The following is a 115,343-nucleotide window of genomic DNA, read 5'->3' on the forward strand; positions in this document are numbered from 1 at the left end:
TGGATTTTATAATTTACCGCATGGCGTGTGTAATGCTGTATTATTGCCACATGTATGTGAATTCAACCTCATCGCCGCACCTGAACGCTATGCTGCCATCGCCAAGCTTCTTGGTGTTGACACTTATGGACTGACACCGATGCAAGCAGGCTATGCTGCCATTGATGCCATCAAGGACTTAGCGGCCGATGTCGGCATTCCAAATGGTCTGACGAAACTGGGCGTCAAAGAGCAGGATCTGGATGTCATGGCAACCAATGCCCAAAATGATGCTTGTATGCTAACCAATCCAAGAAAAGCCACGCATGCACAAGTTGTGGAAATCTTTAAAGCAGCAATGTAGAGCATCAAATATTCATAAGCCAATCTAAGAGCCTGCACCCCAAACGCTTAAGATAAGCCTTTGGGGTGTTTTATTCATCCAAATGCCGCCCTATCCATCAATCTCAAACGCTTGATAAATCGCATCATCTAGTCTATCCACGGCAATGATGGTGATGCCTGCAAACTGACGACTGCCTGCTTGTGGTGCGTTGGCTCTGGGGACGATGGCATGGGTAAAGCCGTGTTTCATGGCTTCTTTTAGGCGTTCTTGACCGTTTGGCACAGGGCGAATCTCCCCTGACAGACCCACTTCACCAAATACGCACAGACGATTTGGCAATGCTTTTTCACGGATGCTGGATGCACAGGCGAGCAATACCGCCAAATCCGAACCTGTCTCCATCACCTTGACACCACCGACGACATTGACATACACATCCATGCCACTGGTGTGAATACCACCATGACGGTGCATGACCGCCAAGAGCATAGACAATCTTTGATAATCAAGACCAAGCGCCATGCGTCGTGGCTGAGCCTGCGAACTATCCACCAATGCCTGCACTTCAACCAGTAACGGTCGAGTGCCTTCACGACTGACCATCACCACCGACCCTGCAATCGGCTTATCATAGCGACTCAAAAAAATCGCCGACGGGTTGGCAACTTCTTTTAGCCCCGTATCTGTCATGCCAAAAATACCCAGTTCATTAACCGCCCCAAAACGGTTCTTCACCGCACGAATCATACGAAAGCGACTGTCCGACTCCCCTTCAAAATACAGCACCGTATCCACCATATGCTCAAGCACACGAGGTCCAGCCAGCGCCCCTTCTTTGGTCACATGACCCACCAAAAACAGCGCTGTGCCTGTCTGCTTGGCATAGCGAGTCAAAATCGCCGCCGACTCACGAATCTGCGCCACACCCCCAGGTGCGGACTGTATCATCTCAGTAAATAGTGTCTGAATCGAGTCAATCACCGCAATCGCTGGCTGCTCTGCGGTCAACGCCATGCAGATGGTATCAACATTGGTCTCAGCCAGCACTCGCAGGCGGTCAGTCGGTAAGCCCAATCGCTTGGCGCGCATCGCCACCTGCGACAGACTCTCTTCACCAGTGATATAAAGCGCAGAACCTGATAGACTGTCACTTGCTGCCATATTAATGGCAGTTTGCAATAAAATCGTCGATTTGCCAATCCCTGGATCACCGCCAATCAGCACCACCGACCCTGCCACAAGTCCACCGCCCAGCACACGGTCAAACTCGCCAATCCCTGTCGGCATCCGAGTCTCCAGCGTCACGCCAACATTGTCCAGCGTCATCACGCCACTGGTTGCCCCTGCATAGTTGGCAGTCTTACGAGGAGCAGCTACTGTACTGCTTGATTTTTTGGTGTGATGTGGTAAGACAGTGTTGGATGCTTCAATCAGTGTATTCCACTCTCCGCAGTCGGTACATTGCCCTGCCCATTTGCCATACATCGCACCGCAATTTTGGCAGACATAGCTAGATTTGGCCTTTGCCATGAGATTTTTCCTATGGTAAATCAATGATAAATTGGCAAATTGTAGCATTTTTAGGGATTTTTGGACAAGGTTTTACATAGCACAGCCCAAACAAAAAAAGCCCAAATCCGTGATTTGAGCTTTTTGCCTAATTCAGGTGTCAGCGATTTAGCTATAATGCACCGGCTCTTCGTCATAGACGTGTGCGTGCCAAAAATTCGCCTGACGCTGAACCACACTTGCGATCGCTGCATGAATCATGGCTTGTCCGACCATGCGCACATCCATACCAAGCATTTCTTTAACTTTATCCGAAAACTCGATACTCACAAGCATCTCATCACTACCCATCTCTCGCAGCACCATCACGCCTTGCTCATTTTCGACAAATTCCAGCATCGTTTCTTGCGCAAGCTGACGATTTCTTGATTTGCCTTTGGTTTGTGTGTCGGACTTTTTACGGCGTGTGCGTTTTTTGGGTGCGCCGGTTTCTGCCTGAGACTGCTCTGCTTTGACATCAGTATCGACATCGGAAGCAGTATTTTCGCCATCAGCGACTTTTTTACGACGCGTGCGTTTTTTTGGTGTAGTTTCGGCTTGATCAGCGCCCGCTAAAGCTGATTGATCATTTTGTGCTGCATTAGCATCAGTATCAGCAGTTTTTTTGCGTCGCGTACGGCGTTTTTTTGGTGCATCATTGGCAGCCAAAGGCGATGGCACGCCAAGCTCTTCTGCCATTTTCTCGACAATCTGTGGATCAATGCGTTCAGCGATCGCCATCGCCAGTGCATCGGTGACTTTAGGATTGGCACCAAACTCCATTTCCATAAAAAACAACTCATGCAGCACCGCTAGCGCGTCATCATCGCTCAGATCTGCACTGCACAAATCACTGATCATCTGCAGACGCTCAGCGATGGTTAAGTCTTGCCATTCTTGTAATTGTTCGGTATTGTACATATCTTTGTTGTTTTTCCTAGCCAATTTATCCTATTTATAAGGCTTATTTTGAGATTTTCAAGCTCATCGCCAATAGCGAAGCTTAGCCATCATAAATAAAAACGCCACAAACATCCCCAGATAATACGCCATCTTGACATCAAAGCTGTCATCGCGCCACTTCATCGGCATGGCAACAAGCGCAGTAAAAGCAGGAATGATGATCAAACAAACCAGCCAATTTTCTAGTACGTGCAGCCACCCTTCTAGTCCACCATAACGCAGACCCGACAGCCCAATCAGCAGACAGGCGATAATTAATAATAAAATCATACCCTTAGGAATGCCCTTAGGCGTGATAATATCAGGAATGAACTTGCTAAGCATCAGCTATACACCCCCATGATGGACAATAAGGCGACGGTGGATAATAGCCAGCCGAATGTCAATGCGTTGCGCGGATGGATATTTGTCTTACCCATTTTATTCAGTCCCACACTGCCAAGCCATATCAGCACAGGCACGCCGATAACAAAGCTTGGCACAACAACGGCAGCATGACGCATCACTTCACCGACATCATCGCCGAACATCAAGCGAAAGCCATAGCCTGCTATACTCAGCAAGATACTCGCCAAGCAAAGCCCGATGGTGAAACTCATCGGCACAACGCTTTTTTGCCCGCTCATCAAGCACCTACCTTGGCAAGCTCAGCACGCATCGCATCGATGACTGCTTTATAATCAGGCTGATTAAAAATCGCACTACCTGCAACAAACATATCCGCACCCGCTTCAGCGATCGCACGAATATTAGCAACATTGACACCGCCATCAACTTCTAGGCGAATATCACGACCGCTGGCATCGATACGCTGACGCACTTCTTTGAGTTTATTGAGCGTGCCATCGATGAATTTTTGACCGCCAAAGCCAGGGTTTACGCTCATCAGCAGAATTTGATCCACTTTATCAATGGTATAATCCAGATAATGTAGTGGCGTGGCAGGATTGAATACCAAGCCACACTTAGCGCCACCATCTTTGATCAGCTGCAAGCTGCGATCGATGTGCTGAGTCGCTTCGGGATGAAAGGTGATGATATCCGCTCCAGCTTTTAAAAACTCTTCAATCATACGATCCACAGGCGATACCATCAGGTGCACATCAATGGGCGCGGTAATGCCGTAGTCTTTGAGCGCTTGGCAAACCATCGCACCAAAGGTCAGATTGGGTACATAATGATTGTCCATGACATCAAAATGCACCACATCAGCACCAGCATCCATCACGGCTTTGACATCATCGCCCAGACGCGCAAAATCTGCTGATAAAATCGAAGGAGCAATCAAAAAAGGCTTGGTCATAATCAGTTTTCCAAAATAATGATAAATTTCGCTTATGATACCAAATTTATACCCAAACGAAAAGAAATTCAGCACAAACAAAAACGGCTTGGCAATGAGCCAAACCGTTTTCGTGTGTCATCGACGGATTATTTTGCTTGATAAGCAAGTTTCACACCTGCGATGAAGCCGTCATTATCCGTGAATTCACCCACATGCGCGCCAGTCGGCAGCTGCGCGGTTGCATCACCGAATTTCAGATATTTACCGCCTACTGACACTGACCATTCTGGGGTCACATTATACTTAGCACCCAGACCAAAGCTCCAGTAGCCCTCGATTGGACCTAGAGAAGTTGCAGGGTTGCCTGCGCCTGAGTCATAGCCCACTGCACCTGATACTGCCAGTTTGTCGCTTAGCTTTTTACCCAAGCCCACTTCAGCTGACCATTGGTCTTTTGAATAGCTCACGATTGGCAAGCCATTTGGATAAGCGGTTGGGTTAGACATACGCGCTGCATCTGAATAAGTTGGCGGCGTGATGTTAAAGTCTGACCATGGCACATAGCGTACTTTGGCAGTCAATAGCGTGGTTGGATTGACACCTGTTTGGAAGTCAAGGTTTACTGACTCTGGTAGTTTTACTTTAAAGTTACGACCTGTGGTTGGCTCGATACCGCGCAATGCCAAGTTCGGGAAAGTTTCAGCCATGTGCGTTTCGTGCTCGATCTCAGAGCGATAAGTCAGTGCTGCTTTTAGAGCGATCTCAGGCTTGCTATAAGCAATACCTGCTACCCAACCCACATCAGTATCAGTACTCATGCGTGCATCATAACCTTGTGCACCTTGATAAGTCACACCGCGCAGATGTACTCGACCATTTAGGCGTTGAATCGCTGGACCGCCGTAGATTTGGAAATTGCGCTTTTCACCAAATTTGGCACCAACCAAAGCAGTCACATTATTGGTGCGAATCTCAACATTGGTGCCCTCCCCATCTAGTGCTGCGGCATTATTTGCTACAGTATCAAGCTTTGCACCCGCATCAGCAAGATCCTTAACAATCGCTGGATTGCTCAATGCAACTTGCAATCCAGCTTGCTGCGCAACAGGAAGGCTTGCAATTGCTGGGTATTGTGCTAATAGTGTAGGGTTTTTTAATGCAGCTGCAAGCATCTTGGCTTTTTCGGGCGTATCAATAGAATCAGCCAATTGTCCAGCCACTGCCTTAAGAGAATCTGGCAATGCTGTATTTGCCAATTCCCCCTTAATCAACGCAACACCTGCCACCGTTGCACTATTGCCATTCGCTACAAAGTTATTATCGCCATGATATTGTACCGCTGCACCAAATGGCTCATCATACAGCACACCGACACTAAAGCGATCATTGATATCGCCTTTGACACCGAAACGGAAAAAGTCATACGCTTCAGCCGCGTCACCCACACTGTTACCACTGGTGTCTTTACCAGTCACATCAGCGTCGATATAGGTATAAACCGCTTCCGCATAAGTGCCATCTTGTAAAAATGCAGTCACATCTTGACCTGAACGATCTAAGCCTGCCGCTTGGGCGGTGGTCGCTGCCAATCCTGCAACGACAGCCAGGCTTAGTGCTTTATAGCCAAATGATACAGTCATATTAATCTCCAATAAAAGTTCCCTAAAAACAAAACGCGCCATATTCCTTTAGTTCGGCAGCCGTCTTGTCTTTCGTATATTAAAACAAAACAAAACGCAACACAAGCGAAAAAATGCACAAATTCAAGAAATAGTTTGATATTTTTGAATACTGATTCGTCATTGCTCGCGATTTGGACGCCATCACTTATGCGCAGCTTATGTATATTAATAATGCGGCGGCTTATCAGCAAGCAGATCAAATGGTGCAATGCCCACTTCATCTTTGGCGGTTACTTGCTGATACACAAGGCGCAATTGGTCTTGTAAATCGGTCAATTGGCGGTCTTGGCGCGCGATGACATCGTTAAGCTTATCGCACATATCTTCCAAAAAACTGATACGCGTCTGCAGCTCTATCAGCGCGTCTTCTACACTGTGATCAGCATGGGTTGTCTTTGGCATAAATTACTCTGATAAATGACTTTTAAACACCACTAAAGGCGAAAACATGGGTAAATTGACCGCTTATTTTACGCTATTTTGCACAAAATCGTCACAATTTTTCGCACAAATCACCGCCAAAGTTTGATATGATAAAAGGTTGAACGACAATTTTTATAAATTATGACGATTGATTAATTATTATGGCACTGATTCAATTAAAAAATATCCATTTGGCTTTTGGAGTTGCGCCGATTTTAGATGGCGTGAATTTTAGCCTTGAGCCGTTTGAACGCGTGTGTTTGATTGGACGAAATGGCGAAGGCAAATCGACGCTGTTTAAGCTCATCACAGGGGAGCTGCATGCGGATGATGGTGAAGTTTTGATTAAAGATGGCACAAAAATTGCCATGCTTGCCCAAGATGTCCCCAATCAATCAGCGCGCGTCTTGGATGTGGTGATGGGTGGCAATCCACAAATCGCCGATGCGCTCAAAGCCTATCATGCGGCGAGCGATGCGTGCGGCCTTGGTGATAACAAGGCTTGTGATGAGATGAGTCATCTACAGCATACTTTAGATGTGCTACACGGTTGGGACTTTGAACGAAAAGCGCGCGCCATCATTGATAGCATGGGGCTTGATGCCGATGCTGAGCTGTCAGAATTATCAGGTGGTCGTAAGCGCCGTGTACTATTGGCTCGCGCGCTGGTTACCGAGCCTGATGTGCTACTGCTTGATGAACCGACCAACCATCTCGACATCGAAAGCATCAATTGGCTAGAAGATTTCTTATTAAACGAACGCTTAACAGTGCTATTCATCACCCACGATCGTAAATTCGTCGATAAACTTGCCACGCGCATCATTGAGCTTGATCGTGGTCAGCTGTCAAGCTACGATGTCAATCAAGGCTCAGGCGGCTATACACGCTACCAAGAGCTTAAAGAACAAGAGCTTGCCAGTGAACAAAAAAGCTTTGCTGAATTTGATAAAAAACTTGCCCAAGAAGAAGCGTGGATTCGTCAAGGTATCAAGGCACGCCGTACTCGCAACGAAGGTCGCGTCCGCGCTTTAAAGGCAATGCGTGAAGAGCGCAAAGCACGCCGTGATGTCGTCGGCAATGTCAGCCTTGCCCAAAATACCGCTGAAAAATCAGGCAAAATCATCTGTGAAGTCAATCACTTAACGCTAGAATACGACAATAAAATTCTGCTCAAAGAATTTAGCACCCTGCTACTTCGTGGCGATAAAGTCGGTATTATCGGCAAAAACGGCGTGGGCAAAACCACTTTAATCAAGACCATCTTAGGACTTGATGAATCAGCGATCAAGGCCGGCAAGATCAAGCTTGGCACGAATCTGAACATCGCTTTTTTTGATCAGCTCAAAGATGATCTTGACCCTGAAAAATCCGTGGCGGACAATGTCTCTGAAGGCTCAGACCATGTCGAAGTCGCGGGTCGTAAGACACATATTTTAGGCTATCTACAAGATTTTCTATTCACACCGAACCGCGCTCGCACCCCTGTCAAAGCACTATCAGGCGGCGAAAAAGCGCGCGTTCTACTTGCCAAACTCTTGCTACAGCCTGCCAATGTACTGGTGCTTGACGAGCCGACCAATGACCTTGACATGGCGACGCTTGAGCTATTAGAAGACTTTGTGGTGAATTTTGAAGGCACGGTGCTACTCATCAGCCACGATCGCGCCTTTATGGACAATGTGGTGACACAGACTTGGGTCTTTGACACTGATAAGCACGGCGATGGCGTGGTGCGCGAATATGTCGGCGGTTATGAAGATTATTTGGTGCAGCATGAGCGGTTTTTGGCAGCCAATCCCAAGCCTGCCAAACTAGCGGATAAAACTGAAGCAAAACCCGACAGCCAAACTGCAGCCCCCAAACCTGCTGCCAAAGCCGACACCACCCAAAAGCGTAAGCTGTCTTATAAAGAGCAGCGCGAACTTGACAGCCTGCCTGATGAGATCGCCGCGCTAGAAGCTGAACAAGCCGAACTTTCTACCAAATTAGAAGATGGCAGCTGGTTCACCACCGACCTTGCAGCAGCGACGGCAGCAAGCAAGCGATTGGGCGCGATTGATGAAGAATTACTTCACAAACTAGAACGCTGGGACGAACTTGAGAGCATTGCAAAATGAGCTGCGGATCTACAAATTCATGCGGTAATACCCCGACGCCCACATCGACCAAAGGCGCGGTAAAGCTGACGGACAATCACAAGCAAACCAACCTTGCCAAGCCATTGCCGTTTCAGTGGTCGTTTTTGCACCCGCGCTATTGGGGCATTTGGTGCGCGATGCTACTGCTTTTGCCTTTGATTTATCTGCCGCTGCGCGTGCAGTTTATGATCGGTAAAGCCATCGGCAAGCTTGTGCATCGCCTTGCCAAACGCCGCGTCACGGACACGATGACCAATCTGCGCCTAGCTTTTCCCAATAAAAGCGATGATGAACGCGCGCAAATCACCCGCCAAGTGTTCATCAATCAAGGCATCGGTATCTTTGAAAGCCTATGTGCTTGGTATCGCCCGAATGTCTTTATCAAAAGCTTTAGCATCTCAGGTCTGCAGCACCTAGTACGTGCGCAGCAGGACGGCAAAGCGGTGATTTTGTTAGGCGGACACTATACCACGCTTGATCTGGGCGGTCGTTTATGCACGCAGTTTTTTGGTGCAGATTGTGTGTATCGCTGCCAAAATAATCCACTGTTTGAGTGGTTTATTTATAACGCGCGTCGTCGGATTTTTGATGAGCAAATCTCAAGCCGCGATATGAAAAAGCTGATTTCACGCATCAAAGCTGGTCGCGTGATTTGGTACTCACCTGATCAAGATTTTGGGCTAGAAAATGGTGTGATGGCGACATTTTTTGGCGTACCTGCCGCGACCATCACCGCACAGCGCCGCCTTGCCAAGATGGGTGATAAAGCCAATCCGCCTGCGGTGCTGATGATGGATATGGTGCGCCAAACGCCCGATCACATTCCATCAGGTCGCCGTCCGCATTATCACATCAGCCTAAGCCCTGCACTGACTGATTATCCATCGGCGGACGAAGTGGCAGATGCCGAACGCGTCAATCGTTTGATTGAACAGAATATCTTAAAAGATATCAGCCAGTGGATGTGGTTTCACCGCCGCTACAAGAACCAAGCCGATGGCACAAAATATTATTCATGATTGATTGTATATTTTAAATTATTTATAAATAAACTTAGGAGAACACTATGTTTCGCACACTTTTGGGTGGTAAAATTCACCGCGCTACCGTCACCGAAGCCAATTTAAATTATGTCGGTAGCATCACCATTGATGTCGATTTGCTAGATGCTGCTGGGATTTTGGTCAATGAAAAGGTGAGCATCGTCAATAATAACAACGGCGAACGCTTTGAAACTTATACCATCGCAGGCGAACGCGGCAGCGGCGTGGTATGTCTAAATGGTGCAGCCGCGCGCAAGGTACAAGCAGGCGATATCGTCATCATCATGTCTTATGTGATGATGAGTGATGAACAAGCACAGACTCATAAGCCCAATGTTGTCTTGGTCGATGGGCATAACCACATCACATCAGTGATGCATTACGAGCCTGCCAATACAGTTTGGTAATTATTTAAATTTGGTAAATAATGTATTATGTCAAAACTTTTGCACAAATTGGCAGTCGGTCTAAAAACTCACCCCTATGAGAGCGAAGTTCCGACACCCCAAGAAATCTTTGAGCGTGCATCTAAGGTGATCTTGCACCAAGATACTGCACTCAAACAGCTTGCCAGTGCGATCCATACGCAGTTATTAGCCATCGAAAATCAACAAAAATACAACGCCCGCTGGCTGTTATATGATCAGCTTCGGACGCAAAAAGACAAGTTGGAGCTATCAGGTGATGCCACGCGCTATTCACCACCCAGGCCCACTGGCACAAAGCAGCCGCCGATCTTCTTGACAGGCGGTACAGGTAGCGGCAAGACGCATTTGGTCAAGCAGCTGTGCCAAATGTTTGACATCAATTTTATCATCGTCGATTCTACCCATCTCAGCCCTGCCAGCTATCGCGGCACAAACTTGGTGCATGTCGGCAAACGGCTAAAAGCGATGGCTGAGAATGACGCTGTCAAGCTGCGCCACTCCGTGGTGTTCTTTGATGAATTTGATAAACTTTTCGCCACAGATGCCAGAGATCAGCATGGACAATATCGACGAACTTTGGCGATGGAAATGTTAAGTATTATTGAAGGAACAGCACCTTTTCCTACAGATGATAACGCATCTTTTGACAGCTCAAATCTGCTGTTCATTCTAGGTGGTAGCTTTGCACAGCACTTCAGACCGAACCAAAGCATCGGCTTTACCCAAGAGATCGCCGCACCCAGTGATGGCAAAAAATTCGTCCCCACAAGCCTGAAAAGCCTTGCAGAGTTTGGCTTGCCTGATGAGTTGATCGGTCGCATGGGCAAGATCATCATCATGAGTCCGCTTGATCACAGTATGCTCACGGACATCTTTTTAAACAGTCCGATATCGCCTTTTGTACAAGTACAAACTCAGCTTAAGCGGTATAATTGTAAATTAGTATTGGCAGATGATTTTTTAGATTTATTGATTAAAAACAACCAAAAATCCATCGATCAGTTTGGTGTGCGCGGGCTGTACCAAAGCTTTACCAATCTAGATCAGCTAAGCGAAATACTATATCAAGCCGCCAGCCAAAAAGACATCGATGAGACACGCTGCTATTATCTGATGATTGATGATTATGATTGTTTTTATGAAATTGATGACTATGATGAAGTCATTGATCCAGACACGCTGGCACAAGTCGAACATATCATTGAGCTGAATAGCTATCGCATTTCAGATCCTGATGATGATATTCCGTTTTAAGACCGATTTTAAGATTGCTTAGTGCGGTAGATTATCGCGTTATTTTGCAGCCATGACCAAATCCGCCATAATACGCGCATCATGCGTGTCCAATGCTTGTAAGCCTGCCACCACACCTGCCCGATTTTCATCAGACTTATTTTGACTCAGTTTAAAAGCCGCCTTGATATCAACGATATCAAACTCAATCGCTACCAATGCCTTGCACATGGTTTGGATAAAATCATCAGGCGCATCACTCAGCTGCCACGGCTGATGATCGAGTACTTGATTGGCAAGCTTTTCTTCAAAAAAGTCCGTTGTCTTTGCCAAGATTTCTACCGCACCCACGCCATCGACTATCTTTGGCTGTGCGGTGATATGCACCGCTTGATAATTATAAGTCGGTACTTCTTTATGGCTGACTGCCTTGGATGGGTACCAGTTGGCACTGATATAGTGACTAGCACCAGTGAACACGATGAGCCAAGGCGTATCAAGGTGTCGCCACATTGGATTGGCTCTGGCGATATGCGTAATCAGCCGCTCACCCTGCTCATCGTTTAGATACAGTACAGGCACATGGCTTGCCACAGGTACGCCATTGGCACTTGTGATGATGGTTGCCAATGGGTGATTTTTGATCAAATCAACAATAGCTGATTGATCAGTTTGGCTAAATGATCTTGGAATAAACATCACCATTCCATTTTTAGTCTAATAAAAAAGCCGCGACTTGTCTTAATCCTTGAAGATCATGATTTTTGAACGGTAGGCGTGCACTGTTTGGCTGCCACTTGCCATCGACACACACTGCCAAGATGTCCAAATCCATCGCCACTTGATAATCGTACTCGGCGCATTTTTTGGCTGGATCACGACCGCATAGCCGCTCGATGGTTTTAAGCTTAATTTCTATGTCTGTATAATTAACAGGCTGTGTAAGTACAATATACGCACAAGAATTATGATAGATGCGTTTACTGCGCCCTGTGAAATCGCGCCCTGATATTATATCAGACATCATTACCTTCCCAAGCTGACTGAGCGCATCGGTTGCACAGGCAAAAGCTGCTTCGGCATCATGATTACTACCAAGCGCGATGACGATTTCGCTGACCTGCTTATCGCTCATACAGCTGCCTTGCGGACGATTTTTACACCGACACTTTTGGCGTCCTTGATGGCGTTCGGCTTATGGATGATGAGCGTGATTTGACTGCATGGATAATGGCGTAGTACATGATCGGCAATCTTATCTGCTAAGGTCTCAAGCAGCTCAGCCTGAATCTCGTGGCATAGCCGCTCCATGTCTTCACAGACGGTTTTATAATTGATCACATGCGCCACATCATCATCCTTGATGGCGCGCGTCATGTCACAGACCATCTCAGCATCGATGATCAGCTGCTGTTTGATGGCGCGCTCCCACGAATACACGCCGATCAAAGTGTTAATTTGCAAACCTTCAATAAAAACAATATCACTCATCTGTCATCCTGGCGTCGATTTGCGTTGTTTGTTCAGCAAATCCACACTAAAAATTAATAATGCCAACCAAATCAGACCAAATACCACGATATTTTGGAGCGTAAATGGCTCTTGGTACAAAAACACCGCCAATAAAAATACAATACTTGGCGTTAAATATCCCATGAAGCTTAGTAAAGTAAAACTTACCATCTTGGTGGATTTATTATAAAGCAATAGCGGAATCAGCGTGATCGGCCCTGAAAGCATCAATAACCAAATGTCATGCGACAGCCACAAATCAAGGCTTGAGCTTGCCACGCCTGCTTGCGACAGCCACAACAGACAAATCGGTAACAGCAGCGCCGTCTCAAGAAACAAGCCATCAATGGCATCAAACGGTGTCTGCCGCTGCAAAATCCCATAGATGCTAAAGCTTAATGCCAGAAGCAAACTCACCCACGGCAAGCCGCCAAGCCACACTACCTGGATGCCAACCGCGATGGCGGCAAGCAGCACGGCGATTTTTTGTAGTTTTCTTAATTTTTCTTTCAAAAAAACCAATGATAACGCCACGCCCATCAGCGGATTAATAAAATAGCCAAGACTGGCTTCCAGCACTTGATCGTGCGTCACCGCCCACACATAAGTCAGCCAATTGGTCCCAATGAGCAGTGCAGCAATGAAAGTCAAAGCAAGCCACTTGGGATTGTGGCGAATCACCCCAAGCCATGCCGTGCGACGCGTAACCAGTAAAAATACCGCAAGCAGCACAAAAGTCCACACCACGCGATGCACGATGACTTCGACGGCATCATACGCGCTTAAGTGCTTAAAATATAAAGGAAAATTACCCCAAATTAAAAACGCCGCCAACGCAGTCACAACCCCTTGCGTGGTTATGGTGACGATTTTGGCGGTTTGGGACATTGCTTTTTCCTTTTGGCAAATGACTTAGAATAATTTGCAAATTTTATAGCCAAATAAATTTGAAATAAGACAAGGCAAACGAGCAAAGTTGTACAAGCAGTACTACAAGCGAGTTTAACGCAAGTATTATTTCAAAGTTTTAGGCTATAAAGAAATCAAACGACAACGCCAACCAAGTATAAGCCATTAGGCGTTGTCTCGTTTAGCACCACTAAGTGCCATTTAGCACTGCAACGATGAATTATTTTACATCAATTGACAAGCCCACGCCATTGGCAAGCTCAGCAAAGTTTGGAAAACTGGTATTGACCGTCTCAGTACCTTGGATGATAATCTCATCAGATGCACGAGCTGACGCCACCGCAAAGCTCATGGCGATACGATGGTCATGATGCGACTCAATCACACCACCGCCAAAGATGGCATTGCGCTCGCCTGCCACACCACGACCTTGGATGATGATACCATCTTCTAGGACAGTTGATTCTACACCCAAAGTCGCCAAACCATCTGCCATCACTGCAATACGGTCAGATTCTTTGACTCTGAGCTCTTTTGCACCAGTCAGCTTGGTTGTACCTGTGGCACAGCTGGCCGCGACAAACAGCACAGGAAATTCATCAATCGCTAGTGGCACGAGATGCTCAGGAATATCAATGCCGTGCAAATCCGATGGCTTAACAGTAATATCGGCGATTGGCTCGCCGCCGACGATGGTTTCGTTGGTCACAGTGATGTCAGCACCCATCAGTTTTAGGATATCGATCACACCAGTACGAGTTGGATTCATGCCGACTTTTTGGATGGTCAAGCCATCACCGCCACCGATTGCACCCAGCACCATAAAAAATGCCGCACTTGAGATATCAGCAGGCACGATGATATCCGTCGCTGTCAAGCGTCCACCACCTGTCACCGTGATGACATTACCATCAGTATGTACAGGATAACCAAAGGCGTTCAGCATACGCTCGGTATGGTCACGGCTGACTTCAGGCTCACGGATAGTGGTCGTGCCATTTGCCCAAAGTGATGCCAAAATCAAGCATGACTTAATCTGTGCTGATGCCACAGGCAAGGTATAATCAATGGCTGTTAATGACTGCGAACCCGTGATTGATAACGGTGCTGTGCCTTTTTCGCCCGTCGATTGGATCACGGCACCCATCTCACGCAGTGGCTTTGCGACACGCTCCATCGGACGCTTAGATAGGCTTACATCCCCAGTCATGACGCTGTCAAAACGCTGAGCAGACAAAATCCCTGCCAACAGACGCATACTTGTGCCTGAATTACCCATATACAACGGCTCTTTTGGTGCTTGTAAGCCATCGATACCCACGCCATGAATGGTGACTTTATCGCCATCGCGTTCGATTTTGACACCCATATTAGCAAATGCCTGTAAGGTCGCCAGTGCATCTTCACCTTGCAAAAAACCGCTCACATGAGTCACGCCATCGGCAAGCGAGCCAAACATGATACTGCGATGTGAAATGGATTTATCCCCTGGTACGGTGATGGTACCTGCAATGTGGCTTTGGGGGCGGATATGGTAGCTTTGACTCATAATCGTGTCCTTGATGGCATCGGTTGTGATGATGCTATTGGGTTTGTGTGTGGATTTTTTGGCAAGCATATGCCCAAAATGACGGCGTGCATGGCGAGAGGTCGCCAGCCAATTAAGTAATTTTTCTGAATTTTGTGTCTCGATAATTTCTTTAAATTCGTTCAGATGCTGTTGAAACTCATCTAGAGAGTTGAGCAGTGCTGATTTATTGGCAATAAAAATATCATGCCACATCACAGGATGACTGGCGGCAATGCGACTAAAGTCACGAAAGCCCCCTGCGGCATAACGAAAAATATCCAAATTATCATCATGGCTTGCCAACTGATGCGTCAAGCTAAACGCCAATAAATGCGGCAAATGACTGGTATAAGCCAAAATCTCATCATGACGCTTGGCATCCATCTCGATGACATCCGCACCCACGCCCTGCCATAGCTGACGCAGTTTGGAAAGTTGTGTCAAATCCGTACTGTCCGTCGGGCATAGTATCAGCTTATGCTGTACAAACAGCTCGCCATTTCGGGCATGAAAGCCTGAGTTCTCAGCACCTGCAATCGGATGTCCACCGATAAAATGATGATGAGCGCCAAAAACTTCATCAGCAAGTGCTGCAACACTTTGCTTAGTGCTACCAACATCACTGATTAGACAGTCTGCATCCAAGACGCCTGAATCCATCGCCGATTTGAGCGAGTGCATCACAGATGCCATCGCCTTGACAGGTACAGCAATCACCACGATATCCGCACCCTTGACGGCTTCGCCAATCTGAGTGCTACCATCAGCAATCACACCGGCATTGATGGCATCTTTGATGCTTGTGGCGTTGGTATCCATTGCGGTGATTTTGCCGACGAGCGGTGTGCTGCGACGCTGATTGGCATTATGCACCGCTTGCACCAACGACGCACCAATCAGCCCAAGCCCAATCACGCACAGATGGGCAAACAGTGGCTTTGTCATCTCATCCATTGGCGATATTTCCCGATTTGACTGATGATAATTTGCATTAAAATAATCACTCAATTCTTAACAAAAGCTAAGAGATATCATCAATTATAATACAGCTTTTGGATAAGAACCCAACACACGCAAATCCTTGACCAATGGGCGAATATCTTCGATAGCAGCAGCCACATGATCATCACTGATATGGCCATTCATATCAATAAAGAACACATAAGCCCACTTGTTCGGACGCTCTGGACGAGTCTCGATACTGGTCATCGATACACCATGACGACGCAGCGGCTCAAGAATCTCAATCAATGCACCTGCTTTATCAGGACTTGAGACCATGATGGATGTCTTATCCGCACCGGACGCACCGACATCTTCACGACCAATAATCAAAAATCTCGTGGTGTTATTTGGATTGTCTTCGATATTTTCGTGTAGCTTGTGTAGGCCGTATTCTGCCACTGCCACATCCCCTGCAATAGCAGCTGAATGCCATTCATTTTGGATACGGCGAGCCGCTTCGCCATTACTTGATACAGCGATACGCTCCACACTTGGGAAATTGACATCCAGCCAATGACGACATTGTGCCAAGGCTTGCTGATGCGCATAGATACAGCTTAGATTTTTGACTTTGGTGTGTTCAGCGACCAAAAAATTATGATGGATAGGCAGCTCCACTTCTCCGATAATTTTTAGGCTAGAGCCAAGGAATGCATCTAAGGTATGATTGACCACACCTTCTGATGAGTTCTCAACTGGCACGACGCCATACATCGCACTGCCTGATTCAACTTCACGAAACACATCCGTGATGGTGGCAAGTGATACGGTGGTCGCCGCCTTGCCAAAATGCTTCAGCGCTGCTGCATGAGTGAATGTACCCACAGGCCCTAGATATGCCACTTTTTGTGGTGCTTCTAGCTCAAGGCATACCGACATGATTTCACGGAATAAGCGAGCCATCTTCTCGCCTGATAATGGGCCTTCGTTACGCGCCATCACCGCTTTTAGCACTTGGGCTTCACGCTCAGGACGATAAAAAATCGGATGATCTTCATGGTTCTTTTTGGCGATGGCGACTTTTTGGGCGACTTTTGCACGCTCATTGATCAAGGTCTGAATTTGTTCGTCGATGCTATCAATTTGATTGCGGTAGCTTTTGATTTCGTCTGTATTAATCGGCAAGGTTGGCATTTCGCTCATGACAGCTTCCTTTTTAAATCAACATAAATATGTCAATGATACACGATTTTTATGTTTTGGTGTAGTGATTTTGGCAAACTTTCTTTTATAATCGTTTTCGCCGATACGACAGCGCACCACGGCGATACAAAGGTGTTATTCAATCGATTGATATAAGAATTGACTGCCAATCATATCAAAACCAGTAGCGAAAATCGCCCAAATGTGCTACTTTTAACCCACCTTTAGACCATTGAGATTTTTTATGAATAGCTTAGAACAATTATCACAGCTCACCACCATCGTCGCCGATACCGGTGATCTATCTGCCATTGCCCGCCTAAAGCCTGTTGATGCCACCACCAATCCAAGCCTGATTACTGCTGCCTTTGCCAGCGGCGAACATGATGAATTATTAAGCCAAATCAAGGGCTTGGATACTGATACCGCCATCGATACGCTGACCGTGGCACTGGGTCATCAGATCAGCACTCTGATCCAAGGCCGTGTCTCTACCGAAGTGGATGCACGCCTATCGTTTGACACCGATGCCACCATCGCCAAAGCTTATGATTATATCGATCGCTATGCCAAACTTGGCGTCGATAAAGAGCGAGTACTGATCAAAATCGCATCCACTTGGCAAGGTATCAAAGCCGCCGAACAGCTTGAAAAACAAGGCATTCACTGCAACCTAACTCTGCTATTTACTGAAGCCCAAGCCCGTGCGTGTGCGGATGCTGGCGTAACTTTAATTTCGCCATTTGTCGGTCGCATCACCGATTGGCAAAAAGCACACGAAAACCGCCAAGACATTGCCATCAACGATGATATGGGCGTAAACTCTGTAAAGTCGATTTATCAATTTTATAAATCACACGGCTACCACACCCAAGTGATGGGGGCAAGCTTTCGCAGTATCGAACAAATCATCGCTTTGGCAGGTTGTGATTTATTGACTATCTCACCTGCCCTACTCGATGAATTGGCAAACAGTCAACTACCTGTCACGAGACAACTTGCCCAAAATAGCGAAATCAGCACCAAGCCAACACTGCTGAGCCAAGCTGACTTTGAGCAAGCCCAAGACGCACATCCGCTAAATTCCCTGCTGATTAAGGGTATTGATGGCTTTGTCGCCGCTCGTGAAAAATTGGTCGAGCAGTTGGCAAGTTTATAAACCAAGCCAACTTCAAAACCGTTTGTGCTAACTAGTGCAAACGGTTTTTTCTTGATTTGGTAAATAGTCAATGATACTATTTTAATTATTTAGCCATCATAAGGAAATCATCATGCTAAAACCTGCTATCATTGCACTTGCATTATTAATCGCCACCAGTCCTGCTTTAGCAAAAGCACAAAAATTACCGTTTGTTGGGACAAGATATTTTAATTTTGCAGGTGGTATGGGTACGGAAGAAAGCATTACCATCACCAAAAAAGGCAATGTAACCATCAAATTATATGGCAAGTCAGCTATTGGCGTTCTTTATAAAGGCAAATACCAAAACCCTATCCCAATAGATGGTGGTGCTTATTACTATCAAATCAAAGGTAGTCAAATTCATATGCTGGACGAAAATAAAAAGCTTGAGTACGCCTGTCATGGCTTTGGCTTAGTTAATCCTGATAGTGAAGCCTGTATCGCTCATTTAAGTAAACCATAGTAAGAAAGTAAAAGTAAGAGAATTTTTTCCAAAACCAAAATTTTACTTGCAAAATTTCGATACATCTGTAAACTAATCATCTGATGATTGTTACCCAACATTGTGCCAGTCCAAGATTGGCACAATCAAGGCACTAAGGTGAATTATGAAAAAATATCAATGTATCGTCTGCGGCTGGATTTATGACGAAGAGCTTGGCTGTCCAGAAGAAGGTCTTGCCCCTGGCACTCGCTGGGAAGATATCCCAGAAGACTGGCTATGCCCTGAGTGCGGTGTCGGTAAAGCCGACTTTGAAATGGTCGAAATCTAATCAATCGCCATGATTCGCGAAACACCTTTTCACACACAGCCAAGTACTGTACCCGACGGTTGGCAGAAATTCGGTGATATCCACTGGTATCCATCGGATCTCTCCGAGCATCTGTATCAAGCCATCATTGATATCGGTGATGGCATACAGTTGTGTGTCGAAGCTGGGGGCAATCCCGAGCATCCGCCGATGATTTTTGTGACTGGGCTTGGTTCGCAGATGCTGTTTTGGTCGGACAGCTTTCTAAAGCTGTTTATCGATGCAGGTTTTTTTGTGATTCGCTTTGATAATCGGGATACGGGGCTGTCTAGCAAAATTCAAATCGACGGTTTGCCACGACTTAATAAACTAAAAATGATGCTCAAGGTACAAGCAGGTCTGTCCAATAAAGGCGAGCAAGTACCCTATACACTCACCGACATGGCAGAAGATGTGGCGCGACTGATTAAGACCATGCATCTATCTGAAGTCAATCTCATCGGTGCATCTATGGGCGGTATGATTGCCCAAATCGTCGCTGCTCGCTACCCAAAATACATCAAAAATCTCACCTTGCTATTTTCGACTGCCAACCGTGCGTTTTTGCGACCGCCCAATCCCAAGCAGTTCATGACCTTTGTGCGTCGCCCCGAGAGCCATTCGGAGCGTGATATGGTGCGTCACAGCGTGTGGTTCATGACAGCAGTTGGCTCACCAGGGCATCTTGATATCAAAGGTACGCGTGCCATCGCTGAGAAACGCTATCAACGCAATTTCCATCCGCTAGGTGTGGCACAGCAATTGACCGCGATTTTGGCATCAGGGTCGATTTTGAAATTCACCAAACAAATCCGAGCCAATACCTTGGTGATTCATGGCGATAAAGATGGCTTGGTTGCACCCAGTCATGGTAAGTTTCTTGCCAAAGTCATCCCAAATGCTCGCTTTGTGCTGGTCAGTGGCATGGGGCATGATTTACCTGCTTATTATCACCCCTATCTTGCCACGCTGATTAGCAATCATTGCAAATCCTAAACCAATGCTCAAGCATGGCTTGACCCAATCCCACCCATCGTCATTGACGGATCACTGGCATTGATTTGATGGGGTAAAATTTGTTATGATGCCATCAGTTTGATACTGTTGATGACAATTATGTCAATCATGACAATAAGGATAGGCGATGAAATCACTGATGTTTAAAGACGGTCACAGTGCCACTGTGGGCAATATCTACTGTATCGGTCGCAGTTATGCTGAGCATATCAGCGAGCTTGGCAATACGCCAACGGGCGAGCCTGTGGTATTTATGAAACCCACTACTGCATTGACCCAAGATACCACACTGACCCTACCAAGCTTTAGTGATGATGTGCATCATGAAGTTGAGCTTGTGGTCTATATCGGTCGTGATATCCGCGATGACGAAGAGCCAAGCCTTGATGCCATCACAGGCTATGGCGTCGGGCTTGATCTGACCGCTCGTGACATCCAAGCCAATCTCAAGGCCAAAGGTCTGCCTTGGACACTTGCCAAAGGCTTTCGTGATGGCGCTTGGCTATCGCCTTTGACACAAGGCATTCCTGATATTTGCACGCTGTATTTATCAGTCAATAATGAAATCCGCCAACATGACAGCACCGATAAGATGCTGTTTGATGTGCTGTATCAATTAAAATTTCTACACAAGTACTTTGGTTTAAGACAAGGCGATTTGATTTATACAGGCACACCAAAAGGTGTGGGCAAATTGGTCAGCGGTAATCAGCTTGTGGTGAAATTAGATGATGATGTGTATCATTTGACCATAAAATAATATCCACTATCGCACTCTGCACAGATTAACTCTGTGCAGATTTTTGTTTTTTTATTGGCGAAATTTTGTTAAAATATTGCCAACTTTTCTTAGTCTTTTTGGGGTCGTTATGAATATTTTAGTTCTGGGTACTGGTGGTCGCGAACACGCATTGGCATGGGCTTGCGCTAAAGACAACCGCGTCAATACTGTCTATGTCGCACGCGGTAATGCCGGTACAGATATTGAAGATAAACTTACTAATATTGATTTGGATGTCAGCAATCACGCAGCTGTCATTGAATTTTGTCAAAATAATAACATCGCCTTTGTCGTCGTCGGTCCTGAAGCGCCACTGGTCGCAGGCATTGTCGATGATCTGCGCGCGGCCAATATCGGTGTCTGGGGCCCGACCAAATACTGTGCACAGCTTGAAGGTTCAAAAGCCTTTGCCAAAAACTTTATGCAAATGCACGGTATCCCAACCGCTTTTTATGAAGTTTTCACCGAGATCACCCCTGCCAAGGCGTTCGTTGAGAAAAATGGCGCGCCAATCGTCATCAAGGCAGATGGTCTGGCAGCAGGCAAAGGCGTGATCGTCGCCATGACCGAACAAGAAGCGTTTGATGCCATCGATGATATGCTATCGGGCAATAAGTTTGGCGATGCGGGCAGTCGTGTGGTGATTGAGCAATTCTTGGCAGGCGAAGAAGCGTCATTCATCTGCATGATTGATGGTGATAACATCTTGCCGATGGCAACGAGTCAAGACCACAAGCGTATCTTTGAAGGTGACACAGGTGCCAATACTGGCGGTATGGGTGCCTACAGCCCTGCCCCTGTGGTGACGGATGAAGTGCATCATAAGGTCATCGAGCGAGTCATCCGCCCTGTAGTCGATGCGATGAAAGCGAACGGCACGCCTTATACTGGATTTTTGTACGCAGGTTTGATGATTAATGATCAAAATGACCCTTATGTGATTGAGTTCAACTGCCGATTTGGCGATCCTGAGACACAGCCAATCATGATGCGCCTAGAAAGCTCATTGGTTGAGCTGATTGAAGCAGGTCTAAAAGGCAATCTGCCTGCGACTGCCAATTGGTCAAAACAAGTGGCACTTGGTGTGGTCTTGGCAAGCCGTGGCTATCCAGAATCGAGCTCAAAAGGCGATGTCATCACAGGGCTTGGCAATGACACAGACAGCCTAAAAGTCTTCCACGCAGGCACAAAAAAGCAAGGCGACAACATCGTCACTGATGGCGGTCGCGTGCTGTGTATCACAGCATTGGCAGATGATATCGCCAATGCCCAAAAAGATGCTTTGGCGGCGATTGCTGACATCAGTTTCGATGGCATGCAATACCGTCGTGACATCGGTTGGCGCGCGATTAATCGCTGATTGATTATTTTATCTAAATAAAAAGATGGCAGATTTTGCCATCTTTTTTTGTTTATGCACATTCTACATCTTGTTCAATCTATCACGCCAAGCTTGCCCATCCCACGCATCTTGTAGGATTTGCTTAATATCATCAATATCCGATTCGGCATGATTATAAATGATCTCCCCATCATTGATGGCTTTTTGGCTGATTTCATCAAATTGATCTTGACTCACCGTCATGCATTCTTGCAGCGTGCGTGGCAACCCTGTACGCGCATACATCTCATCACGCAGCTGCAAGATGGCATCAATGGCAACTTTGGCACGCTGATTTGGCGATGTCTTGGCATACACTTCATGATTAGTCAATGGCAAGAGCAGCTGTGCGATCCGCGCTTGATCGGTTGATAGATTATACGCCAGCACATAAGGCAAAAACACATTCATGCACACCCCATGCGGCAAATGTGCCACCGCACCCAAGGCATGACCCAAAGCGTGCACAAGCCCCACCATCGAATTAGAAAATGCAATGCCTGCCATCGTTGCCGCTTGGGCAATGTGAAGTCTGCCTTCACTATCAGATGGACGATCTAGCACTGGCAGCAGATGTTGGCTGATTTTCTCAATCGCAGCGACAGCATACGCATCACTGATTGGATTGTGCGCAAGCCCTGTATAAGCTTCGATCGCGTGCGTCAGTGCATCCATCGCAGTCATCGCTGTGACCTTCGGCGGCAGTGTCAAGGTCATGCGTGGATCGATGATCGCCGCATTGGGGAAGAGATGGTAAGAGACGAACGCAATTTTTTGTTGGCGCACGGTATCAGAGACCACCGCCACCATCGTCACTTCCGAGCCTGTGCCTGCCGTCGTCGGAATGACCAATAAAGGCTTGAGCGACTGCGTCAAATTATGCGCACCCGCAAACTGCATCAGATCATCACTGCCTGTACTCACCAAGATATTGGCAAGCTTCGCCGTATCCATCACCGAGCCGCCGCCCACCGCCAAGATCGCTTGGCAATGATGCGCGCGGTACAGCCTGCTGACTTCATCAATCACCGCAAGGCTTGAGTCGCTCGGCACTTGATCATAAATACAAGTAATCGCGCGACCTGCAGCAGCAAACACATCCATGATAATCGCAAGCAGTCCATGCTCACGCACCCCCGCATCCGTCACAACCATCAGCCGCTCCACGCCAAGCAGCTCAAGCTCAAAAGGAATATTCTCAAGCGCACTAGACCCTGCAATCAGCTTAACAGGACAATAAAATTCATAATACTCTTTCATATCAGATCCTTTGATGATTGTTAAGATTATTTTGTCAATGAAACGATCAATTTGCCATAAATTCGCAATGCCAAATTCAGCTTTTGGGCAAGGCTCAGCTGCTTAGGATAGACTTTAATCGCTCGGCGCGCCAGTGCTTTTGGCAAAATCACACTCTCTAAGCGGTTCAAACAGCGCACCAAAGTCACCGCACAGCCAAGATCACCATTGACCACCATGTGATTGGCTGCAAATGCCGCCGCGGTGCTTTTTTGAAACGATAGCACTTGATAAGCATATGCCAAGTGCTTAAAGCGAATGTGTAGTAGCTGATGCTTTGGTACGGCTTTTAGATATGATTCATCAAAGTCTGTCACGCGCGCTAGGCTTTTGCCACCGCCATCTGATGCAGGTGTAATCTTGAGCGCAAAGCCCAAATTTGTCCCATAAATACTCATCGCAATCACCAATCCATCAGGCAGCGCACTGATTTCATCCAAGATTACGGTATCAATACGACTTGCCAATACCAAACTGCGTGAGACGGTGTCAAACATCATTGCCACATAGCGACTTTGGGCTTTGGTGCTTGCGTTTGGCTGTACCTTGTCTATCACACTGGGCGAAAGATTGGATGATGGTAAATTCATGGCAACTTCCTGTGTTTTATAATTAAGTTATTTTAATTAATTACTACTTTTTTAAAAACAATTTTTCAATCCAAGCTAGTGCAGGTTTTTCATGAAATGGTGGTAAAATCAGCCGCAGTCCAAACATCTTTGGCATCGTCATCACAGAGCGCGCATGACTAAAGCTATAAAACCCTTCTGGCCCGTGATACTTGCCCATGCCCGATGCACCCACCCCACCAAATGGCAAATCATCTTGGGCAACATGGGTCAGCACGCTATTGACACCAAAATGTCCCGAGTGCGTACGGCTTGCCACCGACTGCGCACGACGCTTGTCATAGTCAAAATAATACAGCGCAAGTGGTCTATTGCCTGCATTGATCCGATCGATCACCGTATCCATGTCATCATATTCAATGATCGGTAAAATCGGCCCAAAAATCTCATCAGTCATCACCGCCATCTCATCGCTGACATTTGTAATTATTGTTGGGGCAATCTTGCGCATAGCAGACAGCGCATCATCAGATTCTTCAGCGGGATTAATTACAGTAACGGTCGCACCTTTTTGTTTAGCATCATTAATAAATCCACACAGTTTATCAAACTGCCGATCATGAATGATGCTGGTATAATCATCATTATAAACAAGGCTTGGATACATCTTACTCACTTGCACGCGATAAAGGCTGACAAACTCATCGACCTTGCCGCGCGGTAAATACAGATGATCAGGCGCAACACAAGTTTGCCCTGCGTTCCAAAGCTTACCAAACGCCACACGCTCAGCCACATCAGTAAGCGGCATCGATGGATGGACAATCGCAGGAGATTTACCGCCCAGCTCCAAAATCACAGGGGTTAAATTTGCCGCCGCTTGCTGCATCACTTTTCGCCCAACCACGCTTGATCCTGTGAAGATCAGCTTATCAAAAGGCAGGCAGCCGAACGCCTTGGCAAGTGCATCATCAGCATGATTACCATCATCTGTGATGACTGCCACTTGGGTAGCATCAAAAGTATCGCTAATAATTTTGTGCAGAACTTGTCCAAAATGGTATGATGCCGCCGACAGCTTAATCATCGCCACATTGCCCGCAGCAAGTGCGCAAACCAGCGGTGAAATCGCGAGCAACAAAGGATAATTCCAAGGCACAATGATACCAATCACACCATAAGGCTGATACGCCACCGTACCTGTGGCAGGCTGATGCAATAGGCTGATGTGGCGTTTTTGCGGCTTCATCCATGCGGCAAGATGCTTTTGGTAATATTTGATATGCTCAATACAAGTGAGTAGCTCGCCGATTTTCGTTTCGGTAAAGCTGCGATTGCCATAGTCTTGATGAATGGCGGCGGTGATGATGTCTTGATGGATTAATAAGGCAGACTTAAGTTTCTCAAGCCAAATAAGCCGCTCACTTGCTGTCGGCATGGGGTTTTGTTGATAGGCGCGTTGTTGAGTGGTGAAAATTTCGTGTAGCGCGTGAATGCTTGTCATGGCCGTCCCTTTTGGCAAATCCTAATAGCATTATACAAAGCCCTACGCCATGCGCGCAACCATTAAAAGCATAGAAACTGGCTGAAACCTTGGCGTTGACCGCGTTTTATACGCATCAGTTTATAAAGGTGTCAAATTTAGCAAAATTTGCTATAATGCAAAAATTTAGCAATAAGCAATAAAACAATGACCCAACCAATCGACAAGCTCAAAACTTCTCCGTTTGCGCGCCGCCTATCCATCGCCAAAACTTCGCTCAACATCGGCAAAAACTGGGCAAAATCCAGTGTCGGCAGCCTATTTATGAGCCAAGACGAAAAAGCAGCCGCCAAGCATACGCTGCTACAAGAGCAAGCCGATTATCTGGTCGCCGAACTTGGTAAATTAAAAGGCTCGGTGGTGAAAGTCGGGCAGATGCTTCCTCTGTACGGTGAGCACTTTTTGCCGCAGCAGGTGCTCGACGCCCTGCACACGCTAGATGCCAATACCACGCCGCTGGCTTGGCACATCATTTATGATGCCATCAAGGCAGAGCTTGGTGAGCGCGTTAGTGATTTTGAGATTGAGCGCGCGCCGATTGGCACAGCAAGCCTAGCCCAAGTACATAAGGCGGTGCACAAATATACTGGCCGTGAAGTCGTGCTAAAAGTCCAATACCCCGGTGTGGCGCAGTCGATTGATTCAGACCTTTCTATTTTTAAGCATTTATTAAAAATTACCAATGCTGTGCCACAGACCAAGGCACTGGATGCATGGTTTGGTGAGATCGGTGAGCTTCTGCATCGCGAAGTGGATTACACACTCGAAGCCAACACCACCAAGCGCTTTGCTGCCTATCTTGCCGATGACAGCCGTTATGTCGTACCGACCATTTATGATAATTACAGTACGCCACGCTTGATTTGCATGAGTTTTGAGCATGGCGTATCGCTCAATGATGATACGCTAAAACAACTACCTCAAGATCGTAAAAATGCCTTAGGTCAAGCCGCCATCGAAGTGGTCATTCGTGAATTATTCGAATGGGGCGAGATGCAGACTGATCCGAATTTTGGTAATTATTTGGTGCGTTATGAAGATGGTATTGATAAGCTAATCTTATTAGATTTCGGTGCGATTAAACAGTTTGACCCACATCTACTGACCATCGCGCGCGGTCTGATCACCGCAGGCTACAGCCAAGATAAAGATGCGATGATGGCGGCGATGACGGGTTATAATTTTTTTGATAAGCTCACTGGCAAGCCAAAATCCGACATGGCGGATGTGTTTTTGATGGCGTGCGAGCCTTTTGCTCAAGCGGCGCGATTGAACGCTGTTCATGATGGCAATTCGCCACACCTAGATGCCGATGGTCGCTATATTTGGGCGGAGAGCGATCTGTATGCGCGCGTGATGACGACTGCCAAAAATGGTATGCAATCGCTAGAATTCACCCTGCCACCCAAAGAAATGATGTTCATCAGCCGTAAATTTATCGGTGCTTATGCTCTGCTCGTGGCACTCGATGCGCGCACCGATGCTGATGGATTGGTTGGGAAGTTTGCACAATCTTAAAACCGAAATATCGCTCATTCAAATCAAAATCATCCGCAGGCATATACAATACGCCTCTACAAATCTATTTTTAAAATCAAATCGTTGTAAATCATTCTATCTGTTTAAAATATATCAATGAATGATTATAAAGCAAATTGACTACAACACCAAAAACAAGCCGTTTAACAATTTTTGCTAAACGGCTTTTTGCTATATTTTGGTTTGATTATGGGCTTATTTGTGGTTTAATCCCAAAAAATCCACCACCCCTTGCCCTGCTGCTCGCCCTGTGGCAAAGCACGCGGTCAAAAGATAACCGCCCGTTGGCGCATCCCAATCAAGCATCTCTCCGCAGCAAAAAACCCCTGCACAAGATTTCAGCTGCAAATCATCGCCAACTGCCGTGCGCTTGATGCCACCGCCCGTGCTGATGGCTTCATCCATCGGTCGAAAGCCTGTGCAGTGAATGGCAAGCTGTTTGATATGATTTGCCATTTTATTTAAATCCGACCAGTCGGTTTTATTTGTGCATTCACGCAAAAAAGCAATTTTTACCGCATCCAGTCCGCATTTTTTTAATAAGGTATTGAGTGATTGTTTTTTGTTTTTATGAAATATTTTTAAAATATCATCTGACGATTTATCGGGTAATAAATCCAAAAATAGTATAAATCCATCTGCCGACTGAGCCGCACGCATATCACTGTTCAGTCGATAAATCAGCCCTGATTCCAGCCCATAATGACTGATGATGATATCGCCTTGATGGCGATGATCGGTATTTACCCATGCAGTGACGCGCTTAAGCGGCTGCCCAAAATGATCTGCCATAAAAGCCGACCAATCTCGTAAAACACCGACATTACTGGCGTATAAAGGGCTTAACTCAGATGGATCAAACCACGCCTGCCACGCACTATCACTGCCAAGTGCCGCATACGAGCCACCGCCGCAAGCCACGATCACTGCATCAAATTGCTTAGTAAACCGCTCAAGCACCACGCCTTTATTATCCATCACTTCAAAGGCAATATGGCGATCGTGTAGTGAAGTCGCGCGATATCGATAATGAAATTTTACTTGATAATCATTCAGACGATTAAGCCATGCGCGCACAAGCTTGGACGCTTTCATTTCTACAGGGAAAATCCGTCCCGTCGAACCGACATAGCTCTCAATGCCCAAACCGGCCATCCATGCGCGAATATCATCAGCGCCGAAGCTTCGCACAAATGGCGCGATCCACTCGCTGGGCGTATAGCGCGTGATAAATTGCTCAATCGGTTCATTATGCGAAATGTTCAGACCCGTTTTACCTGCCATCAAAATCTTGCGCGCAGCAGTGGGTTTTTGGTCATAAACAGACACATCGACATCATAGCCTGACAGCACTTCTGCCGCCATCAAGCCTGCCGCGCCTGCGCCGATGATCGCTACTTGTTTTCTCATTTTATGCGTATATTATTTATTATATATAAAATATCAAACCAACAAATCAGCTGCATAATCATCAAAGCGCGTGCAATAATTTTCAGGCTTAGTAATGATCAGCTCTTGACAATGCTCGCCGCGCGCCAAGTATTTAATCTCAAAATGCGTACGCGCCGAATCTGCTGCAATGCTTGATTTGACAAAAGGCAGCTGCCATGTGTCAGTTAATAAATCCGCCGCTTCATCAATATAGATTTCGATATTACTGGCAAGCGTGATGGTCGCACCTGCTTTCATTCTGGATAATAAAAACTCAAAAAACGGCATATTCAGCCAGCGTTGATTTTTGTTATGCGGTTCAGGATTGGGATAAAGCAAAAACACACCGTCTAAGCAATTCGGCTTCAGTAATTTTGCAGTAAAAGCGATGGCATCTGCATGGATATTAAGTAGATTTTCTAATGAGTTATCAGCAAGTTTATCAAATGATGCAAACTTCTCACTGGTGCGCTCAACAGCGATCAATCGCTTATCAGGATTGGCAGCGGCAAATAGCAAAGCGTGCTTGCCCTTGCCTGCACCGATTTCTAAAAATAGCGGTGTATCTTGTGATTGCCATGTATGTATTTTATCCATATCCTGTGATGACAAAGATTTTGGCGCGTGTAAATATTCAGGATGGAATAAGCGTGTGAATTGGTGGCTGACTTGCTGTTGCATAAGAATAATCAATGGCTAAAAAGATGCATTATAGCAGATGGCGTGGGTTTTTGGGGAAATGATGTGGCAGCCGTGCCAATCGCTATAAAGATGGCATCTTGACCATCAGCACAAGAAACGCTGCCACCATCGTGCGCACTGGTACAGCGGTGATGGCATCTGAAGCCAAACAGCAGTTTATCCGTGATAATCCTGACTTGGTCACTGACATTCGTATCATTGCCACGCTGGATTTGCACATAAGTCCGATTTGCCGACATCTTGACCATGAAATCATGCCAATTGATAAGGCACAATATCCGCCATATCACTACAATTGCCGCTCAAATTTCCAATTGGTATTCAAAGGCGAAAAACAGTCTAATAAACGCGCCAGTATGAACGGTGAGACGGACAATGTCAGCTATTATGACTGGCTAAAATCTCAATCTAAAGATGTGCAAGTATTAGCACTGGGTAAAGAGCGAGCTAAGCTGTTTGACAAAATGAGTGCTGAGCGATTCAAGAGTTACTTATTGTCTAAAATCCAATAATTTTATGCAAATACTTAATGGAAAAATCCCCTTATTTGAATGCGGTGATATTTATTTGCGCCAAACAAGGCAGGAATGGATAAAAGCCCATGAGAACTTAGGAGCTACTGCTGATTTGCTTGATAGAAAAGGTGCTGCAAATACTTTTAGAAGCAACCAAGGGGATATTTACATTTGGGCTGGTTTGATGGCAGTTTTGCAACTTTAGCCCATGAAGCTGCACATTTGATATTTGCGCATCGGTGGGTGTGGAGCTATCAGCTGGAAAATCTAACGAAACTTATTGTTATTTGTTGGATTGGATTATTCGATTGGCAGAAAAAACCAGTCAAAATGACCGGTTTTGTAAGATTAACGCTTGCTATCTGGCGTTCGTTTGACCTGAACCCAGCTACTGCCTGACGATTGTGTCGGTGGTACTTTTTGATTATCTCTAATGGTGGCGAAGTTTTCCTTGCGACCACCACGCGGACCAACCTCTTGATAAATACCGCCATTTTTTCCAGTGTTTTGACCTGGTTTAAGTTGTTTTACCATACTCTCTCCTCTTAAGTGAATGGTAGTATTTTAATATGGTTTTGTTACAAAATTTCAATATCAACCCCTGCATTTGTAGGGTTTTTTTCATGGAATAGTTATGCTTGATTTTACAATTGATGAAGAAAAATTTAACGCTTTAGAGGAAACAGTAAAAGAGTTTTATCAAAAGCAAAACGATGGCGGTTATCAGCTGACCATCAATAGCTTGCCAAGCGTGGATGGACTAAAAAACAAGAATACTGAGCTACTGGGCGAGATGAAAAAAGAGCGTGAATTGCGCTTGCAGCTAGAAGAACAGCTTGCCAATTTTGAAGTAGCAGTTGTTTTAATCCAAGCCTTTGCCTTGACAAACCCCACAAAACATTCGCACTTCATCGCTTGATGCTTTATAATAAAGCAAATTTTTCAATCAACCGAGCATCATGACATACCCGATTATCGCATACACCGACGGCGCGTGCAAAGGCAATGGACAGGCGCAAGCAGCAGCTGGTGGCTATGGCGTACATTTGCAATTTGCCAATGGTGATGTGCGCAATCTGTGGGGCGGCGAGCCTGACACCACCAACAACCGCATGGAGCTGATGGCGGCGATCGTCGCACTTGAAAGCACCCCTGCCGACACACCGATCCAAATTTGGACAGATTCAGGCTATGTCAAAGACGGCATCACCAAATGGATCGTCAATTGGAAAGCGCGCGGCTGGAAAAAAGCCGACGGCAAGCCTGTATTAAATCTTGAGCTGTGGCAACGACTGGACAACCTAACCCAAAATCGCTATATCGACTGGCAATGGATCAAAGGTCATGCAGGTCATGCAGGCAATGAAATGGCGGATAAACTTGCCAATTTGGGCGTCAATGGCAGCGGCGATGAGCTGATTAGTTCTGCCAATTCTGCACAACAAACCCAATGCAATCATGAAGAAAATCTATATAACAATGATCAAAATCATATGACAACATCCACGCAATCCGCCCCAAAATTAAGCGATCATAACACCGTCCAAAATCCTGCTTATGATGGTGATACCAATCGCGCCAATCCTGATTTTTGGCCAATTCTACCCAAGCCTGTCAATCGCGGTATGCCAAATCGTCAGCTAATCATGGATACGGAGACCACAGGTTTTTATGATCAAGGCGGTGATCGCATCGTGGAAGTGGGTATCATTGAACTGGTGGATCGCAAGTTCACGGGCAATCAGCTGCATGTGTATATCAATCCTGAAAAGCAGATGGATGAAGATGTCATCCGCGTTCACGGCATTAGTAATGAGTTTGTCGCGGATAAGCCGAAGTTTGCAGAAGTTGCGCAGATGGTTTATGACTTTATGATTGGCAGTGAAGTCATCGCGCACAATGCTGCTTTCGATATGCGCTTTTTGGACATGGAGTTTACAAAGGCAGGCTTACCAGACTTTTTACAATCCATTACCATCACCGACTCGCTCGCCCTTGCCAAGCAGCTGTATCCGGGGCAAAAAAACTCCCTTGACGCACTGCGCATACGCCTAGGTGTCGGCAATCAAGACCGTACTTTCCACGGGGCTTTGCTTGACTCTGAGATCTTGGCTGAAGTTTATTTGGCGATGACGGCAGGTCAGATGAGCTTTGCGATGGAAGATGAGCGCAAAGACACCGAAAGCGTCGGCGAAGATGTACAGTTTAATAATTTAGCTAATCTTGCTAATCTTTTGGTCAGATCACACAGCGATACCACTGCTGATCAAGCATGGCGTGATAAGGTGCTGTCATGATCAGCCTGTGGATCATTGATCGCGATGCACTACTGTGCCACGATGGCGCGCCCTTTGTGCTGATGCTTGATCAAGCCCCGAAAGGTGCGATAAGCCTAGGCTTTGGCGAGACGCATCAAGCGCACTACGAGCCGACAGCACCGCTTGACCCCTTGCCTGTGACACACGCGCTAGATGCACAGATCGCCTGTGATCTTGGACTGATTTTCCCTTATGGCGATGGCTATGATGGTAAATCGGTGCAAAATCTGCGCGCGGTTAGCTTTCGAGAATTGTTAAATTTATTTGATCAATCGACCCTGCATATCATCAGCCGTGCCATTATGCTGGTGCAATGGCAAAATGATCACGCCTACTGCTCACGCTGCGGCACTAAGACGATAAATCACGCACAAGGTGAGCACGCCAAAGTCTGCCCAAAATGCCGCCATCATGCTTATCCGCGCGTCCAGCCTTGCATCATCACTGCCATCACGCGCACTCATCCACAGACAGGCAAGCCACAGATTTTATTGGCACTGCATCATCGCCACCGTACAAATGGCGTCTATGGCTTGATCGCAGGATTCGTCGAAGTGGGTGAAACACTGGAGATGGCGGCAAAGCGTGAAGCATTTGAAGAAGTGGGCGTGCGCATTGATCAGCTTGAGTACATCCATTCACAGCCTTGGCCATATCCAAGTAATCTGATGGCAGGCTTTATCGCACGCTTCCAAAGTGGTGAGATTCGTGTACAAGCAGGTGAGATCAGCGATGCTAAATTTTTTGATTTGGATGATTTGCCAAGCATCCCAAAAGCAGGTACGATCGCTCATGAGCTGATCCAACATGTCATTGCGCGCCATTCATGATTAATTTATCTAAACAATATACCGATTTATGAGCATCACCGATCGCCTAACCGACTTACCTGTACTTTTTCACCCTTTGGCATTATCCGAGCTTGACGACGCCAAACGCATCGCCATCGCCCAAATCGATGCCGTTCTGCCACAGACCCAGTGCGGATTATGCGGTCATCACGATGGCTGCCTGCCGTATGCGCATGGCATCGTCACAGGCGCTGACGCCATTAATCTGTGTGTACCTGGTGGGCAAGCCGTCACCGATGCCATCGCCAAGATCATGGATGTTAAGCCGCTACCTGCCAGCCAAAGCAAATGGCGCACCGATCCTGCCACCTTACGCCCCATCGAAGTGCGCGCCATCATCAGCGAATCCGACTGCATCGGCTGCACCAAGTGCATCCCCGCCTGCCCTGTCGATGCCATCATCGGTACTGCCAAGCATATGCACAGCATCATCACCGATCTGTGTACTGGCTGCGAGCTGTGCCTTGCTCCTTGTCCTGTTGATTGTATTGACTTGGTCGAATACCCACGCCACATCGACGATGATGAGCGCATCGAAGAACAAGCCCACTTGCGCAAACGCTATCATCACCACCTAAACCGCGTCGCCAAGACCATCGAAGATGGCACAAAGCCTGTGGTCAGCATCATCGAATCACAGATGGTCAATGTGCTAAATAGCAGCGACACCCCCGTGATCGATGAAACCACTGCCAAAAATACCATCGCCGCCGCCAAACTGCGCACGCAAATCAAAAAACTGAACAAACAACTGGCAGCGCGCCCAAGTGATGATTTGACTGCCAAGCTCGATGCGCTCAATGCACAGCTTGCCGAACTTGAGAGTAGCCCATGACCCCAAAGCACGACAGCACCTTGGCGCACCAACGCCTTGAGATGATTGCACAGCTAGAATCACAGCAGTTCATCTTCGCCCAAGACCCAAAGCCCATCACCGATGTACTTAAGTTCGATACCGCGCCTGCTTATGATCGGCTATTTATCCGCGCCGAGAAGATTGATAGTAATCATAAGCTGCTTGATGCGCTCACCACCACCCAAGATGCCATCGGTGCATCGGTACGACTGATTTATGGGGTATATTTTGTATTGGGTTTACTGGGTGTGGCAGGTGTATTGGGTGCAGGTGTTGTTAATTTTTTCTACATTATCATCGCGCTATTAGGTTGGCACACACTTTCGCTTTTGTGGTGGCTTGTTGGACTTGTACGCCCAAAAAATAGCTTATTTGAACGCGCCATTGAGCGTATCACGATTCATAACCCCGTTTACAAGCACCTAACCCATGACAATGACAGCGTTCATAAGGCTGCACTTGCCGTGATGATCAAGACCATCGCCCCTGTACGCCGTTGGTATCTGTCGGTGCGTCTGCATGGTGCTTGGTTGGCTGGGCTGTTTGGCAGTTTGCTTGGTTTATTGGGATTGTTTTTGTTTCGTCGTTATAGCTTTGGCTTTGAGTCCACTTTGCTTAATGATACGCATTTTTATCAGCTGCTTGGCGTGATCGGCTACATTCCCGCCAAACTTGGGCTGACCCTGCCTACCGCTACCGACAGCACGCCTGCGCAGTTTGCATACTTAGTGATGGCGTGTATTGTGCTGTATGGCATCGTGCCGCGAGCCCTTGCCTATGCATTTTGTCAAGCTCGTGCCAAGTTAAGCTTTACCATCGACACTGGCGCGCCCTATTATGCCAAGCTGCTTGACCAATTTCGCCAAAGTGTGATCGACACTGATGATTATCAAGCCAGCCCTATCCTAGATACGCAGCCGATACAGTATCCGCGCCACACAGCGTTAATCAAAGCAGCACTTGAGCGTGCAGACAGTGCAAACCAAATGACGACGCAGTGCTTACAAGACATCGGCGTGATTGATAGTAAAGATGAGGTTTTGGCGGCGGTGGCATTGTGCAATCGCAAGCAAACACAGCTGTATCTTGGTATCGATACCAGTACACCGCCTGATCGTGGTATTTTAAGAAAAATTAAATTATTGCAAGCGATTGACTTGGGCTTTATCGTCCGCTTTATTGGTAAAGACACCCATCTCACCGCTTGGCAGGTAGTAATGCAAGAACATGGCATTTTGGTGATCGATGAATAATTACCAAGCACCAAACAAAAACCACTTAATCGCTTAATTAAGTGGTTTTTGCTTATCTATAAGCGAAATCATCATTCACTCACAAAAGCAATCTTTTTCAAGCCTGCATCTGAAGCTGCGCCTAGCACCTGCGCGACCATATCATATTTACCCGCTTTATCCGCACGCAGATTGATCTGTGGGTTTTGTCCTGCTTGCGCTTGCTCACCGAATCGGCGCGACAGCTCATCTAGGCTCACAGGCTCTTTATCCCAATAAATCTGACTGTTGGCATCGATACTGATTTGTAGTACTTGTGGTGGCGCGTCATTGATGCTGCTCGTTGCTTTTGGCAGATCCAACGGAATGGTCGGGTTCATCACCGTCGCTGTCACCAGAAAAATAATCATCAGCACCAGCATGATGTCAATGAGCGGAATCAGATTCATCTCATTCATGCCTTGGTCTTGGTTATCACCCAATTCAAAAGCCATACCGCCCCCTTATTGTGCAGTTTTTGCCAAGATTTGATGCGCGGTATCATTGGCAATGTGCAGTGCTTTTTTGTTCAAGCGCATCGCCACATTATAAAAAATCACCGCAGGAATCGCCACCGCCAAGCCAAGACCTGTCATGATCAGCGCTTCACCGACAGGGCCTGCGACCTGCGCAAGACCTGCTTGACCGCTCGCACCGATACTGGCAAGCGCGTGGAAAATGCCCCACACCGTGCCGAACAAACCAATGAACGGCGCGATCGATGCCGTCGTACCAAGCACAGGCAAGCCCTGCTCAAGCTGATAACGATGGCGCGCGATGTGCTGCAGCAGCTTTTGTTCGGTGATCATCTTTTTTTGGTTAAAATCCAAACCGCTCAGATCATTATCCGCCATGACACTGGTTAGATCTTGGCTGATGGTGTCGGCACTGCGGCGCGAATTGAGCACGCGCATGATACCAATCACCCACGATGCCAATGACAGCACAAGCAGTACAAAAAACAAAGTCTTGCTCACCGCATCAGTATGCGACCAATAAAATGCAAAATCCATAATTAATTACCTATTTTATATGATTTATAAATTTATAATAACAAATCGCTATGATAAGTTGATGTTAATCGGTAAAGTTGCTGTACCTGACAGCGTATTATTACCCTTTTTAAATGGCTTTAAGCGTGCACGCTTGATCTCGCGGACGATGTCACGATCTAGCTGCTTATTACCTGTGGAGACGCCGCTGACCGCAGTGATACGCCCTTTATCATCAATGGTCAAGGTCGCTGTGGTACTGACATTGCCTGTGATTTCATTGGAATTTAAATTGGCAAAATTCGGCTTACGCGCCCAGCTGGCATTAGAAATCGTGCCCAAATCCTGACCACCGATGACACCGCCTTGGTTGTCTTTATCATCTTTACCGCCTTTGTCGTTTTGGGTTTTGTCATCTTTGCCACCACCTTGATTGTTTGTCGTCGCATTATTGACCACATTTGTTGGTGATACATTAGCAGGCGTAGCACTCGCCGGTGGTGTAGATGTCGGCGTATTGTCCATCGTTGTAAGTGTAGTTACTGGTGCAATGTTGTTATCCTGTGCATCTGCTGGATTGGTAGCGGGTGTCACTGTATGGTCATCACTCGATGTCACTGGCGTAATGGTTGTAGTAACAACAGGTGTAACTGGCTCAACCGTCGGTGTATCAGGCACAACATCAGGCGTGGATTCCGAACTTGGCGTTATTGGTGTTGTTTGCACTGGGTCGGTTTCGATAGTTTGTGGCGGTGTTGCCACATCTTCCGTTGCAGGCGGTGTATCATCAGATGATGGACTGTCCTTGACTTCAGATACTTGCGTATCGCCTTTTGGTGGCACAACCGCTTGGGTATTTTTCATTGCAGGTTTTGGCTCCACCTTGACAGGTTTAGGTGACTCAAGATTATTTAGAATGATTTTTTCAGGTTCAGGCTTTGGCTCAGGTTTGATAAATTCCACTTCTAATGGTGGCGTGATTTTTGGCGGTGTCAAAATCTTCATCTGCATCGTTGCGATACCAAGACCTGCCACCCCATGCAATACCAAGGCGACAGCCAACGCCACAGCTTTGGTTTTATTTGTCGAATCCAACACGAAACTCACCCATTTTGACCAATTCGGCAATTATTCTTGTATGTTTAATAATATAAATAAAAACGATAACGATTATCAATCATCATATTATAATTTGATTTTCAAAAAATTCAATCACTTTTCGCGCAAATTGACATTTTTTCTCAATAAATAATCGTTCTCATCAATATGTAATAGTATAACATTTAAAATCAATTACGACAAATTTTTCTGCAACCATTTGACCAAATCCTACACATTTGTTAGCATGAAATAATGATTTTTATCGCATTACTGTTTTAAGGAAATTTGCCATGAACTCACCGAAACTTGCGCTTGTCTGCTGTATTCTTGCGCTCAGTGCGTGCAGTCAGCCGAACACAAGCGCCACTTTACCTGCCAATAAAGACACGCTGGTGATTATCAATGGCGCAGAGCCAAGCTCGCTTGATCCACAGCTATCCCAAGACACGCACGGTTCGGCAGTCATTCGGCAGATGTTCGAAGGCTTGGTGACGACCGATGCTACAGGCAAAACCGTGCCTGCACTGGCGACATCGTGGCACAGTGATGATCACAAGACTTGGACTTTCACCCTACGCGATGCCAACTGGTCAAATGGCGAACCGATCCGCGCGGATGATGTCGTCTTTGCACTGCGCCGCTTGGTCGATCCTGCCACTGCATCGCCGTATGCGAGTTATTTGGCGGATGCCAAGGTGGCCAATGCGCATGAAATCACCGAAGCTAAGCTGCCCCGCGATCAGCTTGGTGTACACGCGCTCGATGATAAAACGGTCGAGATTCGCCTACTTGAAGCCGTGCCGTACTTTGTCGATATGCTTGCGCTGCCTGTGACCTACCCTGTACCACAAAAGGTCGTTGAGCAATTTGGTGAAAAATGGCTCAATCCTGAGCACATCGTCGTCAGTGGTGCATATCGCTTGAGCGAATGGACGATTGGCAGCCATATCAAGCTTGAGCGCAATTTGGCTTATTATGACAATGCCAAAACACAGATCGACAAGGTGCAATTTTTACCCATCACTGCCCAAAATGGTCTGAATCGCTATCTGGCAGGTGAAGCGGATATCGCGCCCGTCCCTGGTGAGCAGCTTGAGAAAATCAAAGCCGATCTACCAAGCGAAATCCACACCGCGCCCAAGCTGTGCACCTTTTATCTAGAACCGAACATCGCCGCCGCACCGCTCAATGACACACGCATTCGCCAAGCGTTGTCGATGACGGTGATGCGCGATCCATTAGTCAAGGCGCTAAAGCGTGGTGAAGTGCCGACTTATCAGCTGACACCGAGCGCCACTCAAGGTATGGGCGAAATCAGTCCTGAGTGGACAAAGCTGGATCAAGACAAGCGCAATCAGCAAGCACAAGCCTTATTGGCGCAGGCGGGATACAGCACCGCCAATCCTTTGAAGTTTGAATTTTTGTACGCGACCAGTGAAACTGGCAAGATGCTATCAAGCGCGGTCGCTGCCATGTGGAAACAAAATCTCAATGGCGCAGTCGATGTCACGCAGAATAACCAAGAATGGAAAGCCTTCTTGGATAGTAAAAATCAAGGCAAATACACCATCACGCTGTCAGGCTGGTGCGCGGATTATAATGAACCATCCAGCTTTTTAAATCTGCTAAAAACTGGTAATAGCAATAACACGGGCAAATACAGCAATGCCCAATACGATGCCCTGCTTGCCAGTACACTCAGTGATCATGCTGATGCCGCCGCGCGCGCCCAAGCCTACACCCAAGCTGAGATACTCATCAGCCAAGATACTGCGGTCATTCCGCTATTTTCAGCATTGAGCGTGCGACTGGTCAAGCCTTATGTATCAGGTTTTTCTAATGATGATCCATTGGATAATTATCTGATCAAAGATTTATCATTTAAGCCTTAATATTAAGCATAAAAAATCGCCAGTTCATCATCAAACTGGCGATTTTATTGATTAGAAAATTTGCATGATCATCGTGTGGATTATCATGCAAATTATGTGTAAGGTAACATTACAACGCAGCCAACACCGCCTCGCCCATTGCCGAGCATGACACGAGCGTTGTGCCATCTTCATAGATATCCGCAGTACGCAGACCCTGCTCAAGCACTTTGCCGACAGCATCTTCTACTTGCTTGGCGCGCGCTTCATCGCCTAGGCTGTAGCGAAGCAGCATCGCCAGAGACAAAATGGTCGCCAATGGGTTCGCCTTATCTTGACCTGCGATATCAGGCGCTGAGCCGTGGCTTGGCTCGTACAAGCCTTTGCCATTTTCATCTAGGCTTGCCGATGGTAGCATACCGATAGAGCCTGTCAGCATTGATGCTTGGTCGGATAGAATATCACCAAAGATATTGCCCGTCGCTACGACATCAAATTGCTTCGGCGCTTTGACCAATTGCATTGCGGCATTATCCACATACATATGGCTCAACTCGACATCTGGATAATTTTTTGCCATTTCGGTAAAGATTTCTTTCCACAATTCAGTCGCTTCAAGCACATTTGCCTTATCGACAGAACACAGCTTTTTGCCGCGTTTTTGTGCCGCTTCGAACGACACTTTGGCAATACGGCGAATCTCAGACTCGCTATATTTCATGGTGTTAAAGCCTTCGCGCTCGCCATTTTCAAGTGTGCGGATACCGCGCGGCTCACCAAAATAAATATCGCCAGTCAGCTCTCGTACGATAAGAATATCAAGCCCCGCCACCACTTCAGGTTTCAAGGTTGATGCATTGGCAAGCTCTTTATACAAAATTGCAGGGCGTAAATTTGCAAATAAATTCAAGTCCTTACGAATGGCAAGTAGCCCACGCTCAGGACGCAATGGACGCTCTAAATTGTCATATTGTGGCGAGCCGACCGCACCCAGTAGCACCGCATCTGCCTTACGCACAACTTCTTGGGTTTCGGCAGGATATGGTGAGCCATAGGCATCATAGGCTTCACCGCCCAATTTGGCGTATTCATAACTGACATCCAAGCCATCGGCAATCAGTTTATCTAGCACTTTCACCGCTTGGGCAACGATTTCAGGCCCGATACCATCACCGTTTAAAATTGCAATGTGTTTGCTCATTGTTATTTCCTTAAAATTAAAACAAGTTAAGGGCGAAAACCACCCTTAACTCTCAACTGACAATTATGCCAAATCCTTAAACACCCACGGTCTATCCGCACGGGCTTTTTCTTCAAAGGCACGAATACTATCGCTATCTTGTAAGGTTAAACCAATATCATCTAAACCATTTAACAGGCAGTGTTTACGAAACGCATCGACTTCAAAATGATACTCTTTTCCTGATGGCGAAATTACTTTTTGATTTCGTAAATCAACGGTTAATGTAAAACCAACATTTGCTTCACAGTCTTTAAATAGCTCATCAACTTCGCTTTCAGTTAAGATGACAGGCAACATACCGTTTTTAAAGCTATTATTAAAGAAAATATCGGCATAGCTTGGGGCAATAACGGTACGGAATCCATATTCATTTAATGCCCAAGGCGCGTGTTCACGGCTTGAACCACAACCAAAATTACTGCGAGTCAGCAAAATGGTTGCCCCTTGATAACGCTCTTGGTTGAGCACAAAGTCAGGATTTTTTGGGCGTTTAGCAATATCTTGTCCCAAATAGCCTTCATCAAGGTAGCGTAATTCATCAAATAAATTATCGCCAAAACCTGTGCGTTTAATGGATTTTAAAAACTGTTTTGGGATAATTAAGTCTGTATCCACATTGGCACGGTCAAGCGGTGCAACAATGCCTGTTTCAATGGTGTATTTTTTCATGCACTAAACCTATAAAATTATTTGTAAAAAAAGATACTTAATTCAGTTTACTTCTTTAAAACTACCTTCAAAAACTTCCGGCATTTGTTTTTTAAGATTTTTTAAATCATCCGAAATCTCTTTATCGGTGTATTCTACTGCCACATCAAAAGTTTCATACAACCTTTTACTCATCTTATCCATAGATGCATAAGTAATTCCACCCGAAATAATACCGCCCATAACAGGAATAGCCTTAGAAACACCTTTTGCAAAAGTATCTTTTGTTAATTTAATACCAATCATTCCTACAATTTTTTTTACCAATGGGTAATACCATGTTTTGGTTAATGCCATTTGTGGCAATTTTTTAAGAGCCTGCTTTGATAAATTTCCTGCTGTTAATCGTGTTAATTGGGATGCTCCGCCAATGCCAAACATAACACCCAGGAATAACATTAATTCATGTTCAACTTTTTCATGATTCAAAACATCGCCATTCCAAAAATCTTGATAGCCATAGATATAGGCAATTTCTTGAGCTAAACGCAAATTAAAGGCAAAGAATTGTAATAAATCAGCAGGCACTGTCGCCGCCATTGCCAATCCACCAGGCAGGCCTGCCAAAAAAGAACCGCCAGAGCACATTAACTTTCTTTTGTTAGCAACCATTATGGCAATTTTTTTAGCTTCCTTTTGAGAAATCAAGCCTGATGCGATTGGGCCTTTTTCGATCAATAACGAAATATCGGATTGTTTAACTTTACCTTTAAAAACATCAAGTAAAAAGGCATTTCGCTCAACTTTAATGCCAGGCAAAGCCAACGACTTCTCGATCAGCTCATAGGTGATATTTGATTCATTTGACACAACAATACTCCAATAAAGTTAAAGGTAAGATAATACATTCTAACACAGATTATCTTATTTTATTGTTTCAAAAACTTCTCACATCAACAAAATGCCCTGCAATCGCTGCTGCGGCTGCCATCGCTGGACTCACTAAATGTGTACGACCGCCATTACCTTGACGACCTTCAAAGTTACGGTTACTGGTACTAGCACAATGTTCACCTGCTTGTAATTTATCCGCATTCATCGCAAGGCACATTGAGCACCCCGGTTCACGCCATTCAAAACCTGCATCGATAAAGATTTTATCTAATCCTTCTTCTTCTGCTTGTTTTTTAACCAGACCAGACCCCGGAACAACCATCGCTTGTTTAATGGTATCAGCAACTTTACGTCCTTTTACCACTTCAGCCGCCGCACGGATATCTTCAATGCGTGAATTGGTGCAAGAGCCAATAAATACTCGGTCAAGCTTAATGTCGGCCAGTGTCTGTCCTGCGGTTAAGCCCATATATTGGTAAGCACGTGTCCAGTCATTTTTTTGTACATCGTCTTTTGCTTGCTCAAGGGTTGGTACATTTTGCGTTACTGGAATGACCATTTCAGGTGATGTTCCCCATGAAACTTGTGGCTCAATCTCTTCGCCTTGCATTACAATTACGGTATCAAAATGTGCATCATCATCAGAATGTAAGGTATTCCAATATGCTACGGCTTTGTCCCAGTCTGCACCTGTTGGGGCATACGGACGACCCTTAACATATTCAATGGTTTTATCATCAACCGCAACTAAGCCGACTCTCGCTCCGCCTTCGATTGCCATATTGCAAACGGTCATACGTCCTTCAATAGACATATCACGGAACACTTGTCCACCAAATTCGATAGCGTGTCCTGTTCCGCCTGCTGTACCAATTTTACCAATGATGGCAAGTACCACATCTTTAGGGGTGACGCCTTTACCAAGTTTGCCGTCCACACGAACCAGCATATTTTTCATTTTCTTTTGCACAAGGCATTGTGTTGCTAAAACGTGTTCAACTTCACTGGTACCAATACCATGAGCTAAACAGCCAAACGCCCCATGTGTTGCAGTATGGCTATCTCCACACACAACGGTCATTCCCGGCAAGGTCAAGCCTTGTTCTGGCCCTACAACATGGACGATACCTTGACGAATGTCATTAATGGTAAATTCGGTGATGTTGAATTTTTGGCAATTTTCGTCCAAAGTTTGTACTTGAATGCGTGAAGTTTCGTCTTTAATGCCGCTCACACCCTCGCTGCGCTCTTTGGCAGATGTCGGAACATTGTGGTCAGGTGTTGCCACATTTGCCGATAAACGCCAAGGTTTGCGACCTGCTAATTCTAAGCCTTCAAATGCTTGTGGTGATGTTACTTCGTGTAATAATTGGCGGTCAATGTAAATTAAGCTTGAGCCATCATCGCGGCTTGCCACCAAGTGATCATCCCAAAGTTTATCATAAAGCGTTCTGCCTGCCATTTTGCACTCCTAAATGGTTGGTAATTTAAAATTAATAAATAATCAAACTTAGCATTATCATGGAAAATTAAATACAAATCAACATCATGTCAATCACAACTTTGCTGTATGCGGTATGCGCATCATCCAATGGTACAGCAATTCATCCGCCACAATCATTAGCTATAGTTTAATAGATATACGCAATTATAGCAAAAATAAATCCATAATTATAATTTATTATTTTTATGTATTTAATAACCTTTTGGAATTGATAAACCTGCCGATCATTGCGCGGTTACACTTTTTGTGTTATTTTATGATAAGGTTTATAAATTTCAATGAAACTTGTACAACTTGCGATAACCAGTCAAAATTCATTGATTTGATTTATAAACTGTTCATTATTCTTAAAGGAATAGCCATGCTATATTTGGTTTCTGCGATTTTGATCGCACTTGTTTTTGTGATTAGTTTTATCATTGTACGAAAAATCGCCAATCAGCACGCCGAAAAACTCGTCACACGCATCTGTGCTGTTGGTTTTGTACTACAGATCATTGTCAATTGGCTGTTCTTAGGCGCAGGCATGGTGCACAACCCTTTTGCCGAGCAGGTATCTGTTGAGCAGACAAGTATTGCCTTTTTAATCTTGTGCTTGGTCAGCATTTTCTGCTATGGCTCGCTGTTACTGATTTTATATAAAGCACATGAATTTTATCATGATTGATCGCTAATATGTCATCAAGCAGTCAATAAATAGACCGATGTCTCTCATTTGCTATTTCCAAGAAATTATCATTGCAAAACTTTTTGGAATATATTAAGCTATTCATAGGAAAATATGGTGAATTAACCAAATAATCAATCAGCCAACTTGCATTGACTTGGTATGGCTAAGCCACTGCAGGCAATTGATCATACCGTTAATCACCGCTGTCTTTGCCCTGTGCAAATTTAGGATGATACTATGAATACGACCAACCTTGCCACTTTCGTCGCCGTCATGCAAACAGGCAGCATCTCAGGCGCTGCCGAAAAGCTGTACATCACCCAACCTGCGGTGAGTAAACGCATCAAAAATCTTGAAGATGAATTTGGCACGGTGCTATTTGACACCGTGGGTCGCAGCATCATCCCTACTGCTGCAGCACATGATTTATTGCCGTTTGTGCGTCGTTGGCTTGATGATTATGAAGCGTGCAAAGCCAGCCTGCAGCATGCCAAAGAAGTAGCATCGGGTCGCTTGGTCATCGGTACAAGTCATCATATTGGCTTACATCACCTTGCACCTGTGCTAAAAAGATTTATCCAAACTTATCCTGCGGTACAGCTCGAAGTGCGGTTTGTTGATTCTGAAGAGGCGCATAAAGCAGTACTTGAAGGTGAGATCGCCCTTGCCTTTTTGACACTACCGCCGACCTTTGATCGTAGGCTCAATTACCACACACTGTGGAGCGATCCTTTATATTTCGTCACAGGGACACTAAGCCCGCTTGCCCAAAAATCCAAAGTCAGCCTACTGCAGCTTGCGCATTATCCTGCGATTTTACCTGCGGCGAATACTTTCACCAGTCAGATCACCTTGGCAGAATTTGCCAAGCACAATCTGCGCCCTTATGCGACGATGAGCACCAATCCATTGGAATCTATCCGCATGCTTGTTTCGGTGGGTTTGGGTTGGTCGGTACTGCCTGAGACTTTGATTAATCAGGATTTGATTAAAATTGATATGGCAGAAAATATCGAACTTCAGCGGCATTTGGGTGTGGTGACCAATCCGAATTTGACGCGCTCAGCCAGTATGCAAGCGCTCTTATCGATGTTGTCGATTGATGACAAATCCGATAATCCAGTGTTGTTATAGCCTGTCAACTTTGAAATAATACTCAAGTCAAACTGACTTGTAGCACTACTTGTACAACTTCGCTCGTTTTTTAGCTCTTTTCAAATTTGTTTGATTATATCATTAATCACTTAGAAAAACAGATGAAAAAAATACCAATGTCGTCAATATACGCATTGGTATTTTTATAAAATTTAACTTTTAAAGCCAGATTTTAAAAACTTAAAACCCTGACAATTGGCGTAAAGCTGCTTTTAATAAAGCTTGGGTGGTCGTTACATCATCAGATTGTGCTGCTTTGATCGCTGCTTGAGCTTCTTTTTCTTTATAACCAAGGCTGATCAAGGCACTTTCTACTTCAGCAATGATTTGCATCGGATTGGCTGATGTGGTATCGGCAAACAAACCATCGCTTGGCTCTGCACTCATATCACCAAATTCTGCCAATTTGCCCTTTAAATCAAGAATGATGCGCTGAGCGGTTTTTTTACCGATACCCGGTACGCGCACCAAGGCGACATCATTATCTTGATCGACCGCGCGTTTGATTTCGCTTGCGGTTAAGGTTGAGAGCATGGCAACTGCCATTTTTGCGCCCACACCATTGATTTTAATCAATTTACGAAACACATCGCGGTCTTGCTTATCAATAAAGCCAAACAAGCTGTGCGCATCTTCGCGCACCACCAGATGTGTATAAACACTGATGTGATTGCCCAAAATCAATTGGCAAAAAGACGGGATCGGCAATTCAATCTCATAGCCCACCCCACCTGCTGTCATCACGCAGGCGACAGGCGCATTCAGCGAATGCACCTGCCCTGTAATCATGCCGATCATTTATTTATAATACCCGACCATCGACTCTAGGCTGATTGGGCGGATCTTGCTGGCATTACCCGCTGCGCCAAAGGCTTCATAGCGTGCCACACAGATCTCTTCCATCGCTTTCATCGATGCTGCTAAGTATTTACGCGGATCAAATTCAGCAGGATGCTCGTTCATGAACTTACGAATCGCACCAGTAGATGCTAGGCGCAGGTCGGTATCGATGTTGATTTTACGCACGCCATGCTTGATGGCATCGACCAACTGCTCAACTGGCACGCCATAAGTTTCACCGATAGCACCGCCGTTTTCGTTGATGATTTTTAGCCATTCTTGTGGCACTGAGCTTGAGCCATGCATGACAAGATGGGTGTTTGGCAGTGCTTCGTGAATTTCTTTGATGCGATTGATCGCTAGGATGTCACCTGTTGGTGGGCGCGTGAATTTGTACGCACCATGTGAAGTACCGACAGCAATAGCAAGCGCATCGACATTGGTATCAGCGACAAACTGACGCGCTTCTTCGACAGAAGTCAATAGCTGACTGTGGTCAAGCACACCTTCTGCACCCACACCGTCTTCTTCGCCCGCCATACCAGTCTCAAGACTACCTAGACAGCCGATTTCGCCTTCGACAGACACGCCACACGCATGAGCCATTTTCACCACTTCGCGAGTCACGCTGACATTATAGTCATAATCTGCTGGGGTTTTGCCGTCTTCTTTTAACGAGCCATCCATCATCACTGAGCTAAAACCAAGCTGAATTGAGCGTTGGCACACTGCAGGACTAGTGCCATGGTCTTGGTGCATAACCACAGGAATGTGTGGCCACTCTTCGATAGCTGATAGGATTAGATGACGCAAAAATGGCGCACCTGCGTATTTGCGCGCACCTGCCGATGCCTGCACGATAACCGGTGAATCGGTCTTGTCCGCTGCCATCATGATGGCGCGCATCTGCTCAAGGTTATTGACATTAAATGCCGGCAAGCCATAAGCGTGCTCACCTGCATGATCCAGTAGTTGGCGTAGTGAAACCAGTGCCATGAGTATCTCCCAAATTGGTTTAGAATATGTCCGAAATTTTAGGTCATTTTCAGTGCTGATTATAGCAAAATTTTAGCCGCAATGCACTGCAAGTTTGTATAACTGCATAAAAAACAGCATTGACAAACGCCGTTCATCAATGCTGTTTTGCCAATCTATGATCAGCTTAGTATTTTTGATCTTCAGGAACTTTTGCTTCTGCGGTATCAGCGCTTGCTTCTGCAGTTGCTGTCGCTTCATTGGCAGGCGCAACTTCTTGTGCAGCCGCTTCTGCTTCTTGTGCTACTTGCTCAGTAGCTGGTGCTGCTGGTGCTTCAGCCGCTTTTTCTTCTTGCTTTGAGCAGGCTGCCAGTGCCAATGCAGCCACTGCTGCAACCAATGCGATCTTTTTCATAATTAATCTCTCTTGTTGATTGCCTGTCCGATGTAGGATTAGTTATTGACACACGATAGTTTAGCTTGCAAACGCAAATTTGACAAGTGCAATAGCCAATATGCAACAAAAAGTAACAAAGGCTTGAGTAACGCGTGTCAATACTAATTAATTGTTGCTCTGCTCTAACGCAGCAATCGCAGGCAAGGTCTTACCCTCGACGAACTCAAGGAACGCGCCGCCGCCTGTTGATAGGTAGCTGACATCGTCTGCCACTTGATATTTATCAATCGCTGCCAAAGTATCACCGCCACCTGCGATGCTAAAGCCTGCGCTGTCTTTGACTGCTAATGACAAAATCTTAGTACCAGTGCCAAATTTATCCACTTCAAACACGCCCACAGGGCCGTTCCAAAGGATAGTCGCAGCGTTTTTAATGTGATCGGCGATGATATTCGCGCTATTTTCTGAGATGTCTAGAATCATATCATTATCACCGATATCAGCGACTGACTTGACCACCGTATCCGCCTTAGCCAGCGAACCTAGAAAATCTTCAAAATCAATCTGTGATTTGTCCGCAACCACCACTTCATTTGGTAGCAGAATCTGAGTTTTGCTCATGATTTCTTTAGCGGTGTCGATCAAGTCAGGTTCGTATAGTGATGCACCGACATTCACACCTGTCGCTGCAAGGAAAGTATTGGCAATACCGCCACCGACGACGATGCTGTCACATTTATCAGCTAGGCTTAATAATACATCCAACTTGGTTGATACTTTTGAACCACCAACGATCGCAAGTACAGGCGCGGCAGGATTATCAAGCGCGCGCGATAAAGCATTCAGCTCTTCGGTCAATAGATTGCCCGAACAGACAGCTTTGCCTTGAGCAGCAGCGGCACGAATCACACCTTCGGTCGATGCTTGTGCGCGGTGCGCAGTACCAAAGGCATCCATCACAAAGACATCGCACAGATTGGCATATCGCTCAGATAGCTCTTGAGAATTTTTCTTCTCACCAACATTAAAGCGCACATTTTCAAGTAGTACAAGCTCGCCTGTCGCCACTTCTACGCCGTTTAGATAATCAGTCTCAAAGCGCACTTTGGCATCCAAATGCTTGGCAAGATACTCAGCCACAGGCGCCAAAGAATACTTTGCTTCAGGCTCGCCTTCTGTTGGGCGACCCAAATGTGACGCCACAAGCACCGCCGCACCTTGTGCCAATGCATCTTTTAGCGTCGGCAAAGCCGCTTGCAATCGCACATCACTGGTGATGACGCCATCTTTAATCGGCACATTCAAATCTTCACGAATCAATACGCGCTTGGCTGCTAAATCCAGATCTTTCATGGCGACGATAGACATACTGTATCCTTTTCTTGGCTAAAAATTGTATAAAAACTGTACAAATTTTGGGGCAAAACTATTCAATCACCCACAAATTTCGCTAAATTATAAAGAAATCAGCCAGTAGTTGCAATAATGATAAATTTAGTGAATGCTATGATAAATTTGATAAATATAATAAATGTTTGTAAAAATCACCCATTGATTTGGCAATGATCACATCGATCAGCCCTGCCCATTGGCGTGCTGCTCAAAAAATGCCATCGCCGCGCGGTTTTTACTGAGCAAATTCATCACTTCACTGCGCACAAAACCAAAGCTGTGCAAATCCGCCACACCTGATGCAAATGCAAAATTAATCATAGAAAAGCTGTGCATCATCAGTGCGTTATACCCTTTAACCGCGCGCTCATAGTCGTGCAGCAGCCGCGCGTCAAGCTTGCGGTGCTGATGTTTGTATTTATCCACGCTATCAAGTAGCGCGATGACATCTGCCAGACCTAAGTTTAGCCCCTGCCCTGCCAATGGATGCACGCCATGTGCCGCATCGCCCATCAGCCCTACGCGACCGATATGGTAGCGCGCCGCCATTTGTGCCGATAGGGGGAAGCTTGCCACCGATTCTACCTGACTGATCGCACCAAGCTCAAAGCCACTTGCCTGCTCAAGCTCATGGAGTAAAAACTGCGGATCTTGTTTAAATTTGTCTAAATAATCATACGCCAAAGCACTTGGCAGCGTCCACACCACCGATTGCCAATGACCGCCATCATCCGCGTGCAAATCCGCCAATGGCAACAGCGCCAAAGTCCCAGTCGGTAGCATCGCTTGACGGGCGGTTTGACCATGTGGCTTATCAGTATGAATGGCGCAGCAGATGGCAGTTTGATGATAATCAAGGCGCGCAAGCTCAATGCCAAGCGTCGTGCGCACCATCGAGCCGCGACCATCTGCACCAAGTACGATGCTGGCTCTGGCAGCGTACGACTGATTATCCATGACAAATCGCACCATCACACCATCACTCAGTACATCAAATGCCATGCCATCGCCTAATAATTGTGCGCCATAGCCAATGTGCAGATGATCGCTAAGCATTAAGGATTTTTGCCACAAGGCATGATCAATCACCGACGGCTCAACCATCGAACCCAAAATACTTGGATGAAGCACATCATCACCGCCGAATTTCAGCTCACCGCGCCCATCTTTTGCCCAGACCTGCATGGCGGTATAATCAGCGCGGCGCGTCATGTTCTGCCATACGCCGACGGCGTCAAACAGTGCAATGCTTGCGGTATTGAGCGCATAGACACGCGCATCTCGCTGAGCTAGCCGCTTCGCAAAATCATCCGCGCTCGGTGCAGGCTTATTATCCAACAGCAATACCGAATACTCACGCTGCGCCAAAGCGATCGCACACGCCATACCGACTGTGCCTGCACCGATGATGATAAAATCGTAATTTGTTCGTAATTTCACCAATTTATCCAAATAATCAACGAATTTATTGCTTGCTATTATAGCACTTTAATACACTTTAGGTAATCTCATAAATCTCCTTGGGACAATTGGGACAATTTACACCAAAATCCCCAAAATCTGCCCAAAAACACACTTAATACATCATTACCACACACCACCTTTAACACAAACAAAAAGAAGTAAGCCCTAGAATCTCCACCAATTCTAGGGCTTACTCCAACTTTATTTAATCACTAAGTCATTGAAATACTTAGTTATTAAATACATTAGCAGCGATAGTACAAGTCAAACTCAAGTGGGTGTACCGCTTCGTTCATCTTGTGAACTTCTTGCATTTTTAGGTCAATATATGCATCAATCATCTCTTTACTAAACACATCACCCTTAAGTAAGAATGCATGATCTTCTTTAAGTGCTTTTAGGGCGGCTTCTAGGTTTTCTGCCACGGTTGGGATCAATGCTTCTTCTTCCGGTGGCAAGTCGTACAAGTTCTTATCAGCTGCCTCACCTGGGTCGATCTTATTCTCGATACCATCGATACCCGCCATCAATAGTGCAGCAAAGCAAAGGTATGGGTTCGCTGCTGGATCTGGGAAGCGCGCTTCGATACGCACGGCTTTCGGGCTTGATACATGCGGAATACGGATCGACGCTGAGCGGTTCGATGCTGAGTACGCAAGCTTAATCGGTGCTTCAAAGTGTGGTACTAGACGCTTATAGCTGTTCACCGTTGGGTTGGTGATGGCATTCAATGCACGAGCGTGCTTGATGATACCACCGATGAAGTGTAGTGCAGTGGTTGATAGACCTGCGTATTCATCACCAGAGAAAGTGTTCACGCCATCTTTTGAGATTGACATATGCACATGCATACCTGAGCCGTTGTCACCGACGATTGGTTTTGGCATGAAGGTTGCAGTTTTGCCAAATTGGTTCGCGACATTTTGTACGACATATTTAAATTGTTGTACTTCGTCCGCTTTTTTCACTAGGGTATTGAACGATACACCGATCTCAAGCTGACTAGATGCAACTTCGTGGTGATGTACTTCCACGCGACCTTCGCCCATGATGTCTTCGATGCGATCACACATTACCGCACGCATATCATGGTAGTGATCGACTGGTGCAGTCACCGCATAGCCACCTTTGACATGTGGACGCTGACCGTTGTTGCCCCATGCGTAGTCTTTGTTCGTTGACCATGCAGCAGCTTCTGATACGATGGTGTTGCGCGCACCTGATTGGTCGATGTCCCATTTCACTTCATCAAATACGAAGAACTCTGGCTCTGGACCGAAGAATGCAGTATCACCGATGCCAGTTGATTTTAGATAAGTTTCAGCGCGGCGAGCGATAGAGCGTGGGTCTTTTTCGTAGCCTTGTAGTGTAGCAGGCTCGATGACATCACAAGTGACCACCACAGTTGGTGCTTCAAAGAATGGATCAACATAAGCAGTCTCTGGATCAGGTAGCAAGATCATGTCAGATGCTTCGATGCCTTTCCAGCCAGCGACTGACGAGCCGTCAAACATTTTGCCATCTTCTAGAGTGTCTTCATCGACAGTATTGGCAGGGAAAGTTAGGTGTAGTTCTTTACCATGGGTGTCGGTGAAACGAAAATCCACCCATTTTGCGCCTGATGATTCGATCAAGTCAAATAGCTTGTTTGACATAATGCTCTCCTTTTTTGATATAAAAGCTTGATTTTTTAAAAGCTTGTGAAACGATGCTGAAGTGGTGAATCCAGATCAGTTCTGTTGAACAAATTGAACCAATTCACCGTCTCTTCATTGGCTTGTGAATAATGATACGCCTTTTTTTGGTAAAGGTAAAGGGTCAATCAGCAAAAATTATGCTATTATCATAAAATACTATAAATATATAAAAATTCATGATAAAACCTGCTAAAATGGATAGTTTTTCGAAGTAAATTTCTATAACTTATTGTATTTTAATGTTTTTATTTTCATGATAAAAATTCGTTGAATATTTAATTATAAATTAAAAAGTTAAAATATCATGATATTTTCTAAATATATAAGATATTATTATATTTTCATATGTTTATATAATTAAAAATACTGAAAATTTGGGGATTTTTCGCATCTTTCAACCTGCCTTGTTGTAGTTTTCTAATGACAATTGACAAATTTTTGGTATAAAAAATCACACCATCAGTAAAATAGTGTGATTTTATAGTCGTTATCAAGTTTTCTTGATGATCTTATCAATTTTATCAATCAATCTGGCAGATTCATCTGTGAAGTATCAGGATTTAATCCAAAATAAAACACCACCGTCGCCACAAGGCTATTGACCACGATAAACGCCCAATCAAAACTATCATGATCAAGGATAAATCGCCCAATCAGCGCCGAGACACCAAGCATAATCACAAAGCAAACGATGAGCCATGATAGGATGATCGGATGCGTGCTGGATGTAATCTCGCCTGATTTGCGCTTGGCACGCAGCAGCTTAAGATTAACCATAAAAGCGATGACATAGACAATGCTACCCATCAATAAATAACCCAAAAATCCCATGATTACTCCTTGGCTGTCGCAAGTTCGACGCGCGTTTCGTCACACGGCACTTGGTAAATCGTATTGACTGCACCCATCAGCGCGACAACATAGCTGCTATCGACAAAAGGATTGGTATTAGCAACTGCACTATCGATCTGCGCCAGTGCCATCACACCATCAGGACGCGCGATGATCTCGCCGACAACATCACTCACCGATAGATTGAGCGCGTTGGTTGAGAAGTGTTTCCAGCCGTCATTCTTAGGCTGCACAAGCAGTTTCTCAGGCTGATCCCATGTATCTGACTTATTACGCCCTTCTTTCATCTGCATGACATAGTTACCATTATCACCGCTGATTTTGATCTGTGCAGGCGCACCTTGTTCGATGGTGTAGCAGCCTTGAAAATTACTGCTTGGTGCTTGGGCGGACTGAGTAGGCTCGGCAGACTTGACAGGTGCTGATGCATCGTTCGAACAGGCGGTGAGTAGTAGTGCGCCAAAGATGGCGGCAGAACAGATTTTTGGCAAAAACATAATTTTCATGGCTTAAATAAAAGTTGTCCTATTGTACTGAAGTTTGTGCGCTTTGACTAGTGCTGTACCTGCTTGGATTTTTCAAAATTCACTAGCACATACCCTTTATTTCAAGTAAAATAAACAGATATCTTGATGGATTATACATTGAATTTTTTAATAAAAATCCCATCACAGGCAGCTGGATCAGCCCAAATTTACAAACCCAATGATAGAGCCCAAAGCACATTATGCCACCCAGACAAAAATCCAAATTCGAACAATGGTTTTCTCTAAGCCGACACAAGCGCCGTGCTGGCAGCGATAAAGTGGCGCAAGCACTAGCAAGTGTGGATATTGCTACGCTCAAATCGACCATCATTGATGGCGATGTCCCTATTTATACCTTTGGCTCGGATAAGGATCTGCAGACACACATCGCCAATCTACGCCAAGAGTTCATCGGCAGCCCAGAGCTGGCACACTATCATGCAAGCCTAATCGTGCTGATTCGCCGTGATATTGATGCGGTGGCAAATTTCGCCAAATTCAAGGCATTGTGGCAGACTGAGCGCGATTTTTTATTACAGACATTGAACACACGATGGCTAATCTCAGCGTGCGATACTTTTATTGATTATGATGATGACGCGACGCTACAAGCGATCTTGATGAATGCGGTGGTGCTGATCAATACGCTAAAACTACAAGAAACTGAACACCTGCTGTGTGATGTGTCTTTGCGCGAGAATGAGCAAACACGCACCCAACTACAAAACGAGCGCGTCACCTTATTTGATGGCACATCAGCATTCGCCGTCGGTACCGATGACAGCATTCGCAATATGCGCTGGCGACTGGATAAAGTGTGTGGCAGCCATGAGCTTGGGCAAATCGTCATCGAAATTTTTGAGCGATTATCCAACCCAAATCACGACACGGTATATAGCCGTTTTCGCAAGCGGCACACGCGCGAACGCACACGCTGGTGGTAAGTATGAAAATTTTATTGATCAATTTGGCGACATCGACTGAGCGTTTGGCATTTCAACAAGCACAATTTGCCAAGCTTGGGCTAAGTTTCGACATCCTACCTGCCGTGAGTGTCGATGATATTAGTGATGATGAATATCACCGATTGGCGTTTGGTTGGCAGCGACCGCTTCGAAAGGTGGAGCTGGCGTGTTTTTTAAGCCACAAAAAAGCTTGGCAAACTGTGCTAGAACATGGTAAGCCCTGCCTAATCATAGAAGATGATGCGGTACTGGTGCAGGATTTGGTGCAGCTATTGCACGACATTGAGACTGCCGCGCCTGTGGATACAGATTTGGTGAATTTAGAAGTGCGCAGCCGCAAAAAAATCATCAGCAAACGCCCTGCTACATCTTTATTAGACGGTCAGTGCCAATTGTATAGCCTATATCAAGATCGTACAGGCACTGGCGGCTATGTGCTATTCCCCACAGGTGCTGCCAAGCTGCTTGATCGACTACAGCACACCGCGCCTGCGACCGCTGATGGCTTTATCTACGCAAGCTATGAGTTGAACAGCTATCAGACCGAACCTGCGATGTTGATCCAACAAGACCAAATGCAAGCCTATGGGCTGACCGATGATCTACGTTTTGATTCGACCATTGGACGATCTGAGCATCATGCGGTAGAGTATGATAACCTTAGCCAAAAGCTGACCTTTAAGCTGCGCCGATTATGGGCACAGCTACGCATGGGACTGCGCCATCTGTCAGTCTTGAGCAAGGCACAGCGAAGATATATTGAATTTGATAAAGAACGATTTAAATGAAAAAAACTGTCGTACTAGCGATATTCACCCTACAAGGCAATGGCGCAGAACGCTTCGCTTTGACGCTTGCCAAAGGCTTGGTTGATGCAGGTCACGATGCGCATATCGTGTATTTTAAGCCCATTATCGATTTGCCAGTGCCCGATGGTGTGCAGCTACATTATTTTGATTATCGTCGCTATCGCATTTTGCCTAAGTTTATGCGCAGTGCTGTAGCGTGCGCCGCCTTTGATCGCTTTGTCATGCGTGAAATTGGCATGCCTGATTTAGTGTTATCCAATCTATACCCTGTCGATTTGATATTACATAAAAGCAAACTGCCAAATGTGCATTTTGTTATTCATAGTATTACAAGTGAAGAATACAAACCGATCAGCCAAAAAAAACTTGAACATTTAAAAAAAATCTATCAATCGAAACCGTGTATAGGTGTTAGCCAAGGCGCCGCTATGGATTTAAAAAGTTTGTTCGGCGATATGGTTTCAATCAAAACAATTTACAATCCAATTGATATCGAGCGAATCATACAAGATTCAAATGCTTATTTGCCCGGCATGGAGAATTATCTCATTTGTGTTGGTAAATTTAAGGATTCAAAAAGACACGATATTTTAATTCATGCTTACGCAAAATCGAAAAAATTAAAACCGCTTGTGCTTGTTGGTAAGGGAGAGTTACAGTCAAAATATCAAAACTTGGTAAATTCACTCGGCTTGGAAGATAAAGTAATTTTTGCAGGATTTCAAAAAAACCCCCTATCCCTGGATAAAGCACACCGATGCAATGATTTTAGCATCGGATTATGAAGGACTTGGCTTGGTAATTCTTGAATCTATCGCACTTGGCACACCGGTAATCAGTACCGATTGCCCATCGGGGCCCGCTGAGATTCTGCCAAGTCAAAATTTGGTGCCTGTACAAGACATAGAGGCGCTCGCCCAAAAAATGGATGAAGCTTGTGAAAATCCAAAAGTTTACCTTAGCCCATTGGCTGAAACATTTCATATAAATTATGCCGTTAACCGCTATCTTGAGTTAATTAAAAATTAATAAATATCATTAATAATTGAATAAAAATACCATGATCAACAAACTCACCTTTGGGCTATTTAGCCGAGAAGACACCAAAAGCTTTATGCGTCTGATGGCGTATGTCAAGCCGTATAAATTTCGCATCATTGTCGCACTGTTTGCGATCGTCGGCGTGGCTTTTACCGAAAGCTATTTGGCGGCGTTTATTGCTCCATTGGTGAACCAAGGCTTTGCCATCCCCGACGGTACGCCACCCATCAGAGAGGGTGATGACTTTATCGATGGGATTGAATATTTTGTTAATCAATTTACCTATATGATTTGGGGCACCGAAAATAAGGTATGGATTGTCCCTGTCTTTTTTATGGCTTTGGTGATTTTTCGGGGTATTTGTCGCTTTATTAGCCAGTATTTGATGACTTGGGTAGCGGTCGTTGCCATCAGCCATCTGCGCCGTGATATGTTTGATAAAATGCTTACCTTGCCATCAAGCTATTTTCAAGACACGCCATCTGGGCAAGTGCTGATGAATATCGTACAAATGGCCGAAAGCTCAATCAATAATGCCAGTAATGTCTTTATCGTGTTGACTCGAGATACACTGATTGTCACAGGTTTAGTGTGTGTGTTGTTTTATTTGAACTGGCAACTGGCTTTGGCGATTATGGTGATGTTTCCCATCTTGTCGGCATTGACACGATATTATCGTAATCGTCTAAAAACAGTTATTAATAATTCGCAATTATCTATCGGCATACTCAATAGTACAGTGACCGAAGTCCATCAAGGCCACCGTGTCGTCAAGCTATTCGGTGGTGAGTCACAGGCGACCAATCGTTTTTCCAGTATCAATGACATCATCGTACGGCTGAGCAAAAAAATCATGCAGGCTACTGCTGCCCGTTCGCCGATCAGTGAAGCGATTGGCTCATTAGCATTGGCATTGGTGATTTTTATTGCATTATGGCAAAGTCAAGCAGGTGTCACCACCATTGGTGAGTTTATGGCATTTATCGTGGCGATGATGCAGATGTTTGGCCCTATCAAAAACCTTGCCAATATCACCATCCCGATGCAGACGATGTTTTTGGCGGCGGATTCTGTGTGCCAATTTCTCGACACCCAGCCTGAATCCGATCACGGCAAAATTGAGCTGACACATATTCGTGGCGACATTCGATTTGAACACATCGATGTCGTGTATGAAGCCGATGGCAAAAAAGCCTTGGATGATTTTAGTCTGTCGATCCAAGCCGGCGAAAAAGTCGCCTTGGTCGGTCGCTCAGGTTCTGGCAAATCCACCACCATTAACCTATTGCCCCGCTTTATCATACCGACATCAGGGCAAATTTTAATTGATGATACACCGATTGATGATGTCAAATTGGCCAATCTACGTGCGCAGTTTTCATTGGTTTCGCAAGATGTGTTTTTGTTCGATGATACTTTGCTAGAAAATGTACGCTACTCACGCCCTGATGCCACGGAAGCTGAAGTCATGGCGGCGCTTGATGCAGCTAATTTGACAGAGCTGGTTCATAAGCACCCCCAAGGGCTCAATCAGCCGATCGGTGCTAATGGCGGTCAGCTCTCAGGCGGTCAGCGTCAGCGTGTCTCTATCGCGCGTGCGATTTTAAAAGATGCGCCGATTCTACTACTAGATGAAGCCACCAGTGCTCTAGACAATGAATCGGAACGCTTGGTGCAACAAGCGCTTGAGCGACTGATGCATGGTCGCACCAGTATTATCGTTGCACATCGCCTAACCACCATCGAACAGGCTGATCGCATCATCGTCATGGATGAGGGTAAGATTATTGAAGATGGTTCGCATGATGAGTTGATGGCAAAAGGCGGGTATTATGCCAAACTTCAAAATCTCAGCCTCCACGAGAAGGCATCGACCTAACCATGCTTCTGGACAACAATTATACTACATTTTTCCTTAAGTAATTGTCAGTCATTATTATGTATAATAGGTACCAAAACATCTGGTACCTATTTTTATGAACATCCTAATCACAGGCGGTGCAGGCTTTATCGGTTCAGCAGTGGTTCGCCATATTTTACAAACAACCGAGCATCAAGTGTTAAATGTGGACAAATTGACTTATGCAGGCAATTTAGAATCGTTATTGCCTGTATCTGACAATCCACGCTATCAATTTAGCCAAACAGATATTTGTAATCGTACAGAAATTGAGCGATTATTTAATGAATTTGCGCCAGATATTATTATGCACTTAGCGGCGGAAAGTCATGTAGATCGTTCTATTACGGGTTCAAGCGAATTTATTCAAACCAACATTATTGGTACTTATACCCTATTAGAAGTCGCTCGTCATTATTATCATGGTTTAAGCGATGATAAAAAGGCAACATTCCGTTTTCATCATATCTCAACCGATGAAGTGTATGGCGATTTGGAAGGCACTGACGATTTGTTTTTTGAGACCACACCTTATGCCCCAAGTTCACCATATTCTGCCAGTAAAGCCAGTTCTGACCATTTAGTGCGAGCATGGCACCGTACGTATGGCTTGCCTGTGGTGATTACCAATTGCTCAAATAATTACGGGCCTTATCATTTCCCTGAAAAATTAATTCCATTAACGATTTTAAATGCGTTAAATGGTAAGCCTTTACCTGTGTATGGCAATGGATTACAAATCCGTGATTGGCTCTATGTAGAAGACCATGCTCGTGCCTTATTTTTAGTGGCAACCACGGCAAAAGTCGGTGAGACTTACAATATTGGCGGACATAATGAGCAGAAAAATATTGATGTGGTCAAAGCCATTTGTGAATTATTAGAAGAGCTTGCACCAAATAAACCGACAGGTGTTGCTCAATATGCAGATTTAATTACTTATGTAAAAGACCGCCCTGGACATGATTTACGCTACGCCATTGATGCTAGTAAAATTGGAGCGGATTTAGGTTGGACACCACAAGAAACTTTTGCCACAGGCTTACGTAAAACCGTGCAATGGTATTTGGATAATCAAGAATGGGTACAACACGTTCAAAGTGGTGAATACCAAAACTGGATTAACAAGCAATATCAATAAGCCATAACAAGGTTAAACGATGAAAATTTTACTTTTAGGTAAAAATGGTCAAGTTGGCTTTGAATTAGACAGAAGTTTACAACCTTTAGGGCAAGTCTATGCCCTAGACCGCCATAGCAATGCCGATGGTTTATGTGGCGATGTGGCGAATTTTAATGCGATGACACACGTATTTCAGCAAATTCGCCCTGATATTGTGGTTAATGCAACAGCCTATACTGCGGTTGATAAGGCCGAAACTGATACTGTGCAAACAGAGTTAATTAACCATTTGGCTGTAAAACATTTGGCAGAATTAGCAAAACAACATCAAGCCCTATTGATACATTATTCAACCGATTATGTGTTTGATGGTACAGGCGAAATTGCTTGGACAGAAGAAGATAGCGCGGGCCCTATCAATGTGTATGGACAAACCAAGCGTCAAGGCGAACTTGCACTTGAGCAAAGCGGAGCAAATTTTATTAACCTTCGCACCAGTTGGGTCTATGGCACACATGGCAATAATTTTATCAAAACCATGTTAAAACTGGGGGCAAGCCGTGAAACACTTGGAATTATTGCTGACCAAATTGGTAGTCCAACAGGGGCAAGTTTGATTGCAGACATTACCGCTCAAATCATTCGCCAATATCAGCTAAATCCAGCCAGTATTGAGATGGGGCATTACCATCTTGCACCACAAGGCGAATGTTCATGGTATGACTATGCCAAGTTTATTTTTGACGTGGCTCGTGAAATGGGAGCGGACTTAATGGTTAAACAAGTCAATGCCATTGGCACAGCGGATTACCCAACCCCTGCAAAGCGTCCACACAATTCACGACTTAATACCAGCAAATTACAACGCAATTTTTCATTACATTTACCTCATTGGCAACAAGGCGTTCGCCAAGTGCTTGGAGAACTGATTTATGACAACTAAAAACCGTAAAGGCATTATCTTGGCAGGCGGGTCAGGCACTCGCCTATACCCAATCACCATGGGAACATCAAAACAATTATTGCCAATTTATGATAAACCGATGATTTATTATCCATTATCGGTGCTGATGTTGGCAGGTATTCAAGAAATTTTGATTATTTCAACGCCTGAAGATTTACCAAATTTTGAAAAATTATTGGGAACAGGTGAAGAGATTGGCTTAAAATTATCCTACAAAGCCCAACCAAGTCCAGATGGCTTAGCTCAAGCCTTTATTTTAGGTGAAGAATTTATTGGCGATGATAATGTTTGCTTAATTTTGGGTGATAACATTTTCTACGGTCAGCATTTTAGCGAACAATTACGCCGTGCATCAGCACAGACAACAGGAGCGACCGTATTTGGCTACTATGTGAATGACCCAGAGCGTTTTGGCGTGGTAGAATTTGATAAAAATGGCAAAGCCTTAAGCATTGAAGAAAAACCTGCCGAGCCAAAATCACATTATGCCGTAACTGGACTTTATTTTTATGACAATGATGTAGTAGAAATCGCCAAAAATATCAAACCTTCGCATCGCGGTGAATTAGAAATCACTGATGTTAATAATGTGTATTTACAAAAAGATACGCTTAATGTTGAATTGCTTGGACGTGGTTTTGCTTGGCTAGATACAGGAACGCACGACTCATTGCTTGATGCAAGTCGATTTGTACAAACCATTGAGCATCGACAAGGTTTAAAAGTCGCCTGTTTAGAAGAAATTACCTATGCTAATGGTTGGATAAATGATGAACAACTATTGGCACGAGCAGAGTTTTTTAAGAAAACGGGCTACGGACAATATTTATTAAAATTACATAAATAACACAATGGTTAAGGTGCGAACATGAACGTCATAGAAACCAAAATCCCTGAACTATTGATTTTTGAACCACGTGTTTTTGCCGATGAGCGTGGTTGGTTTATGGAAAGTTTTAACCAAAATGTATTTGAAAAAGCACTGAAAGAACGTGGTTTTGATGTGCCAACCTTTGTACAAGATAACCATTCCATGTCATCAAAAGGTGTGTTGCGTGGATTGCATTATCAAACCCCACCTTATGCCCAAGGAAAATTGGTGCGTGTAGTGCAAGGTCGTGCCTTTGATGTTGCGGTGGATATTCGTAAAAACTCGCCAACCTTTGGACAATGGGTCGGTGTGGAACTAAACACAACAAACCATCGCCAATTTTGGATACCTGCAGGCTTTGCTCATGGCTTTGTTGCTTTAGAAGATAATACCCAATTTTTGTACAAAACCACAAACTTTTATCATAAAGATAGTGAGCGAAGTATCGTGTGGAATGATGAAACGATTGGCATTGATTGGCAAATTGATGGATTGATGTTAAATATCAACGAAAAGGATAGAATGGCAAGCACGCTTAATGATGCAGAACTACTTTAGAACTAATTTTTTACCAATTTAAGGAAATCCCATGCAACTGATCAAATACACCGCCGTCATCCTAGCCATCTTTACACTGACCGCCTGCGCCGCTGGTATTGGCTTTAGCCCAACAGGTAGCGTGATGGTCGGCGTCGGCAACTAATAATATTGTGGCGAATTAAAGGCTTTGGCATACTTTGATGATTGATAATCAACCAAAGCCATCTTGATATATCGCTGATTTTATGTCAATTGACAGCCCATTGGCATCATAGTATAAGCATCATAATAAGAAAATATCGTAAAGAAACTTTGTAGGAATTTTTATGAAACTACTTCCGATGAGTGCGATCATCGCAACCAGTCTAAGCTTGATGGCGTGCCAAAGTAGCACAGCATTACAAAGTAGCAAAACCACTGCCACGCCTGCCATTACCGCCGCTAAGCAAGACAGAACACAAGGCATTTATCAAACCAAACTTAACAATGGCTTGCGCGTCATCATCAAAACTGATGCTCGCGCGCCGATCGTGATGACGCAGATTTGGTACGATGTCGGCAGCAGCGATGAACCAATGGGCAAAGGCGGCATGTCGCACTTTTTGGAGCATATGATGTTCAAGGACGCCAAGGGCATCAACCATGATGATTATCAGCGGCTGATCAGTCATTTTGGCGGCACAACCAATGCTTTTACTAGTTTTGATTACACGGCGTATTATGAAAGCCTGCCTGCCAATCAGTTTCCGCTCGCGCTACAAATCGAAGCCAATCGCATGAAAAATCTACTATTGACCGCCGATGAAGCCGCAACCGAAAAACAAGTCATCAAAGAAGAACGCCGCCTACGCACCGATGACAATCCCCTTGCCAAAGCGTACGAAATCTTCAATCAGATGGCGCAGCCTGATGCTCCACAAGGTCGCCCGATTATCGGCAGTATGGATGATATTGATGGCTTGAGTTTAGAAGATTTACAAAATTGGTATCGAACTTGGTATGCGCCAAATAATGCCGTACTGGTGCTCGTCGGTGATGTCACGCCTGATCAAGCCATGCCATGGGTGCATAAATACTTCGATGCACTCACCCCATCTACCCTGCCTGAGCGTGTAAGCCTATCGCAGCCAAGCCATCGCGGCTATCAAAATGCCGCCACTGAGCAAGCTGTGCAAGTGCCGAGCCTGTTGATGGGCTTTAATGTCCCAAGCCTAGGCAGTAAGCATAATGCCCAAGATGCTTATGCGCTATCTTTATTCTCCGATGTTGCTGATGGCGGGTTGTCAGCTCGCTTCGAGACCAATCTTATTCGTAAGAAAAACTTATTAAATAGCGTCGGTATCAGCTACAGTATGGTCGGTCGCGGTGATCAACTATTCACCATCCAAGCCACACCCAAAGACGGTGTCAGCCTAGAACAAGCCGAAGCAGCAATCCTAGAAGAATTACAAAACATCAGTCAAGGTGAAATCAGCGATGATGAGCTTAAACGCGGACAGACAAACCTAGTCTCAGGCTTGATCTTTGGTAATGATAGCGTCGCCAATCAAGCGGTGAGCCTAGGCGCACTGGCAAGTCAAGGGCTGCCGATTGACACCTATGACACCCTACCTGCTAAGCTTGCCGCGATCAGTAAAGCCGATATTCAGCGTGCTGGTAAGGCGTATTTGACGCGTGATAATTTGACCACCTTATACATCGTGCCGCAAGCCAAATAATAAAAACACACGGAATATTCGCATGAAATTATTAAGTAAAATGAATCAAGTAAGCGTGGCAATCTTGGCGGTAGTGGCATTACACAGCCCAATGGTTCATGCCAATCAAGCGCATCAAACTGCCTTAACAGACACCAGTTTGACACTGGCAAGTGATAGCATTATTGACAGTATTAATCAGCTTGGAAACCTAGACTTTCAACCGCCAAGCTCGCAGCGATTTCATACCGATGATGGCGTCGCTGTGGTTTTTACACCTTTGCACCAGTTACCGATCGTCGATGTCAGCGTCAATTTCTACGCAGGCTCGGCAGCTGATGAGACAATCCGTGATGATGGCTTTGGTATCGCCAACATGACCGCCACCATGCTGACTCAAGGAGCAGGCGTGCTTGACGAAGAGGCTTTTATCGCCAAAAAAGAGATGCTTGGCATTGAGCTTGGCAGCGGCATCACCAAAGACAGTCTGTCTTTATCAATGCGCAGCTTATCCAACCCCGCCACCTTACAAAACGGCACTCAGCTTCTCACCCAAGTACTGAGCGCGCCACGCTTTGATACCGCAGTGCTTGAGCGCAACAAAACGCGACTAATCACAAGCCTAAAACAAAGCAAGCAAAACCCTGCCTATGTCGCATCACTTGCCTACACCCACGCATTGTACAGCAACCACCCTTATGGGCACGCAAGCACAGGCGATGAGCAAAGCGTCGCCGCCTTGACGCGTGATGACTTGCAAGCTTTTCAAAAGAAATTCTTAACAAAAGACAATGCACAAATCATCATCACAGGCGATCTGAGTGCAGATGGCGCAAAGCAGCTTGCCAATCAAATCGCACACAGCCTGCCAAATGGCAAATCCTATCAAGGTACTATCAGTGAGCCTGCCAAACCTACTGCACGCCACATTCACATCGATCATGACAGTAGCCAAACCCAAATCATCATCGGACATTTAGCCCCAAAAGATGACAGTAGCAGCCAAGCGCGCCAAGCTTTTAGCGATTTATCACTGGGTAATGAAATCTTGGCAGGATCGGATTTTAACGCGCGGCTGATGAATACCATCCGCGAACAAAAAGGCTATACCTATGGCATCTATGGCGGCGTGGAGCGACTACAGGCAGCGGGCAGTTATGCGATTCGCTTTTCTACCCAAGGCGATAAAGCGCGCGATGCCATCAAAGATACGCTTGATATTATTACAGATACGCTAAACAATGGCGTGACAACTGATGAGCTTGAATTGGTCAGATTGGGTAACAAAAACAGCTTTCCAGACATTTTCTCAAGCAATGCATCGATCCACAAGACCATCAGCGGTTTGGCATTCATCGGTTATCCTGATGACCATCTTGCCACGCGACTGCAGCGACTGGATAATGCCACTTTAGACTCGGTCAATCGAGCGCTCAAAGACACGGTTCATCCATCGGATTTTATCATCATTACTGTGGGTAAGATCAAACCTGATTTGAGTGATATTTTCGGCACAAATCAGTCCAAATAGTGAGAACTTGTCCGTCACGCACTGGCAGATTTTTTGTGCTATACTTGCTGACATTTTTAAGCAATCAGCAAGGATGTAGTCATGCATGAATTTTGTACTTATAATATCGCACCGACCGATCTGACCATGACGGTGCTGATGACGCCTGATATGGCGAACTTTTCGGGCAATGTGCATGGTGGTGCGATCCTAAAGCTACTTGACCAAGTGGCTTATGCCTGTGCCAGCCGGTATTCGGCAAGCTATGTGGTGACTTTGTCCGTCGATCAAGTGATTTTTAAAGAGCCAATTTATGTCGGTGAGCTGGTGACTTTTTTGGCGCGTGTCAATTATGTCGGCACAACATCGATGGAAGTCGGCATCCGCGTCGAAGCTGAAAATATCCAAACGCGCACCGTCCGCCATACCAACAGTTGCTATTTTAGCATGGTGGCTGTCGATGAAAATCGCAAACCCAAAGCCGTGCCACCCCTAGATCTGAGTGATGAGATCGCCAAGCATCGCTTCGAGATGGCGAAAAAGCGTAAAGAATTGCGCCTAGAACTACAAACACACGAATGGTAATATGACACACAATACATTAACCACCCTAAGCGTGATCGGACATACCAATGTCGGCAAGACTTCCCTACTACGCACTTTGCTGCGCGACGGCAGCTTTGGTGAAGTGGCGAACGCATCAGCCACCACGCGCCATGTCGCTGCGGTGGATATCTTGGGTGCTGATCACCGCGCCTTGATCACCTTGCACGACACCCCAGGGCTAGAAGATGCTACGGGTGTGATGGATTATCTGCAAGATCATACCGATGGGCGCGCGGATGGCGTGGAGCGACTGCAAGCATTTTTGCGCGCGGTAGTAGATAGAGATAATCGGCTTGATGGTGATTTTAGCCAAGAAGCCAAAGTTATCAAAAGCCTGATCAATGCTGACATCGCCTTATATGTCATCGATGCGCGCGAGCCTGTACTGTCCAAGTACAAAGACGAGCTTGCGATCTTGGCAAGCTCAGGCACGCCGATTTTACCTGTGTTTAATTTCATTCATCAAGGTCAAGACAATATGCCACACTGGCGCGAAATGCTCTCGCGTCGCGCGCTGCATATCGCTTGCAGCTTCGATACGGTGGCGTTTGATTTTGATAATGAAATGGCGCTATGGGCGAATCTTGCCAAGCTGCGTAATGACGATGTCAATATCATTACTTTACAAAATGAGCGCAAAGACGCTTGGCAAAATATGCTTGAACAAGGTAGCTTATTGATCGCTGATTTTCTGGTCAATGTCGCCGCCTTTAGCCAAAAAATCGATGAAGATGACGACCCTGCACCGACCTTGACACGAATGCAGAACGCCGTACACCAAGCCGAAACCATCCTGAACCACGAACTGCTCGAACTGTACCGCTTTTATCATTTGGATATCGAGCAGCAGGATGTCGGTATCGGCAGCCAAGCACAAGATCTATTCGACAGCGCGCTACTTACCCACTATGGCATTCGCACCGCAGGCGGCAGTGTCACAGGAATGCTGATCGGTGCAGGCATTGATGTGGCAACTTTGGGCGCAAGTCTTGGTCTAGGCACTGCCATCGGTGGCGTGCTTGGCGGCATTTTACCAAATACCAACGCCATCAAAGACAAAGCCATGGGTATTCAGACGCTTAGTATTGATGCACCTACTTTGACACTGCTTGCAGCGCGTGCGCAAAATCTACATCACCACCTGCGCCATCGCGGTCATGCCAGTGTCGATATCATCTCGACCAGTGGCGATACTCTACCTTGGCAAAGTGACAAACTGCCAAGTGCGCTTAAAAAAGCCCGAACCCACCCCAATTACTCAAGTCTAGATGGCGCTTATCATGATAAAACAGCACTACGCAGTGAGTTTGCTGATGCTGTGGCGGTGAAATTGATTGAGCATTTGCATTCATTGAACTGAAACTTTTTAAATTACAAACACAAAAATCCCAGCCAAATCTATCAGCTGGGATTTGTTAATTTTTATAAATTATTTTTCTAACAAATGATCAATACTGAAACGACCTGCACCATACACAGTTAATAATAAAAAGCCACCCGCTAAGCCGAAATTTTTCATAAAGTTATTGGCATCGTCCGCACCTGCATGAAACAAGATCGCTGACAAGATACAATACACCGCCATAAATACTGCGATCACGCGCGTCTGAAAGCCGAATAAAATCGCCAAACCGCCGCCCAATTCCAGCAAAATCACCAAAGGCAACAATGATGATGGCAAGCCCACCGTTCCCATGTAAGCAGCGACCGCATCATAATTGACAACCTTGCCCCAACCAGACACGAAAAACAACCACAACAGCAAAGCGCGGCATAATAAATTGACCAAATGACCTAAGTTAGTGTTTTCAAAGGCATTTTTAAAGCTTACATTGGGATTAAACATGGTGACAACTCCTTTTATTATTTTGCTGTCGATTTGATGTGTTCATTATAGTAATTTTGCGTGATGGTAAACAGCGTGCATTTGACAAAAACACTTTGCATTTTTGCAAAATTCACTCCTTCACCAAACTCAGCCGCTCGCCTTCGAATAGCTCCATATCAGGTGCTAAAGTCACCATAAAGCGATCGAAGTACAGCAGCTGTTTGACCAAGAGCGCAAAGTCTCTGGGGAAATGAATGCCGTGGCGTTTGCCGATTTCTACCATTTCAAGCATCATCGCATTTAGGCCATCATTGCCTTCTGCGCCGATTTGTACGGGCTTGGGCGGCTGACCGTAGGCATTTGGCGTGATTTTGCCAAGTATTTTTTGTAAATCATCAGCCAAGCGATCGATATCTATCTTATCCGCCCGATGCGTCATACCGATGGCGACCATCGCCTGTGCCATGCCGCGATAGTCATTGATTTGCAGGCTCTGTACCAAGCCAAAACACGCCTGCAAGCTGCTTGGAGCAATCTGCCCCATCAAGCCAAAATCTAAAAAGGCAATGCGCCCATCATTAAGCAGCATCAGATTGCCCGCGTGCAAATCAGCGTGAAACTCGCCCGTCATCATCAATGATAAAAACCAAGTGTCTAACACATCACTCATGATCTGCTTGCTGTCGCGCCCTGCTGTACCATCCCAAATCAAACTCTCATCGATCAAAGACTTGCCCATGAGTAGATCCATCACCAGCACTTTTTTGGTCGATAGCGCGTGATGTACCGTCGGTGCGGTGACTTTGTCATTACCCACTTGCTTTAGATGTGCCAAGAATTTATCAATATGCGCACTTTCGGCAAGAAAATCAGTCTCGGCAAGCATCCGCGCGCGCATCTCATCGACGATCGGCGCAAGGCTTGCTGCTTTTAAATTTGGTACAACTTTTTCCAAGGCCCAAAACGCGCCATGCAGCACGCTTAAATCGGTGTGCATAATGGTATCAACATCAGGCTTTTGCACCTTGAGCGCGACCTGCCGTCCATCAGCAAGCACCGCCTTATGCACCTGTGCGATACTTGCCGATGCCAAAGGCACAGGATCAATATAAGAAAAAATATCGCCAAGCCCACGACTGTCAGTCTCAAGCTCATCGATCAGCACCTGACGAATCTTGGCAAAAGGCACAGGCGTGGTCTGATCTAGGCAGCCTTGGAACGCCAGTACATATTCACGCGGAAAAATCGATGGTGTACTGGCAATAAACTGCCCAAGCTTGATATAAGTCACACCCATCTGCTCAAAGGCTTCGCGCAACAGCTGCGCATCCATCTTATCGCCCTTTGCCACGCGTAAGGCGGATAAGCCTGCGACACTGGCGGTTTTTTGTAGGCGTGATAAGGCATTGACACCGTGACCGAGCTGTTTTTTGGCGAAATTCAGTGGATTTTTGGGCAATAATTTTGGCATAATGGTTTAAAATTTTGATGATTTAATTGATATAAATTTATTAATTACTCAGCCGAACACACAGGACAGTTGGCATCTTGGCTAAAGCTTAGCTGTTTTAATGATAAAGTCGCGCCTTGCCACAGCAGCAATTTACCTGCAATGGGATTGACACCCCTACCAAGAAAATCCAGCGCCACTTGCGCCGCCATCGCGCCAATCACCGCCACCGTACTTGCCAAGACGCCAGAAGTCGCGCAAGTCATCTCATCACCATCATCATCGCCGAACACACAGCGATAGCAGCCTGTTTGCTCAGTATAAAGCGCGATTTGCCCAACCTGTGCGATGGCAGAAGTCGATAGCAGCGGCAAGTTTTGGCTTCTTGTGTATCGATTTAATAAATCGCGCACGGCAAAATTATCCGTACAATCAATCACCAAATCCGCCTTGCCAATCAGCTTACAGATATTGTCCGCGCTGATACGCTCGGTGATGGTAGTGATGGCGGTGTATTCATTGTGATGAGATAGTGCAGACTTTGCACAGACGGATTTGGGCTTGCCGATATCAAGGGTTGTGTATAGGCTTTGTCTTTGTAAGTTGCTGATATCGACAGCATCATCATCAATCAATGTCAGCTGCCCCACACCTGCACGCGCCAAAGTCTGCGCCACAGGACAGCCAAGTCCGCCCATGCCGACGATGATGGCGTGGCTGTTTTTTAGGCAAATTTGCGCATCGATATCCCAGTCATCGAGTAGGATTTGCCGTGAATATCGCATCAGTTCGTCATCGGATAGCGCATCAGCCGTAGTCATGATTTTTTCCGTTTTTATAATTTATTACTTAATTATTTTAATAAAAACCCATCGTCATGCGATCATTGCCGCCATAATCTTGAATGGTGGCAACTTGGGTAAAGCCTGCATCTTCAAAAATCTTACGCACCGCCGCACCTTGGTCATAGCCATGCTCAATCAATAGCGCGCCGCCTGCGTTCAAATGTGCACCTGCGCCTGTAACGATGGTCATAATATCACCAAGTCCTGCATCATCGGCGACCAGTGCGCTAATCGGCTCATGGTGAAGATCCGCCAGATGTGCATCAGTTTTATCGATATAAGGTGGATTACTGACGATGATGTCAAATCGCTCCGTAACCGCCGTGTACCAATCCGACTGTAGCAGCGTGCAGTTATCAGCGGCAAGTGATTTGGCATTGGCGCGCGCCACTTGTAATGCCCCATCAGAAAAATCCACCGCCCACACCTGCGATGATGGCAGCTCTTTTGCCAAAGTAATCGCGATACAGCCTGTACCTGTACCAAGGTCTAAAATCTTAGGCGTGCTTGCCGCCTTGTCATCATGATAAAGCCTTAGCACAGTCTCAATCAAAATCTCAGTATCAGCGCGTGGTATCAGCGTGTGTGCATTGACCGCAAAATCACGCCCCCAAAAGCCCTGAAAACCCACCAAATACGCCAATGGCTCGCCTGTCATCATGCGTGCGATGCCATCATTGAGTCGTTTCGCCTGCTCAATGCTTGGCACAAAATCGCCATCAGTGATCAAAAAACTGGACGGCTGATCAATCACCGCAAGCAGCCAGCCATTGAGCCAATGCAAAGGCAATTTGTCATTACTTATCGATGCAAACACCTGCCGAATCTCTGCGATTGACAGGTGTGTCACATCAGGTGCGCTTAAGGTTTGTGGATTTTGCACCGTCATTCACCGATTTTTGGCTGCTCGATATCGATGTGCTTATTGACCAGATAAATCAATAGCAGCACAGGAATGCCAACCAAGAAAGTAAAACCAAAGAAAAAAGCATAGCTTGTGGCATCGACGATTGCGCCTGAATAGCCACCGATCAATTTTGGCGCTAAAGTCATCAATGATGAAAACAGCGCGTATTGCACCGCAGTAAAGCGAATCGATGTCAAGGCAGACAAGAAAGCGATAAACACCGCACTGGCAAGGCCTGCCGCTAAGTTATCCACCACCACTGCCGTGTACATCATCGGCACGGTCGGCGTCATAAATAGCAGGATAAATAGCAAGTTGGTCGCGCAGGCTAAAATCGCACCCACGGTCATTGCTTTCATGATATTCATCTTCTGAGCAAGCCAGCCACCGATAAAGCCACCGCCGATACTTGCTACGACACCGACCAGTTTTACTGCATTGGCAATCTGTGTCTTGCTAAAGCCAAGATCTTGGTAGAAGATGTTTGAGATATTGCCCGCGATGACATCACTGATGCGATACAGCCCGATCAAAGCAAGCAGCAGCATCGCTTTTTTGCCATAGCGTGCAAAAAAGTCCGCCACAGGCTCAACCCAAGTTTTCATCGCCACCGCTTGAGCGACGATGCCGACTTTTACCAGTAGCCAGCCAACCACTGCAAAGGCAATAATACTGCTGATAAACTGCACACAGCCGTACAAAAACCCTGCCAGCACGCCCTCAGTCTCAGGCAACATACCACCGACAATGCGATAAGTGAAAATAAAGCCAAGCACAGACAAAATAAAGACAATCACCAAGCGAAGATAGTCGGTAGTCTCAGAAGTCATCGGCTTGATGGCGACCTTCGGCTCGCGGATCACAAGCGTCGTCACTACGCCAATCAGCATCACCGCCGCCATGATCAGATAAGTTTTTTGCCATGCGGCATAATTATACGCATCCATCGCCGAGCCGAAATAATCCGCCAAATACAACGCGCCTGCGCCCGAGACGATCATGCCGATGCGATAACCCGCCACATAAGTCGCCGATAGCGCAGGCTGCATATCCGCAGGTGCAGCTTCGATACGATACGCATCGATCACGATGTCTTGGGATGCAGACGAAAAGCCAAGTAATACCGCGCCTGCCGCCATCACCGACAGCATCGCATCGCTGCCTTGTGGATTGGTCATCGCCATCAATACTAGGGCTGCGATGATCAAAATCTGCGTGAGTAGCAGCCAGCCGCGACGACGACCCAACCAGCGCGTCAAAACAGGCAACGGCAGCGCATCGACAAGCGGCGCCCAAATGAATTTGAACGAATAACCAAGCGCTGCCCAGCTAAACATCGTCACAGTCGCGCGATCAATGCCCGCTTCACGCAGCCACAGCCCTAGGCTTGAAAACACCAGCAAAATCGGAATACCTGCCGCAAAGCCCAAAAAGGCAAGCGCCAACGCCTGCGGATTAAAATAAGCCTTGCTAAAGGCCTGCCAAGCACTCAGCTGTGCTGTTTGATCTTGTGTACCGCTCATCTGTGCCCACTTATCTATCAACCGCCAAGCCATAAACTTGCGGTAAAAAATTGATTCAAATTGTTCATTTTACCGCATTTTGGCAAAATTTTCATGATTTTCACAATTAATTGATCATCAATCTATCCTTTTTGATAAAAATTGGGTATCATGAGCAAAATTTATTTTCCTTGTTTTATCAGAGTTTTTATGGCAATCGACATCGTTATTAATCAGCGACATTTACAAATCCAATTAAAACAACTTGAAACTGTCTGGCATACGGTGGTGAATGGCTATAATCTTAGCCAAGCTGCCGAGCTATTACACACCAGTCAATCAAGCCTATCTAAGCAAATCGCTGCACTGGAAAATCAGCTTAAGACCGATGTTTTTACGCGTCAAGGCAAGCGATTGACAGGTTTGACACCGATTGGTAAGGCGTTATTGCCACACATTGAAGCGATTTTTGCTGAGATTCGTACGATTGAGAACCTAAGCCTTGATTTTAATAATGCACAAGCAGGCACGCTCACGGTCGCAACCACACACACCCAAGCGCGCTATGTACTGCCGCAGATTGTCAAAGAATTTCGCCAAAAGTTCGATAAAGTCAATCTAGTGCTACAACAAGCCGATCCTGAGACCATTGCACAGATGGTGATTCGCGGACAGGCGGATATTGGTATCGCGACCGAATCGCTGCTGAATAACGATGTGCTGCGCTGTCATCGCTATTACGACTGGTCGCATGTGGTGATTGTGCCGCGCGATCATGAATTGGCGGAGTTTGCCGATCAGATGGATGCGGTGGATTTGCCGACTTTGGCAAGCTATCCGATTGTCACTTATCATGGTGGCTTTACAGGTCGCGGGGCGATTGACCGCACTTTTGCGCAAGCAGGCTTTGCCCCTGATATTGTGCTTGCCGCGCTTGACTCAGATGTCATCAGCACCTATGTCTCAGCAGGGCTTGGTATCGGCATCATCGCAGAGATGGCATATCAGCCCAAGCATTATCCCGATTTGGTGGCGATCCCTGTCAGTTATTTTGGCAGATTTACCAGTTGGATCGCAGTGCGTGATGACAGCGAAATTCGCAAATTTGGACATGAATTTATCAAGCTGTGCCAAGCTCAATTTGACCAAAATTCTTAAAAATACATTCATAAATTTGGGCGTAATCTGCGCCCTTTTTTTATTGCTTATGATGTATGAAAAATCCCCCAAGTATAACTTAGGGGATTTTGGTGATCACGATACTGGATCGTTGAACTTATGCCAAGAACACATACGCCCAGATGGTGACGACGACGATGGCAACTAGGTTCAGCCACCAGCCGACCTTCATCATATCGCGCTGCTTGACATGACCTGTACCCATCACGATCGCGTTCGGCGGTGTCGCCACAGGCATCATAAAGGCACACGATGCACCGATACCGATGACCATGATCAGCACTTCAGGTGGCAGACCAAGCTGCACACCGATCGGTGCGAACAATGGCACAAGCAGTGCTGCCGAAGCTGTGTTACTGGTGAACTCGGTCAAGAAGATGATGAATGCAGCAATCACAAAGATAACCAATAGCGGTGATGCGCCTGACAAAGCCACTGAAATGCTTTGACCCAGTACTTCTGACGCACCAGTGTTTTTCATGATGTCAGACAGTGCGATACCACCACCGAACAGCATCAATACGCCCCAGTCGGTGTTGTCCGAGACTTGTTTCCAGCTGACCAGACCTAGCAGCAATACAGCCACTGCAGCGAATAATGCGACCACAGTATCAGGCTGTTTGAACGCGAACATCTCGCCCAATTGCTTACCAAAAATCCAGCTTAGCGCAGTGATAGCAAAAATAACCATTGTAAGGATGCGTGGCAATGTCCATTCGATTTTCTCTTGCTCAACCATCACAATTTTTTGGTTCAGCTTCGGGCGCAGTACCAGATACATCATGCCTAGCAGCAGCGGCATCATCACGAGCATCATCGGCAGACCAAAGCCCATCCACTCGCTAAAGCCAATGTCCAGCTCTTTGGCAGCAATGGCGTTCGGCGGTGAACCAACCATCGTACCCAAGCCACCGATCGATGCAGAATAAGCGATACCCAATAGCACAAAGATAAAGGTATTGCGATCTTTGGTCTCATCAACAGAAGTTAGGATACCAATGGCAAGTGGCAGCATCATCGCGGCAGTCGCGGTGTTACTGATCCACATTGACAGACCTGCAGTCACGGCAAACATCATGATCACCGCACGGCCCAAGTGACCACCTGCAAGGTTAATCAAGCCAAAAGCAATCTTGCGGTCAAGCTTTTGCACATGCAAAGTCGCCGCAAGCGCAAAGCCACCGAAGAAGACGAAAATGATCGGATCAGCAAAGCTGGTTAGGGCTTTTTTGGTGTCAAATTCTGGAATGCCGATAAAGATTGCAAGCAGCGGCACCAAGATTGCCGTCGCTGTCACATGAATGGCTTCAGTCAGCCACAAGATACCGATGAATGTCGCCAATGCCAAACCCTTGTTTGCAAGCGGCTCAAACGGCAATGCGCTCGATAGAAAATAGGCAACAATCGCTGCGATGGCAGTGATGACGATGCCTTTGATGGCGTCGTTACGCACTTTGCCTGATGGCGGCGTGCTGTTATCATCATGCTGAAAGTCGGTGCGTAATGTGAAATCCAACTCTTGTTGAGTTGTCTGTGTCATAATTCATCCTTAATACAAACCAGCTTACCGCAGCCAAATGCCAAGCAATGCGCATTCTCCACAGCAAGCAAAGGCGATAAAAAGTTACAGATACGACAAAAACTCATGGCGATCTGTCACCATAAGCCCTTTATCCTAAGTAAATTGTCCATCGCTTTGTCGCTATCATAACAAATTGTCAAGAATTTGCAACAGTTTTGTAAGCTTATAGATAAAAATCGGCAAACTATCAGCTCAAGCATTCAGCGCAAACATTGACCCAAGTGTTAAAACTTATGCCCAAACCCTTAACAAAGCCTGCAAAATTCGCTACAATGCACAACAAGTATGTTATTCACGGAATTATCATGAGCACCCCAGAGACTTTCAAAGACGCTTATCACATCTTGAAAAAAAACGCCGATCACCTTGAGCGATCGGACGAATTAGACATTGACAACTTAGTCGCCATTGTCGAAGAATCATTGGCGGCATATAAGGTTTGTCAAGCGCGCATTGATGCGGTTGAGACCGCCTTACAATCCGCCTTTACTAATGCTGAAGTTGGCGATACCAAAACTGATGCTTGATTGATAACTATAAATTTGATTTATCAGCATAAAAAGCAGGGAAGTCATCAAACCGCCCTGCTTTTTGCTAAATTTTAACCCAAGCTCACTCTTTGATTTCAAAGACCTGCTTAAGATACGCCAGATAGGTATCATCTTCGATCATCGTCTTACCAGGACTGTCGGATAATTTTGCCACTGGCTGACCATTACACGCCACAAGTTTTAACACGATATTGAGCGGCGTTACACCCATGTCATTGGTCAGATTCGTGCCGATACCAAAGCCTGTCTTAATCCGCCCTTTGAAATACTGGTGCAGATCCCACGCTTTTTGTAAGTTCAGACCATCGCTGAAAGTCAGGCCCTTGGTTTTTGGGTCGATTTTTAGCTTATGATAATGATTGATCGCCTTATCACCCCATTCATACGGATCGCCGCTGTCGTGTCGCAAGCCGTCAAACAGCTTGGCAAAGTACAAATCAAAATCACGCAAAAACGCATCCATACCGACGACATCCGTCAGCGCAATGCCAAGATCGCCGCGATATTCACGCACCCAGCACTCCAGCGCCGCTTTTTGGCTGTCGCGCAATCGCACATCAAGCGCCTGAAACGCCTGCATGAACTCGTGCGCCATCGTGCCAATCGGCGTGATGCCAAGCTTTTTGGCAAGATAGACATTCGATGTGCCACGCACAATCTCAGGACACGCCTTGGACAAAGTCTCCACCACATGATAGTGCCACACCTTACTAAATCTGCGACGCGTACCAAAATCAGCAACGACAAATGGCGTGGTCTCGTACGAACCATCTGCCATTTGTTTGGCTTGATAATCGTGCAATGCCGCGACTTTCTCATCAAGTCGTCGCTGCCCTTCTTCTAGCAATGTCTTGGTATCTAAGCGCGCATAGTACAGCTCGCTGACGATACACAGCACAAAAATCTCAAAAAACATCGCCTGAATCATCGGGCCTTCGATGTCAATGTTCAGATGCCCTTCATCATCGACCGAAACGGTGACAAAGCGGCGTTTTAATGCGAATAATTCTAAATAATCAACAAAATCAGACTTAATAAAACGAAAACTACGCAAATAATCTAATTCATCTTGACTAAAGCGTAATTGGCATAGATAGTCAAGCTGAATTTCTAAGTCTTGTTTAATTTCACTTAATGGATATACCGTGTCATCATGATTGCGGCAGCGGAAACGATACACGCCGTGCGTCTGCGGAAACTGATGCAGCATGGCTTGCAGCATGGTGAATTTGTACAAATCATTATCAAGCAATGAAGTAATAATGGGCTGTGTATTCGCGGTCGGTGCGGTCATGACCATAGCCATCCTTTTTTTATAAGAATTAAAACAGACATGATACTATAAAATGCGTCATTTTGCAGGGTTTTATAACTAAATCTTGACCATTTGTTTGAAAAATGATGAATTTAGCAAGAAAAATCATTGCATAATCGCTGGGATATGCTTATCATAAAGGCAAATTTTTGATGATTGATGCTATGGCATTTCTTTGCATTTAACCATTTTATCATCAATCAATATTGATAAAATTATTACATTTTTACTTTATAATAAAGATAACATCATGACAACCATCACCCCAAGCCAATATACTGATTTACACGCCCTTGACAGCGATACGCTAAAAATTCGCCTGCTCGCTGATGCTGAATACAGCGCCACGCATGATGCGATGCTCAGCCACACACTCTTGCGCATCGATGATAAAAAACAGGATAAATCACACCCTGACGAGCTGTGGATCGTCGAGCATCAGGATGTCTATACGCTTGGTCAAGCGGGTAAACCTGAGCACATTTTATACAAGACCGACACACCCATCATCAAAACCGATCGCGGCGGACAGGTGACATGGCATGGCAAGGGACAGCTGGTGGTTTATTGGCTATTAGATCTGCACAAATTAAGCTTTGGCGTGCGTGACCTAGTGAGCCATGCCGAGCAAGCGATCGAAGATGTGGTGAGCGATTATCTGCCTGATAGCCTAATTGCCAAGGCACGCCGCGATGCCCCAGGGGTGTATATTTATAATCATGACGGCGATATGCTGGGCAAAATCGCAAGCTTAGGCTTTAAGATCAAGCAAGGCTTTAGCTATCATGGCATCGCGATTAATCTTGTCAATGACTTATCTGCGTTCAACGCCATCAATCCGTGTGGCTATGCGGGTATGCCGATGGCAAAGCTTGAAAGCTATGGGCTGTTTGACGATAGTAAGATGGGTGAGTTTATCGAAAAATTCATCAAAAATATTGCCGCGCGTCTGTCGGGGACGGTTGCACTCAGACCACAAGATGCGATAGAATAAACAAGTTTTAAGTCATTAAAATCCAACACAACTTTTATCTTTTTTGGAGCAATCCCATGGCAGATTTTAACCAAATTCTTGACGCAGGCGATGTCGATGGCGGCGTGATCAATGTCGTGATCGAAATCCCAACTGGCTCAAACCACAAAATCGAGTGGAATCGTAAATTGGCGTGCTTTGAGCTTGACCGTGTTGAGCCTGTTGCATTTGCTAAGCCTTGCAACTACGGCTTTATTCCACAAACCTTGGACGAAGATGGCGACGAGCTGGACGCACTGGTCATCACCGAGCAGCCACTGACCACTGGTATCTTCCTACAAGCCAAAGTCATCGGCGTGATGAAGTTTGTCGATGATGGGGAAGTCGATGACAAAATCATCGTCGTACCTGCAGACGATCGCAACAATGGCAATGCTTACAACAGCCTAGAAGACCTGCCAGCACAGCTGATCAAGCAACTAGAGTTTCATTTCAATCACTACAAAGATCTGAAAAAAGCAGGCACAACCAAAGTTGAAGGTTTCTTCGGTGTCGATGTCGCCAAAGAAGTCATCAAAGAAAGCCAAAAACGCTGGAAAGAGCTGTAATTTCTGGTAGCGATGTAATGCTTAAGCCCTGAATTTTTTCAGGGCTTTTTGCTTGATAAAATTCGCTTAATTTTTATCAGATTTTGACAATTTTCTGACAAAACATGACGCATGGATGTGCTACAATTTGTCAATTTTTCCATCTTTTGTGCCACGATTTACCATCATAGCTATGTCATCATTTGCTCGCCTGCTGATTACACCTTGTCTTGCCTTGATTTTGGCAGCTTGTCAAAGCCTGCCTGAGACTGCGCATTTGCCAAAAAGCCAAACGCTCACCATCCAATCGCAGCTACTAAACCAAGTTGGGCGTGATTTGGCAGAGCCGAGCCTGCTTAATGACAGCCTAGATCAGCAAGCGGCACAATATCCCAAGCTATCAGGCTATTATCCGATCAGCAAAGGCTCGGACGCGTTCGTGTCGCGCAGCATTTTATCAGATCTAGCCACCCAGACCATCGATATTCAATACTACATTTGGCACAATGATGAAGCTGGACAGATGATGCTCAAGGATCTGTGGGAAGCGGCTGAACGCGGTGTGATGGTGCGTCTATTGCTCGATGATATGAACAGCTCAAAAGAGCTTGATCAGATTTTATTAAGATTTTCTGAACATCCAAACATTGCCGTACGCCTGATGAATCCGATGGCGCACCGCAAAATCCGCAGTGTCAATTTCATCACCGAGCCCAAGCGCATCAATGCGCGAATGCACAATAAGAGCATGACTTTTGATAATCGCATCAGCATCATCGGTGGGCGTAATATCGGTAATGAATATTTAAATAACGCCAGTGATAATAGCTTTGCCGACTTAGATGTGCTACTGGTCGGCGCGGTGGTACAAGACATCAATGACAGCTTTGAGCAGTATTGGAATTCTGATTTGGCGTATGATATTGAGACATTGGTCAAAAAAGATGATCGCAAATACAGCGAACTGCTCAATCCGATTATTAAGGATGAATTAACCCGTACTCAGACCGATGGCGAACACGCACTCCGCAGCTATCGTCTTGCGGTACAAAATTCCACCATTGGTGATGATTTGATCGCGCGTCGTGTGCCTTTTCGTTGGACACGCATTGAGCTGTATGCCGATCCTGTAGAAAAGCTTAGCAATGCTAAAGCCACTACCAACACACATTTGGTCGCACAGCTACAGAATCGACTGGGTAAGCCCAAGTCAGATTTTAGCATCATTTCATCGTATTTCGTCCCAACCAAAGATGGCGTAGAGACGCTCACCAAGCTTGCCAATCAAGGTGTAAAGGTAAGCGTTTTGACCAATTCATTTGATGCCACCGATGTCGGTGTGGTACATTCAGGCTATGCACATTGGCGCAGTCGCCTATTATCCGCTGGCGTAAAGCTGTACGAAGTCAAATCCAATGCATCAAGCGAGAAAGACAACCGCTTTTGGCGTAACAAAGTCTACGCCAGCACCACAAGCCTACACGCCAAAGCCTTTGCCGTCGATCACTCGCTTGTGTTCATCGGCTCTTATAATGTCGATCCGCGCTCTGCCAATATCAATACTGAACTTGGCGTACTTATCCGCGATCCTTTGCTCGCCAGTCAAATCCATCACGCACTACAAAATCCGCAGCTACTGCGCGGACAGGCTTATGAACTCAAACTCAACGATCGCGGTCTGCTTGAGTGGCACACGATCAATGACGGCACGCCAACTCTGTATCGCAACGAACCAAACACCAACCTAAAAGATCGCATGGGAATTGTACTGCTTGGCTTAATGCCGATTGATTGGTTGTTATAATATATCTAAATAGACAACTCATGTATATTTCACATGGCAATCTTGGTAATTTTCATGTAAACTAAGCAACAGCCATTTTGGTGGTATAATTAGTAATCATAACTTAACTATTTATCAATATCATCATGGCACTTGTCCTATCATTCATTGACATCATGTAGCTGAGTTTACCATGCCTTATGAACCGATTTTGACGCGCCAACACATCACCACCTGTCTGATTGTCAGTTTCGCTGCAGCGGTTGCCGTGTTTGATGCGGCGGTTTTTTGGTATCAGACGGAATTATTAAGCAAAATCTTTTTTGATGAGCGTCATCTGATGACTTGGCTGTCAAATTGGTACACGCTAATCATGTGTAGCGCACTTGCGATTGGGTTGCCAATTGGTGGTGTATTATTCGGCTGGTTGGGCGATCGCCTTGGGCGAAAATCCTCATTAATCTACAGCAGTGCCATCGTCAGCATCACCACCATTGGTTTGCTGTGCTTACCGACATCGCAGCATTTCGGTCATTTACCTGCTGTTATTCTAGGCGTGCTCAGATTCATTCAAGGTATCGGCTGCGGTGCGATTTTGCCCATTGCATTTGTCATCATCGCCGAGACCCTACCCACCAAGCGCATCGGCATGGGCTCAGGATTGATCCTAGCAAGTGTCGTCGGCGGTCTGATGATTTTGGGAATTTTATTAAATATTATTAATAACTCATTTAGCTTATATGAGCTTATCAGCTATGCATGGCGCATTCCCCATGCGATCTCGGCAGCTTTATCCATCATAGGCTTGTGGCTATTATCTAAGCTGTCAGAGACGCCCGTATTTTTATCAAAAAACTCTGTCGATGCACAGCAAAATGGACAACTGATCAGCCAAATTCACCTTGCTGACAGCCAATCCCTGCACAAATGTCTACCACCACCCAATCTCATCGCTGCCATCATCTTATCACTGATCGCCGCGGCGTTATTGATCCTAATCCCTGTACTGTTCTTGCCGATGTATGAGATCAGCTTTATCAGTTCAGCAAGTGCGGCGCGGTTTGGCGGTTATGTTGGGCTATTATTCATGCTGCTTGGCTGTATTTTTTATGGCGCGATGGCGGATCTGAATAATGCTGGGCGTGTGCTGATGATGGCGGGGATTTTGTTGCTGATTTTTAGCGCAGGTTTTATTTATCATGTGCAAAATGGCGGCGGTCTGGTGCTGGTATTTTTCGCCCTACTTGGCTTTGCTACAGGCTTAATCGGTGCTGTACCTGCAGTGATGACACGACTATTTCCCACCAAGCATCGCCTACGCGGTGTGGCGATCACCCTGACGATGGCTTATGCTTGTATCATCGCTTTGCTGCCTTTTGTCACTGGGCAATTTCTACTTTATACCGCCTACACGCCGCTTTTGTATGTGATGTTCATTGGTTTGGTGACGGTTTTTATCAGTTTTTATATTTACTACATTCCGCGTACCGCTCAGGATTTGAACCGCTGATAAATCTTCGCACAACAAAAAAGCAGGCACAATTGAACCGACCCCCAAATCTTAGACAAAGTTAAGATTAAGGACTAGGTTTAAATTAAGTGGTTTGATCAAGGACTAAGCGCCTGTATTTTACAGGACTTAGTCCTTTTAGTTTACTCTTTATTCTATCATGATTGTAGTAATGGATGTACTCATCAATCGCTTGTTTAAGCTCATCAATGGAGGTAAATCTTCTTTGATGTTTGTCATGAAAGAAGATTTCTTCTTTTAATGTGCCAAAGAAGCTTTCTATCACCGCATTATCCAAGCAATTACCCTTTCTTGACATACTTTGAATGATGTTGTTGTCTTTTAAGGTTTGTTGATAATTTTGCATTTGGTAGTGCCAGCCTTGATCTGAATGCAGAATCAATTGTGGTTTGCTGCTATCGTTGCCAGCATTATCATCTGCTTGCAGTCGCTTTAGTGCCTGATCAAGCATCTTGGCAACCAAGCCATAATTTGGGCTACTGTGCATCTGATAGCTAACAATTTCTCCATTAAACAAATCCATGATGGGAGACAAGTAAAGCTTTTTGACATTACCTTGTTTATCCAACACTTTAAACTCAGTGACATCAGTCGCCCATTTTTGGTTGGGTCGATCTGCTTTAAAATCACGCTTGAGTACATTATCAGCGATTTTACCCACCTTACCCTGATAAGCACTAAATCTGCGTTTAGAGCGAATCCGTGCTTTCAGTCCCATTTGGCTCATCAGTCGCCACACTTTTTTATGATTGATGACAAAGCCTAACTGTTTTAAGGCAAGGGTGATTCTGCGATACCCATACCTGCCTTGATGGGTGTGATATATCTTTTTGATTGCATCTTTGATGTCTTGATGTTTATCCTTTTGCTTGAATTGCTTTAAGTGATAATAAAAGGTTGCTTTGGCAACACCAAGATAAGTCAGTAATTGTTTTAATGGATAAATCTGCCTTAGCTCGTCAATCACTGTGATTTTATTGATGATGATTTGCTTTTTCTTTGCTGACGCTCCAAGGCTTCTAACTTTTTTAAGATGTCATTCTCCATGCGTAAGTACTGCAGTTCAGCAATCAATTCAGCATGGGTTTTTTGCTCATCAGGTTTGGATGTTTGCTTTGCTTTGTTGGTTTTAGGCACAGATTTTCTACCTTTGGGTTTGGGAGTCAGTCCCATGATACCATGATTTTGATAGGCTTTTAACCATTGAAACAGCACACTTGGGTTGCTGATATTTAATTCAATCGCCAAAGTGCGTATGGATTTACCAGCAAGTAGTTGTAATACTGCAGTGTGTTTGAATTCTGGTGAATAACTAGCTTTGCTCTTTCTGATACGAATACCATCAATACCATGAGTTTGATAGAGTCTCACCCAGTTTTGGACAATAGAGCGTTTAATACCAAAAGAGTTGGCTGTGTTGTGGTAACTATGTCCTGTTAAATAATGATCAATGACTTCAAGTTTAAAGTCAATTGTGTATTTGGTCATAAAAACACCCCAAAGGTTGTCTAACTTTTGGGGTGCGGTTCACAATCACCTGCTTTTTTTATTTAAAATATTTAATGATTTATTAAAAATTCTTGGTTTCTACGCCCTGCTCACTTGCCTTTAGCATCACACTTGCCGACTGTGCAGCAAAGATACCATTACACACTACACCGACGATATTATTTAGCTCTGCTTCAAGCTTGGCAGGATTCGACACATCCAAATCATAAGTGTCCAGAATCAAATTACCGTAATCGGTGACAAAGCCTTCGCGATATACAGGTTCACCCCCAAGCTTGACAAGCTCACGCGCCACATAAGAACGCGCCTGTGGCAGCACTTCGATGGCAACAGGGAATTTGCCCAATACTTCGACCGTCTTAGAATCATCGACCATACAAACAAATCGGCGTGATGCTGCAGCGACAATCTTCTCGCGCGTCAAAGCACCGCCACCACCTTTAATCATATTGCCCGCGCCATCGATCTCATCAGCACCATCAATATACAGATCTAGCTCGCCAATACTATTTAGATCAAAAATCTCAATGCCAAGCGCACGCAGCTTATCTTCGGTGACTTGTGAGCTTGCGACCGCGCCTTTAAGCTTAACTTGCGGCAATAGCTCAATCAAGCAATTAACCGTGCTGCCTGTCCCCACACCAAGCACCATGCCATCGTCAATGTAGCTGAGTGCTGCTTTGGCAGCGGCTTGTTTTTGGGCAAGTTTTGGATTGATCGTGGTCATAGCAAGCACCTTAACAGAATCATCATTGTGGCTATTGTACGCCAGTGTTACAATATTTTAAATTATAATTACAAAATTTTACAGATAAATTTTAGGCATAAAAATGACTTCATCAGCACATCTTCGGCACACTTTGTATCTACTACCGTTGCTACCTTCCGGTCCTGGCGGGGTTCATAGTACACAGTTGCGAAGCTACCGATGAAGCCAAGTCAGTATTATACTGATGTCGATTTGCTTTTGCAAGCAAAATTTGCAGTTTTATATTTATTTAGAACTGCTTAAGGCTGCTTCGGTACAAAGCGATCACAGGTATGCCCAAGCCCTTCGGCGATAACTGCTGTTTGCAGTACGCGACACTCAGCAAGCTCAAAACTTGACGGCAGTAAACCATCCAAATGCGCCACTATATAAGCAACGATCGGCATATGGCAGACAATCGCCACACAAGGCTCAGCATCATCACCGAACTGCTGACGAATCAGCGTGTCAATACCATCAACACCTACCACAGGATCATCATCAGGCGTGATGTTATCCAGTGTTAAAAATTGTGGCGTCTGACCTGCTTGATTAAGTTTATCTAATAAAATTTTTGCCGTCTGATCAGCGCGCACATATGGACTGGCGATGATCAAATCCACCTTATGATGATCGGTGATATAACGCGCCGTCTCATCAGCTTGCGCCTGACCAAACTGAGTCAAGACACGCCCTGCATCATCAGCACAATACGGTCCCGCTTGCCCATGACGCACAAAAATCAGTTTCATCTATTATTCCTTCGTCGTCTGCGGTACTTGATCTGCACCATCAGTATCACCAGCTTTTGGTATGGCATCAGCGCTACTTTTTAGCACTTCGGTAAACTCTTGGCTTAGTCGTGCGTTGCTCTCATCATGTGGCAGTACAAACTCCACATCACTGCGAAAACCTGTTTCCATTAGGTTCAATGCAACACCAAGCGCAGCCTTATCTTCGTACAATACCGCGTGCAAGGCGTGCGTGATCGGCATATACACACCCAGCTCATGCGCGCGCGTATGCACCTGCGCTATGGTATTGACCCCTTCGGCAGTTTGCCCAAGTTTTTTCACAGCAGCATCAAGACTGATACCCTGTCCAAGCATATAGCCGACACGATAATTTCGGCTCAAAGTCGAGCTACAGGTCGCATACAAATCTCCAACGCCTGACAAGCCTAAGAAAGTCAAAGGATCAGCACCAACCGCAACCCCAAAACGGCTCATCTCAGCCAACGCACGCGTCAAAAGCATTGCCTTGGTGTTCTCACCCACTTCATAAGCTGCCGCCATACCCATTGCGATGGCATAGATATTCTTCAGCGCACCGCCAAGCTCCACGCCTTTGACATCATCACTGGCAAAGACACGGAAAAACGCACTGTGCAAAGCTTGCTGCACCGCTTTTCTCAGCAGCTCCGAGCTTGATGCGATCACGGTCGCCGATGGCATATTATCCATGATCTCAACTGCTAAGTTTGGACCACTCATCACACCAAAATTCACTTCAGGCAGTACTTCTTGGATGATGTCACTCATCAAAGCATAGGTCTCTTTTTCCATACCTTTGGTCAATGACACCACCGCTTGATGGGTGATAAAAGGCTTGATCTGCGTCAAAATCTCACGAAATGCTGAACTTGGCACGGCAACAAAAATCACATCCACTCCCGTGATGGCTTGCTCAAGATCATGGCTGAATTTTAGGCGCGGATCCAGCTTGTGCGTTGGTAAGTATTTCTTATTAATTCGTGTCTTGTTTAACGCCTTGACTGTGCGTTTATCACGCACCCACAGTGTCGCATTACAGCCATTTTTGGCGGCTAGATTTGCCATCGCAGTGCCAAAACTACCGCCACCCAAGAATGCAAATTTCAGCGTCCTGGCATCGCCGTGTTCTTCACAAGCTTCTTGCAAGGACTCAGTCAATTGCGCTGATTTTTTCTTTTTTAGTCCAGTCAGCTCAGCAATGCTATTTAAAATCGGTGCTTGTGTTAAGCTTGATTCTTTAAGCGCGGTCACAGCTTCATCAATGCCAGTTGCAGCCGCATCGACGATTTTTTGCACTTTTGGATTTTGGACGCTTGGTTTTTTCAGTTTCATCACCGAGTACCTTGTTATCGGCTTGCTCAATCAGCTTGCCAGAAATTAGCAGTTTGGGTCAGTATAGCATATTTGTACGATAGAAAATGCATTTGTGACAAGTTAGGACAAATAAGTCACAAACTCATCGAGCGCTACCGTATCACGCTCAGGCATCTGAATGTCGCTTGAGCCTGTATAAATCAAGCCGCAGATGGTATTATCAGCACTGATATTGAAATACGATTTGACCGCGTCACTATTGCACAATGGACCCGAACGCCACACGCTGTGATAACCCAATGACTCTAAAGCCAACAGCATATTTTGTGCCGCTGCGCCTGCGCTCAATAATTGCTCAAATTCAGGCACTTTCTCATGCACTTTATAATTGGTCGCGATGAGAATAATCATCGGTGCACGCAGTGGCATATTTAAGGTTTTTTTCACCGTGGCATCATCTAAGATCTCGCCTTTGGCGGTCGCTTCATCTTGCGCAGCTCGCAAAAGAACTTGACCAAACCGCACCAGAGCATCGCCTGATAATACCCAAAATTGCCACGGCTTAAGCTGCTTATGATCAGGCGCGACCATCGCAGCGTACAGCACAGCATCCAGCTCATCTTGGCTTGGCATCGGTAGGACAAGCTTACCGATACTGCGTCTTTTATGCATAATATCTAAAATATCATTATGAACTTTTGTCATCTTATCCCTTATATTTTTCCACCATCAATCCAAGCGATGCTCAGCTGCCAAATAATCTTCTGACTGCATCTCAAGTAAGCGCGAACGCGTGCGCTCAATCTCAAACGCTAGTTTTTGCCCTTGATACAGCTCAAGAATAGACTGCTCAGCGCGCACCAGTAATTTGACACGGCGATCATAAAATTCATCGACCAAATAGATAAACCTGCGTGTCGGATCCATCAAGGTATCATTTAGAAATGGTACATTATCCACCATTACTGTATTGAACTGATTGGCGATCTCAATAAAGTCAGCAGCAGAACGCGGCTGCATACATAGTGCACGAAAATCAACTAGCAACATCGTCTCAGTCCGCTTGATAATCTCAATCTCACGATTGGCAACGACAATCGGTGTCGTGATGACACATTGCCCACCTGCCAACACATCAAATCGTTCAGACAGCCAGCCATCCGTCTCGCTAGTTAATGGGTATGAATATAGTTTAGCTTGTTTTAATAATCTTAGGCGATAATCAATACCAGCATCGATGTTCATTACAGTGGTATTTTTTTCGACTTGGGCGATGGCTGGCAAAAATCTGTCACGGTGAATGCCATTTTTATACAACCCTGATGGCTCAATATTTGATGTGGCAACAAGCGTAATCCCACGGTCAAATAGCATGGTGAACAAATCACCCAAAATCATCGCATCTGAGACATTAGACACAAAAAATTCATCAAAACAAATCACCACCGCTTCACGATGAATAATATCAGCGACCTTTTGTAGCGGGTCGGACTGCCCTTGCAGTGCCACCAGCTCACGCTGAACTCGCTGCATAAAATGATGAAAATGCATCCGCATCTTACGCTCAATCGGCAAGCTGTCGTAGAACATATCCATCATCCAAGTCTTACCACGGCCGACACCGCCCCACATATACAGACCCTTTGGCGTCTGTGGTTTTGACTTAAATAAGCTTGCAAACCAGCCTGATTTTTGCTCGCCATTAGCCGCCAAAATCTCATGGTGCAGATTGTCCATATAAGTCACGGCAGCCAATTGAATCGCATCTTCGCTAAACTCGCCTGTTGCCAGTGCCGCCTTATAACGCTCAAGTGGCGTCTGTAAACTCATAAATTTTCCTTAATTAATCTATCTTTATTTAATGGTCAATTGTTCCAATGCTTGTCGCAATTCTACCAGTTTAGCATGGAAAAAATGCCCCGTATCAATCACTTGGCTTGGCATCTGATGCGTCTGCGCAAATTCTGCCAATGCTGATGGCGGTATCAATTCATCATGAGCGCCATAGACCAAAAATGTACGCTCAGTTGGCAAGGTCAGCGCACTGGTATCATTTCTAACTACAGATGGTGCAATCAAGGCAAGATTATGTAGATTTATTTCACTAAATTCCTCTTGCTTAGCAATCGCATCAGCCACTTGGCACGCCACAAAACCACCAAATGAAAATCCGCCAAGCCACAGCTTACGAGCCTTGGTTTTGGTCAGTGCAAAACGAAGCACCGTCAGCGCATCGGTCAGCTCGCCAATGCCATTGCCTGCTACACCAGTCGATTGCCCCACGCCACGAAAATTAAACCGTAATACATCCATGCCACAATCACGACAAAAGCGATACATAGTACTGACAACTTTATTATTCATCGTACCACCCGCCATCGGATTGGGATGGCAAATGATTGCCAAGCCATCAGCTGCACCACGTTCGCCTGCTTGCCAAATTGCATCAACCTCAAGCTTGCCGTTTGGCGCATCGATAAGCAAAATTTCTTGTTTCATACAAAAACTGGATAAAAATTCAAGCCATTATAGCACAATTTTTACGCATTCAACATCTGTGCATGACCGACCATCATACCAGCAACACAGTAGAAAAATTCACAGCAATTCTTCACAAAACCCACACAGCACACACCCATAAAAGTCTTTTAGCACGCCATACGGTATGCTAACATAGACATTGGTCAATTTTGACACCCAAAAAAAGGAGTTATCATGAAACGATTCGCCCTATTTGGCGCTATCAGTACAGCCCTGTTATTGAGCGCCTGCGCAACGAGTGGCACTACCGCCCCTGTTATCACTCGCGCTGATGCCAGCCACGAAACCACAGGACTTGGTGCAACCAAACTCAAAGCTCAAGAATCGGCACTGGCCACCGCCAAAAAACAATGCGGACTCAAAACACCCATCATCATCGAAGACAAAACCACTTATAACGGTGTACTTGATGAAAAAACTGGCCGCATCCTTGAACAAGGTGTCGGCATCATCGGTTCAGTATTGGGCAAGGCAACACCTGATTTGAGCCGTGATGATGATTATGAATATAATATTAAGTTTAAATGTCAGTAAAATTGATAAAATCAGCCTTGATGGGCTGATTTTTTTGACTGCTTATTTGCTTGATAATTGTAGCGTTTCAACTCACGCCCCCACATGGGTCGCTTAGAAAACGTGCGTGAAATCCTTAGTGCAAGATGGGCAAAACACACAGCAATGGTGCTACGACATCAGTCGATGTTTTGATTCCACACCTTGACCGCTGCCATGATGATATCTGAGCGTGATAAGCCTGTTTTGGCAGATAGCTCGGCAAGCTCGTCGATAAACTCGATCGGGAATTTGTAGCTTGCCACTTTGACACCACGCTTGGCATCAGAATCGGCTTGGATTTGTGAGCGGGTTTTTGGGGTTTTAACAAGTTTTGGCATCATATCATCCTTAAAAGTCATACCACGCTAGTAGCGGACTACCCCGATACCGCTGGGGTAGTCGCTTGTGCTATTTACTTGACTTAACTGCTAGATTTAAGTAGAATACATAGCACAAGGATAATTGCGATTTGGATAATTCGTTTCATCGCAGTTACTCCTCTACTGGGTGGGTTTAAGTAAGGTTGTCAGCCTTACCACCTAAACAAGGCAGGTATTGCGAGTACTTGCCTTGTTGTATTTATTATAGTAAATACTACACTAAAAGTCAAGTGACTTATGCGTTTTTGCCTAAATTATTTGACTTTTAGTGCATACAAAAAAACAACCGCTTAAAATCTAAACCGCGCCCCAAAAGTTAGACAGCCTTTGGGGTGTTTTCGTGACCAAATATACAAACGACTTTAAACCGTCCGTCATTCTGAGCGCTTTGGCTATCGCTTTTGCCGTGTTCAACAGCAAAACGCACACAGGCGACCATGAGCTTGGCTATCACACAGACAGTGATTACATCCATATCGCCCCGTGTGGCAGGTAGTGGCTAAGAGGTGCAGCCTGATAGCACTAGCTTTGGTGCATTTCATGACCGCATAGGTCGCTTAGAAAATCAAGGCGGGCGATAACTTTCTTCACGACCGCATAGGGAGCGACACACCTGGAATATCCGCTTGAGTACGATATTTGGCTGTTTCAACACACACCCTCTCGCGTGGAGGGTGACAGTGGCTTGTGGTGGCGAACCTGAAACCAAAACTGTTTCAACACACGCTCCCGCATGGGGAGCGACAGGCTTTTTTGACATTAATTCGCCGTCGCGTGTGATGTTTCAACACACGCTCCCGCATGGGGAGCGACGGTAATCATGTTAGAGCACTATTTGTTATCCATGGCGTTTCAACACACGCTCCCGCATGGGGAGCGACTTCTTCTTTAATATCGAAGTTATTAAACCCTCTAGTTTCAACACACGCTCCCGCATGGGGAGCGACTAGGGGGGGGTACTGGTAGATTTACTAGGGGGTTGCGGTTTCAACACACGCTCCCGCATGGGGAGCGACGCGACTTGGCTGGCACACCACGGGGCTTGTGTATGTTTCAACACACGCTCCCGCATGGGGAGCAACTAATCATAATATTAGATTCATAAGAACCAGTTACAGGTTTCAACACACGCTCCCGCATGGGGAGCGACTAAAGGTGGTAACGACACCCAAGGCAGGTTAGGTGGTTTCAACACACGCTCCCGCATGGGGAGCGACCCAATGATGACACGCACTTTGCCGTCTTTATTGGGTTTCAACACACGCTCCCGCATGGGGAGCGACTTGAATCGGTCAGCTGCATCAGCTTGACCACTCGCGTTTCAACACACGCTCCCGCATGGGGAGCGACCTGATGCCGATTTCGACATTGAGATGCTTTGCCATGTTTCAACACACGCTCCCGCATGGGGAGCGACCTTGCCAAGTGATAGCACCGTCATTGTGGCCATGGTTTCAACACACGCTCCCGCATGGGGAGCGACCACAAGCTACACAACAAAACCCGTCCCCATTTCGTGTTTCAACACACGCTCCCGCATGGGGAGCGACCCACCGCAACAAGTCCTTGCCACGCCGCACTAAAGTTTCAACACACGCTCCCGCATGGGGAGCGACTTCGGCAAACTGGCTAAAACATCATCGCAAAGCATGTTTCAACACACGCTCCCGCATGGGGAGCGACCGTTAGCTTCCGTATTATCTAAATTTAAAATACGGTTTCAACACACGCTCCCGCATGGGGAGCGACTGTCTAGTTTCAAAACAATTGAATACTAGTCTCTTAGTTTCAACACACGCTCCCGCATGGGGAGCGACCGTAGCGTAAATAGAGACCTTTGCATTACGGATTATGTTTCAACACACGCTCCCGCATGGGGAGCGACTTCAGATAGCTATAAAGAAAGAGAAGTATTAGTTAGTTTCAACACACGCTCCCGCATGGGGAGCGACATACCTTGGGTTAGTACTTTTTTGCCATGCTCTGAGTTTCAACACACGCTCCCGCATGGGGAGCGACCTTGGTAATCTTCAGGTCGCATATTCATGCGATTTAGTTTCAACACACGCTCCCGCATGGGGAGCGACAGTACCGCCCAGCTGATCCATCAAATTACCTTTGTTTCAACACACGCTCCCGCATGGGGAGCGACTCCTGAGGATGACGGCTTTGAAGTCATCAACAACGTTTCAACACACGCTCCCGCATGGGGAGCGACGTAGTAATGGCAGGGTTATTATCCGTATCAAACGTTTCAACACACGCTCCCGCATGGGGAGCGACCTTTTGCGGTCTTGGCAGTGGCAATGTGGTCGCCGTTTCAACACACGCTCCCGCATGGGGAGCGACCGTCATCCAGCCGTTTTGTAGCGCGGATGTATAGTTTCAACACACGCTCCCGCATGGGGAGCGACCACCACCAACGGAGTTTGTACTGTGTGCCAATATGTTTCAACACACGCTCCCGCATGGGGAGCGACGGTTGCCGATGTTTTTAGTGAGTAGGAATTGTAAGTTTCAACACACGCTCCCGCATGGGGAGCGACACGGCAGTGCGTACTTGTTTAGTTGATTCAAAGTTGTTTCAACACACGCTCCCGCATGGGGAGCGACTTACGGTAGTAAAGCCGTTGTTTTTGGTGATAAAGTTTCAACACACGCTCCCGCATGGGGAGCGACTTTATCACAAGGCAAAATTAAGGTAACTGTAAAATGTTTCAACACACGCTCCCGCATGGGGAGCGACACAGTAGTCCTGAACAAAGAGTAGAGATTGAACAAAGTTTCAACACACGCTCCCGCATGGGGAGCGACCGGGAGCAAAGCTAAAAGTTATCCACACTCTAGCAGTTTCAACACACGCTCCCGCATGGGGAGCGACTTCCGTCAATGGTTTCTATGGAGAGCGTATTAGGAGTTTCAACACACGCTCCCGCATGGGGAGCGACAGCTCTTGCTTCTTGGCTTAGGTGCTGTTCTTGGTTTCAACACACGCTCCCGCATGGGGAGCGACTACGCCAAGATTACGCCAAGATTACGCCAAAAATGTTTCAACACACGCTCCCGCATGGGGAGCGACACATCTCTGTTGTAAAGCCTAGCTGTCGTGCTTTTGTTTCAACACACGCTCCCGCATGGGGAGCGACTTGATGTTAAGCGTATTGCACGCATGAACCGCAAATTTGTTTCAACACACGCTCCCGCATGGGGAGCGACAAAATACCCTGCCATCATGCCTTTTAGACCACCAAGTTTCAACACACGCTCCCGCATGGGGAGCGACGCCAAAGCATCACCAAACCCCATTGGTGCTACAGTTTCAACACACGCTCCCGCATGGGGAGCGACGGGTTGTGGATCACTTCCATCAACTGTTGAAAAATGTTTCAACACACGCTCCCGCATGGGGAGCGACATGCGGTGTTGTACCGCGGATTTTATGGCGAAGATGTTTCAACACACGCTCCCGCATGGGGAGCGACTCGCTCATCTTTAAACATTTAGAGTCGTGAAGTGGTTTCAACACACGCTCCCGCATGGGGAGCGACATGCAGAGAGATTTAAAACAATGCAACAAACCTTTGTTTCAACACACGCTCCCGCATGGGGAGCGACTATGGGTTACGGTTGGGATTGGGCCGAATTGATGTTTCAACACACGCTCCCGCATGGGGAGCGACGTAAAGATAAGAAAAGCGATGCTTTATTTATTAAAGTTTCAACACACGCTCCCGCATGGGGAGCGACTGCCATCATTGCAATGGCAGTATTTTCAAGGCTTAGCAATGGCAAAATCGCTAAAGCCAAGCCTTAAAAACATCTTTATTGTAGATGATTTTATTTTTGTTTTCAATTGTTAAATAATTCAAAGGCTTAGCTCATCGCCAACCCTCCAGCAAATCCATGACAACCACCCGTTAGCGATTAGACAATTAGCACATCTTGAAAGACATCCACCGCAGGCTTTGCTCCATGATGCTCCACCTTGCGTCGCCATTTACTTCCTAGATGATAAAAACGCAAACTATCCACCTTTGGGTCATAAGTTTTTAGCAATTTATCCTTTAGAACCACCCACTGGTCGGGCGTTACATCACACTCAAATACCGAGTACTGCGCTCTCACGCCATAATCTAGACAATGCTTAGCGATTTGGCGAAGTCGTTTCGCTCCCGCTTTATCGTCTAGCGATATATCATAAGTAATTAACATCATCATAAGACTATCTCATCAAAAATGGTGGATAATGTGCCAAATCACCCCGCAAATGCCTTGCTAGTAGCATGGCTTGAATATGGGGCAATAAGCCGATTTCCACTTCTTCTTTTAGATATGGATGAATGATTTTTTCTTGTTTTTTGACTTGCAAGGCTTGAAATACCAACTTTCTGGCATCTGGCTTGAGATTGACCGCGCCGCTAGCTTCGGTAGTAAAGTCATCAAGCTTAAGCTGTCCACGATTAACCAAAGTCAGCGCCAATCTATCCACCCACCATGCACGAAACTCTTCTAAAATATCCTGTGCCAAACTATCCCGCCCCGGTCTATCAGCGTGCAAAAATCCCACTTGCGGATCAAGCCCAACCCCTTGCAATGCCCCGCTAATATCCTTACCTACAATACTATAAAGTAATGATAATAAAGCATTTATTTCATCTTTTGGTGGTCTGCGATTACGTCCATGAAACACAAACCCTGTATCTTTGCCAATCAAATGATGAAATATCGCAAAATAATTTGCCGCCGCTTCACCCTCAATACCCCGAATTCCATCAAGGCTTTGAGTATTTTGCAATCTTAACAGTCCATTATTCAGACATTGAATTGCCTGACCAATTTCAGCAATCTCGCCATGATTTCTTTGTCTGCGTTGTAGCACTCGTTTGGACGCTTGAATTTTGGCGGCGATAATATGCCGTGCAATTGGTACGGGGTTTTGTTCGGACAATCGATATTGCGCCCGCCGTAGCAGCACATTACCACTTTGTCGCCCCTGCAAACGCCCCAAAAATCGCCCATTTTCGGTAAAAAATGCCAAATTAACATTATTCTCACCACAAAATCCCATCAAAAACGGCGATACCAACACATTGCCAAAACAAAAGATATGCCCGATGGAATGTACTGGCAACTGCGCCATCTTTTTGCGTTCATGCTCCACCACCAGCGTTTCCCGCTCCTTATGCAGATAACTGCCCTGCGTGGTGATATACAGTGTATTTTGCAGCTTGCGCATGGTTAAAAAAACTCCCTTGATTTTGACCTCACCTTAAAGGCCGTCTGAAAAATATGTCAGATGTAGGACGGGTGTAAACCCACCGATTAGCCAGTCGCCCGATTTAAAAATTTTGTCGGATTACACCTACTTGAAAAGTTTTTATAATAACACCTATATTTACTATCACTTTTCAAAATATTCATTTAAGCTATCAAATATTTTACTCATATCATCACGATAATGTTCTTGAAGGACTTTGTCCTTATTTAATAAACCTTGTTTTTCAGCAACCGCATCGCGTGCGGGTTTTGTTCTAATATCATCAGCAGGAATAATTTCAAAACCATACTTGGGAAACTGTTCTTTCAAACTCTCAAAATTTTCTCTCTTATCTCCATCTAAAATGGCAGCTACTTTATCAAACCCTAAATCTTTTGCAATTTTGCATAAATATTGAATATTTCCAGCACCACCCACTCCCCATCCAAAAAAACTTCCTTGCAATTTTTTATTTAACTGCTCAGCAATTTTAGGATATAAGATTACATCTTCTTGCCCCTCTACAAGAATGATTCCATCCTCTTGAAAAAAGAATTCACGAGCATCCAATCCCCATGTATGTGGATTATACAAATTACCCTCTGCCAGTTTTGGAATTAAAGCTGTTGAAGTTGAAGATAGCTGATAAATTTTTGTCCCCTCATCACTAGAGATAACTCTTGCCAAAGCCGCTCCCATAGATAAGGCATTAATATCAACAAAATAAGGAGAATGCGTTGATATGACAATCTGTCTATCTCTTGCATACTCAACAAAAAGTTTACTCAACCTCTTTTGCAGTGATGGATGTAAAGATAGTTCAGGTTCATCTATGACAATAATGTCACCTTGTTGTGAGTCATACAGGGCATCAACAATGACAAAAATACTGACAATACCCTCCCCCATTCCATTACTAGAATAACTATTCCGACCAGATGTGAATTTTAAAAAATACTGCCCCATTTCATTTTGATCAATAGCCCACTCGGGTCTAAAACCTAAGACTTTCTCCAAAATATCATCAAATTCCTTTTTTGTCCCATCATCTTTTTCTATTGAAAACAATCTATATGAAAACTGATCTAATAATGAGCTTCTTTTAGCTTGAAATGCAGTATTTAGGATATAGGTTTCTCTATTTACTTCGGATTTGTGAAAATATGGTTCAAAAGCCCTCCTAGATGGGACAACAAAAATCTTCTTCTCGCACTTTTCTCCCTCAAATTTTGTCTCGCTAGAACCTTTGTGCACCGACATCAAAATTTCCTGGCGTTCATCAAATAGATACTCAATCTCAACTTTGTCAATCAAATTATTTCTGACTCCATTTGGAAAGCTGGGTGGGTTATACCCTTCTCTCGCTCTCAAACATTCAATAATTGAAGATTTTCCAGAATTGTTAGAGCCAGTAATAATCGTAAGCCCACTACCTTCAATACCATCTTGTTTTGGAGTAGCAAAACTAATTTTTTGTTCTTGCTGAAAACCTCTATACCCCACTATTTTCATAGTTCTTAAAAACATTTTCTTATATCCCCATAGTGAAATTTACTTATCATCAAACAACCCCGCCACATACCCCACCGACCTATCCTTCTCCAACAGCTTTGGTTGACATAACTCTATGAGCGAGCACGCCTTACAGCGTTTGTCATAGTTAGGTGAAGGTGTTTGCCCACTTGCCAGTAGAATCCTGACCTGATGAATGATGGTAAGCGTCTGCTCTCTTAGCGCATCGGTAAACGCCACAGATACGCGATGACGGGTCTGCATATACCATAGCGCGCCCTCGCTGATGGTTTGTTCAGTCATCTCTTCCAAACACAGCGCCTGCGCACAAAGCTGGATTTCATCGAACGGCTCGGGTTTGGGCTTACCGCGTTTGTATTCCACAGGATACAGTTGCCCTGTGGAGAGTTCACACTCCACCATATCAATGACACCGCTTAGCCCCAGTCTTTCGGCAGAGACGTGTACACTACGCTCGAAGCGCACGCCTTTGCGCGTTTCTGGCTCACCGCTATCCACTCGCCTATGCAAGGCTTGACCTTGTGCAGTCAGATAATTTTCTGCCCACGCTTGTTCGTTGTGAATCAATGCACATTGGCGTGGGCAGAAGGCGTAGTGTTGCAGGGAGGAGAGAGAAACGGTGGGTAGATCCCGTTCCCCCGCGCCTGCAAGCAGTGGGTTTTGCATAGAATTTTGCAAATTTTCTGCCATTAGAAGCCGTCAATCTCAGTAGGAACCAAGCCATCGAGATTATTCAATTCATAGCTGCCGTCTGCATTGACTTTCAGGCTGCCGTGAACTTTGGCAGATGAATACTGTCCTGCTTTGCAATTGTGTTCCCACCAAATCAGTTTCAACACCTGCATGCTACCTTCAGGGCGGGCGGATGAGGCGTCGCCTTCAAACAGTTTGGTTAAAACGGCTTTGATAGTTTCAGCATCGGCGTCGGAAAAGCCGGTGCGTTCGGCAAGTTGCGGCGACATGGCACCGAAGGCAACATAGATGCCGCTATCCACGCGGTGCTTCATGCCCAAGGTGTCGGAACTTTTTTTCACATCACTATCACCATCACCATTCACGCTTTTGGTAATTTGAGTACTGGTAATATTGATGGGCTCAATACTGAATGCCGAATGAACGGTAACAGGACCGCGTACAGCAATAGATACACCATCTTCACCTTTACCGCTGAATGCTAAAACTTGCCCAAAGCTACGCACATCCAACCATTTTTGGCAAGCCCTTTTGGCGATCTCATCCTTTTTCAAATCTTCCTGGGTGGATTTCTTCTTGTTTTTTTTACCTATTTCGCCCCCCAATAAATCCGTTTCATCTGCATTCTGTTGGTTCTCCTTTAATTGTTTAATGAAAGCATCGTAGCGGTCTTTTAAGCTTACCATGCCATCATCTTTTCGCTCATTTGCTTGGACAAATATTGATTGTTTTTCATCCTGCAGGCGGTCGCGGATTTTGCGCTTCAAACAAACATCGGTCATTTCGCCGAAGCCTTGGAAGTCAGCGCGTGGACGGTTGCCGTTTAAAGGATCGCCATTGGGGTTGGCGTTGGTAACTTTAAGAATCAGGGCGAAGTCGATTTTTTTGGTTAAGCTCATGTTGTTTTCCTTTCAATGTTTGGGGTTATTCAGCGGTTTTGGTTTTCTTTTGCTTGGCAGCTTTGCGCTCGGCAATTTGGCGGTTGATTTCCATTTTTTGGCAATGATAACCAAGAAGAAACTCACCGCTTAATTTGTCGTCGCAAATAAAATCATTGCGTTGGAACAGCTCCATAATTTCTCCAATGGCTTGCGTGCCCGTATCTTTGCCGCGGCTGCGAAGGCGGTCTTGATAGGGTTTCAATGCCAATTCGATATTGCGCCAAGTCGCGAACGGGTGTTCTGCAAAGCGCTGCATATAACGCTCGGCTGTGGTGGCACGCTTTTCCTCCGCCAGATAAAGCGCGTAGGACTCGATGTTCTCAGCTATTGCCAGCAGTCTGCCGAATAAATAATCGCGGGAGCGGTTTTCAGTATCCAAGCTCATAAGGTAAGTTCTCCGTTGTGATAAATCATGATGACGGGCGCGCCAGCCTTTGTATAAGGCACAAGCGACGCCAATATTGCGTTGCCAATTAGCTTTACGAATTTTTTCCCCACCTTCTGGGCGGTGGTTTGCATAAGGATTGCAGGCTACTTGAAAACTTTTTTGCACCAAATAGTAAGGAATCGGCACGTTTTTGCCACCGGCAATCACGGGTAACAGGCGGGCGTAGAGTTGTTTTTTCAGGGTATCGCTTAAAGCCTGCCCATAAACGGCATAACCGATAGCAGCCGGCGACGGCGGCACGAACACCCAAAGGGTTTGTTTGTCGGATTTTTTGCCGTTTGGCTTTTCGATGCTGTGGCGTTGATACCAAGAAAAATCGTCTATCCAAGCGTCCAGATTGGCGAAATAATCAGCTGGCAGAAATTCTTGGTAATAGGTTAATGCCATGCGTCCATCTGTTGATTTATCTAACACAAGCAAAGAAATTTGCTCATGATTTTCCAAATTAACTCTATATCCATGCAGTTTTTTCTTAATAATCTCGGCTGCTTTTTGACCTACCGAACTTGACCAATCTTTACCTGAAATGTTTGTTTCAGACGGCATTTCTTCTTCATTTTCAACCGTACTGGTATCTAAGTTATCCCAATCAATCATGCCAAAAGAATCTTTCATCGGCGATGGAACTTCTTTACCGCTAATTGCCCAAACAACCGTTTTTTGATCACCGTTACAGATTCCCTGACGCTTTATCAACCATTTCAACATATTAAATGCTTTTTGAGAAACACCCCTTCCCAAGATTACAGCCTGACTGCCTAATTCAGATTTGGCACCATTGTCTCTATCCCCATAGAACCGCCCCCGAAAAGTAAATCCAGTATAATCATTGGCAGAAACCACTTTCGCATTACCGTCAATTTTCGGGTATGCCTCTACCGGATAATCTTCTTCTCCCGTTATGTAGCATAACTCTTTGCTTTTATTACCTTGTTCAGATTGGCTTTCTTGATATTTAATCCATTGGCTCTTAATATTGCTTTTGCTCCATAAGTCGGAATGAGGGTCACTTGGCATATCCACAGCCCACACAATTGTCAAACCAAACGGATCGTCCTTACCTGACATCAGGATATTATCTTCAAAAGAAAAATATTTTTTCTCGATCAAGTCATCAATCAGCGAACCTTTTTGGACATAGCGCAAGACAATGTTTATTTCTTGCAAACCACTAAACTCAGCCCAATCGGATAGCTGCTTCCCATAACATTCAAAATAACTTTGATATTTTGCCTTTTCCGCATCGGCAAAATTTTGTTTTTCCTCATCAGAGCCAGCAAGAAAATCTTGCCATTTTTTCCCACCTTTTCCCTTAGCCCTTTTGGGGGCAATTTGAGACAAATATTCAATTGTTAAGTAATCTTTCGCTGTTTTAGCAATATATTGCAAACCATCGTGCAACGCATATGCTGCAATCGTCGAACCAGAACGTTTTGATGATTTTTCGGTTACTTGAATAGGGACCTGCTTTTTGCCTTCAAACCGTTCTGCCCGTACCAGTTCTGCCTTGTCGTTTAGAACGACTTTCAAATGAACCGCTTTGGACAGATGAAACGGCAATGCTAATTCTTCATCATCCAACCCTTGGTTTTGGACAAACTCATACGTCCGATACAATTTCTGCATCCAACTCATAATCCCAACTCCTTGGCTTCATCTTCCACCGGCTTCACGTTTTCGCCGCGTTTAAACGGTTTTTCAGGCTGCATCTCGCGGATAAAGCGGGTTTTAAGGCAGCCTGTATCATCGTTTACATTTGGGAATTCAATCACGCCGTATTGCATATTGGCCTGCCAAAAACGGCTAACCAGCTCGTGTTTGCCCGTTTCTTCGGGATAGCCGAAGCTGTGGAACATTAGTCCGAAATCGAGATTGTCGATTTCATTGTAAAAGCCTGCTTTGCCGTCCCGACTTGGGCTGCCGAATTCGCACGGCTCCACATAGCCCTGACAATCGCGCGTGCCCAAGAAAATATCCTGTCGTCCGCCGCGCTCCAGCATCCGCTTGGCAATTGCCATATGCTTGCCCAGATTGCGGTCGTCTTTGAGTTCTTCCCAGTATTCGTTCCAAGTAAAATGTGCTTGTACTTGGTATTCCACATCTTGCAGAAAGGTGTAAATCGCCAGCGTATTGCCGCCGTTCCAATCCAAGGGTTTGGTGGATTTGCTTTGGGTGCGAATCGGCTTCATCACACGGATTTTGTCGATGTGCCAAATCAGTGTGGGTTTCCAGTAGATGCTTTTCAAAATACCTTTTATCGCTTCATACGTCGGCACTTGGTAGCTGAATTTTTCGCCGCCGATTTTGGTAACGGGGTCGGTAAACAACGCCTGCCGCCCCCATACTCGAAAGCTAAATAATTCGCTCCGAAATGTTTTTTCATTTTCCATCATTACTCCTTACTCACAAAGAAACGGCATTTCACCTACTTCATCAACAGACAATCCAAATTTATCACTATAATAACTTATGCCACAATAATCAATATAATAGACTCCAGTATTTTCAATCTGCTTTAACACACCTTTTTCCTCTAAAGTTTTCCATACATTTGGAAATATATTCACACTAAAAAGTTGTGCTTTTTTCAAATTTTCATAACGCTCTTTCATATCTATGCCACCACATAATTTAGCAATAATCTCCTTACCATCTGCATAAGGGACAATTGCTGCACGGGTCGGCGCTTCGATCACTTGAAATTCCTGCCCCGCACTTTTAAATGATTGCATGAGTAGCGGAAATAGCTTTGTTCTTCTATCATTTTTTGGTGCATAAACATTTAAACGATTATCTGAAAGCCAGTCTAATAAAGAACCGGATGAACTACTTTTAATGTTATATGCCATCTCCTGACTACGGTTATAAAAATAATATTTAAAAAATTGCTCAATAGCTTGGGGACGCAAAATATCTTGGTCGATAAATTCACGTAATACACGTTCGGCCTGAATTTGCCCTTGATGAATATCAGGTAAAACTTGCTCTAAACTCGGCTCTTGCAGATTCAATACATACACCTGCCCTTTACCATCTTTTTCACCGTGCCGGTTGCAGCGTCCTGCTGCTTGGGCAATGGAATCCAATCCCCCCAAAGCGCGGATCACGCAAGCCATCGAAATATCCACGCCGGCTTCAATTAACTGGGTACTGATGCAGATCACCGGCTGTTTGTTTTTCAGACGGCCTTTGATCTCGTCAAAAATGGCTTTGCGGTGCGCCGAACATTGATTGGTACTCAGATGAAACAGGGCTTCGGGCGGCACGTTTTGCTGTTGGCAGTATTGGTATAAATCACGCGCCCATTGCTTGGTATTGACGATAAACAGGCAACTTGAGGCCGTTTGAAACTGCGTCAATAAAAGTTCACCTGCTTCAGCCAGTGACCATCCGCCTGCTTTGGGTTGATAGTGGATTTCCACACGCGATAAGTCATCGAACAGCTTGTTTAACTGATCGTTTTTGCCCATGATTTCGGCATTTTCCGCCAATTTTAATTCGCCGAATTCCGATTTGGACAGCTTATCGAGCAGTGGCTGGGTAGCGGTACACAATATCGCGCTGGATTTGCCGAATTGAGTTAACCAATTCAATGTGTTGCAAAATAAATGCACGCATTTCACTGGCAGGGTTTGGATTTCATCAAAAATCAGCACGCTCTTGGTCATCGGGTGGATATGCCGTGCACCACGTGTGCCGCCGCCAAACCAGGCATCGAGAAACTGCACCATGGTGGTAAACACAATCGGCTTATCCCAGTTTTCGGCAAGCAGCTTGTCTTGCCAGTTTTGTTTTTCGGGGTCAAGATTGGAGTGATGTTCCAGAACCCAATCTTCGCCAAGAATTTTGCGTACCGCCTCGGCATTTTGGTCAATGATGGATGTGTAGGGAATAATGTAGATAATACGGTCAAGATTGTGCTTGTGCGCATGATGCAAGGCATAGCGCAGGCTTGCCAAGGTTTTTCCGCCACCGGTCGGCACGGTCAACGTATAAATACCTTGCGCATCGGCAGCGCGTTTCAGACAGACATCGGATATCTCGCGGCGGATTTTGTCAATCGGGTAGCGGATTTCGAAACCAGCCAAATGGTTTTCAAGCTTATCAATCGCTTCTTGCCAGTTTGGCTTTTGCATCAAACGGCACAAATCCTTTTGTATTTCGCGTTCAAAATCTGCGCTGTTGATGCGGTCGGCATCAATCAGGCAGCTGAACAGAAAGCGGGTTAGACAACCAAGATAAAATTCTTTGATTTTATCGTTGCTATCTGGTTGCTTCAGAATGGTCACCAGCGGTTTTAACAGCAATTTAACCAAATCTTCATTAGCCAAACCTTCCGCCTGCCGCTTGACCGCTTCATCAACATTTTGCTCGCACTCTGCCAAATGCGTCAGCACATCGTCTTTTGAAAAGCGTGTCCGCCATACCGCATCACCTTCGGGATTCAGGCAGTCGATCAACCCCGCCCCATGGTGCGAAGCAATACACAATCCCAGTATCTGCCCAACCAATTCGCCGATGCCGTTTTCACCAAAATTTTTCAGACGGCTATACACCCATTGTGCACCCGCCGTGGAATGGTCTGGCTTGTCGCCCAAACCTCCATCATCGTCCGTACCAGCATCTTCATCGCAGTCATAAAACTCCAAACCGTTATTCTCATAAATTCTTTTTTGAAATTTCTTGGAATATTTGCCAAAGTCGTGCATCAAGCCCAGCAACTCGCCTGCTGCAGGCAAATCCAGCTTGGCTGCCAATTCTCTGGCAATCGCGGCGGTTTCGGTTAAATGGGTGGCAACAGATTGTTCCGATTTATCCGCTTGGCGGACATGCGCAATATAGTTTACTGCCATATCAATCCTCGCATTCCACAAAATGACTTATAGCCCAAAATACAATAAGTAGTTTCAAAAGTCAATGTTGCGCAATTTTCATCCGCTCAAGCCTGCTTTGCTGCTCATCATACGCCTGCTTATCCCGCTGATAAATCTCATACACACAAAAATCCCCACATTCACTCCCACAACATTCCCAGTCTTCAGGATAGTCAGGCTTGGGTAATAATACTTCATTAAATACTTGAGTTTCGCTCATGGTTGACTCCTTTTTTTGTTTCATTATAACAAAATTTTCCATAAAAAACGCCCAAACCCGCATGGATTTGAGCGCTCGCAAGCCAAATGACTTTGCGGATTATTCATCCACAAAGGTAAGCCAGTGCTTGTACTGCTCATTACGACCTTGCACCACATCGAAATATAGCGTTTGTAGTTTTTCGGTGATTGGGCCACGACCGCCGTTACCGATGGTGCGATCATCATATTCACGGATTGGCGTTACTTCTGCCGCTGTACCAGTCATAAAGATTTCATCCGCCAAATAGAACTCATCACGAGTGATGCGGCGCTCAACCACCTTGATGCCCAGATCTTGAGCAAACTGGATGATCGTGCGACGAGTGATGCCGTCAAGTGCACCACCTGCCAAGTCAGGCGTGTGTAGCTCGCCATTTTTTACCAAGAATAGGTTTTCGCCCGAACCTTGGCAGACATAACCTTGTGGATCCATCAAGATTGCTTCATCATAGCCATTACGGGTCACTTCTTGGTTAGCTAGGATAGACACAGGATAGTTGCTGGCCGCTTTGGCTTTACACATGGTGACGTTTGGATGATGGTGCGTGTAGCTTGAAGTCTTCACACGGATACCATTTTTAATGCCTTCTTCGCCCAGATACGCGCCCCAATGCCATGCGGCCACTGCGGCATGAATGGTGTTGTCTTTAGCAGCGATGCCCAATTTTTCTGAACCAACCCAAATCAATGGGCGGATATACGCAGCTGCCAAACCATTTTCACGCACGACATCTTTTTGTGCTTGGCAAAGCTCATCGAAACTATAAGTGCAGTTTAGCTGAAAAATTTTCGCAGAATTTAGCAGACGCTCGGTATGCTCTTGTAGGCGGAAAATTGCTGTGCGGCCATCTGGTGTCTGATACGCGCGCACGCCTTCAAATACCGCCAAGCCATAATGCAAGCTATGCGTCAATACATGAACTTTCGCTTCTGGTTGCTCAACGAGTGCGCCATCTAGCCATAGTTTACCTTGTTGGGTAGCCAAACTCATAGTGGTTTCCTTATTTTGATAACTGTTTATTAAACTTTGACACGGCTTTGTTTCCCAAAAGTTTGCATCAAAACTTAACGACCATCTAAATGTTATGGATTATAAGCATTGTTGGCGGTATTTGCAAATGATTTTTTCATATCAAATCACAACTTAATCCCATCAAATACCGCCAAAGATTTTAAGAAAATTTCTTTCAAAATTATCCCTACTTACCCAAAACTTCTTGCCATACTTCACGGACAAACTGCCGCAGCTCATGCCACTCTTCATCATCAACGATCGTCGTCTGCTCAGATAGGGCAAGCTCATGGGTTTTTTTGCGCAGATCGAGATAGGCTTGGGTTAGGCGTTCGCAGCGGTAAATGTCCCAAATTTTCGCCCTGCCCACTTCTTTAAAAATCCGCACATTATCTGGCCAAATCGCAAGCGTCGGATACTCGTGCGCTAGGCTTAAAACCATATATTGCGCCAAAAATTCAATATCGACAAGCCCGCCAAAGTCTTGCTTTAGGTGGAATTGCTCACTATCGCCATCGCGACTGTTTGGCTTAGTGCCAAGATGCGTTTGCATTTTTTGGCGCATTTCGATGACATCAGATCGCACCTGCTCAGGCTCGCGTTTTTTGGTCAAGACATCCTTGCGAATACGGTCAAATTCTGCCAAAACCTTATCATCACCGATCAAACCACGCGCTCGTACCAAGGCTTGATGCTCCCACGCCCACGCTTTTTCTGATTGGTACATTTCAAAGGCATGGGTAGAAATCACAGGCACGCCTGCATTGCCCGATGGACGCAGCCGCGTGTCAATCTCATAAGCACGGCCATCGCGCGTCTGTGTCGCCAGATAAGTCATCAGCTTTTGGATCAAGCGCGAAGCGAACTTCATGCCGCTGATTGGCTTTTCGCCATTGGTTTCGCCTTTTTCGTCAATGCGGTGCAAAAACACCAAATCCAAATCCGACGCATAGCTCATCTCAAGTCCGCCAAGCTTACCGTAGCCCACGATGGCAAAACCACAATCATCAACATCGGCACGATCGCCATTTTGAAGCAATGGAAAACCATGTTTTTGCGTTAGCTCATCAAAAGCACGATACAGCGCAGACTCTAGCACCACTTCAGCGATGAAAGTTAGACTGTCTGATACTTTCATGATATGGCGAAGACCAAGCACATCTGCGGTCGCCACGGCAAGCACTTGTGTCTTTTTAAACAAGCGAATCGCCGATAGATAGCTTTCGTCATCAAACGGCTCAACACGCAGCAAACTTTGGCGTAAAATGTCAGTCAGCTCAACTTTATCAGGCAGGTGCAGATAGCGTTTTTGTAAGAAAGTATCAAGCAGTACTGGATAATGCGCAAGCTCACGCGCAATCCACGGACTTGCTGACAGCATCGGAATCAGACGCACCGTCGCATCTGGGTTCTCGGTGAGCATTACAAGATAAATCGAACGGCGACAAATCGCTTCAAGCAGACTGATCAGTCGTGGCAATGCTGCCATCGCGGACGCCACGCCATCAAGCTGCGCATGGGTCAAAAGCGCGTGCAAAATGATCGGATAAGCTTGATTGAGTCGCTCTTTGGACACATCATCGAGCGTCGCTACCAGACGCGACTGCTTAAACCGCTCAAGACTTGCCATCGCATCATCGCCAAGGCTTTCGTGCAGTGAGCTTGTGATTTCACTGGCGTTTAAACTCTCTTGCTTAGGCGATTGACGATCAGTGACCATGCGCCCAAACGGACGGCTTACATTTTGACGATGCGCATCCAGCACCGAGCGGAACGATGTCACCGACTCAAAGCCCAAGGTCTGTGCCACTGCTAACAACTCATTGGCATCGCTCGGCAGTCGCTGCGTCTGATGATCGTGGCGCGCTTGAATGGCGTGCTCAAGTCGGCGCAAAAAGCGATACGCCGCGCCCAACTGCCGTCCTTCTTCTTTATCAATATAACCAAGCTCAATCAGCACCGCCAAGCACTCAAGGCAGGCAGGATGCTCAGCGATACGCACATGATGACCGCCATAAATCAGCGCAAACGCCTGCACAATGAACTCAATATCACGGATACCCCCGACGCCAAGCTTGACATTATCAAGGTCTTGACGCTGTGTTTGCTGATTGATAATCATCGCTTTCATCTCGCGAAGTGCGCTGAATGCACTGTAGTCGATGTAGTAACGATGAACGAAGTTTTTAGTAATTTGGTGTAATTGTGTGGCGAACTCATCGCTGATGTCATTGACCACACGCGATTTTAGCCATGCAAACCGCTCCCAAGTGCGCCCATGCTGATTGAAATATTTCTCAAGCGCTTGTAAATGTAGCACCAATGGTGAACCATCGCCCCACGGACGCAGACGCATATCGACACGAAACACAAAACCATGCTCGGTGTTTTCGTCCAAAAGCTTAATTACCCCACGCCCAAGATCACGCATGAATTTATGGCTGTCGATGCACTTTTTGCCGTCGGTATCGCCATTGTCAATATGCACAAAAATCAAATCAATGTCGCTCGATAAATTCAGCTCTCTTGCGCCAAGCTTACCCATGGCAATGATGGCAAGCTCATCTTTGAGCGTCTTCATCTTGCGGCGAATGATCGGATCGCCATAGCGTATTGATAATTTATGATAAACAAAATCTTTGGAAAAGCTGATACAGCTATCAGCAAAATCCGACAGCTCGCGGGTCAAATCTTCAAGTCTGATCACCGACAGCGCATCTTGCCAAATCCATTTAAGCATCAAAAACTTGCGCAAATCACGCAAGCCTTGCATCACCATTGCTTCATTGATCGCATCCAGATAATAAGTCGTACCAAGCCCAACAAAGCGGCGCACCAGCATATCAAAACCAGCACGATCAATCGGCACGCCAAAACCAAACTCACCCAAAAAAGCCTGCGCCTGTGCGGTGTGCTTTTGGTAAATTTGACTGGCAAATGGACTTGCCAATGCCAAAATATTTAGCTGCTCTTCATTGGGTATAAAGTCAAATGAACTCATTGTCGCATTCCATTCCTTATCTTTGCGCCGCCATCTGTGCTGTGAATGCCGATAAAGCACCACCAAAGCACAAAATCAACCGATGATTTATCAATACGCCCTTATTTTACAACAAAATTTGCGTTATAATACAGCCAATCTGACAAATTTATCTTAAAAAACCCATTATATCATAAAATCTTATGACTTCATCAAAAACACTAATCCTAATCACCACAAGTCCGCACAGCCACAAGGCAAAGCTTGCACTACAAGACGCCCAAAGCCGCTTAGCAAAGGGCGAGCATATCGCGGTATTCTTCTATGGTGACGGTGCATATACTGCCAATCGCCTGATGTGGCAAACCGCCGATGTGCCAAGCATTGCTACTGAATGGGTGAATCTTGCCCAAAGCCACAATCTGTCACTGCCTGTCTGTGTCAGCACAGCTCTAGCGCGCGGCATCACCGATGCTGAGAATGCCAAACGCCACAGTCTAGATGGTGATAATTTGCTTGTACCATTTACGCTAGTGGGTCTATCTGAGCTTGCGCTCTTGATCGATGATGAAACTGCCGTGGTGCAATATTAAGGAGTGATGATGAAATTTTTAATTAATATTGGCAGTGATAGTGAGCTGATTTGTTATGAAGCCCTTGCCCTTGCGATGACTTTGGCGACTTTCGATCATCAAGTACAGCTTAATTTTATGAATGATAGCTTAATAGTATTACAAGATGAAAATAGCCGATTATTTGGTATGGTGCAGTCGCTTGAATTGTACGATATGCCACTTGCCTATCATCAGTTTAGCAATGCAGTTGATACACTTGATAAAAAAATCCAAGCAGTGCTGACAGCAGATACCGCCATCATCTCAGACTATGATACCGTGCTGAATTTTTAAATTTTGATTAATGAAGGAAAAATAATGCTAAAGCTTGATGATGATGGACATCTAGTGAATCATGAAGACTGGACGGCGGATGTCGCCCAGACGCTTGCCGATACGCTAGAAGTGCAGCTGACCGATGAGCATCATCAGATTTTGCTTGCGGTGCGGGATTTTTTTGAGACTTATCATCACAGCCCTGCCACGCGCCCCTTGATTAAGCATCTGATGATCGCCTTGCCCGAGCTTGAGATTAGCAATCAAAAACTACAAACACTGTTTAACACAGGCTTGGTTGCGCGTCATGTCAATCGCATTGCAGGCTTGCCAAAACCGCCGAATTGCTTGTGATAATCAATCATCACAAACACAATAGTAGCAAGCCTTTTAAAGCAATCAACCTTTCAAATACCCCATCAAATCCACCACTTCCACACCGTATTGCATGGTTGGGTTTTTGGCAGCAAGGGTTGATTTGAGTGCGGTCATCACGCGCTCAGCAAGATCTGCTTTAATCTCATCGCTACGCCCTGGCATGATGGCGACTTTGACATAGGCGAACGCCTGATCGCCCCGTCCATCACCGACCAAATTCCAATTTTGGTACTCTGGCTTATATAGGCGTGATTTGATGTCATGCAGGTGAAACACCCCGCTCTCGCCAAGCGCGCAATTGACCGAGTGTAGCACTTGAGCTTCAACGCAATCCACCGCGGTTGATAATTCAATGATCACTTGTGGCATGGTTTTTTTCCTTATAAATTCAATAAGTTATCTTGATGTCGGCTTATGATAGCCGACGCTTTCACCCACATCACCAACAAAGCCAAGCTGCCGCCAAACTTCATACAGACAAATCGACACGCTATTGGCAAGATTTAGGCTGCGCGACTGTGGCAACATCGGCAATCTCAGCCAATTCTCCGCGCCGATATCAGTACGCACATCATCAGGCAAGCCGTCGGTCTCCGAACCGAACACCACAGCGATACCGCGCGCGTCACTTTGATCATTCAGCCCAAAATCATACTCATAAAATGGGCGGCTGAATTTGGTCGTCATCGCCACAAATCGACTCACGCCCTGCGCCCGTAGTGTAGATTTTGCCGCCGCCCAATCGCCATGCACCTGCAGATTGGCATATTCATGATAATCAAGCCCAGCGCGCTTAAGCTTGGTATCATCAAGCTCAAAACCAAGCGGCTCAACCAAATGCAAGCTTGCACCTGTATTGGCGCACAAGCGGATGATATTGCCCGTGTTATTGGGAATCTTTGGCGAAAATAAAACGATATGAATCAATGGGTTATCGACAGAATTTGACATAAATGCTCTGTAGGCGATTTTTATTGAAAGTATTTCGGTTATTATAATCAACAAAATCTTGCTTGATTATTTCAATTGTAATTTAATGTAAAATAAACGATGAATGACTGGTCAAAAGCCAAAAACTTCGTTAAGATAAAAGCGTGAATGCCACTGCCGTCATCTGCAGTGCATTTGCCAAAACACATTAACCATAAGGATACTATGATGAAAAAGTTACTGATTACTTCTTTGGCAACATTGGTCGTATTGACTGGCTGTAACACCGTCAAGGGATTTGGCAAAGATGTGTCAAAAACTGGTGAAGCTGTTTCGAATACCGCTGAAAAAGTTGAAAACAAGCTGTAATTTACGATTATAAATTACACTTAATTTCAGCACCCAAACTTGCTTTGAAATATCATCAAGGCAAGTTTTTTATTTGTTTAACACCAGTATATTATTAAGCGCATTTTATAAAAACTGACTCACCAAATGATTGACATAGAGAAAGCCCAATGCCGTCGGCGCTAAAATCAGCGGATCAAACACCATCAAACCCTGATGCTGTAGTGGCATCAACTCATTATCAATGGTACTGACAAACAGCCCTGTGCGCTCTTCGAACAGCTGTGTCGATACGCCATTTCGCAAGCGCAAGGCATTCATCATAAATTCAAAGGGTAGATTCTCCGCTGCCACAGGCTCGAAGTTCACCATCTTAGGTGCATCGGTATAATTAAGATAATCTTTAGGCAGGCGTGATTTTTGGAAACGATACACGCCATCACTCAGCCCATCATGCCCATGCAGCGTTACTTTACCATGCGCCCCTGCGCCGATGGCAAGGTAGTCGCCAAATTGCCAATAGTTCAGATTGTGCCGACACGGCGTATCATTTTGCCCCGCCCATGCACTGACTTCATAATTATCAAATCCGTGCTTGGTCAGTACATCTCGCCCAGCGGTTTCGATGGCATCCATCATCTCTTCATCAGGCAGATCAGGCGGTGCGCGATAAAAGGCAGTATTTGGCTCGATGGTCAGCTGATACCAAGAGATGTGCGTTGCGCCAGCATGAATCGCGGTCGTGATGTCATGTACTGCCTTATCTGCCGTCTGCTGCGGCAGTCCATGCATCAGATCGCAGTTCACACGGCGAAAACCTGCCGCGCGAGCAGCCTGAATGGCATGAATGGCTTGATCGGGATTATGAATACGCCCAAGTACGCTCAGTGCATCAGCATCAAAGCTCTGCACGCCGATGGATAAGCGATTGATACCAATATTGAGGTATTCTTCAAAAGGTGCGTGCTCAAGCGTACCAGGATTGGCTTCTAGAGTGATTTCACAATCATCTGCAAATGGCAAAATCTTACGAAGACCTGCGAATAATCGCGCCATCTCATCGATAAGCAATAGCGATGGCGTGCCACCACCGATGAATACTGTGCTGATTTGACGATTTGCCAGATATTGCGCTTGACTTACCGCATCTGCTAGCAGTGCATCAACATACTCAGCAAATGGCGCATCCTGCCCTGCTGCGTGCGAATTAAAATCACAATAGGGGCATTTTTTCACACACCACGGCACATGAATGTACAGCGACAGCGGAATGCGCGATGGCAGCAGCTCAAGCTCAGGAATCATGGATTAAGCTTCGTCACTGCTGTTGTCAAATTCAAATTGATTGAGTTTAAACTTCATATCAATATGCGACTCAAGTGCAGGTAAGTTGAACGCATCATTTTCACTGACAAAGCTGATCGACACGCCCTTATGCCCTGCACGCCCCGTGCGTCCGATACGATGCACATAGTCATCAGGCATATCAGGCAAGGTGAAATTAATCACATGGCTAACATCATCAACATGGATGCCGCGACCAGCAACATCGGTCGCAACCAAGATATTAACTTCACCATCTTTGAATCGCTGCAGATAGCGTTCGCGTTTTTGTTGCGCAACATCACCTGAGAGCATGGTCACTTCATGATAACGGCGCAGATTATCGTACAGTCGCTTAACCTGATCTTTGCGATTGGCAAAAATGATCGCCTTGGTGACATCAGGATTGGCAAGAATCTGACGCAGCGCGCTCATTTTTTCTTTTTCGGTCAATAGATAAAACTGCTGATCAATCGCGGTATTGGTCTTCGACTCGGGCGCAATCTCGACAAAGGCAGGATGATACAGCCAGCGATAAGCCAAATTCATCACATCTTGGTTAAAAGTCGCCGAAAACAGCAGGCTTTGACGGTCGGTATTGGCAGGCATATGGCGGACAATGCGCTTAATATCAGGGATGAAGCCCATATCCAGCATACGATCCGCTTCATCAAGCACAAACACTTCCACGCGATCAAGGAACAGCACGCCCTTATTCACCCAGTCAATAATCCGCCCCGGTGTGCCGATTAGGATATCCAGCGGTCGCTTATTGATCTGCTCAGCTTGCTTATCAAAATCCGCACCGCCTGTGATGCACAGATTATACAGCTCGCTAAATCGCGTCAGCTCACGACAATCTGCCAAAATCTGCTGCGCAAGCTCACGCGTCGGTGCCAAAATCAAGGCGCGCGGCTCGCCCAAATAACGCTTTTCATCTTTGGCAAATGGTCGCTTGAGCAGTGCCTCAATGATGGTAATCAAAAAAGTCGCCGTCTTGCCCGTACCTGTCTGCGCCTGCCCGATGGCATCTTGATTTGCCAAAGTATGCGGCAAAATCTGCGACTGAATCGGCGTTAAGCGATCAAAATTCAGTGCTTTGACGGCTTTTAGCGTCGATGCTGACAGGGGTAGATCTTCAAACTGCACAAAGGCGCTTGGCTCGATGCCCTGTTCGATGTTTGGCTCAGGAGCGTTTGCAAAATCAGTGGTGGCGTTCATTGAATCTTTCGACATGGAAACTGGCTGCGTGGTCAAAATTAGTCTTATAACAATAAAGATGGGCTGCCCAGTGGACAGCCGCTTGGATTAGTTGGCCGATCCGCCTTTTTTCAGATCAGAGATGCAAGTACCCATGCTTTGTTGATAAACCGCTTGCACAAAGCCGCTCTTATCTGCATCGGTATCATACACTTTGGTTTCCCACATACCATCGATGTTCATTTTCCAAAAATCGCCCAATTGCTTGGCAACTTCTTTATCTTCAGTGCTGTTATTGATGGCGTTGATCACAGTATCAAGCTCTTTGGTCGCGTCCGCTTTGCTCAGACCGCGTTGGCGCATATCGGCAAGTAGCACCAGACCAAATGATGATGAGTCGCAAAATTGCAACATTGAAATCTCTTCTGGCGTAAATGGTGGCTTACTGTCTTTTTTGGCTGGCTTATCTGCTGCCATCGCCAAAGTGCTACTTGCAAGCAGTGCCGCTGTCGCCAATAATTTTACCGCAGTTTTCATTGTTATCTACCTTTGTATGATTTTTGCGATCTTATTTTGATCGCTTCATCGGGTGAATTTCGCCACCCAAACAAAGGTGACACTCATTCACATTATCGCACATTGCCCCGCCCTTTGCCAAGTCACAATTGCAATGATTGCTTAACAAAACAAAAACTCGCCTTGAAATTAAGACGAGTTTTGCACGGTAAAAATACCAAATTTACAGCAAAATGCTCAGCTTTTGATTATAGCTTGACCACTTCTTCAGCTTGCAGACCTTTATCGCCTTCGGTGACGACAAATTCAACCGCTTGACCTTCTTTTAAAGAGCGATAACCTTCACTTTGGATCGCACGAAAATGCACAAACACATCTTCACCGGTTGCGCGCTGAATAAAGCCAAAACCCTTGGCATCATTGAACCATTTAACGGTACCTTGTTCTTTAGACATGATAATTTCCTTATGTAGCCATCACGAAAATCCTGTGAATGATGGACGGTATGAGCGATGGCAACTTAGCAAATGTTCACAGCCATTATACTTGCTCGGATCCCTAGCAAAAAAATTCCCTTACAACCCTAACAACAAAGTGCCACTGATATAACTTAACAGCAAAAGCCATTATGCGTATAATACATGGTTTACAAAACCAATACAAGTTTTACGATAAAAAATAATCATCATTTACTTTTTGAAAAACTTATTTTATGCTTTTCGATAGTATTGATAAAATATTTTAATGCAAAGTTGTACAAAATCCACTACAATAAATTCACCGATTGCAACTGTTAAAGAGAAACCCATGAACCGACTACCCAAAAAAATCACTCTAATCAATGGTCCAAATCTGCACCTACTTGGCAAGCGCGAACCTGAGATTTATGGTTATACCACATTGCAGGATATTGAAGATAGGCTTATCAAAAAAGCGCAGGCAGATGGCATTGAGCTGATTTGTTTTCAGTCCAATCACGAAGGCGCGATCGTTGATTTCATCGGTGAAGTTGGGCTGTTATCCGCCGAGCCGATTGATGGCGTGATCATCAATCCTGCTGCTTTTACACACACATCGGTTGCTATCCGAGATGCTTTAGCAGCATTGAATAAACCATTTATCGAAGTGCATCTGTCCAATGTCCATGCACGCGAGCCGTTTCGCACACATTCTTATTTTTCAGATAAAGCAGTTGGTGTGATTTGCGGCTTGGGTGATTTGGGCTATGAGATGGCTTTGGATTGGTTTGTGCAATATTTTAAAAATCAGTCATTTTAAACCAATGCATGATTTTGTAGAGTATCTGTGCGATAGCTTGGGCCCCTTGGGGAAAATCTCATCTCGCAAAATGTTCGGCGAGCATTGCCTATTTTTAAACGGGCAAATGTTCGCCATTATTGATAAAGACCATCAAATATTTATCAAAACTTCACAAATCAGCGGTATCGACACGCCATTTACCTATCAAAGACAAGGCAAATCTGTTGCCATGAACTATGTTAAAATCGATGATGGCTTGATCGATGATAGTGATGAGCTGATGGCGGTGATTGCAGCCAAGCTTAAGTTTTAAACGGTTAAATATTTTAAGCAAAATAAAAAGCTAGGTTTTGATACCTAGCTTTTTAATGTGCAAAATAAATTACAACAACGGATTAATCACAGGGATTTTATTGTCTTTTTTGTCGTCTTCTTTGGCAAATTTTGGGTTAAAAGTCTGCACCAGCGGATTAGTTGGCAAGCCCATTTGATTAAGCTTATCACTCACACCCACTTGGATATTATCACCTTCAAACAGTCGCTCATCATCCGTGCGTGCCAATTGCAGATTTTCAAAATCAAACAAATTACGATCAGCTAGCTGACTTGGCGCAACATTTTGCAAGGCTTTAAACATACTTGCCAAGCGTTTTGGATGTGTATTATCCCATTCACGCAGCATCTCATTAATCATCGCGCGCTGCAGATTTTCTTGTGAGCCGCACAGATTACACGGAATGATTGGGAATTTTTTATAATTAGCGTATTTGATGATGTCTTTTTCGGCGACATAGGCAAGCGGACGAATCAAGACATTTTGTTTATCATCGCTTAATAGCTTTGGCGGCATGGCTTTTAGGCTGCCCCCATGGAACAGATTTAGGAAAAATGTCGCCAAAATATCATCACGATGATGACCTAGCGCCACTTTGGTTGCGCCAATTTGTTTAGCAAAACCATATAATGAGCCACGACGCAAGCGAGAGCACGCCGAGCAGTAGGTCTTGCCTTCGGGGACGACAGATTTGACGATACTATAAGTATCCTTTTCTAGGATATAGTAAGGAATGCCTTGCTCTGATAGGTATTTTGGCAGCACATCTTCAGGGAAACCAGGTTGCTTTTGGTCAAGATTTACCGC

The 115,343-nt window shown here is 45.6% G+C and carries 117 protein-coding genes, 1 other RNA gene and 1 CRISPR repeat array (2 of these 119 cut by a window edge); of the genes, 48 read left to right on the top strand and 70 right to left on the bottom strand.

What is annotated here, in order from left to right; all coding sequences use genetic code 11:
• Positions 1–343, top strand: the 3' end of a protein-coding gene (locus tag NGM44_RS00265) for an iron-containing alcohol dehydrogenase (protein WP_253223701.1). 830 nt of this gene lie to the left of the window's left edge; 343 of the gene's 1,173 nt are visible here — the last part of the coding sequence; its start codon lies beyond the left edge, outside the window; the stop codon is at positions 341–343.
• A gap of 90 nt (positions 344–433) precedes the next feature.
• Here the strand turns inward: NGM44_RS00265 and radA are convergent, their stop codons facing one another.
• From radA to NGM44_RS00300, 7 genes are all read right to left on the bottom strand, one after another.
• The gene (gene radA, locus NGM44_RS00270) at positions 434–1,855 is read right to left on the bottom strand and encodes a DNA repair protein RadA (protein ID WP_253223702.1); all 1,422 of its coding nucleotides are present in this window, start codon (positions 1,853–1,855) and stop codon (positions 434–436) included.
• A gap of 147 nt (positions 1,856–2,002) precedes the next feature.
• Positions 2,003–2,794 (bottom strand): hypothetical protein, encoded by a 792-nt coding sequence (locus tag NGM44_RS00275; RefSeq protein WP_253223703.1) that lies wholly within the window; start codon positions 2,792–2,794, stop codon positions 2,003–2,005.
• Positions 2,795–2,857: 63 nt separating this feature from the next.
• On the bottom strand, positions 2,858–3,160 hold the full coding sequence (locus NGM44_RS00280; protein ID WP_253223704.1) for a hypothetical protein: 303 nt from the start codon (positions 3,158–3,160) through the stop codon (positions 2,858–2,860).
• Positions 3,160–3,462, bottom strand: coding sequence for a hypothetical protein (locus NGM44_RS00285; RefSeq protein WP_253223705.1), 303 nt, complete (start codon positions 3,460–3,462; stop codon positions 3,160–3,162). Before NGM44_RS00285 ends, NGM44_RS00280 begins: the two co-directional genes overlap by 1 nt.
• Positions 3,462–4,139 (bottom strand): ribulose-phosphate 3-epimerase, encoded by a 678-nt coding sequence (gene rpe / locus NGM44_RS00290; RefSeq protein ID WP_253223706.1) that lies wholly within the window; start codon positions 4,137–4,139, stop codon positions 3,462–3,464. Before rpe ends, NGM44_RS00285 begins: the two co-directional genes overlap by 1 nt.
• Positions 4,140–4,267: 128 nt before the next feature.
• Positions 4,268–5,761: an outer membrane protein transport protein gene (locus tag NGM44_RS00295; RefSeq protein ID WP_253223707.1), complete on the bottom strand. Its 1,494-nt coding sequence runs from the start codon at positions 5,759–5,761 to the stop codon at positions 4,268–4,270.
• Positions 5,762–5,968: 207 nt separating this feature from the next.
• The gene (locus NGM44_RS00300) at positions 5,969–6,205 is read right to left on the bottom strand and encodes a SlyX family protein (protein ID WP_253223708.1); all 237 of its coding nucleotides are present in this window, start codon (positions 6,203–6,205) and stop codon (positions 5,969–5,971) included.
• Positions 6,206–6,387: 182 nt separating this feature from the next.
• Here NGM44_RS00300 and NGM44_RS00305 point away from each other — a divergent pair, with 182 nt between their 5' ends.
• From NGM44_RS00305 to NGM44_RS00320, 4 genes are read left to right on the top strand one after another with little or no spacing between them, the layout of a single operon-like run.
• On the top strand, positions 6,388–8,346 hold the full coding sequence (locus tag NGM44_RS00305; protein WP_253223709.1) for an ATP-binding cassette domain-containing protein: 1,959 nt from the start codon (positions 6,388–6,390) through the stop codon (positions 8,344–8,346).
• Complete coding sequence (locus NGM44_RS00310; RefSeq protein ID WP_253223710.1) at positions 8,343–9,386, top strand: lipid A biosynthesis acyltransferase; 1,044 nt, start codon at positions 8,343–8,345, stop codon at positions 9,384–9,386. The genes NGM44_RS00305 and NGM44_RS00310 overlap by 4 nt, the downstream gene beginning before the upstream one ends.
• A 47-nt stretch (positions 9,387–9,433) precedes the next feature.
• Entirely contained in the window at positions 9,434–9,817 is a 384-nt protein-coding gene (gene panD, locus NGM44_RS00315) for an aspartate 1-decarboxylase (protein ID WP_253223711.1), read from the top strand.
• Between the two features lie 27 nt (positions 9,818–9,844).
• On the top strand, positions 9,845–11,092 hold the full coding sequence (locus NGM44_RS00320) for an AAA family ATPase (RefSeq protein ID WP_253223712.1): 1,248 nt from the start codon (positions 9,845–9,847) through the stop codon (positions 11,090–11,092).
• Between the two features lie 39 nt (positions 11,093–11,131).
• Here the strand turns inward: NGM44_RS00320 and NGM44_RS00325 are convergent, their stop codons facing one another.
• The 6 genes from NGM44_RS00325 to pheA all read right to left on the bottom strand — a co-directional run bounded on the left by NGM44_RS00325 (position 11,132) and on the right by pheA (position 17,210).
• Positions 11,132–11,770, bottom strand: coding sequence for an FMN-binding negative transcriptional regulator (locus NGM44_RS00325; protein WP_253223713.1), 639 nt, complete (start codon positions 11,768–11,770; stop codon positions 11,132–11,134).
• Positions 11,771–11,783: 13 nt separating this feature from the next.
• Positions 11,784–12,206, bottom strand: a complete 423-nt coding sequence (locus NGM44_RS00330) for a 2-amino-4-hydroxy-6-hydroxymethyldihydropteridine diphosphokinase (protein WP_253223714.1) — start codon at positions 12,204–12,206, stop codon at positions 11,784–11,786.
• On the bottom strand, positions 12,203–12,562 hold the full coding sequence (gene folB, locus NGM44_RS00335; RefSeq protein WP_253223715.1) for a dihydroneopterin aldolase: 360 nt from the start codon (positions 12,560–12,562) through the stop codon (positions 12,203–12,205). Before folB ends, NGM44_RS00330 begins: the two co-directional genes overlap by 4 nt.
• 3 nt (positions 12,563–12,565) lie before the next feature.
• Positions 12,566–13,471 carry an EamA family transporter RarD gene (gene rarD, locus NGM44_RS00340; RefSeq protein WP_253223716.1) on the bottom strand — a complete coding sequence of 302 codons (906 nt, stop codon included), beginning with the start codon at positions 13,469–13,471 and terminating at the stop codon, positions 12,566–12,568.
• Between the two features lie 241 nt (positions 13,472–13,712).
• Entirely contained in the window at positions 13,713–16,016 is a 2,304-nt protein-coding gene (locus tag NGM44_RS00345; RefSeq protein ID WP_253223717.1) for a bifunctional prephenate dehydrogenase/3-phosphoshikimate 1-carboxyvinyltransferase, read from the bottom strand.
• A gap of 84 nt (positions 16,017–16,100) precedes the next feature.
• Positions 16,101–17,210 (bottom strand): prephenate dehydratase, encoded by a 1,110-nt coding sequence (pheA, locus tag NGM44_RS00350; RefSeq protein WP_253223718.1) that lies wholly within the window; start codon positions 17,208–17,210, stop codon positions 16,101–16,103.
• A 244-nt stretch (positions 17,211–17,454) separates the two neighbouring features.
• Between pheA and NGM44_RS00355 the strand changes: the two genes are divergently transcribed.
• The 6 genes from NGM44_RS00355 (at position 17,455) to purD (ending at position 22,342) form a co-directional block, all read left to right on the top strand.
• Positions 17,455–18,369: a transaldolase gene (locus NGM44_RS00355; protein ID WP_253223719.1), complete on the top strand. Its 915-nt coding sequence runs from the start codon at positions 17,455–17,457 to the stop codon at positions 18,367–18,369.
• Positions 18,370–18,481: 112 nt separating this feature from the next.
• Positions 18,482–18,856 carry a hypothetical protein gene (locus tag NGM44_RS00360; protein WP_253223720.1) on the top strand — a complete coding sequence of 125 codons (375 nt, stop codon included), beginning with the start codon at positions 18,482–18,484 and terminating at the stop codon, positions 18,854–18,856.
• A gap of 145 nt (positions 18,857–19,001) precedes the next feature.
• Complete coding sequence (gene rd, locus NGM44_RS00365) at positions 19,002–19,166, top strand: rubredoxin (RefSeq protein ID WP_078253585.1); 165 nt, start codon at positions 19,002–19,004, stop codon at positions 19,164–19,166.
• A gap of 9 nt (positions 19,167–19,175) precedes the next feature.
• Positions 19,176–20,180, top strand: a complete 1,005-nt coding sequence (locus tag NGM44_RS00370) for an alpha/beta fold hydrolase (protein WP_253223721.1) — start codon at positions 19,176–19,178, stop codon at positions 20,178–20,180.
• Between the two features lie 148 nt (positions 20,181–20,328).
• A complete protein-coding gene (locus NGM44_RS00375) occupies positions 20,329–20,961 on the top strand; it encodes a fumarylacetoacetate hydrolase family protein (protein WP_253223722.1) in 633 nt (210 codons plus the stop codon).
• Between the two features lie 109 nt (positions 20,962–21,070).
• A complete protein-coding gene (gene purD, locus NGM44_RS00380) occupies positions 21,071–22,342 on the top strand; it encodes a phosphoribosylamine--glycine ligase (RefSeq protein WP_253223723.1) in 1,272 nt (423 codons plus the stop codon).
• A 63-nt stretch (positions 22,343–22,405) separates the two neighbouring features.
• Here purD and NGM44_RS00385 read toward each other — a convergent pair whose 3' ends face one another.
• The 3 genes from NGM44_RS00385 to NGM44_RS00395 are packed head-to-tail and all read right to left on the bottom strand — an operon-like array spanning position 22,406 to position 25,735.
• Positions 22,406–23,623 carry an iron-containing alcohol dehydrogenase gene (locus NGM44_RS00385; RefSeq protein WP_253223724.1) on the bottom strand — a complete coding sequence of 406 codons (1,218 nt, stop codon included), beginning with the start codon at positions 23,621–23,623 and terminating at the stop codon, positions 22,406–22,408.
• Between the two features lie 26 nt (positions 23,624–23,649).
• Complete coding sequence (locus NGM44_RS00390; RefSeq protein WP_253223725.1) at positions 23,650–24,252, bottom strand: hypothetical protein; 603 nt, start codon at positions 24,250–24,252, stop codon at positions 23,650–23,652.
• A 43-nt stretch (positions 24,253–24,295) separates the two neighbouring features.
• Positions 24,296–25,735, bottom strand: coding sequence for a coniferyl aldehyde dehydrogenase (locus NGM44_RS00395; protein ID WP_253223726.1), 1,440 nt, complete (start codon positions 25,733–25,735; stop codon positions 24,296–24,298).
• 186 nt (positions 25,736–25,921) lie between these two features.
• On the opposite strand from NGM44_RS00395, the gene NGM44_RS00400 reads away from it, so the two are divergent.
• On the top strand, positions 25,922–27,292 hold the full coding sequence (locus NGM44_RS00400) for an AarF/ABC1/UbiB kinase family protein (protein WP_253223727.1): 1,371 nt from the start codon (positions 25,922–25,924) through the stop codon (positions 27,290–27,292).
• Positions 27,293–27,508: 216 nt separating this feature from the next.
• Here the strand turns inward: NGM44_RS00400 and NGM44_RS00405 are convergent, their stop codons facing one another.
• Together NGM44_RS00405 and NGM44_RS00410 are read right to left on the bottom strand one after the other, a co-directional pair.
• The gene (locus tag NGM44_RS00405) at positions 27,509–28,723 is read right to left on the bottom strand and encodes a TIGR03862 family flavoprotein (protein ID WP_253223728.1); all 1,215 of its coding nucleotides are present in this window, start codon (positions 28,721–28,723) and stop codon (positions 27,509–27,511) included.
• Between the two features lie 33 nt (positions 28,724–28,756).
• On the bottom strand, positions 28,757–29,425 hold the full coding sequence (locus tag NGM44_RS00410) for a tRNA (guanosine(46)-N(7))-methyltransferase TrmB (protein ID WP_371923507.1): 669 nt from the start codon (positions 29,423–29,425) through the stop codon (positions 28,757–28,759).
• Positions 29,426–29,523: 98 nt separating this feature from the next.
• On the opposite strand from NGM44_RS00410, the gene NGM44_RS00415 reads away from it, so the two are divergent.
• A complete protein-coding gene (locus tag NGM44_RS00415; protein WP_253223729.1) occupies positions 29,524–29,958 on the top strand; it encodes a hypothetical protein in 435 nt (144 codons plus the stop codon).
• A gap of 4 nt (positions 29,959–29,962) precedes the next feature.
• Entirely contained in the window at positions 29,963–30,166 is a 204-nt protein-coding gene (locus tag NGM44_RS00420; protein WP_253223730.1) for a hypothetical protein, read from the top strand.
• Between the two features lie 143 nt (positions 30,167–30,309).
• Here the strand turns inward: NGM44_RS00420 and NGM44_RS00425 are convergent, their stop codons facing one another.
• The gene (locus tag NGM44_RS00425) at positions 30,310–30,495 is read right to left on the bottom strand and encodes a hypothetical protein (protein WP_253223731.1); all 186 of its coding nucleotides are present in this window, start codon (positions 30,493–30,495) and stop codon (positions 30,310–30,312) included.
• A 100-nt stretch (positions 30,496–30,595) separates the two neighbouring features.
• On the opposite strand from NGM44_RS00425, the gene NGM44_RS00430 reads away from it, so the two are divergent.
• The 5 genes from NGM44_RS00430 to NGM44_RS00450 are packed head-to-tail and all read left to right on the top strand — an operon-like array spanning position 30,596 to position 35,239.
• The gene (locus tag NGM44_RS00430; protein ID WP_253223732.1) at positions 30,596–30,880 is read left to right on the top strand and encodes a hypothetical protein; all 285 of its coding nucleotides are present in this window, start codon (positions 30,596–30,598) and stop codon (positions 30,878–30,880) included.
• A gap of 40 nt (positions 30,881–30,920) precedes the next feature.
• On the top strand, positions 30,921–32,258 hold the full coding sequence (gene dnaQ / locus NGM44_RS00435) for a DNA polymerase III subunit epsilon (RefSeq protein ID WP_253223733.1): 1,338 nt from the start codon (positions 30,921–30,923) through the stop codon (positions 32,256–32,258).
• Positions 32,255–33,109, top strand: coding sequence for an NAD(+) diphosphatase (gene nudC / locus NGM44_RS00440; RefSeq protein WP_253223734.1), 855 nt, complete (start codon positions 32,255–32,257; stop codon positions 33,107–33,109). Before dnaQ ends, nudC begins: the two co-directional genes overlap by 4 nt.
• A 28-nt stretch (positions 33,110–33,137) precedes the next feature.
• Positions 33,138–33,965 carry an RnfABCDGE type electron transport complex subunit B gene (locus NGM44_RS00445; RefSeq protein ID WP_253223735.1) on the top strand — a complete coding sequence of 276 codons (828 nt, stop codon included), beginning with the start codon at positions 33,138–33,140 and terminating at the stop codon, positions 33,963–33,965.
• On the top strand, positions 33,962–35,239 hold the full coding sequence (locus tag NGM44_RS00450; RefSeq protein WP_253223736.1) for a DUF2868 domain-containing protein: 1,278 nt from the start codon (positions 33,962–33,964) through the stop codon (positions 35,237–35,239). The genes NGM44_RS00445 and NGM44_RS00450 overlap by 4 nt, the downstream gene beginning before the upstream one ends.
• 71 nt (positions 35,240–35,310) lie before the next feature.
• Here the strand turns inward: NGM44_RS00450 and NGM44_RS00455 are convergent, their stop codons facing one another.
• Genes NGM44_RS00455 through NGM44_RS00465 form a run of 3 tightly spaced genes read right to left on the bottom strand, consistent with a single transcriptional unit; the run spans position 35,311 to position 37,347 of the window.
• Positions 35,311–35,712 (bottom strand): biopolymer transporter ExbD, encoded by a 402-nt coding sequence (locus NGM44_RS00455; RefSeq protein ID WP_253223737.1) that lies wholly within the window; start codon positions 35,710–35,712, stop codon positions 35,311–35,313.
• Positions 35,713–35,721: 9 nt separating this feature from the next.
• Entirely contained in the window at positions 35,722–36,270 is a 549-nt protein-coding gene (locus NGM44_RS00460; RefSeq protein WP_253223738.1) for a MotA/TolQ/ExbB proton channel family protein, read from the bottom strand.
• 48 nt (positions 36,271–36,318) lie between these two features.
• Positions 36,319–37,347: an energy transducer TonB gene (locus NGM44_RS00465; protein ID WP_253223739.1), complete on the bottom strand. Its 1,029-nt coding sequence runs from the start codon at positions 37,345–37,347 to the stop codon at positions 36,319–36,321.
• A gap of 293 nt (positions 37,348–37,640) precedes the next feature.
• On the opposite strand from NGM44_RS00465, the gene NGM44_RS00470 reads away from it, so the two are divergent.
• Positions 37,641–39,242 carry an ABC transporter substrate-binding protein gene (locus NGM44_RS00470; protein ID WP_253223740.1) on the top strand — a complete coding sequence of 534 codons (1,602 nt, stop codon included), beginning with the start codon at positions 37,641–37,643 and terminating at the stop codon, positions 39,240–39,242.
• Between the two features lie 109 nt (positions 39,243–39,351).
• Here the strand turns inward: NGM44_RS00470 and leuB are convergent, their stop codons facing one another.
• From leuB to leuC, 4 genes are all read right to left on the bottom strand, one after another.
• A complete protein-coding gene (gene leuB, locus NGM44_RS00475) occupies positions 39,352–40,422 on the bottom strand; it encodes a 3-isopropylmalate dehydrogenase (RefSeq protein ID WP_253223741.1) in 1,071 nt (356 codons plus the stop codon).
• Positions 40,423–40,485: 63 nt separating this feature from the next.
• A complete protein-coding gene (gene leuD, locus NGM44_RS00480) occupies positions 40,486–41,133 on the bottom strand; it encodes a 3-isopropylmalate dehydratase small subunit (protein ID WP_253223742.1) in 648 nt (215 codons plus the stop codon).
• A 42-nt stretch (positions 41,134–41,175) separates the two neighbouring features.
• Positions 41,176–41,982 (bottom strand): hypothetical protein, encoded by an 807-nt coding sequence (locus NGM44_RS00485; RefSeq protein WP_253223743.1) that lies wholly within the window; start codon positions 41,980–41,982, stop codon positions 41,176–41,178.
• Positions 41,983–42,049: 67 nt separating this feature from the next.
• A complete protein-coding gene (gene leuC, locus NGM44_RS00490) occupies positions 42,050–43,468 on the bottom strand; it encodes a 3-isopropylmalate dehydratase large subunit (protein ID WP_253223744.1) in 1,419 nt (472 codons plus the stop codon).
• Positions 43,469–43,871: 403 nt separating this feature from the next.
• Here leuC and NGM44_RS00495 point away from each other — a divergent pair, with 403 nt between their 5' ends.
• Both NGM44_RS00495 and NGM44_RS00500 read left to right on the top strand, forming a co-directional pair.
• Complete coding sequence (locus NGM44_RS00495; RefSeq protein ID WP_253223745.1) at positions 43,872–44,177, top strand: hypothetical protein; 306 nt, start codon at positions 43,872–43,874, stop codon at positions 44,175–44,177.
• Positions 44,178–44,417: 240 nt separating this feature from the next.
• Positions 44,418–45,314, top strand: coding sequence for a LysR family transcriptional regulator (locus NGM44_RS00500; protein ID WP_253223746.1), 897 nt, complete (start codon positions 44,418–44,420; stop codon positions 45,312–45,314).
• 201 nt (positions 45,315–45,515) lie between these two features.
• On the opposite strand, the gene ruvA is transcribed toward NGM44_RS00500, so the two are convergent.
• From ruvA to NGM44_RS00540, 8 genes are all read right to left on the bottom strand, one after another.
• The gene (gene ruvA / locus NGM44_RS00505; protein ID WP_253223747.1) at positions 45,516–46,133 is read right to left on the bottom strand and encodes a Holliday junction branch migration protein RuvA; all 618 of its coding nucleotides are present in this window, start codon (positions 46,131–46,133) and stop codon (positions 45,516–45,518) included.
• Complete coding sequence (fba, locus tag NGM44_RS00510; RefSeq protein WP_253223748.1) at positions 46,134–47,171, bottom strand: class II fructose-bisphosphate aldolase; 1,038 nt, start codon at positions 47,169–47,171, stop codon at positions 46,134–46,136.
• 166 nt (positions 47,172–47,337) lie between these two features.
• Positions 47,338–47,565 (bottom strand): lipoprotein, encoded by a 228-nt coding sequence (locus tag NGM44_RS00515; RefSeq protein ID WP_253223749.1) that lies wholly within the window; start codon positions 47,563–47,565, stop codon positions 47,338–47,340.
• Between the two features lie 147 nt (positions 47,566–47,712).
• Complete coding sequence (locus NGM44_RS00520; RefSeq protein WP_253223750.1) at positions 47,713–48,915, bottom strand: phosphoglycerate kinase; 1,203 nt, start codon at positions 48,913–48,915, stop codon at positions 47,713–47,715.
• A gap of 207 nt (positions 48,916–49,122) precedes the next feature.
• Positions 49,123–50,379, bottom strand: coding sequence for an FAD-dependent monooxygenase (locus tag NGM44_RS00525; protein WP_253223751.1), 1,257 nt, complete (start codon positions 50,377–50,379; stop codon positions 49,123–49,125).
• Positions 50,380–50,648: 269 nt separating this feature from the next.
• A complete protein-coding gene (gene glnA / locus NGM44_RS00530) occupies positions 50,649–52,058 on the bottom strand; it encodes a type I glutamate--ammonia ligase (RefSeq protein ID WP_253223752.1) in 1,410 nt (469 codons plus the stop codon).
• A 567-nt stretch (positions 52,059–52,625) separates the two neighbouring features.
• Positions 52,626–52,931, bottom strand: coding sequence for a DUF4149 domain-containing protein (locus tag NGM44_RS00535; protein ID WP_253223753.1), 306 nt, complete (start codon positions 52,929–52,931; stop codon positions 52,626–52,628).
• Positions 52,932–52,933: 2 nt separating this feature from the next.
• Positions 52,934–53,449 carry a hypothetical protein gene (locus NGM44_RS00540; protein ID WP_253223754.1) on the bottom strand — a complete coding sequence of 172 codons (516 nt, stop codon included), beginning with the start codon at positions 53,447–53,449 and terminating at the stop codon, positions 52,934–52,936.
• Positions 53,450–53,679: 230 nt separating this feature from the next.
• Between NGM44_RS00540 and NGM44_RS00545 the strand changes: the two genes are divergently transcribed.
• The 13 genes from NGM44_RS00545 to NGM44_RS00605 all read left to right on the top strand — a co-directional run bounded on the left by NGM44_RS00545 (position 53,680) and on the right by NGM44_RS00605 (position 66,865).
• The gene (locus tag NGM44_RS00545; RefSeq protein ID WP_253223755.1) at positions 53,680–54,423 is read left to right on the top strand and encodes a hypothetical protein; all 744 of its coding nucleotides are present in this window, start codon (positions 53,680–53,682) and stop codon (positions 54,421–54,423) included.
• A 2-nt stretch (positions 54,424–54,425) separates the two neighbouring features.
• Entirely contained in the window at positions 54,426–55,232 is an 807-nt protein-coding gene (locus NGM44_RS00550) for a glycosyltransferase family 25 protein (protein WP_253223756.1), read from the top strand.
• Positions 55,229–56,038 carry a glycosyltransferase gene (locus NGM44_RS00555; protein ID WP_253223757.1) on the top strand — a complete coding sequence of 270 codons (810 nt, stop codon included), beginning with the start codon at positions 55,229–55,231 and terminating at the stop codon, positions 56,036–56,038. The genes NGM44_RS00550 and NGM44_RS00555 overlap by 4 nt, the downstream gene beginning before the upstream one ends.
• On the top strand, positions 56,016–56,282 hold the full coding sequence (locus NGM44_RS00560) for a glycosyltransferase (protein ID WP_253223758.1): 267 nt from the start codon (positions 56,016–56,018) through the stop codon (positions 56,280–56,282). The genes NGM44_RS00555 and NGM44_RS00560 overlap by 23 nt, the downstream gene beginning before the upstream one ends.
• A 31-nt stretch (positions 56,283–56,313) precedes the next feature.
• Entirely contained in the window at positions 56,314–58,173 is a 1,860-nt protein-coding gene (gene msbA, locus NGM44_RS00565) for a lipid A export permease/ATP-binding protein MsbA (protein ID WP_253223759.1), read from the top strand.
• 97 nt (positions 58,174–58,270) lie between these two features.
• On the top strand, positions 58,271–59,335 hold the full coding sequence (gene rfbB / locus NGM44_RS00570; protein WP_253223760.1) for a dTDP-glucose 4,6-dehydratase: 1,065 nt from the start codon (positions 58,271–58,273) through the stop codon (positions 59,333–59,335).
• A gap of 19 nt (positions 59,336–59,354) precedes the next feature.
• A complete protein-coding gene (gene rfbD / locus NGM44_RS00575; RefSeq protein WP_253223761.1) occupies positions 59,355–60,260 on the top strand; it encodes a dTDP-4-dehydrorhamnose reductase in 906 nt (301 codons plus the stop codon).
• Complete coding sequence (gene rfbA, locus NGM44_RS00580) at positions 60,250–61,128, top strand: glucose-1-phosphate thymidylyltransferase RfbA (protein WP_253223762.1); 879 nt, start codon at positions 60,250–60,252, stop codon at positions 61,126–61,128. Before rfbD ends, rfbA begins: the two co-directional genes overlap by 11 nt.
• 21 nt (positions 61,129–61,149) lie before the next feature.
• Entirely contained in the window at positions 61,150–61,710 is a 561-nt protein-coding gene (rfbC, locus tag NGM44_RS00585) for a dTDP-4-dehydrorhamnose 3,5-epimerase (RefSeq protein ID WP_253223763.1), read from the top strand.
• Between the two features lie 308 nt (positions 61,711–62,018).
• Positions 62,019–63,410, top strand: a complete 1,392-nt coding sequence (locus NGM44_RS00590; RefSeq protein WP_253223764.1) for a pitrilysin family protein — start codon at positions 62,019–62,021, stop codon at positions 63,408–63,410.
• Between the two features lie 22 nt (positions 63,411–63,432).
• Entirely contained in the window at positions 63,433–64,920 is a 1,488-nt protein-coding gene (locus NGM44_RS00595; RefSeq protein ID WP_253223765.1) for a pitrilysin family protein, read from the top strand.
• 81 nt (positions 64,921–65,001) lie between these two features.
• Positions 65,002–65,484, top strand: coding sequence for an acyl-CoA thioesterase (locus NGM44_RS00600; RefSeq protein ID WP_253223766.1), 483 nt, complete (start codon positions 65,002–65,004; stop codon positions 65,482–65,484).
• A 1-nt stretch (position 65,485) separates the two neighbouring features.
• Positions 65,486–66,865, top strand: coding sequence for a DUF3482 domain-containing protein (locus tag NGM44_RS00605; protein WP_253223767.1), 1,380 nt, complete (start codon positions 65,486–65,488; stop codon positions 66,863–66,865).
• 69 nt (positions 66,866–66,934) lie between these two features.
• Here the strand turns inward: NGM44_RS00605 and NGM44_RS00610 are convergent, their stop codons facing one another.
• The 5 genes from NGM44_RS00610 to NGM44_RS00630 form a co-directional block, all read right to left on the bottom strand.
• Positions 66,935–67,351 (bottom strand): DoxX family protein, encoded by a 417-nt coding sequence (locus tag NGM44_RS00610; protein WP_253223768.1) that lies wholly within the window; start codon positions 67,349–67,351, stop codon positions 66,935–66,937.
• A 112-nt stretch (positions 67,352–67,463) separates the two neighbouring features.
• On the bottom strand, positions 67,464–68,804 hold the full coding sequence (locus NGM44_RS00615) for an AarF/ABC1/UbiB kinase family protein (RefSeq protein WP_253223769.1): 1,341 nt from the start codon (positions 68,802–68,804) through the stop codon (positions 67,464–67,466).
• Between the two features lie 44 nt (positions 68,805–68,848).
• Positions 68,849–69,604 (bottom strand): HesA/MoeB/ThiF family protein, encoded by a 756-nt coding sequence (locus tag NGM44_RS00620; protein WP_253223770.1) that lies wholly within the window; start codon positions 69,602–69,604, stop codon positions 68,849–68,851.
• A gap of 37 nt (positions 69,605–69,641) precedes the next feature.
• Positions 69,642–70,511, bottom strand: coding sequence for a peptide chain release factor N(5)-glutamine methyltransferase (prmC, locus tag NGM44_RS00625; protein WP_253223771.1), 870 nt, complete (start codon positions 70,509–70,511; stop codon positions 69,642–69,644).
• 2 nt (positions 70,512–70,513) lie between these two features.
• Positions 70,514–72,058: an MFS transporter gene (locus NGM44_RS00630; protein ID WP_253223772.1), complete on the bottom strand. Its 1,545-nt coding sequence runs from the start codon at positions 72,056–72,058 to the stop codon at positions 70,514–70,516.
• A 189-nt stretch (positions 72,059–72,247) separates the two neighbouring features.
• On the opposite strand from NGM44_RS00630, the gene NGM44_RS00635 reads away from it, so the two are divergent.
• A complete protein-coding gene (locus NGM44_RS00635; RefSeq protein WP_253223773.1) occupies positions 72,248–73,195 on the top strand; it encodes a LysR substrate-binding domain-containing protein in 948 nt (315 codons plus the stop codon).
• A 118-nt stretch (positions 73,196–73,313) separates the two neighbouring features.
• Here NGM44_RS00635 and NGM44_RS00640 read toward each other — a convergent pair whose 3' ends face one another.
• The gene (locus NGM44_RS00640; RefSeq protein WP_253223774.1) at positions 73,314–74,756 is read right to left on the bottom strand and encodes a DASS family sodium-coupled anion symporter; all 1,443 of its coding nucleotides are present in this window, start codon (positions 74,754–74,756) and stop codon (positions 73,314–73,316) included.
• A 347-nt stretch (positions 74,757–75,103) separates the two neighbouring features.
• On the opposite strand from NGM44_RS00640, the gene xseB reads away from it, so the two are divergent.
• A complete protein-coding gene (gene xseB / locus NGM44_RS00645) occupies positions 75,104–75,325 on the top strand; it encodes an exodeoxyribonuclease VII small subunit (RefSeq protein WP_371923513.1) in 222 nt (73 codons plus the stop codon).
• An 85-nt stretch (positions 75,326–75,410) separates the two neighbouring features.
• Here the strand turns inward: xseB and pncB are convergent, their stop codons facing one another.
• Complete coding sequence (pncB, locus tag NGM44_RS00650; protein ID WP_253223775.1) at positions 75,411–76,643, bottom strand: nicotinate phosphoribosyltransferase; 1,233 nt, start codon at positions 76,641–76,643, stop codon at positions 75,411–75,413.
• Between the two features lie 271 nt (positions 76,644–76,914).
• Here pncB and lipB point away from each other — a divergent pair, with 271 nt between their 5' ends.
• The 4 genes from lipB (at position 76,915) to NGM44_RS00670 (ending at position 81,517) form a co-directional block, all read left to right on the top strand.
• The gene (gene lipB / locus NGM44_RS00655) at positions 76,915–77,658 is read left to right on the top strand and encodes a lipoyl(octanoyl) transferase LipB (protein ID WP_371923514.1); all 744 of its coding nucleotides are present in this window, start codon (positions 76,915–76,917) and stop codon (positions 77,656–77,658) included.
• A 56-nt stretch (positions 77,659–77,714) separates the two neighbouring features.
• Positions 77,715–78,245 carry an inorganic diphosphatase gene (locus NGM44_RS00660; protein WP_253223776.1) on the top strand — a complete coding sequence of 177 codons (531 nt, stop codon included), beginning with the start codon at positions 77,715–77,717 and terminating at the stop codon, positions 78,243–78,245.
• A gap of 172 nt (positions 78,246–78,417) precedes the next feature.
• On the top strand, positions 78,418–80,028 hold the full coding sequence (locus tag NGM44_RS00665; protein ID WP_253223777.1) for a phospholipase D family protein: 1,611 nt from the start codon (positions 78,418–78,420) through the stop codon (positions 80,026–80,028).
• A gap of 172 nt (positions 80,029–80,200) precedes the next feature.
• Entirely contained in the window at positions 80,201–81,517 is a 1,317-nt protein-coding gene (locus NGM44_RS00670; RefSeq protein ID WP_253223778.1) for an MFS transporter, read from the top strand.
• An 85-nt stretch (positions 81,518–81,602) separates the two neighbouring features.
• On the opposite strand, the gene NGM44_RS00675 is transcribed toward NGM44_RS00670, so the two are convergent.
• The 9 genes from NGM44_RS00675 to NGM44_RS00715 form a co-directional block, all read right to left on the bottom strand.
• Positions 81,603–82,526, bottom strand: a complete 924-nt coding sequence (locus tag NGM44_RS00675; protein WP_371923553.1) for an IS3 family transposase — start codon at positions 82,524–82,526, stop codon at positions 81,603–81,605.
• Complete coding sequence (locus NGM44_RS00680; protein WP_253223527.1) at positions 82,502–83,026, bottom strand: helix-turn-helix domain-containing protein; 525 nt, start codon at positions 83,024–83,026, stop codon at positions 82,502–82,504. The genes NGM44_RS00675 and NGM44_RS00680 overlap by 25 nt, the downstream gene beginning before the upstream one ends.
• Before the next feature lie 82 nt (positions 83,027–83,108).
• The gene (gene rpiA / locus NGM44_RS00685) at positions 83,109–83,774 is read right to left on the bottom strand and encodes a ribose-5-phosphate isomerase RpiA (RefSeq protein ID WP_253223779.1); all 666 of its coding nucleotides are present in this window, start codon (positions 83,772–83,774) and stop codon (positions 83,109–83,111) included.
• Between the two features lie 107 nt (positions 83,775–83,881).
• Positions 83,882–83,978, bottom strand: an RNA gene (ffs, locus tag NGM44_RS00690) — signal recognition particle sRNA small type.
• A gap of 77 nt (positions 83,979–84,055) precedes the next feature.
• Positions 84,056–84,547 carry a phosphohistidine phosphatase SixA gene (gene sixA, locus NGM44_RS00695; protein WP_253223780.1) on the bottom strand — a complete coding sequence of 164 codons (492 nt, stop codon included), beginning with the start codon at positions 84,545–84,547 and terminating at the stop codon, positions 84,056–84,058.
• A 3-nt stretch (positions 84,548–84,550) separates the two neighbouring features.
• Positions 84,551–85,900, bottom strand: coding sequence for an NAD(P)H-dependent glycerol-3-phosphate dehydrogenase (locus NGM44_RS00700; protein ID WP_253223781.1), 1,350 nt, complete (start codon positions 85,898–85,900; stop codon positions 84,551–84,553).
• A 102-nt stretch (positions 85,901–86,002) separates the two neighbouring features.
• Positions 86,003–86,587 (bottom strand): nitroreductase family protein, encoded by a 585-nt coding sequence (locus tag NGM44_RS00705; RefSeq protein WP_253223782.1) that lies wholly within the window; start codon positions 86,585–86,587, stop codon positions 86,003–86,005.
• A 24-nt stretch (positions 86,588–86,611) separates the two neighbouring features.
• Positions 86,612–87,712 carry a cell division protein ZapE gene (zapE, locus tag NGM44_RS00710; RefSeq protein WP_253223783.1) on the bottom strand — a complete coding sequence of 367 codons (1,101 nt, stop codon included), beginning with the start codon at positions 87,710–87,712 and terminating at the stop codon, positions 86,612–86,614.
• Between the two features lie 24 nt (positions 87,713–87,736).
• Positions 87,737–88,381 (bottom strand): alpha/beta hydrolase, encoded by a 645-nt coding sequence (locus tag NGM44_RS00715; protein WP_253223784.1) that lies wholly within the window; start codon positions 88,379–88,381, stop codon positions 87,737–87,739.
• Positions 88,382–88,597: 216 nt separating this feature from the next.
• Here NGM44_RS00715 and NGM44_RS00720 point away from each other — a divergent pair, with 216 nt between their 5' ends.
• Entirely contained in the window at positions 88,598–88,957 is a 360-nt protein-coding gene (locus NGM44_RS00720) for a hypothetical protein (protein ID WP_253223785.1), read from the top strand.
• A gap of 158 nt (positions 88,958–89,115) precedes the next feature.
• Here NGM44_RS00720 and NGM44_RS00725 read toward each other — a convergent pair whose 3' ends face one another.
• The 13 genes from NGM44_RS00725 to glnE form a co-directional block, all read right to left on the bottom strand.
• On the bottom strand, positions 89,116–89,319 hold the full coding sequence (locus NGM44_RS00725; RefSeq protein WP_253223786.1) for a hypothetical protein: 204 nt from the start codon (positions 89,317–89,319) through the stop codon (positions 89,116–89,118).
• 355 nt (positions 89,320–89,674) lie between these two features.
• Positions 89,675–89,833, bottom strand: coding sequence for a hypothetical protein (locus tag NGM44_RS00730; RefSeq protein ID WP_253223787.1), 159 nt, complete (start codon positions 89,831–89,833; stop codon positions 89,675–89,677).
• 170 nt (positions 89,834–90,003) lie between these two features.
• Positions 90,004–93,105: direct repeats of the CRISPR family, unit length 32 nt; unit sequence GTTTCAACACACGCTCCCGCATGGGGAGCGAC.
• Positions 93,106–93,282: 177 nt separating this feature from the next.
• A complete protein-coding gene (cas2, locus tag NGM44_RS00735) occupies positions 93,283–93,576 on the bottom strand; it encodes a CRISPR-associated endonuclease Cas2 (protein ID WP_253223788.1) in 294 nt (97 codons plus the stop codon).
• A 4-nt stretch (positions 93,577–93,580) separates the two neighbouring features.
• Positions 93,581–94,594, bottom strand: coding sequence for a type I-C CRISPR-associated endonuclease Cas1c (gene cas1c, locus NGM44_RS00740; protein ID WP_253223789.1), 1,014 nt, complete (start codon positions 94,592–94,594; stop codon positions 93,581–93,583).
• 165 nt (positions 94,595–94,759) lie between these two features.
• Positions 94,760–96,142, bottom strand: coding sequence for an ATP-dependent endonuclease (locus NGM44_RS00745; protein WP_253223790.1), 1,383 nt, complete (start codon positions 96,140–96,142; stop codon positions 94,760–94,762).
• A 24-nt stretch (positions 96,143–96,166) separates the two neighbouring features.
• Entirely contained in the window at positions 96,167–96,814 is a 648-nt protein-coding gene (cas4, locus tag NGM44_RS00750; protein WP_253223791.1) for a CRISPR-associated protein Cas4, read from the bottom strand.
• 23 nt (positions 96,815–96,837) lie between these two features.
• Positions 96,838–97,740 (bottom strand): type I-C CRISPR-associated protein Cas7/Csd2, encoded by a 903-nt coding sequence (gene cas7c / locus NGM44_RS00755; RefSeq protein ID WP_253223792.1) that lies wholly within the window; start codon positions 97,738–97,740, stop codon positions 96,838–96,840.
• A gap of 25 nt (positions 97,741–97,765) precedes the next feature.
• Positions 97,766–99,865 (bottom strand): type I-C CRISPR-associated protein Cas8c/Csd1, encoded by a 2,100-nt coding sequence (gene cas8c / locus NGM44_RS00760; RefSeq protein WP_253223793.1) that lies wholly within the window; start codon positions 99,863–99,865, stop codon positions 97,766–97,768.
• Positions 99,862–100,623 (bottom strand): type I-C CRISPR-associated protein Cas5c, encoded by a 762-nt coding sequence (gene cas5c, locus NGM44_RS00765; RefSeq protein WP_253223794.1) that lies wholly within the window; start codon positions 100,621–100,623, stop codon positions 99,862–99,864. The genes cas8c and cas5c overlap by 4 nt, the downstream gene beginning before the upstream one ends.
• Before the next feature lie 6 nt (positions 100,624–100,629).
• Complete coding sequence (cas3, locus tag NGM44_RS00770; protein WP_253223795.1) at positions 100,630–103,083, bottom strand: CRISPR-associated helicase Cas3'; 2,454 nt, start codon at positions 103,081–103,083, stop codon at positions 100,630–100,632.
• A 61-nt stretch (positions 103,084–103,144) separates the two neighbouring features.
• Positions 103,145–103,324 carry an oxidoreductase-like domain-containing protein gene (locus NGM44_RS00775; protein WP_253223796.1) on the bottom strand — a complete coding sequence of 60 codons (180 nt, stop codon included), beginning with the start codon at positions 103,322–103,324 and terminating at the stop codon, positions 103,145–103,147.
• Positions 103,325–103,423: 99 nt separating this feature from the next.
• Complete coding sequence (locus NGM44_RS00780; protein WP_253223797.1) at positions 103,424–104,356, bottom strand: branched-chain amino acid transaminase; 933 nt, start codon at positions 104,354–104,356, stop codon at positions 103,424–103,426.
• A gap of 208 nt (positions 104,357–104,564) precedes the next feature.
• A complete protein-coding gene (gene glnE / locus NGM44_RS00785; RefSeq protein WP_253223798.1) occupies positions 104,565–107,378 on the bottom strand; it encodes a bifunctional [glutamate--ammonia ligase]-adenylyl-L-tyrosine phosphorylase/[glutamate--ammonia-ligase] adenylyltransferase in 2,814 nt (937 codons plus the stop codon).
• Between the two features lie 182 nt (positions 107,379–107,560).
• Here glnE and tusD point away from each other — a divergent pair, with 182 nt between their 5' ends.
• The 3 genes from tusD to NGM44_RS00800 are packed head-to-tail and all read left to right on the top strand — an operon-like array spanning position 107,561 to position 108,601.
• Entirely contained in the window at positions 107,561–107,950 is a 390-nt protein-coding gene (tusD, locus tag NGM44_RS00790; protein ID WP_253223799.1) for a sulfurtransferase complex subunit TusD, read from the top strand.
• Positions 107,951–107,956: 6 nt separating this feature from the next.
• Positions 107,957–108,265, top strand: coding sequence for a hypothetical protein (locus NGM44_RS00795; RefSeq protein ID WP_253223800.1), 309 nt, complete (start codon positions 107,957–107,959; stop codon positions 108,263–108,265).
• Positions 108,266–108,289: 24 nt separating this feature from the next.
• Positions 108,290–108,601 (top strand): TusE/DsrC/DsvC family sulfur relay protein, encoded by a 312-nt coding sequence (locus NGM44_RS00800; RefSeq protein WP_253223801.1) that lies wholly within the window; start codon positions 108,290–108,292, stop codon positions 108,599–108,601.
• A gap of 45 nt (positions 108,602–108,646) precedes the next feature.
• Here NGM44_RS00800 and NGM44_RS00805 read toward each other — a convergent pair whose 3' ends face one another.
• Together NGM44_RS00805 and NGM44_RS00810 are read right to left on the bottom strand one after the other, a co-directional pair.
• The gene (locus NGM44_RS00805; protein WP_253223802.1) at positions 108,647–108,994 is read right to left on the bottom strand and encodes a hypothetical protein; all 348 of its coding nucleotides are present in this window, start codon (positions 108,992–108,994) and stop codon (positions 108,647–108,649) included.
• A 27-nt stretch (positions 108,995–109,021) separates the two neighbouring features.
• Positions 109,022–109,576 carry a tRNA (cytidine(34)-2'-O)-methyltransferase gene (locus NGM44_RS00810; protein WP_253223803.1) on the bottom strand — a complete coding sequence of 185 codons (555 nt, stop codon included), beginning with the start codon at positions 109,574–109,576 and terminating at the stop codon, positions 109,022–109,024.
• A gap of 207 nt (positions 109,577–109,783) precedes the next feature.
• On the opposite strand from NGM44_RS00810, the gene NGM44_RS00815 reads away from it, so the two are divergent.
• Positions 109,784–109,924, top strand: coding sequence for an entericidin A/B family lipoprotein (locus NGM44_RS00815; RefSeq protein WP_253224586.1), 141 nt, complete (start codon positions 109,784–109,786; stop codon positions 109,922–109,924).
• A gap of 105 nt (positions 109,925–110,029) precedes the next feature.
• On the opposite strand, the gene hemW is transcribed toward NGM44_RS00815, so the two are convergent.
• The 4 genes from hemW to NGM44_RS00835 form a co-directional block, all read right to left on the bottom strand.
• A complete protein-coding gene (gene hemW, locus NGM44_RS00820; RefSeq protein ID WP_253223804.1) occupies positions 110,030–111,208 on the bottom strand; it encodes a radical SAM family heme chaperone HemW in 1,179 nt (392 codons plus the stop codon).
• A gap of 3 nt (positions 111,209–111,211) precedes the next feature.
• Entirely contained in the window at positions 111,212–112,462 is a 1,251-nt protein-coding gene (locus tag NGM44_RS00825) for a DEAD/DEAH box helicase (RefSeq protein ID WP_253223805.1), read from the bottom strand.
• Between the two features lie 72 nt (positions 112,463–112,534).
• A complete protein-coding gene (locus tag NGM44_RS00830; RefSeq protein ID WP_253223806.1) occupies positions 112,535–112,963 on the bottom strand; it encodes a hypothetical protein in 429 nt (142 codons plus the stop codon).
• Positions 112,964–113,190: 227 nt separating this feature from the next.
• Positions 113,191–113,397 (bottom strand): cold-shock protein, encoded by a 207-nt coding sequence (locus NGM44_RS00835; protein ID WP_253223807.1) that lies wholly within the window; start codon positions 113,395–113,397, stop codon positions 113,191–113,193.
• A 352-nt stretch (positions 113,398–113,749) separates the two neighbouring features.
• Here NGM44_RS00835 and aroQ point away from each other — a divergent pair, with 352 nt between their 5' ends.
• Together aroQ and NGM44_RS00845 are read left to right on the top strand one after the other, a co-directional pair.
• A complete protein-coding gene (aroQ, locus tag NGM44_RS00840) occupies positions 113,750–114,220 on the top strand; it encodes a type II 3-dehydroquinate dehydratase (protein ID WP_253223808.1) in 471 nt (156 codons plus the stop codon).
• Positions 114,221–114,290: 70 nt separating this feature from the next.
• Positions 114,291–114,515 carry a TfoX/Sxy family protein gene (locus NGM44_RS00845; RefSeq protein WP_253223809.1) on the top strand — a complete coding sequence of 75 codons (225 nt, stop codon included), beginning with the start codon at positions 114,291–114,293 and terminating at the stop codon, positions 114,513–114,515.
• A gap of 69 nt (positions 114,516–114,584) precedes the next feature.
• On the opposite strand, the gene ttcA is transcribed toward NGM44_RS00845, so the two are convergent.
• Positions 114,585–115,343, bottom strand: the 3' portion of a protein-coding gene (gene ttcA / locus NGM44_RS00850) for a tRNA 2-thiocytidine(32) synthetase TtcA (RefSeq protein WP_371923535.1). It continues 192 nt past the right edge of the window; only the last 759 of its 951 coding nucleotides appear in the window; its start codon lies off the right edge, out of view; the stop codon is at positions 114,585–114,587.

This window comes from Moraxella sp. FZFQ2102 (assembly GCF_024137865.1).
In the GTDB taxonomy this organism is placed as follows: Bacteria; Pseudomonadota; Gammaproteobacteria; order Pseudomonadales; family Moraxellaceae; genus Moraxella.

Coding starts and splice junctions, on each gene's coding strand:
- NGM44_RS00720 (WP_253223785.1), top strand. CDS start 88,598: ATGAAACGATTCGCCCTATTTGGCGCTATCAGTACAGCCCTGTTATTG.
- NGM44_RS00715 (WP_253223784.1), bottom strand. CDS start 88,381: ATGAAACAAGAAATTTTGCTTATCGATGCGCCAAACGGCAAGCTTGAG.
- sixA (WP_253223780.1), bottom strand. CDS start 84,547: ATGAAACTGATTTTTGTGCGTCATGGGCAAGCGGGACCGTATTGTGCT.
- dnaQ (WP_253223733.1), top strand. CDS start 30,921: ATGACATACCCGATTATCGCATACACCGACGGCGCGTGCAAAGGCAAT.
- NGM44_RS00500 (WP_253223746.1), top strand. CDS start 44,418: ATGAATACGACCAACCTTGCCACTTTCGTCGCCGTCATGCAAACAGGC.
- fba (WP_253223748.1), bottom strand. CDS start 47,171: ATGGCACTGGTTTCACTACGCCAACTACTGGATCATGCAGGTGAGCAC.
- tusD (WP_253223799.1), top strand. CDS start 107,561: ATGACTTCATCAAAAACACTAATCCTAATCACCACAAGTCCGCACAGC.
- NGM44_RS00345 (WP_253223717.1), bottom strand. CDS start 16,016: ATGGATGAGATGACAAAGCCACTGTTTGCCCATCTGTGCGTGATTGGG.
- NGM44_RS00825 (WP_253223805.1), bottom strand. CDS start 112,462: ATGTCGAAAGATTCAATGAACGCCACCACTGATTTTGCAAACGCTCCT.
- NGM44_RS00320 (WP_253223712.1), top strand. CDS start 9,845: ATGTCAAAACTTTTGCACAAATTGGCAGTCGGTCTAAAAACTCACCCC.
- rfbB (WP_253223760.1), top strand. CDS start 58,271: ATGAACATCCTAATCACAGGCGGTGCAGGCTTTATCGGTTCAGCAGTG.
- NGM44_RS00300 (WP_253223708.1), bottom strand. CDS start 6,205: ATGCCAAAGACAACCCATGCTGATCACAGTGTAGAAGACGCGCTGATA.
- leuC (WP_253223744.1), bottom strand. CDS start 43,468: ATGGCAGGCAGAACGCTTTATGATAAACTTTGGGATGATCACTTGGTG.
- NGM44_RS00455 (WP_253223737.1), bottom strand. CDS start 35,712: ATGGCTTTTGAATTGGGTGATAACCAAGACCAAGGCATGAATGAGATG.
- NGM44_RS00700 (WP_253223781.1), bottom strand. CDS start 85,900: ATGAAACTGAAAAAACCAAGCGTCCAAAATCCAAAAGTGCAAAAAATC.
- NGM44_RS00460 (WP_253223738.1), bottom strand. CDS start 36,270: ATGGATTTTGCATTTTATTGGTCGCATACTGATGCGGTGAGCAAGACT.
- NGM44_RS00325 (WP_253223713.1), bottom strand. CDS start 11,770: ATGTTTATTCCAAGATCATTTAGCCAAACTGATCAATCAGCTATTGTT.
- NGM44_RS00635 (WP_253223773.1), top strand. CDS start 72,248: ATGGCAATCGACATCGTTATTAATCAGCGACATTTACAAATCCAATTA.
- rpe (WP_253223706.1), bottom strand. CDS start 4,139: ATGACCAAGCCTTTTTTGATTGCTCCTTCGATTTTATCAGCAGATTTT.
- xseB (WP_371923513.1), top strand. CDS start 75,104: ATGAGCACCCCAGAGACTTTCAAAGACGCTTATCACATCTTGAAAAAA.
- NGM44_RS00550 (WP_253223756.1), top strand. CDS start 54,426: ATGAAAATTTTATTGATCAATTTGGCGACATCGACTGAGCGTTTGGCA.
- NGM44_RS00835 (WP_253223807.1), bottom strand. CDS start 113,397: ATGTCTAAAGAACAAGGTACCGTTAAATGGTTCAATGATGCCAAGGGT.
- NGM44_RS00555 (WP_253223757.1), top strand. CDS start 55,229: ATGAAAAAAACTGTCGTACTAGCGATATTCACCCTACAAGGCAATGGC.
- msbA (WP_253223759.1), top strand. CDS start 56,314: ATGATCAACAAACTCACCTTTGGGCTATTTAGCCGAGAAGACACCAAA.
- NGM44_RS00745 (WP_253223790.1), bottom strand. CDS start 96,142: ATGTTTTTAAGAACTATGAAAATAGTGGGGTATAGAGGTTTTCAGCAA.
- leuD (WP_253223742.1), bottom strand. CDS start 41,133: ATGAAAAAATACACCATTGAAACAGGCATTGTTGCACCGCTTGACCGT.
- cas2 (WP_253223788.1), bottom strand. CDS start 93,576: ATGATGATGTTAATTACTTATGATATATCGCTAGACGATAAAGCGGGA.
- NGM44_RS00830 (WP_253223806.1), bottom strand. CDS start 112,963: ATGAAAACTGCGGTAAAATTATTGGCGACAGCGGCACTGCTTGCAAGT.
- NGM44_RS00375 (WP_253223722.1), top strand. CDS start 20,329: ATGAAATCACTGATGTTTAAAGACGGTCACAGTGCCACTGTGGGCAAT.
- ruvA (WP_253223747.1), bottom strand. CDS start 46,133: ATGATCGGCATGATTACAGGGCAGGTGCATTCGCTGAATGCGCCTGTC.
- NGM44_RS00730 (WP_253223787.1), bottom strand. CDS start 89,833: ATGGATGTAATCACTGTCTGTGTGATAGCCAAGCTCATGGTCGCCTGT.
- NGM44_RS00355 (WP_253223719.1), top strand. CDS start 17,455: ATGAATAGCTTAGAACAATTATCACAGCTCACCACCATCGTCGCCGAT.
- leuB (WP_253223741.1), bottom strand. CDS start 40,422: ATGAGCAAACACATTGCAATTTTAAACGGTGATGGTATCGGGCCTGAA.
- NGM44_RS00630 (WP_253223772.1), bottom strand. CDS start 72,058: ATGAGCGGTACACAAGATCAAACAGCACAGCTGAGTGCTTGGCAGGCC.
- NGM44_RS00725 (WP_253223786.1), bottom strand. CDS start 89,319: ATGATGCCAAAACTTGTTAAAACCCCAAAAACCCGCTCACAAATCCAA.
- NGM44_RS00810 (WP_253223803.1), bottom strand. CDS start 109,576: ATGTCAAATTCTGTCGATAACCCATTGATTCATATCGTTTTATTTTCG.
- cas4 (WP_253223791.1), bottom strand. CDS start 96,814: ATGCAAAACCCACTGCTTGCAGGCGCGGGGGAACGGGATCTACCCACC.
- NGM44_RS00385 (WP_253223724.1), bottom strand. CDS start 23,623: ATGAAAGAGTATTATGAATTTTATTGTCCTGTTAAGCTGATTGCAGGG.
- NGM44_RS00360 (WP_253223720.1), top strand. CDS start 18,482: ATGCTAAAACCTGCTATCATTGCACTTGCATTATTAATCGCCACCAGT.
- NGM44_RS00275 (WP_253223703.1), bottom strand. CDS start 2,794: ATGTACAATACCGAACAATTACAAGAATGGCAAGACTTAACCATCGCT.
- NGM44_RS00670 (WP_253223778.1), top strand. CDS start 80,201: ATGCCTTATGAACCGATTTTGACGCGCCAACACATCACCACCTGTCTG.
- cas8c (WP_253223793.1), bottom strand. CDS start 99,865: ATGAGTTGGATGCAGAAATTGTATCGGACGTATGAGTTTGTCCAAAAC.
- lipB (WP_371923514.1), top strand. CDS start 76,915: ATGACAACCATCACCCCAAGCCAATATACTGATTTACACGCCCTTGAC.
- NGM44_RS00705 (WP_253223782.1), bottom strand. CDS start 86,587: ATGACAAAAGTTCATAATGATATTTTAGATATTATGCATAAAAGACGC.
- NGM44_RS00405 (WP_253223728.1), bottom strand. CDS start 28,723: ATGAGAAAACAAGTAGCGATCATCGGCGCAGGCGCGGCAGGCTTGATG.
- NGM44_RS00295 (WP_253223707.1), bottom strand. CDS start 5,761: ATGACTGTATCATTTGGCTATAAAGCACTAAGCCTGGCTGTCGTTGCA.
- rd (WP_078253585.1), top strand. CDS start 19,002: ATGAAAAAATATCAATGTATCGTCTGCGGCTGGATTTATGACGAAGAG.
- NGM44_RS00535 (WP_253223753.1), bottom strand. CDS start 52,931: ATGGGATTTTTGGGTTATTTATTGATGGGTAGCATTGTCTATGTCATC.
- cas7c (WP_253223792.1), bottom strand. CDS start 97,740: ATGAGCTTAACCAAAAAAATCGACTTCGCCCTGATTCTTAAAGTTACC.
- NGM44_RS00330 (WP_253223714.1), bottom strand. CDS start 12,206: ATGAGCGATAAGCAGGTCAGCGAAATCGTCATCGCGCTTGGTAGTAAT.
- NGM44_RS00590 (WP_253223764.1), top strand. CDS start 62,019: ATGAAACTACTTCCGATGAGTGCGATCATCGCAACCAGTCTAAGCTTG.
- glnE (WP_253223798.1), bottom strand. CDS start 107,378: ATGAGTTCATTTGACTTTATACCCAATGAAGAGCAGCTAAATATTTTG.
- NGM44_RS00390 (WP_253223725.1), bottom strand. CDS start 24,252: ATGAATTTACCATCATCCAATCTTTCGCCCAGTGTGATAGACAAGGTA.
- NGM44_RS00515 (WP_253223749.1), bottom strand. CDS start 47,565: ATGAAAAAGATCGCATTGGTTGCAGCAGTGGCTGCATTGGCACTGGCA.
- NGM44_RS00620 (WP_253223770.1), bottom strand. CDS start 69,604: ATGACTACGGCTGATGCGCTATCCGATGACGAACTGATGCGATATTCA.
- nudC (WP_253223734.1), top strand. CDS start 32,255: ATGATCAGCCTGTGGATCATTGATCGCGATGCACTACTGTGCCACGAT.
- NGM44_RS00400 (WP_253223727.1), top strand. CDS start 25,922: ATGACCCAACCAATCGACAAGCTCAAAACTTCTCCGTTTGCGCGCCGC.
- NGM44_RS00545 (WP_253223755.1), top strand. CDS start 53,680: ATGCCACCCAGACAAAAATCCAAATTCGAACAATGGTTTTCTCTAAGC.
- glnA (WP_253223752.1), bottom strand. CDS start 52,058: ATGTCAAACAAGCTATTTGACTTGATCGAATCATCAGGCGCAAAATGG.
- zapE (WP_253223783.1), bottom strand. CDS start 87,712: ATGAGTTTACAGACGCCACTTGAGCGTTATAAGGCGGCACTGGCAACA.
- rarD (WP_253223716.1), bottom strand. CDS start 13,471: ATGTCCCAAACCGCCAAAATCGTCACCATAACCACGCAAGGGGTTGTG.
- NGM44_RS00680 (WP_253223527.1), bottom strand. CDS start 83,026: ATGACCAAATACACAATTGACTTTAAACTTGAAGTCATTGATCATTAT.
- rfbA (WP_253223762.1), top strand. CDS start 60,250: ATGACAACTAAAAACCGTAAAGGCATTATCTTGGCAGGCGGGTCAGGC.
- NGM44_RS00665 (WP_253223777.1), top strand. CDS start 78,418: ATGTCATCATTTGCTCGCCTGCTGATTACACCTTGTCTTGCCTTGATT.
- NGM44_RS00310 (WP_253223710.1), top strand. CDS start 8,343: ATGAGCTGCGGATCTACAAATTCATGCGGTAATACCCCGACGCCCACA.
- aroQ (WP_253223808.1), top strand. CDS start 113,750: ATGAACCGACTACCCAAAAAAATCACTCTAATCAATGGTCCAAATCTG.
- NGM44_RS00450 (WP_253223736.1), top strand. CDS start 33,962: ATGACCCCAAAGCACGACAGCACCTTGGCGCACCAACGCCTTGAGATG.
- NGM44_RS00430 (WP_253223732.1), top strand. CDS start 30,596: ATGCTTGATTTTACAATTGATGAAGAAAAATTTAACGCTTTAGAGGAA.
- cas3 (WP_253223795.1), bottom strand. CDS start 103,083: ATGGCAGTAAACTATATTGCGCATGTCCGCCAAGCGGATAAATCGGAA.
- NGM44_RS00425 (WP_253223731.1), bottom strand. CDS start 30,495: ATGGTAAAACAACTTAAACCAGGTCAAAACACTGGAAAAAATGGCGGT.
- NGM44_RS00615 (WP_253223769.1), bottom strand. CDS start 68,804: ATGCCAAAATTATTGCCCAAAAATCCACTGAATTTCGCCAAAAAACAG.
- hemW (WP_253223804.1), bottom strand. CDS start 111,208: ATGATTCCTGAGCTTGAGCTGCTGCCATCGCGCATTCCGCTGTCGCTG.
- NGM44_RS00600 (WP_253223766.1), top strand. CDS start 65,002: ATGCATGAATTTTGTACTTATAATATCGCACCGACCGATCTGACCATG.
- panD (WP_253223711.1), top strand. CDS start 9,434: ATGTTTCGCACACTTTTGGGTGGTAAAATTCACCGCGCTACCGTCACC.
- NGM44_RS00595 (WP_253223765.1), top strand. CDS start 63,433: ATGAAATTATTAAGTAAAATGAATCAAGTAAGCGTGGCAATCTTGGCG.
- NGM44_RS00370 (WP_253223721.1), top strand. CDS start 19,176: ATGATTCGCGAAACACCTTTTCACACACAGCCAAGTACTGTACCCGAC.
- NGM44_RS00560 (WP_253223758.1), top strand. CDS start 56,016: ATGATTTTAGCATCGGATTATGAAGGACTTGGCTTGGTAATTCTTGAA.
- NGM44_RS00540 (WP_253223754.1), bottom strand. CDS start 53,449: ATGTTTTTGCCAAAAATCTGTTCTGCCGCCATCTTTGGCGCACTACTA.
- purD (WP_253223723.1), top strand. CDS start 21,071: ATGAATATTTTAGTTCTGGGTACTGGTGGTCGCGAACACGCATTGGCA.
- NGM44_RS00495 (WP_253223745.1), top strand. CDS start 43,872: ATGCTATATTTGGTTTCTGCGATTTTGATCGCACTTGTTTTTGTGATT.
- NGM44_RS00780 (WP_253223797.1), bottom strand. CDS start 104,356: ATGAGTTTGGCTACCCAACAAGGTAAACTATGGCTAGATGGCGCACTC.
- pheA (WP_253223718.1), bottom strand. CDS start 17,210: ATGAGCGAAATGCCAACCTTGCCGATTAATACAGACGAAATCAAAAGC.
- NGM44_RS00520 (WP_253223750.1), bottom strand. CDS start 48,915: ATGTCTATCGTCGCCATGAAAGATCTGGATTTAGCAGCCAAGCGCGTA.
- NGM44_RS00775 (WP_253223796.1), bottom strand. CDS start 103,324: ATGAGCGAAACTCAAGTATTTAATGAAGTATTATTACCCAAGCCTGAC.
- NGM44_RS00640 (WP_253223774.1), bottom strand. CDS start 74,756: ATGACACAGACAACTCAACAAGAGTTGGATTTCACATTACGCACCGAC.
- rpiA (WP_253223779.1), bottom strand. CDS start 83,774: ATGACCACGATCAATCCAAAACTTGCCCAAAAACAAGCCGCTGCCAAA.
- NGM44_RS00660 (WP_253223776.1), top strand. CDS start 77,715: ATGGCAGATTTTAACCAAATTCTTGACGCAGGCGATGTCGATGGCGGC.
- rfbC (WP_253223763.1), top strand. CDS start 61,150: ATGAACGTCATAGAAACCAAAATCCCTGAACTATTGATTTTTGAACCA.
- NGM44_RS00470 (WP_253223740.1), top strand. CDS start 37,641: ATGAACTCACCGAAACTTGCGCTTGTCTGCTGTATTCTTGCGCTCAGT.
- NGM44_RS00410 (WP_371923507.1), bottom strand. CDS start 29,425: ATGCAACAGCAAGTCAGCCACCAATTCACACGCTTATTCCATCCTGAA.
- cas5c (WP_253223794.1), bottom strand. CDS start 100,623: ATGATGGAAAATGAAAAAACATTTCGGAGCGAATTATTTAGCTTTCGA.
- NGM44_RS00610 (WP_253223768.1), bottom strand. CDS start 67,351: ATGTTTAATCCCAATGTAAGCTTTAAAAATGCCTTTGAAAACACTAAC.
- NGM44_RS00800 (WP_253223801.1), top strand. CDS start 108,290: ATGCTAAAGCTTGATGATGATGGACATCTAGTGAATCATGAAGACTGG.
- NGM44_RS00395 (WP_253223726.1), bottom strand. CDS start 25,735: ATGACAAGCATTCACGCGCTACACGAAATTTTCACCACTCAACAACGC.
- radA (WP_253223702.1), bottom strand. CDS start 1,855: ATGGCAAAGGCCAAATCTAGCTATGTCTGCCAAAATTGCGGTGCGATG.
- NGM44_RS00805 (WP_253223802.1), bottom strand. CDS start 108,994: ATGCCACAAGTGATCATTGAATTATCAACCGCGGTGGATTGCGTTGAA.
- rfbD (WP_253223761.1), top strand. CDS start 59,355: ATGAAAATTTTACTTTTAGGTAAAAATGGTCAAGTTGGCTTTGAATTA.
- NGM44_RS00795 (WP_253223800.1), top strand. CDS start 107,957: ATGATGAAATTTTTAATTAATATTGGCAGTGATAGTGAGCTGATTTGT.
- NGM44_RS00420 (WP_253223730.1), top strand. CDS start 29,963: ATGCAAATACTTAATGGAAAAATCCCCTTATTTGAATGCGGTGATATT.
- NGM44_RS00280 (WP_253223704.1), bottom strand. CDS start 3,160: ATGCTTAGCAAGTTCATTCCTGATATTATCACGCCTAAGGGCATTCCT.
- pncB (WP_253223775.1), bottom strand. CDS start 76,643: ATGACCGCACCGACCGCGAATACACAGCCCATTATTACTTCATTGCTT.
- NGM44_RS00815 (WP_253224586.1), top strand. CDS start 109,784: ATGAAAAAGTTACTGATTACTTCTTTGGCAACATTGGTCGTATTGACT.
- NGM44_RS00605 (WP_253223767.1), top strand. CDS start 65,486: ATGACACACAATACATTAACCACCCTAAGCGTGATCGGACATACCAAT.
- NGM44_RS00305 (WP_253223709.1), top strand. CDS start 6,388: ATGGCACTGATTCAATTAAAAAATATCCATTTGGCTTTTGGAGTTGCG.
- NGM44_RS00445 (WP_253223735.1), top strand. CDS start 33,138: ATGAGCATCACCGATCGCCTAACCGACTTACCTGTACTTTTTCACCCT.
- NGM44_RS00845 (WP_253223809.1), top strand. CDS start 114,291: ATGTTCGGCGAGCATTGCCTATTTTTAAACGGGCAAATGTTCGCCATT.
- folB (WP_253223715.1), bottom strand. CDS start 12,562: ATGAGTGATATTGTTTTTATTGAAGGTTTGCAAATTAACACTTTGATC.
- cas1c (WP_253223789.1), bottom strand. CDS start 94,594: ATGCGCAAGCTGCAAAATACACTGTATATCACCACGCAGGGCAGTTAT.
- NGM44_RS00285 (WP_253223705.1), bottom strand. CDS start 3,462: ATGAGCGGGCAAAAAAGCGTTGTGCCGATGAGTTTCACCATCGGGCTT.